Here is a 96,973-nt window from a genome sequence, read left to right as displayed (position 1 = left end):
GTAAGGCTAACACTGCATAATTTCAGCCCAAAAGCGTTTGGCTTCCAAGTTTTCACAACTGATAAAAAAATCCGACCCACATCTGCGGAATGTGGGCTATAACTAGCTGGAATTACAAGAAACAACAGCCACTCGGATGATAGTTTTTACATTTGGATCGCATTTTAATAGTCCGCAAGATTAATATTGCCGATGACTTTTGAAGTGGGAAATTAGGAGGGACGGCGGATTTAGTTTACAGCCTTTAGCTTTTAGCTTAAATCAGTAACTTTTACTGTCAACAGGAGAACGGCGTTCCCATGCAGTTTGACCATCAACACAGCTCTCGACAGCCTGTACCGGCCGATCCGCTGCGGCACAGCAGGAGGCACATACTAGCATCCGTCCTATTGCTACTGGACAGCGATCGCACTTTTGCCGACTGGTCTCTCCCCCAACTGCCCCACGTATCAGGGTTTACCTACAAAGGAAATCGCTTTTTGGTAGCAACTCACAAAGAGGCTGAGCAGATAGTTTGGGGGTGGCTCGAGGATAATTTATGGGCAGTAACCAATACTGATGAAGATATGGACTTGCTGCTCCAGCACTTGCAAATTTCCCCATCTCTAGTTGAAGCATTTAATGGACAAGCTGCTATCAATTACCTTCGGACAGTTCATCCTAGAAAATTTTGCAAGCTTCTGTCTCCTGCCATAGCCAATCCCACCCAGTTCGTGCAAGCTCTGTTTGAGAACCGCTGCAGACCGGGACTGGTTAAACGCGCCATTTGTGAGTCAGCCCAGTTCTCGCCTTTGGCTTGGACAGAAGTAGAACGGGCTGGATATCTCATTTACTGCATTGTTAACCAACCAGAGGTACTTCCTGGCTCGCTCAAACTAACAATCAACTATCCTTATCCCTACAAGTCAATGAAAGAGCGAGCTTAGAAGTATTTAGCGTCACCTGCCAGCATTTATACCCGACCACATTGCCGTTGTCTTTTACAGCAACGGCATGGTCACTGTTGCCAATTGCCTTTCCGAGTGGGAAAAAATAAAAAAATTGCTAATGCGCCTTCTGAGATATCACTTTTATATGAGAGTATAACTATAGTTTTTCTACAAAACGGTCTGGGGATAGTGACGGTTCATGCCTAAAGCGCAGACATTCCCACACTTCAACAAGAGTGCAAATATGCTTACAGTTTTAACCGCCGCCTCCTTTTGCACGCAAGATTGGAACTATGGTGGCACGTTACCGGAGGGCAAGTCATGACAAAGATAATCTCGCTGTTCAACCAAGCCGGTGGTGTGGGGAAAACCACGATCGCGCTCAATCTCGGCTACCACCTCTCTAAGCGAGGCCACAAGGTTCTTCTCATCGATATCGATCCTCAAGGTTCTCTGACGCTCTTCATGGGGGTTGACTCTCAGAATTTGGATAAAACTGTGTTTGATGCCATTGTCAATGAGGAGCCTATGCCCATCCACACGGGCATTCACGGTATGGATTTGGCTCCCACCAACATCAACCTCAGCGCCGCGGAAATTCAACTGGTTAACATGGATTTTCGGGAAGTTCGCCTCAAGGATGCGATCGCCCCCATTCAAGACAACTACGACTTCATTCTCATAGATTGTCCTCCCAGTTTAGGGCTGCTCAGCTACATCAGTTTAGTAGCTGCCACTCACGTCTTAGTCCCCGTTGAGACTCACTACAAAGCCTTTGAGGGCACCAACCTCCTGTTGCAAACAGTAGCCAGAATCAGAAAGAAAGGAAACCGCTCTTTGCAGATAGCTGGTTTTGTTCCCTCCCGCTATGCTGCTGCCAACTCTCAGGACAAGCGGACTCTCAAGGCTATGAGCGAGCAGTTTACGACCTTCGGCCCCGTTTACACTCCCATCCCGCGCATAACTGCTTTCGCGGATGCTTCGGAGAAACAAGTCCCGCTTGCTGTTTACGAACCTAAAAATCCCGTTGTCAAAATATTAGACCAGCTAGCAGCCAAGATGGAGAAACTCAATGTCAAGTAAGAATGACCAGCCCTATAAAGGTAAGGCAAATTTGAGCGTTTTGTTTGGAGATGATGAAGTAGCAGAACCAACGGCAGAAAAACTGCTCTCGATTGAGTCTATAAAGCTTCCATCCTCTCAACCTCGCCGATACTTCGACTCCCAAGCAATGCAGGCTTTGGTTGAGTCAGTAAAAACTGATGGAATTCTCCAACCTTTATTAGTTCGTCCTTTGGGAAGTGAAAAATACGAGCTAGTAGCTGGCGAAAGGCGGTATAGAGCTGCTAGAGAAGTGGGATTGACAGAAGTTCCTGTTATCGTTCGGGACTTGACCCAACAGCAAGCTCTGCGCGTCGCATTAGTTGAGAACCTCCAGCGGGAAGACCTCAACCCAGTCGAAGAAACGGAGGGTATCTTGCATCTGCTCTCCCATCACCTTGAATACGATCTAGAAGAGGTGGTGCGGCTGCTCTACCGGATGCAAAATGACGTACAGAGGATGAATGATAACGTTATCATTCATCATGAAATGCAAATAGTCGTCAAGGTTTTTAGCGAATTGGGGCGGATGTCATGGGAGTCTTTCGTCAGCAACAGACTGGGACTGCTGAAGCTGCCGTCCGACATCCAAGAAGCCCTGCGCCGGGGTCAGATCGAATACACCAAGGCGCTAGCGATCGCCAAAGTTAAAGACGAGCAGGCAAGAAAGTCGCTTCTAGAAGCGGCGATCGCTGAAGGTCTATCTTTAACTCAGATTAAAGAACGCATCGCGGATTTAAAGGCAGGTACTTCGGGAGAAGAACCGGAAGAAAATCTGAAAACCCAAATAAAGGGAGCTTTAACAAAAGCGAACAAGTCCAAAGCTTGGAGCGATCCAAAGAAGCAGAAGCGCCTCCAAAAAATCCTAACAGAGCTAGAATCCGTTTTAGCAGATTAGAAAAAGCAAGGGCGATCGCGCATCCACCTAATCACTACAACCGTAGTCTAAACAAGAATTTTAGCCATTGAAGGTGATGGTTGTACCCATTCAAAGGCCGAAGTGAAAAGACACTTATGATGAGTTCAATATCCGGCTTCTAGCTTCTGCCTTCATACTTCGGTCTTCGGATGTCTTCTGCCTTTGTTTTGTAAGACTAAGAAGCATTCTTGGTGCAAGTCATTGTACAACCGGACTCCTAAAAACCAATTCAGGACTGGACGCAATTGTCACAATTAGTAAGGTGCTCTACTCTCCCTAAATCCTGAATAATCGCCCTATAAATTCGCCTGACGCACCCTACAACTTGACTTTAATATGCCAGTTGCGTCCAGGACTGCGATTGATATTTGGGTTTGTTTCTGGCTTAACGCGCGATCGCGCTGCATACTGGGCTTGATATTATTTCTGCGCTGGCGGTTGGGAGGCAAAGTTTAAGTTTTTGTGAAGGATGCTCTGTTAATCGAGAGGACCTTCTTTTTTGGCGATCGGTCTGATACAGGCGATCGCGCGCGGGACGGAACAACTATTCCTGTAAAAAGAAAAGTCGCGCTAACAACCATTCTAACCAACACTGGCAGTGAATGAGAAATTAGCTTGGCGGCAGCGAATCAGAAATCAGCTTTTAGGTAGAACTCACTCAAGCTTGGCAGTTGATAGGTTGGAGACCTAGAGATGAAACAGAAAAACGCCAACTCAAACTAAGTTTTGCTTATGTTGACAGTTATGCCACCAACTAACACTCTTTCAAACCGCAGCCGACTTTCACCGTCGGCAAAGTATCAAACCCGGTCAGATTCTTTTTTGGCAGATTTTCAAAAGTTGCTAAATGCTTTTGCTCGCGCCTGGAATAAGTATCAGCCAAACGATTCACTCTCGAACGACAGAAAACAAGACTTAGATTGGCTTGAATCGACGCTCCAAGAGTACAAGATTTCCATCCAAACTTCAACTAGCAGCAAAGAGTTTTGGAAAGGCTGTAAGGATGGAAAAGAAAGCAGGAGAACAATTTCTGACTTCGACTCGCCAAGCGTCGCACAAACCTTACTCAACGCGATGCCTTCGGCTGGCTTCGCCTACGCGAATCCGAAAGCAACTCAAATATACGAGCTGGGATTTCAAGTTGGATGGCGGTACGTTCGCCTCAAAGACTACTTGCTGCGAATCAGAAAGCAGCGAAAGTTGGAAGAATCCAAGCAGGCTCAAGATTATCGACAGTTTTTAAGTTTTATCCGCCAAAAGGCTGACTCAGAAGATATGGACTCGTTCGTAAGCTTTGGATGGAGGCGGGAGAAAAAGCCAGGACAATGAGAGATAAACCCAGTAAAATCTTGGCGGTTGACGATACAACTGACAACTTATTTATCATGCAGGCTATCCTCTCTGAAGAAGGCTATTGCGTCAGCACGAGTTCCAGCGGACTTGATGCTTTAGCTTTAGTAGAGGAGTCACCACCAGATTTACTTTTGTTGGATGTAATGATGCCAGAAGTAGACGGTTACGAAGTGACTTACAGAATTCGTTCAAATCCTCAACTTCCCTTTATCCCCATCTTGTTAATTGCGGCTGACAACTCAACAACCATAGCTGATGGACTTGACTTGGGGGCTGATGATTTCGTTTGCAAGCCCATCCAGGTAAATGAGTTGCTGGCCCGCGTCCGCAGCCTCCTCCGGCTCAAACACAGTATAGATGCGATGCAGGAAGTGACAAAGGCGCGAGAGGATTTTGTGTCTCGTCTCACCCACGACCTGCGGATTCCCCTTGTTGCCGCTGATAGAATGCTGGCCCTACTCCAACGAGGGAAATTCGGCGAACTGCCCTTTCAAGCGGTAGAGGCGATCGCCACCATCGGCAGCAGCAACCAAAATTTGCTTTCGTTGGTCAATACTTTACTGGAGGTTCACCGATTTGAATCGGGTTGCAAGACTCTCGCGATCGCCCCCTTCGACCTCAAAAAACTGGTCAAAGAAGTCGTCAAGGAACTGGAAGCTGTGGCTATTGACAAAGGACTTGTCCTAACCTGTGAGGAGTCCGACTCGCAACTACTGCGGATTGAGGGCGATCGCCTCGAACTCCGCCGAGTCATCACCAACTTAGTCGGAAATGCCATAAAATTTACCGATTTCGGTTGTGTGAAAATCGTTGTCCGTCCAGATGCCAAGTCGGTAAGCATTAGCGTAGAAGACACCGGCCCCGGCATCAGAGCCTCAGAACAAGCCTCGCTGTTTGAACGATTTCGCACCGGAAATCATGCCAGAGCAGGCTGTGGCTTGGGGCTGCACTTGTCAAGCCGGATTGTAGAAGCCCACTCTGGCAGTATTGACGTAACATCAACGGTGGGTCAAGGCAGCACATTTACTGTACGGCTCCCCATCTCGCTCTAAAAGTCTTGTTTGGATACAAAAGAGCACATAGGTTCTACCTTGGACACACTCGTGTCGCTGAAGTACAATTTTCCTTTTTTTAAACAAACCATGAATAAAATTAGCGTTGCCTTAATTGAAGACCATCACCTGACAAGGGCTGGAATCAAAGCAGCTTTAGAAGACTGCGAAGAACTTGAATTTATCGGAGAAGCAGCTAATGGCCTGCAAGGGATAACTTTACTGGAGAAAACTCTGCCTGATGTAGCGATCGTCGATATCGGACTGCCGGGGTTGGTAGACGGAATTGAACTGACCAAAAGGTTCAAAGAATACATACAAACTCCAAAAACCCCCAGCGTGGATAACCAACCGAAAGTGTTGATTTTGACTATGCAGGATAACGAAGAATCGGTGCTGGCAGCTTTTGCAGCGGGAGCCGACTCTTACTGCATGAAAGATGTCAGTTTTGAAAAGTTGGTGGAAGCCGTTGTTGAGACAAATGCTGGCGAAAACTGGATCGATTCTTCAATTGCCAGAATCGTTTTGGCTCGCATGAATAATCCTTTCAAGGAATCTGTCACCAAAACCGCCATCTCCACCGTGTCAATCAATGGAGTCGATCCAGAGTACAGTCAGTTGTTAATGGCGAACCCTTTAACAGAACGAGAAAAAGAGGTTATAGAGTTGATTGTTGAAGGGTGCAGCAATGAGGAAATTTGCAAGCAACTATACATTTCTCTCGGTACTGTGAAAACTCATGTGCGTAATATCCTCAATAAGCTGTCTTGCGACGATCGCACTCAAGCTGCTGTTAGAGCCCTTCGCGCTGGTTTGGTTGACTAAATCCGCTTCAAGAGCAACCGCTTGGTGGATAATACAACAGAGACGTTCCAGCAATCTAAGCTATCTAGGCGAGGGTCGCGATTAGAGGAGATGCAGTGCCAGTTAATGCCGACAAACCACACTTGTGGAAACCCGATATTGCCCTGTCGGTAGACTTCTATAACAATTGGTTCATGCTGTTCGCTCCAAAAGCCTACCGCGACACTCGCATTGTTACAACTCAACAAGTTAAATCCGCCCTAGCAGAGACAGCCAATCTGAGCAACATCACGTCCGCCCTGCTGCGACAGCATCCAGAGGTTTTGCCCATTTTACGCATGGCGGCAGCGCCGCCAATTGCGCGAGATCGCCTGATCGGTTTAGCAGGAGTGTCGCCCAACCTGGTCAAAAATATGGAAGAGAAACAGCGAATTCCGCCCCGCGCAGACATTGCAACTCTGGATGCTGAACTCACAAAAATCAGTCAAATTATTGCACGCCTGCTTGACAAAGATATTTTTCCTTGGCTAGAAAGCGGACAGCAGCCAACTGATAGTGAAGTTCAAAAAGCAGCAACAATTGTAGCCGATCGCCTTTGCGGTGCTGTTTCTGACCCGATCGTTCGCAACGCTCAAGAACGAAGGCAGCTTGCTATGATCAGGCAATGGCTGGAACAGCGTGGTTATTCCTACGTTAGAGGAGGAGCCGGATTAAGTTTTGAGACCATGCAACCGGGGACTTTCTCGTTTCGGCTCAATATCCCGGTACTTTTACAGTCCGGTACCAAACAAATTAATATCCCTATTGACGTTGCGCTTGTGCCAATTAATTCTAGCCCTGGTGAATTCCCGTTACTGATTGAAGCGAAATCTGCCGGTGACTATACCAATCCCAATAAGCGACGCAAGGAAGAAGCTATTAAAATGACTCAATTGAGAAGTAACTACGGCAATAACGTGCGTTTTATTTTGTTTCTTTGCGGTTACTTTGACAGTGGCTATTTGGGTTACGAAGCAGCCGAAGGAATTGACTGGGTTTGGGAACATCGGATTGATGATTTAGCGCTATTTGAAATATGAATGTAACTGCGACAATTGAATTGACACGAATGTTGCGGCAATCGCAACTGGATGAAGCTAGAACTCAAGCTCAGCGAAATAAGCTAGGTCAGTTTGCTACGCCTCCAACACTGGCAGCAGATATTCTCAAATATGCTTCAATGTTGTTGCCCTCAGACATTAAGATTCGTTTTCTCGACCCGGCTTTTGGTACAGGTTCTTTTTACTCGGCATTATTGCAGCAATTTGGGCGATCGCAAATTGTTAAAGCAGTCGGCTATGAAATTGACCCGCATTACGGGAACGAAGCGATTAAGCTTTGGAGTGACACTTCGCTACATCTGAATATCGCTGATTTTACCCAAGCGACACCCCCTGACTCTGACGAGGCAAAAGCTAACTTAGTCATTTGCAATCCCCCCTATGTGCGACACCATCATTTGAATCGACTTGAAAAGCTGCGGCTGCAACAGCTAGCACAGGAAACAGCGGGAGTTAAACTCAGTCAGTTGGCTAGTCTTTACTGCCATTTTTTGTGCATTGCGGATGCAAGTATGGCTGTTGGCGGCTTAGCGGGGTGGCTGATTCCCAGTGGATTTATGGATGTGAATTACGGACAGCAAATTAAAGATTACTTGCTAAATCGCGTTACTCTACTGCGAATTCACTGTTTCGATGCTGCTGACGTTCAGTTTGAAGATGCACTATGTACGTCAGCAGTGGTTTGGTTTAAGAAAGCTTTGCCACCTGCTAATCATGCTGTTGAGTTTACCTATGGAGGGAGTTTGACAGCATCTAAAATGTCGCTGATCGTGTCAGTGGAGTCGCTACGCAGTGCAGCTAAATGGACTAAGTTTGGACTAATGTCTGGTAGTGTGAATTCTCAAGAACAGCCGTTGAAACTTAAGGACTTATTCACTATTAAACGGGGGCTGGCGACGGGAGCGAACAATTTTTTTGTGTTGACACCAGAGCAAGTTTCTGCTTATCAATTGCCATTTGAATTTCTCAAGCCAGTTTTGCCTAGTCCCCGGCTGTTATTAGTAGATGAAATTGAGGGCGATCGCTTGGGAAATCCGATTCTCGATCGTCGGTTATTCTTACTATCGTGCGATTTGCCCCCTTTGGAGGTGAAAGCTAAGTATCCGTCGCTTTGGGAATATTTGCAGATGGGAGTAAAACAGGGAATTTGCGATCGCTACCTGTGTAACCATCGTACTCCCTGGTATTCTCAGGAAAAGCGTCCTCCTTCCCCGTTCCTCTGTACCTATATGGGTCGTCAGGATACTGGTAGGGGCAGACCTTTTCGATTTATCCTGAATCACTCAATGGCGACGGCTACCAATGTATATTTGATGTTGTATCCTAAACCTGCTCTTGCTAAAGCACTTTCAGGTAAGCCAGAATTGCTTAAAGAAGTGCGGCAGGCGCTTGATCGCATTTCTGATGAGGCGCTGATGGGTGAGGGGCGCGTGTATGGGGGTGGATTGCATAAGCTGGAGCCGAGGGAATTGGGTAATGCTATGGTTGTTGACATACTCACTGTCCTAAAAGTGCGGTGATTCTTGACAGTTCATCGGGCTGCCCTCCGCCCAATTCTCTGATCAGATACTTTTTCTTTGATTGGCAGCAACGACATATTAAGCTTTTATAACTAATGTCTAGACGTGATAATTTACATTTATCCGTGCGCCACACTCTCGAAAAAGACGGGTGGATGATTACGGATGACCCGTTAATCTTAGTGTTAGAACAAACGCTCTTGAAAGCTGATTTAGGAGCAGAAAAGTTTTTTGCAGCCGAAAAAGAAGGACGTAAAATAGCTGTGGAAATCAAAAACTTTGACTCTCCTTCAGTAATTAATGAACTGGAAAAAACTATGGGACAGCTTCAGCTTTACCAATGGGCTTTGGAGGAGCAAGAACCTAAACGGCAGTTGTTCCTAGCCATCAGTCAACCAATCTATATTCGACACTTCCAAAAACCAATTTTTCAGCTAGCCGTTCAGCGGAATAGAATTAACTTATTAGTTTACGAACCAGAACGGGAGGCTATTGTTCAATGGATCGCTCACTAAGCTATGCAGATATCCTGAAGCAAACGCTGCAAGAGGCAACGCAAGCTCAACCTCGCTTACAAGCGATTAAGCTTTATCCTGTCTGCGATACGGATTCAGGTCATTTCCTGATTATCGCTACAGGCTGGGATAAGCAACGCTGGATCGACACCATTCTGTTTCACGCACGCTTGGTCGATCGCCATGTCATCATTGAAGAAGATAATTTCGAGGAAGGGTTAACCTCTGCACTTATTGCCGCAGGTATCCAAGCAGAGCATATTGTGACTAGCCTTGATTATCAAAGTGGTGCTAGCCCAGCGGTTTTTCAGGCGGTGTGAAGTATTTCTGTCTTACCAGCCGCAGAAGGAATTATTCAGAGGCGATCGCTATCTGATGTTTCATGTCGGGTGGTGTGGAGAAAGACGAGTGTTTGGATGTGTTATTAACATTGAAATGAGGATAATTGAGTTATCAAATTGAATATGCTGACGCTGCTATTGAGCATCTAAAATTTTTAACAACTCGGCAGCAACGAACTGTATTAGATACTGTAGACGAACAACTAAAATATGAATCCCTAGTTGAGACAAGAAATCGCAAACCGATGGAACCTAACAGTTTAGCAACCTGGGAATTGCGGCTCGGAAATTTACGGGTGTACTACGATGTAGAAGAAAACACAGTTTCTGTAGTCTATATTCAAGCAGTTGGAGTCAAGAACCGCAACCGAGTTCGGATCGGTCAGGAGGAAATTGAACTATGAAATCAGTAGAACTCGCACAAGCAACTGAATCGTTGGGTAAATATATTCAAGTTTTGGGGAAAGAGCCATTGCTTGTTACCATCAAGGGAACTCCTGTAGCTGTCCTAACACCAATCGCCGACTTAGAAAATTTACCCTTAGCAACAAATCCAGATTTGCTAATATTAATCAAAAAATCTTTGCAGCGACAACCGTCAGATTGTGCAGCATCATTAGCCGATTATGTCCGTAGTTTGGGAAGAGAACCGATGATCGCAGCATTTGAAAGTAAACCTGTTGCTGTTTTGGTAGCTATAGCTGATATTGAAAGGGTTTCTTTAAGTAGCAATCCTCAGTTTTTAAACATTATCGATCGCTCCAAACAACAGCAAAAAGCAGGTAAAGTTGTGAGTAGTGAGGAGGTGCGAAAGAAATTAGGGTTAGGGTGAAGAGAAGGGTGCGATCGCTCTAATTTTAGCAGTCAAGAGTCGGCTATCGCGTTTATACTCAAGTTAGATCTGTGCTAAAGGTTGCCCCCAATGGATGAAAACCGTACCCAAGCCTACATCAATCTCATTCAATCCCTGCTGAGTTGCCCTGGCGGTGAGGAACCGCAAATATTAAAGGCTAACTTGGAATTGCTGGATCTGGGATTTCTTCAAGTTTGTGAGGGAGTAGCGACACAGTTAGCAAAGGCAGGAAACGAGAATGGCGCTGATTTTTTGCGAAATATTGCCAGTCAGATAGGGGAATTATTGGGGATGAATAAAGAGGCAGATCGCGATAGTTCAGAAGATGAAAATTATCAAAATTATCAAAATTTTATCCTAGAATTATTGCAGACAGAACAAGATAGCGAGGGCGATGTAGCGGTAATTTACCCGATGTTAGCGAAACGCCAACATCTCCTAAATGAGCGCTTTGCCGAGATTTTAAAGCAACTGATTGAAAATTTAATTGCCAATGAACCTCCAGAAGTAATTGAGTCAATTCTCACCAACCTCGAAAATTTAAGTATTGATATTAAAAACTTTCCTTCCGAAAAAAGAGCGGATAATATTGAAATTGCTCTTATAGGTTTTAAACTAATTTTAAATAAGCGTGAACTTGGAAGCAAAAAATACGCGGAGACGCAAAATAATCTGGGAAATGCCTACCGTGAAAGAATCAAGGGAGAGAAGGCTGATAATATAGAGGATGCGATCGCCTTTTACCAAAATGCACTAAAAGTTCGTACCCGCGAAGCTTTTCCTAAAGATTGGGCAATGACGAAAAGTAATCTAGCAACTGCCTACAATCAAAGAATCAGGGGAGAGAGGGCTGATAATCTAGAAGATGCGATCAAATCTTACACTGCCGCGCTCCAAGTCCTCACCCGTGAAGGTTTTCCCGAATATTGGGCAACGACGCAACAGAATCTGGCAGTTGCCTATCGTAACAGAATCAGGGGAGACAGGGCTGATAACCTAGAGAAGGCGATTACATCTTACACCGCCGCACTTCAAGTCCTCACCCGTGAAGCTTTTCGCGAAAAATGGGCAGGGGTGCAACAGAATCTGGCTGCTGCCTACTGTGACAAAATTAGGGGAAAGAGGGCTGATAATCTAGAGAAGGCGATCGAATTTCTCACGGCTGCACTCGAAGTCTTTACCCGTGAAGCTTGTCCCGAATATTGGGCAACAGCGCAACATAATCTAGCTGCTGCCTACGATAGAAGAATTTGTGGGGAGAAAGCTGATAATCTAGAAAAAGCGATCGAATGTTACACCGCCGCACTCCAAGTCCGTACCCGTGAAGGTTTTCCCCAAGATTTGGCAATGACACAGCATAATCTAGCTGCTGTCTACTGTGACAGAATCAAGGAAGATAAGGCTGATAATCTAGAGAAGGCGATCGAACTTTACATTGCCGCACTTCAAGTCCGCACCCCGGAAGATTTTCCCCAAGATTGGGCAATGACACAACAGAATCTGGCAAATGCCTACTATGCCAGAATTAAGGGAGAGAGGGCTGATAATCTAGAAAATGCGATAAAATATCATCGCAATTCATTAGAAGTTCGTACCCGCGAAGCTTTCCCCCAAGCCCATGCTGAAACTTTATTTAATTTGGGGCGTGTCTATCGAGAAGTTCCCAACTTACAGTTAGCTTATGATACCTTTGCTGATGCGGTTAGTACTATCGAGTTCCTCCGAGGCGAAATTCATTCTGGCGATGAAACTAAGCAAAAATTAGCCGAAGAATACAACCGAATCTATCTAAATATGGTGGAAGTTTGCATAGAAATGCAAAACTACACCGCCGCGATCGAATATGCCGAACGCAGCAAAGCCCGCAACCTTGTCGAACTTCTAGCTAACAAAGATATCTACCCCAAACGCGAGTTTTACCCTTACTCAGAACTTTACCAAACTCATTGTCACCAACTAGAACAAGTGCGGCGACAAATTCCAGCCATACAGCGAGAACTAGAAATACTCATTCGAGAATCTGAGGAAAAAAATCGTGACCAAATAGAACAACGGCGACAAGAATTAAATCTATTGCAACAACAACGCGATGAACTGTTAGCAGAAATTAACCAAATAGACTCTAGATTTACATTCACTCAAAAAGTTCAATCTATTCCCTTTAGCGATATCCAATCCCTCACCGATGAAAACACCGCTATTATTGAATGGTACATCACGTATAATCAGATTATCACGTTCATTATCACTTGTTATCACCCCCATCCCATAGTTATTTCATCCTCTTCTGAAAATACGACGGCTTTGGTAAGTTGGATTCAAGATTATTGGTATTCCTACCAGAATGAGGCAAACAACCACACCACATGGATGATTAATAATTTAGCTTCTCGCCTCCAAAATCTTGCTCAGATTCTGCATATTGATGACATTCTTTCCCGTATCGATCAATACTTTTCTGAAAGCGGTGCTAAATGTAACCGCCTCATCCTAATACCCCATCGCTACTTACATTTATTTCCCCTTCATGCTTTACCCCTAGCTGACGGTAAATTGCTATTTGAACGCTTCCCTAAAGGTCTAGGTTATGCCCCCAGTTGCCAATTACTGAAACAAGCAAAAGACCAAGAGCAAAATCGACCTAATTTTACCCGCTTATTTGCTATTCAAAATCCTACCAGACAACCTGCTAGACCTTTACTTGGTTCTCAACTGGAAATCGATAAAATTCGCCAACACTTTGATTTAGAGCACAGCATTATTCTCAAAGAAGCAGAAGCAACAGAAGCAAATCTCTATCAACGTATGGAACAAATGCGTTCCTCTCACTGCATTCACTTCTCTTGTCACGGCAAATTTTATCCAAAATCGCCGCTAAAATCAGCTTTACTTCTTGCCGCTCCACAAGGTAAATTAGGGGAAGAAGCTAACCTAACATTAGGTGAAGTCTTTGAAAAACTTTACTTGAACCAATGTCGTCTCGTCACCTTTTCTGCTTGCGAAAGTGGGATGACAGATCCCACTAGCATCAGCGATGAATATATTGGTTTGCCTAGTGGCTTTTTGTATGCAGGTAGTTTGAGTGTTGTCAGCACGCTTTGGAGTGTCGATCCGATCGCCACAACTTTATTAATGATCAAATTTTACCACAACCTCAAACGACTACCGCAAATCAAAACAGGGGATGTAGCTATTGCCCTCAACAAAGCTCAAAAATGGTTAAGGACATTAACCTATAAAAAGTGGGCGAGAATCCAAAGTTATCCACAATTTCAACACTTAGTTGAGGAAGCATTTGAAAACTCACCCAAACGCGATCGCAAAAAATTTAAGGACTCTTTATCTGAAAGTCTAAGCCTCAATCGTCAACCATTACCCTTTGCTAATCCATATTATTGGTCAGCTTTTGTCGCAATCGGAATTTAAGGTTGTGTATTAAATGATTGACAGAATTTATCCATCCCTTCTTCTGCAATGGTAAGAGCAAATGGAGTAGCAATTAGTCCTGCCACTCCTGGAGGACAACTCAAACTCCCAGCTAAAAACTCTGTTAAAACAGGTATTAGTGTAGACACATACTTGTCTCTCAAGTTTTCATACTTGGGTTGACAAATAAATTTATGGCATTCTTTAAGTTTCTGGACAAACCAACGCAAATCAGCATTGGTTTCTACCCCCTCAATACCATTTAGCTTCGCTATTGATTCACCCGCATCTGCTAAATCGCCATCCCACTCTTCAATTACATCAAGAGCAGCTAGTGCTTCTTGATTATCTGCTACTTGTTCCCGATATAAAGCAATTTGTTCTGGTGTAACAATTTTTTCAGAAAACATAATTATCCTAACGTATATCCCTAAACTTACGCTGCTCTGGTGGTTCAACCCATACAGTGCAAAAACCTGAAGTAGCTGGACGCCCCCCTACTTCCAGAGTTACCCCCAGACGCTGAACATCCTTTTTACATTCTAGATTAGTCAGGCTATCCGAATTCCACTTCATTAGCCTGCGGGCAAACTTCCCCTCAGCGCTACTTGCCCAGTGCAAAGCCTCCGCCTGTTCTTGAGTCAAGCGACTCGGCTCCCCCGGTGCAAATCCCCCCTGCGATCGCACGAACCCCATCCACCCCATCACAGCACCGGCACCTAACGCCACCAACAGGATACCCGCAGCCGGTATCAAAGCAAGAGCCGATGTCCTCCACCGAGTCAATTCTGTCTGACGCACCAGAGAATTGACAGCCTCAGCAATTTGCCCCTCTTGCCTCTCAACCGCCACTCGCTCGTAACTCGCCAAAGTCTTGTTAATCCGCCCCACCCACCGATCGAACGCTAACTCAAAATCCTCCGGTTTCGGACTCTCTTGAATCAACACTTCCAAGCGGCCAGTCGCCAATAAAATCAGAAAAATCGGGTCAGTTGGCTCAATTTTCCCCTTAAAAGCCAACTCCAAAACCTTGCGCCGATACTCTTCAGATTGCCCCTCTAAAGCAATATCCAGGAAAGATTTAGTATCAACAGCACCATAACTCACGGCAACATCCCCGTAGTTTCAAACGCCTCATAAGCCGACAACATAAACGACTTAATCCGCTGTCGGCCCAACACACCCAGTTCCTGACTATTCCTTGCCAAATCAAAAGTTATCCCCTGAGCATCTATCGCATTTCTTTCCCGCGAATAAAACTTAGGAAAATCAATCACCTTCACCTCATACTTTTTAATCGCATTCTGCACCTCCTCCATCTCTTCCACAGAACTCCAATCATCCTCCAATCCCAAATTGCGGACGAGGACGTGAGCAATCTTATTATCAAAATGTTTAACTGACTTCAAAAAGAGTTGCACGCTATCGTAGCCCCCCGTGCAAATAAACCACTTGCAAAAACTAATACGAGATTGCTTCCCCAACTCAATTAAATTGTTCCTTCCCATCCACTTAGTCACCAAAGGATAAACCTGAGCCGGTAAATTGACAATTACGCTCTTCTCAAACGCCAATTCAAAAATCCGATCCGCTTCGTAAAACTTCTTCTCGTCCTCGCTAAACAGAGCTTCACGGCATACGCTTTCATAGATTCGAGATACATCAGGATTAGAGCGATCCGTGTCTACCGCAAAAAACGGGAAATTCTTATCCAAGAAATACTGAATTAAAACCCTAGCAAATAAACTCTTGCCAACTCCGCCTTTCTCTCCATCAATCAGATGAATTTTAGTGGCCGACTTCTCAACCTTCTCTAAGTCGCACTCTTTGAAATCATTCGAGTTTTCTGTCGCTGTACCCATACCTGCATCTCCTCCTTCATCAACCTGTTGAACCAGAGAATCTGTTAGCTGAACTTGATACTTAGAGTTCCTACTTCTACTTGCCATATCTAATCCCTATTTCACGTTTACTTTCTAACAAATCAACACTTGAAGCCTAATCACGCAAATCCTGAATCATCAAAATCCTCTAATTCAAACAAGTCATCCGCAGTCAATTTGCTAGGGTCATGGTGAGAACACCTCAAACTAGCACCGTTCAGCCTAGACCTGTCTGACTCCTCAATATCAGCAGGTAATTCTCGCGAAGATGGTATTGAAGAAATAGGCATTCCCCCTATATGAATAGGAGGATATTCAAGCCCGCCTCGCTCGCGCAAATAGAGAGCTTGCTTTTCCAGAACATAGACGGCATTTTTAAATAACCGCCCTAAAATAACAGGATCGATATCCCCTTTTTCCAGATACGCTAACGGCAGCCAGTAAGGGCGCAGAGCTTGGAGAATCATTTCTCTCGAAGGCAACATTAAATTGCCTTTAATATACGACATCAAAACTCCATCAGGAGTAGATTTAAAAGGTTGATAGCGCCACAAAAAATCAACCCTTTCTTTTTCCTTAGCCATGAGCCACTATCTCCTTAAAAGCGGAATATTTTGACCCACAAACAGCATCTTCCCTTACCTGAGAATTGAACTGCTTTTTCAAACTTCCCTTGAAATACGAAAACATCCCATAGACATCATTGAGCCGATTTTCAAACCCTTTCTTTGCCAAAATAGGTGGCATAGCAACTTCGGCATTCCAAATAATCGGGAAGCGATCGTAATGTTCGTTTAACTCTTTACGGAGATAATCAGCCGTCCCACCACAGAACACCAACTCATCGCAATCTGGTGGCAAATTCTCATCCAACCAACTGGTGAGACTCCGCACATATTCAGGCCGCGCCTCTTTGATTGCTGCTATCATCTGCTGTACTTCTTCCGCCCGCCCTTGCTTAGTCGTGCTGCGAGCTAACCGCATCAAAGGAGCTGCCTTGAACTCAGCCCCCGCTGCTACAATTGCTGGAGTCAATCGCTCAGCAGTCTGCCCTGAAGTCCTAGCTACCACCCTCTCCACCATGCGGATGAAGCCCAAATCGCTTGTTTTTCCCGGCCTAACATCCCCCCGTTGCACCACCAGCAGACTGGCATTACGGTAGCCAATCATGGCGATCGCGCACACCCGCTCTTTCAAAACAGAGCCGACTTTCTTGTTGTGCATCAGGTAAATACCACCCCCCTCTGGCTTGCAGTTAAACCCCAACAATTCCACGCTCATCTGACCTGTAGGAGTTTGATAATCTGCTAAAGCTTCCCGCAGCACCCGCTCGAACCTCCCCCGATCTTCATATTCCCCCGGTGGCAACAACACGGCGATCGCCGCCGTAAATTTCGCAGGCAAATTCAGCTTTTCCTTAATCGCCCACATCCCAGCCAGAGTTTTGTGCAGCGCCCTCTCGTATTTGAGCTCCGAAAGGCCGGCATTGGCGTGAAACCTCTCTTTTGCCAAATACCCCACTGCCCTGTAATCGTTTCTAAAGGCAACCCAAGCCGTATTCTCAGGCTCGGCTGACCCCAATTGGTCTCTGCCGTAAGCCAAAATAGATTCCTGCGGTACAGATACGACCTCCGGTTCCATGCAGAGCAGTCGAATTTGATTCTTTGGCCCCGCGTAGAGAATTTTGGTAGCTGACCCCCCGTAATCGTAGGCCGCGATCGCTTGAGGCCCTATGGTTTCGATAGTAGTTTCGCTCATATCGCAGGTCTTCCTAATTGAAGTTTCAAGAGTGGTAAAAAAACAGCCCTGTACGTTTCGTGCAGAAATAACCGCTTACGCTAAGCCAAGCGTGCCACCTCAAAAAAAGGCTGTAAAACAACAGCTATTGAGGGATTAAAACGCACTTACTACTTATTAACCCTCCTAAAACCTCCCCTCCCTCAGCCAGTTGTCTGAATCCCCACACCAGCAAAAATCGGACTCACGGCTTAGGCTTTGACGAAGCTTTTGGTAGCAAGCTGTGTCAGAGGTGCGTGCAAACTGCTTTCTCTAACGGGGTAGCACCCCTATGAGGAGAGCGCTGCTGCCAGCCTGTCGCTGTTCAATGGAAAATTTTCCATTAGACAGACATCTTGAAAAAAGATGTAGAGATAAGGGCGATCGGGTATGCAAGCAAAAGTGGAAGAGCACGCATCATTGATTTTCGGAGAGGTCTATTGGAAATTCCCACGCCTGTTAAGTTCAGCCAAATCTGGATCTCGGCCGCAGTGACAATGGAAAATTTTCCATTAGAAATTCCTACGCCTGCTGAATTCAGCCAAACCTGAGTCTGAACCAAGGGTGGCAATGGAAAATTTTCCATTGGAAAGGCTGACATCGAGTTTCCATGCGTTAAAGCCACTCCTGGCAACAAGCGATCGGCAGGTGGCTGAGGCGCGATCGCCCGGAAGCGCACTCTACCCGATCGCAGCCGAAGGATAAAGTTCGTTACCCAACACCAAATAGCGAGCAAACTAGCCATGTCGAGATCCAAACGAATCAAAAGAATAGCCATATACCTAACGCCAGAAGAACTTCAACTTGCTGAGACAATGGCTAAAAATCTCCAGGTGAGCATCAGCAGTCTGTTCCGATACCACACTTTTAAACAACAACATCAACCAGCTTTGTGCCAAAAATTAGCCGAACTTAACCTCCGCCTCAAACCGATTGCCCTTGCTACAGAACAAGCATTATGGATGGGGGAAAGAATTACACAGCCCGCCAACTTTGAGGATATGATTGAGCAAACTTTGGCACTGCTCAAGCAAGTACAGCAACAGCAAATGAACGTCCCAGTTCTAATGAATTTAAGCGATATTGAGGAAAATTTAGAAGCTCCTAGCGAAAATTTTTAATAAAACCATCCACAAATCATCACTTTTTTACTCCACAAGTTTTAAGTTTAGTAAATAATGATTGGCAAGCAGAAAATCGGTAAAACTTTTACCCCATTGCTTAATTACCTCTTCTCCAAAGAAGGAGCTTCACTGATTGGAGGAAATATGGTAGGAGAAAATGTCCAGGAATTAGCTGCTGAGTTTCTGTTCTCCAAACAACTCAACCCTAGAGTTCAAAAACCAGTTTATCATGCGACCTTAAGCGTGCCTTCTGGCGAGTATATCCCTGATGCCAAATGGCGGGCGATCGCTCTAGATTACCTAGAAGGAATGGGGCTGGATAAAAACCTATTTGCTATCATCCGCCATACCGACCGCGACCACGACCACATTCACATTGCAGCCAGCCGTATCAAATTGGATGAACGAGGAACTTGCGTATCAGATAGCTGGAACTATCTACGCAGCGAAAAATTGATTCAAGAATTGGAAGAAAAGTACGACTTGACACCAGCTTCCCGCAGTTTTGATAAAGAACGCCGTTCTCCCACGACTGGCGAACACCGACGGTTAGCAAGAACGGGGGAAATCAGCACGCGGGAACAACTGCAAACAGCACTAGATAGAGCAACCACTGACAGTCCCGCGCTCGCTCTTTTGATTGACCGACTCGTTGAACAAGGCATTAGTGTAAAAATAGAACCCACCCCCGCAGGCGAATTAGGGATTAGCTACAAATTAGGCAATATTGCTTTTAGCGGCACTCATTTAGGCAAAGCTTACACCTTCAAGGGGCTGCAAAAATACAGAGGAGTCACTTACTCTGCTAATACTGACATAAATGTGGAAGCCATTCCCCCATTGCAAGAGCGAGAATTGAACGAAATTTTGGAAACAGAAAACTCTAAACCAAATAGCGACGCGAACACTGATAGTGATGCTGATGACTGCGGCGAAATGAGGAACAGCAGCATCGAGAGCAATTCTTCACCAATATACTGGCAAAGCTACTCTAACATTGACAGGTCAGAGCGAGAAGGAAGCAGCACAGGGACTTCCTCAGAAACCGACAAAGATTCTCTAATCTCTGAGTCAGAAGATGTAGGCAAACCTGACTCGCCCAACGATCGCGAAACATCGGGGTTCGACTCACTTAACTGGGAGTCTGTACGAAGCAATTTAATAGAAGCTTGTCTGCCAGCCGAATTAATCGACCTGCTACACGACAGGGGATGGATAGACGCAGACAGCCTGAACCGCCCTGTATTCCAACTCCGCACTCTTACAGGAGAGTACAGAGGAACCTGCACCTTAGACGCCAATGGAAAATTTTCCATTGACAGTCATGGGGAAGGCTCACATCAAGCAGGCGACAACAGTGAAAAGGGAGTTTTCTGGATAGCGGTTCAAAACAATATTGAAAGAGCCATTATTGCCAGCAACCCGGTAGAACTCCTGTCTGTAATTGCCTTAGATCCAGATTTCAATAATACGCCGACTTTATACTTAAGTATTGATGCGGTTTCTTCGCTGCCAACCGACTTTCTTGAGGAAGTAGAAACTATAGTAGTTGGCTTCAAAGGAGATCGAGACGGCGATCGACAGTCAAAAGAAATTATTGAAACATTCCCTCAATCAAAGCGAATCAATCCAGGCTTTGCCGGCTGGAACGCAATCTTAGCATCTCAAGAGCAAGAAAACGAAAATGGTTTTAACGATCGTCATGAAGCAATCGATCGCAATTTTGGCGTAATTTTGGATTAATCAAAGCTCACTATTAGTATTTTACGCAGCTTTCATCGGGTCAGGAAACGATGACTGAAGTTGGGCGATAAACAAATTGCTTATTTTCACGACGCCCTTTTCGACTTTTTTGAGCAGTAAAGCCGTCGCTGCAACCCACCTAAAAACCAAACAATATGCTATTTGGAAAAGCGCTTTTTCCAAACCTGCTTGCCTAAGCCGTGACTCAGCCTCCATTATCAGTAGTGTGAAGGAGTGGAAGCGCCACCTTAAAATTATGAATCTACGTCACATACTTCTCTCGAATGTGCGCTAAATCTTCGTGCAACCAGCGATAATGGAACTCTGCTTTGTTAGAAGTAAGGGAAGGACTAAAAGCAGTTTATCTTCCAATTTGATTCAGCAATTTGCCATTGGTGAAGTGGCTGCTAGCGCAGCATTATGAATGGCTTGCTAACAAAACTTTGAATCTGAGAAGTTCCCAACTATCATCATGAAACTGCATTCACCCATTTGCGATCGGCCAGGGTTAAGCCGAAGCAATTACAAAATGCTAGAAAGGCTGGGCCTTACAACTGTACGAGACTTACTGCTCTACTTTCCCCGTGATTACATTAAGTATCGACGAGTAAAAATTAATCAGTTGAACGTAGGCGATTCAGTCACGGTTGTAGGTAAAATTCAACATCAGGAAGTAGTCAGTCCGCCTAAAAATTCTAGGCTAACAATTCAGACTATTATTGTCAAGGACAGAACTGGTAAGATTGCCTGCAAGCGTTTCTTCAGCCACCCGTACTACCAATCAAAAAAGTGGAGGAACGAGCAAGGCGCCACCTATGTTGCTGGAAGCATTGTTGCTATATCTGGAATAGTCAAAGCCGATAGCTATTGCGGAATGACATTAACTTCCCCTGAAATCCGATTAATCGGTCTAGACGAAGCCAAGGATACGAAAAATTCAATTATCCCAATTTATCCTTTGACAAAGGGAGTTAGCAACGAAATTGTCCAAGATGCAGTAACCTCAGCTTTGGAATCTGCCAAGCTGCTAAATGACCCCCTGCCGCAGGAGTTCAGACGACAACATAGTTTGATGGAATTACAGAAGGCGATCGCAAACATCCACCAGCCCCCAGACGAAACAAAACTGGAAGCTGCCCGCCGTCGCCTGGTATTTGATGAGTTTTTCTATCTTCAGCTATCGTTTCTCGTGCGTCGCCACCGACTTTTGGCGCGATCGGCTCTTACAAAAATAACTCCTGCTGGCCCTCTAATCCAACAGTTTTACTCTCAACTTCCCTTCTCGCTTACCTCAGCTCAACGTAGGGTCATTAACGACATTCTCAACGACATGACTTCCAAAACGCCGATGAACCGACTGGTACAGGGGGATGTCGGTTCTGGTAAAACAGTTGTTGCTGTCGTTGCTATCCTCGCTGCCATCCAGTCTGGCTACCAAGCGGCACTTATGGCACCTACAGAAGTGCTAGCCCAACAGCATCACAGGAAGATTGCGACGTGGTTTGAACGCCTTGGCGTTTCTGTTCAATTGCTGACGGGTTCTACCAAAACCGCCAAGCGCAGAGAAATCCACGCCCAATTAGAGACAGGTGAACTTTCACTATTGGTAGGAACTCACGCGCTTCTGCAAGAGAAGGTCAACTTCAACAAACTCGGTCTGGTAGTCATCGACGAACAGCACAGATTCGGGGTGCAACAGCGGCAGGATTTACTGAACAAGGGAAACAGACCTCATGTACTGACGATGACCGCGACTCCTATTCCGCGTACTTTAGCACTGACCTTGCACGGGGATTTGGATGTCAGTCAGATTGACGAGTTACCGCCCGGTCGTCAGAAGATTCACACGAAAGTGCTTAATAAAAGCGCTTCAGCATACGATTTAATCCGCCTTGAGGTACTTCGAGGTCGTCAAGCGTACATCATCCTTCCCCTGATCGAAGAATCGGAAAAGCTAGATTTAAGAGCAGCGGTAGCAGAATACGATCGACTGTCAAGTGAAATCTTTCGCGAATTTAGAGTTGGTTTGCTGCACGGTCGGATGACATCAGTAGAAAAAAATGAAGCCCTCAACTCATTCAGCGACAACAAAACCCAAATACTGGTTTCCACGACTGTTGTGGAAGTGGGCGTAGATGTTCCAAACGCTACAGTCATTTTAATCGACCATGCCGATCGCTTTGGCTTAGCTCAACTGCACCAGTTAAGAGGTCGCGTCGGTCGCGGGTCTTACCGTTCCTACTGTCTGCTGCTCAATACCAGTAAAACAGCAGAAGCTAAGGCACGTCTTGAGGTGTTGGAAACATCCACCGACGGGTTCTTTATCTCAGAGATGGATTTGCGGTTGCGCGGACCGGGAGTTGTGATGGGCTACCGTCAGTCGGGTATTTCGGAATTTGCTTTGGCGAATATACTGGATGATGAGGATTTGCTGAATTTAGCTCGTTACATGGCAGTAGCAATTGTTAAGAGTGACCCGAATTTAGAAGGGCATCCATTGATGGTTGCAGAACTCAAAAGACGAGGGCTGGAGAGTTGGAATAGCACTCTTAATTAATTGTTCAGACCAGTTTTCAAATGATAGGAGGCTTTGGTCGGTCAGCAGGGGTAATAAATCCAATTCAGTTAACGATCGCTAATCGGGAACATACCAAATAGAACGACCGAGAATTTGAGAGGTTTCCAATGATTATTTCTCCTCTGCTACTTCTAGATGATATGCTTCCCCGTTAGGCGAGCGTCATTCGTGAAATTGAGCAAACTGTCTCTCATTAATAACTCTTTTCAAATAGTCAAAGTTGGGAACAGTTATGAAAGAACTCATCTGTTGAATAATGGCTTGACCGTAACCATTAAAGTACTCCTGTTTTTCTACTAACCCGCTAACAGACTCTGGAAGCGGGTCTAAGAATCTTTTGATACTATTTTTTTGGTCTAACAGGTGATAAAAATAACCAAGTACCGTGGCAACGCAGGCTGCATGAAAAGCTCTGTCTAATGGTCTAGGAATTAGCTTTACCGCAGACATGACTAGAGCTTCTGGCTCATCTAATTTTTCTGTATTTTTGTAGAGTCCATAAACTGCCTCACCTAAAAGTAAATTTATGTGCATGAACTCGTGCAAAATTGATTCTACATACGTTTCAACAGCCCAATGTTGACCAGGAGCAATCCAGATAACTCCGAGAACGTAAGATGAAGTTCCCGAACCACCGCCGTTATTTTCTTTGAGTGGGGACTTTACAAAAACAATGTCACTAATCAAGATACGAACCATTTCAAACAATCTTGAGTCTAGTTGTTGAATTAATAGCAATGATTGTTCAAACTTGTCTTTTATGAGAGCTTCTTCTTCTGGTGTAAACTCCTCGATCAATCCGAATCCACCATTCATAAATGCTTCTTGAGTTCGAGCAATTCTCCTTGTACCAAAAGAAATAGATGGCATATCTGCCAGTGTAAGATTACTTCTTTGAAGCTGGGATAACTGAATAGTGAAAAGTTCTTTCAAGTTACTATGGCATGGCTTAAGTCCAGAATTTGCATGGACAAATTTAAAAACATTAGTGGCTGTATGAGGTAAATTGATAAAAAACATGGGGTTCTCCTTGTTTTTAGATATTAGGGGAAAATTTGAACGATATTTCAGTTAACAAGGAAGTAAGAAACTTCACTCCCTTGTCAACCTATCTATTCAAGAAACTAGAATACAAAACCAGATTCTTGCTTTGCCATGTAGTTAGCAATTGATTCTTTTACAGCTTGAGAATCACGCTTAACTTCTGTTGCCATGCTCTCAAGTAAGTCGTCAATTTCTAACTCTTTTTTGACAGTATTTGCTTCGTGTTGAGACATAAGTCACCTCTCTAAATTAATGTGTTGGTTTTGCTGTTTTTGTTGGGTTAATTTGACCCACTACTCAACAATAACAATGGCTTAAACGCTTGTCGGTAATCAAATGCTGGTAAGCGCGCTCGCGCTTATTTTCTGGGTAGGGTGGACATTGCCCACCCTATCAGTCACAAACACCTAAGTGTTTTTAGTCGTCATCAGCACTATCTTCTAACGTTTATTTTCCGCGAGTTCCAGTGCCACCACCAGTGCTACCGTGTCCGCCACCGCTTTGCCCGCCAGAACCATTCTGACCACCGCCATGACCACCGCCACCAGTACCATGACCACCGCCTGTACCATGACCACCCTTATTATCTGGGATTATGCTTGTGTTGTAGCTCATAATTACCTAGCCTTGTTTTGTTGTTTTGTGTTTTTGGGGTGATTTGTTGCATCACTCTTTGAGGCTAACAATCTAGTTGTAAGTCAGCCATCTCAGAAGGGATCAGCTATAATCACGGGTAAACGGGTAAAATTTGATCCTTTCTGCTCTTGACAAACAAAAAATTTAAGTGTATGCACTCCAAATACCTAAAGGCTTCTGAAGATGGGTTTCAGCAAATCCAGCAAGCCTTACAAGAAGCACAAGATAGTACAGGCTGGCCAAAAGATAGTGATGAATGGCTAAAATATGCAGCTAAACTCAATGATTCCTCATGGACAGAAGATGATGAAATCCCCAAAGGTTTTTCTATACAAACATGGAAACGGTTTATAAATGGAGAGCCAATAGGTACACCCCTTAATATTAATGCCAAAGCATTCAAGATTTTTTGTAAGGTCTTAGGTTTAAATTGGGAAGAAATTATTGAACATAATCCTACTGAACAAATAAAAATTTTAGAACCCAGATATCTGCTTGGATATCGATGTCAAACTGTCTGGGGTCGAAATGATATGATTGAGGATATATTGCAACGTTTAAATAATCCAAAAGAATTACCTATCTTATGTCTATGGGGTGGTTCAGGATATGGAAAAACGGAATTAGCCTACCAAATTTCTCAAGAGGCTATTCATAGAAAAATGTTTGAAAATATTTTATGGGTTACAGCTAGAGATAGTCAAATTGTTAATGAAAAAATTGTGTATGTAAACTCTCAAAATTATACTTTACATATGTTTTTACAGGAGATAACAGAACAGCTTGATTGCTCATTTCAAAAAATTAAACAAAATATCAAAAACCAAAAATTTTTAATTGTTATAGATAATGCTGAAACTTCCGATTTAGAAGAAATTATGGCTTATCTTATTGACTTATTAAGATTTAGTCGAGTTCTTATCACTAGTAGACTGGAAACTAAACCTCAGTATGTTAGAATAATAAAAACTCCAGGATTAGACAGAAAGTGGGCTGATAAACTATTACTTGAAGAAGCTAAATGTAATGAAATATCAGTTATCCTACAAGCTACTGAAGAACAACTTAGTCAAATTTATGAACTATCTTGTGGCGCACCTTTAGCATTACATTTTGTTGCTGGACGCGCTTATCATGATCGAGATATTGAACCAGTTTTATCCGAACTACAACAAGCTGGAAAACGAGTTGAAGTATTTTATCAATATTCCTTAGAAACGGCATGGTTAAGAATTAATGAAACTGCACAAAATATATTGCGATATATTGGATATATTGCTGATGCTGGCATCACTTTAAATGATTTAGCTGCTAGTCTTAAGGTGTCATATTCACAAGTAAATCAAGAAGTTTCTCAATTAAGAAGATGGTATTTAATCGAAGATAAAAAAGATAATAAAAATATTTCAAGAATTGACTTACACCCTTGGGTGAGAACCAGTGTTCGTCAGAAAATAGTTGACAATTGGAAACCCTCAACCGAATATTTAAAACAAATAGCTAATTTAAAGAAAGAACAATTTACATGGAATCCCAGTATAGACAAACCTGGCATTTAAATTCATATGAAGAGAGAAGAAATTTTATACGACTTCTTTCTCTTTTACAAAAAGCAAATTTACATGAAGAAGTTTTAGATCTTTGGAAAAGAGCCAATAAAGGCTTGTGGGAATTATGCTACTGGAATGATTATTTTGAATGTACAATGATTGCTTTAGACTCTACAAACAGTTTACATGATTTTTCGTCCCAAAGTTTAATTTTGAGAGAAATTGGATGGAGTTATATGGAATGGCAAGATTATGATAATGCTGAAAGATATATGAATCAAAGCTTGCAAATAGCTAAATCAATTCAGGATGATTATAATCAGTGTAATTCAATGCGCTATTTAGGAATACTTTTATATAGGAAAAAAGATAGAGAAATATCTTTGGACTTTTATCTACAAGCATTACGAATTATTCATAATAATCGAGAAAATATTTCTCCTATACCAAAAATAGAATGGGCTTATCAAGAAGCATCAATACATAATCTGCTAGGGAGCGTTTATCTTAAGTTACACAATTTTTCCGAAAGTTATCACCAATTAAATATAGCTATATCTCAATTTGAAAAACTAGGGAAATCTTATCGTTATTATCAAATACCACCTCTATTAAATTTAGGCAAGTGGTATTTGATAAACAAAGAGTACCAAAAAGCTAAAGAATTTTATGAAAAATCGTATCAAATAAGTAAAGAAATAAGTAGAACAGATACAATTGCTGCTTCTCTTTTTCGATTAGCTGAGGTATATAATGAAGAGAAAGAATATCAAAATGCTTTAAACCTTTTAGATAAAGCATTAGAAATTAGTGGAAAAGAGATTATTTATGTCAGAGAGAAAATCTTTATTTTAATAAAAAAAATAAAGACAAATTTGGAGCAATAAAAACAACTGTTATTTTCATTATTAAAAATTATTTGTTAAGGAAATTAAACTGACAATAGATGAACCTGTTTCTTCTTCGGAAGTTCTTTGCCTAGCAGAAAATAGAATATCTTTTCGAGATGATGTACAAAGATTAATATTTTCAATATTAGATTTTAAAATACCGTTAATCATTAGTTGTTGATAAACAATAGGAGTTAAATCTAAAAAATATTTTTCATTTCTTTTAACTAAAAACTTCATCCACCCTAAATTTTCTAGAAAATCAAATATATCTTCTGTAACTTCATAACAACAAACATGAATAAAGGGACCGATACCTATGATAATATTAGACATTTGGGAATTAAAATTGTTTTGAAACTCCCTTAAGCAATTGGTTATAATTCCTTGTGATAGACCTTTATAGCCTGCATGAATAGCACCCACTACTTTATTTTTAGGATCGAACAGAAGTAAAGGAATACAATCAGCAGAATAAATCGCTAAAATATGATCTGTTACATTACTTATTAAACCATCAACTCCTAATCTAATTGACCCCCCATCACCTATCTGACAAATGTGAACATTTTTACCATGTACTTGTTCAGCAAAAATTATTCTATTCAAAATATGATTTTCTTGTTCTGGTGTTTGTAATCCTTTAGCAATTCTTGAAAGGGCCTTATAGCCTATAAAAGGATTAATAGATTGCCAGGTTCTAGTGGAAATAATATTGAATATTCTGTATGAATCAAATTTGGTAAAAGAAATTTTATCTGGCATTGTGGGTATTTTATTGATGAGATAAGCAATATATTTTTATATTTTATCTTAAAAATCTTAAATATGAACCTTTAGATACACCGCAACACCTAAACCAATATTAAGACCGATCACGGTGAAACATAGTCCAACAAAGGCTAGAACCAATGCTGAGAACTGGATTCAACGGAAGAAAGCCGCTGAGGGCTTCAGGGGGGTGACAAGATCAGGGCAATCGCATCTAAATTAGTCTTGACAAAATGCTTTAAATGTGTATTTACGTAAAGTTGGGATCAGCCATTTAACTTGGCGATCAACTTAAAAATTGTTTTCTAAGTAAGATTGGCGAAATCTCATTTTAGCCATATAAGTAGCTTCCTTAACTGTCCATTGCTTATGCGAAAGCAAATCAGCAACATTTCCCAACTGAACTAAACCTCTATAGTCACCCGTAATTTGACAAATAACTCTAGCAATAACTCTACAACAAGCATCAGGGTATTTGACAACTTGCAACTCAGAAAACCGAATCACTACCCAATTTCTCTCTAAAAAAAACCGATTGCGCTGACTATCTTTATTCCTATCCACACAATGATGAGGCTTTCCCGTTCGCCCATCATAAGGTTCATCAATCTCAATATCTATCGCTAAACCTGTCGGTTTATGAATCAGAATAAAGTCAGCAGTGTAACGAAAAGATGTACCGGGTATAGGAAACTCACCACCCATGCAGAAGTCATAAAACCCAGAGAAATAACGACATAAGTAAACAAAAAACTGTTTTTCACTTACCCCTTGCTGTACTCCTCCCTTACTCTGACTTGCTGGCGGTTGAACAATTTTTTTCAACAAACTTTTAAGCAGCTTAGATTGCTCCTGCAACATAAAATTATATTGCTCAGTTTCCTTGCCATTTGGCTGCAAGTAACACAATTGATAACTTTCGTATTCGGCTAACTGTTGTTGATACTCAGCTAGTCGTTGCTCATAGCGATCGCGCACTTGAAAATCAATAAACCGCAGATAGGAAAAAGTCGCCACTGCACTCACTGAGGAACAGGTCAGCGATGACCAGAAAGCCATAACACTCATGCCAAACAGCCAGTTAACCAACATTACTACCGCAACACTGGCTATCCAAAGTTGAATTATCAGGGAATAACGAGAATTATTGGAAACTGGCGATCGCGGCGTCAAAGGCGGTTTTCTTGTAGAGGAAGCACTTTCTTCCAAAATAGGTATCGGGTTATCCGCGCAAAACTGACGAATTGAATCGGGGATAAGAATAACTGGGTAAAAGCCTCTTATTTGGCTCATGGTTATGCTTTCTGTAGGCGATGTATAAGCTCAGACTATGTGTAGTTTCAGCCTTTAACCTACTAAATATGCGCGTCGTATCTCATCATGCCAAGGAATTATACACACCTATACCTAATTGGCGATGTCATCGACTTATACATGGGCTAACGCCCAGATATTGGGGTGGAAATAATAATTTGGTACGCTACTACTCATGCCTACAAATCTGCCCAATAATACACAAAAAGTTGCCACAGACCGTCTCAAATCGACGCGGGACAAACTGACAAGAAAAATCAAATTGGCATTGAAGGCTGCAACGTCCGAAGAAACTCTGGAAGTGTGGATGTTGATGAAACGGCAGGAACTCAAAAGAACGACTCCTGGGTTATCGGAACAGCAGATGGAAAGCGTCGTGCGATCGCTAATCCTAGAACTCGGCTATGACATCATCGCTACCTCAACTGCCTCACCTGCTGCTGCATCGCCAGAACCAGAAGTTCAGACAGATGAAAGCGAAGTGGATGACGCGGATGAGGATAACGATGCTGATTTCACTAACGACGATCTTGAAGGCGACGAAGATAACTTTTCAGAAGAATTATCAGATGTATCTGAAGAAAAACTTCCTTCTCGCAAGCAGCGGGTTCCTGCTTTGAAAAAAGTTGAAAGCTTAAGGGCTTCTACGCGAAATGGAAAGCACTATTAAGCATTGTTGAATTTGAAATCGTAGACGAGGTTTTACACAACCGTGTCCCTACAACAATGTGAAGCTGACGACACAAGAAATACACTCATTTCCTACACTAATACTTCTTTGCTGGGAAGAGTGGATTTCAAATCGGACTCCCTAGAACTTATCCCAGAGACGGAAATTTTGGAAGTAGGCGATGAAAGCATTGACTCTCATAGTTTGGAACACGAACTCACGCCAGAAACGCTAGCCATACTCGCTAGCATTGAAACTTTTGATGAGTATTTTCATTGTTGCGGAAGGTGGTAACTAATGTATTTAGCCAAAGATTCGTTAGCCAGATATTCGATACAAGCAGTCGAACTCTGGAATCAATTGGAAACTGCTGAAACTCCCGAAGAAGAGGAAACTATCCTCAAACAACTCTGGGAAATTCAGACAGACCAGGAAATTGCTGTTGACACTCAAGCCGAACTAGCAGACCAACTAGATGCTGAAATTTGTGCCGTCAAAGCACGTTTAAAACACTTAGTAGAACTGCATAATGAGGCAATTGAACGACTGGAACGGTGGCGCAACAGTCTAGATAAAACCCTGCTACAATTTCACTCAATGGGAGTAATTCCTACAGAGATTGTGGGGCGATCGCGTCACATCCGACTCAAGGAAAATCCGCCGAGTTGCGAAGTGTTAATAAATCCTTGTGATTTGCCAACAGAGTACCGCACAGAAAAGCTAGTTGTTACACCCAACAAACGCAAAATCCTAGCTGACTGGAAACAAGGCATTCCCGTTGATGGTACTCGAATTGAGCGTAAACTCAGAGTTGAATATGGAATAGTACCATCAAATCTTACCTCTGCAACTGAGGTAATTTCTAATCGGGCTGCTGCAAACTCTCAGGAAACTCATTCAACTACAACGCAGAATACTGGGCGTAAAGAAAAGGCGATCGCTAAAAGCGTTGATCGTTCTAACAAGAAGATGAAAGCACGAGCCGGGTAGGGGTAAATTTTCAGACAAGCAAGCGTGGGAGGTTTAACTAACAGCAGATAGTTGTTATATCGCTATCTGCTAAACCATTTTTTTGAAGTAATTTAGGACATCTTAATCCATGAATAAACAAAACAACCATTCCTTTGACATTTCAACATTTGACACAATTACCTACCGAATTTATCGAGGGAAACTTGCCATCTTAATTGAGGATGGAGACGCTCGCATCGATATATCGTTTCCCATAAAAGATGGGCGATTGTTCGTCCTCCTTGGTTCTATAAGAGCCGCTGTAGCTGAAGCAATGACCGATTACTTAGAAGTAGAAGCCTACGCTGATGAGCCGCTACTATTATTAAGTGGATCTTTGAATAAAAATAAGTTTAATTAATATTAATAAGGGGGCTAACGCCCATAAGTAGTATGATAAACTATTAAATAGCATAGCAAAAATGAAATGGTTGACACCAGAAGAGGCAGTCGCGGTCGCTAATTTATCGGTAACGAGCGAAGAGTTAATTGAGTATACAATTAAAGCCGAAAATGAAGAAACAATAGAGGAAAAATTCCAAAAGATTGGACTGCTATTTGACCGCGATCGCTGGCAAGCCAAAAAACATTATCTAGGTCTCCTCTCGCCAGCTAAAGTTAAAAAACCAGTCGCTACTAAATCATCAACCTCTGCAAGCGATTCAGAATCAATAGATGATGATAATTGGGCAGAGGAAGATGAAGAAAATACTGTCTCTGAAACTGAAGAATTCCACAATTTACAATCCGAACATCAAGAAGAACCTTATATCTTAGAGAAATGTACTGTCGAAGTGCACCTGACATTTAAACCAGATGACGGCCATCCAGACGGACGAATTGTAATTATTTCCGCAAGTAGTCACAGGGACTTTCCTGTTAGCCAAACGATAAGGGAGTCATCCTTGGGAGAATTACCGCCTCCTCTAAAAGAACTGCTGAAGGAACTTGTAGCAGATTTTCCCAATCGCCAAGTGCGGCGACAGATTGCTAATGCTCGCAACCAAAAGAAAAGAAGCGCTAACCCAAATAAACCTGGAAGCGAAGCAAGTAGCACCACTACGTCTACAACTTCTACAGAGTCTAAAACTACTGGGACGCAACTGACCTTATTTGGGATTTGAACGACATACCTACTTTTGGGAAAAAAAAATGACTTCAAAAAAGAAAGTGCTAATTTCCTTCGAGGGACAACAGCATCCTGTTGATGAGGAAATAGCAAATGATGATAACGAACTCCGCAAATTGCTCACAACTTATTACCCAGATTGCGCCAACGCCGACATCATTAGAAAACCTGGACAATTGATTACAGTAGCCAAACGCAACGGCTCTAAAGGAGTAAAATAACCATGAAAATGACTCCTTTAGAATTCCTCATTAATGCACCAGAAGAAGTCAATCCAGCACTATCTATGTGCCGGAAACTACAACGGTTAGAGCTTTCTGGCGAACTCGATAGCGCGACTATGAAAGAAATGGTAAAAGCTATTGAGTTAGCTATTTCAAAAGGGACAGACGATGTGAGAGCAGTTGAGCAAACTAAGGAACGATTGTTAAATAGTCGCTCTGTAGCTGGTGCAGTTCCAATGGGGTTTTAATATGGCTGCAATTTGGAATGCTAAATCCGCTCTGCAAATATTACAGCAGTGCCAACCAATCACCGACTTTAAATCAGCAACCGACTATTTGTGGACTAAGCTGAACACTTATCAGCTACTCAGTCTTTATCAAGAATTGTTTCCTTTAGAATGGGAAAAAAGCCAATCCGAAATCTACTCTGAAGATGAAAGTCACAGTCCGAAGGAGTTGGAGTTTATTTCGCTAGTTAGCGAACATCTGTTTCCCATTGACGACATAATTATAGAGGGTGCTTATGAAGAGCGCCTCTATCAAATTCCTGTCTCGCCCAAAGGAGTAGATTGGCAAGACCATGAAGAAGGAATTGACGCATTGCGAAGCGGATGGCAGATATTACTGCCGCTTTCGCAGTCAGGTAGATGGTGGTTGGAATCCGTAGCAGGTGAGGAAGGGGAATCGTGGTACGAATGCACGTTTGGATACAGCTTGAAAGACATTGCAAATCCCGAAAAAACTAACTTCAAACTTCTTAAAAGATTAGCCCGTCGTGTTGCACCTCCTATCAGCGATTTGCCGACAGCATTAGCACTCCTTGACTTGGAAACAGGAAATATTTGGCTAGACCAAAGTGTTTGCTGTGAAAGTTACTGGAATCGCAATTTTGAATCAAGACCCTGGACAATTGAAGACATTAAATTCCTAGCTAGTGAATGGAAAAAAGCCAGTCAGCTATTAGATAAAGCCTGCGAATTGATTGACTGGATTGAATCTGACCCTAACACCAATTTTTCGCACATCTTAGCATTATGGAATCTGACATTGCATCTGAAGTAATTCGAGAGGTACTAGAGGTTGCCCCTCGAAAGTTGTCCGCTATTCAAGCCGAACTTCTCTTTATTGAGGGCGGGACTTACATTTTTCACTATCAATCTGCGGACAGTTCTAAGTACAAATGTCTGTCTCCAGCAACTCTGCGAGCAGCTTTTGCAAATACACCCATTGATTCGGGTTGGATAAACCCTGAATCGGGGATAGTACGTTGGGGAACTGGCAGCGCCGGGGAATGGACAATTAAATTTGTACCACCTCAGAAACACGAAATAAATCTGTTGGAATCAAAGCACTTGATTCCTTTACCAGCAATGGTGTTTTTGGGGTTGAAATCTGATTACTGGATTTGGGCAATTAAAGGCTCGAAATTTGACCCAGAAGCAGAAGCTTTTCACGTTCCGCTACCCAATGTTTATTTGCATTCCTATCAATCTTGCGGACGCATCTGCTGGGGAGATAATAAACCGCCTGTTGCTTCGCCCAATAATATTACAAAAGCTTGGGAATTGTTTATCTCTAGTCCTTTCAACGGACATTTGAGCGATGGCAAATCTAGGGCACAACCCAGTGATATACGCGGACAACTCGAAAAAGCGGTTAAACGTTCATCTTACCCTGTTAAAGATTTAATTGCTACCAAGCAAACAATTGCCAAATTAGTTGCAGCAATAACTGATGATTGAACCACCAAACTTAAATCCATACCAGCTAGAATTGGTCGATTATAAGATTGTCAAACTCGGAGAAAATCCGCCGCTTCACTCTAGCAGTATGTTCGAGTACCTGATTGGCAGCAATGGAATTTTTGCTAGAGCGGTTAGACTGGGTTTAGAAGTGATAATTCCGGTGGAACTTTTTACTGCGTCACTCAGAGGATTAGAACCGATTGAGCCTTTAGTCCGATTAACGCCCGGACGAATCCCTCAGCAGATACTCATCCAAATGTGGAAGGAAAGTTGTATCGCCGCGCTTGCAGAACCACCGTTAGAAATTATTTTCCACATTCATTATGAGCAAGGACAATGGCAACTTGTAGTTCCAGAGCAAACGCAAAGTTCTGCTAGATGCAAAGCGATTGAATACGGTTTAGATTCCTCCTACATTAACGCCACTGTAGAGGTACATTCGCATAATCGAATGGCAGCTTTCTTCTCTGGTGCTGATGATGCGGATGAAGGGGGTTTCCGCATTTTCGCAGTTTTAGGGAAAGTGACTGAATCGAGTGCTGAAATTATTTGCCGCGTGGGAGTTTATCGGCAATTCTGGCACGTTCCTGCTGACTGGATATTTGAATTGCCTAGTTTCATTGTAGATGTCACAGTTGGCGGAGAAAAAAACTATTTGATTGATAAATTTTACTCCACTTCTGTTGCGCCATCTTTGTTAGATGACCCTATCGAATTACCAACAACAATTGGAGATTTACCCCATGTTTAATTATGATTATTTGTCAGCTTCGCCTTTGATTGTCAGACAAGCCAATTCGATTGATTTTTGGCTAATTGGGGCGGGAGGAACTGGTTCTTGGCTATCGTACCATATTGCACGGTTGGCACGGAGTTTGGGTAAGTCGGGGAAGAAGGTGCAATTTGCGATCGCAGATCCCGATCTAGTTGAAGAGGCCAACATCAGCAGGCAAGCTTTCTGCGATAAGGAAATCGGACTGCCCAAGGCGCTGGTTCTAGCGTTGAGATACTCTATCGCTTGGGGAGTTGACACGACGGCTTTCGTGCAGGAATTTGACCCCAAGCTAATCCGCTACGCCTACGACAAACTGACCATCCTGGTGGGGTGCGTGGACACGGCAGCCGGCAGAGCGGCAATTAATCAGGCTCTGGAGTTAAACCAATTTTACAGCCGTTCTGAAATTCCCCGCGTGTGGTATCTGGATTGCGGAAATCATGCAGCAGCCGGACAAATTTTGCTGGGCAGTTCTTTGGAAACTGACCCGGAGTTCTATAATTTTGGGGGGCTGGGATGTGCTAGGCTGCCATCTCCGGTGCTCCTGGCTCCTGACCTTTTGAAACCGAAACCTGAAGAGTTGACAAATAATCTATCTTGTGCTGAGATGGCAGTGCTGAATGTGCAGAGTGAGAGCGTGAATGTTCGAGTGGCGGCTGAGGCGGCGGATTATTTGTACCGGATGGCTGCGGGCAATCTCAAGCGGTTTGCGACCTATTTTGATTTGGAGAGTGGGACGGCGCGATCGCTCTACATTACCCAGCAATCGGTGTGTGCGGCGTTGAAATCTAACGCTTGAGTCTAACATCCGTCACTCGCCCAACCAATGTCCCGATAGAAAATCTTCCATCAAGACTCATTTAAGTCATGGTTTAATCCTTCCCCTCTCCTAGCCTCTGGCTGGCAGCGATCACTTCCCTCAGCATCGTCTCCCGGGTTATCGGTTCCTCAACTTCATCTCTAAAAAGGGCCTGTGCTGCACGTTCTTTTCTCGTCAGGCGTTCATATTCGTCGCTCTCAATAGTTTTGTCGCATAGCAGAATCAGATACTCTACATCCCGCGTCTGCCCCCTCCTATGAATTCGATCCAAACTCTGCAAATAGTGAGCTGCCTGGTTAGACATAGACTCATAAATAGCCAAACGCCCTCTGTGTAGTGTTAGCCCTGCCCCTGCCGCAGCAGGGTTGGCGACAAATAACATCGTTTCGTTATCTTCTTGGAACTTACGCACTGCCTCCCTGCGCTTTGCAACATCACTAATTGTCCCGTCGTACCGCACTGGATTGAAGTGACTGTACCTTTTAACAATGGCGTTAAGGGATGCGGTGTAGAAAGACCATAAGACAACCTTTTCGCACTTCTGGTTAATCGCCTCCTCAAGTATGCCGTCAAGCGCTATAAGCTTGGCAGGTATCTCTGTGTACCCCTCGACAACAGATATGGGATTTGAACATATCTGTATGAGCGCGCTACGACGAGCCAAAAAAGAAGTCAGTTGTCGCTGGAATGTCTCATCATCAGTAGAACGCAGGTCAATAATTAGGTTTCTTAAAGCGGCTGCGTACACCCTTTCCTGTTCAGGTTGTAAGGGGACAAAAACACGATGAAAACTTTTAACAGGGAGGTCTGGAAGCACATCAGTTTTAAGGTGACGAATGAAAAGACCTCGATGTTCGATAGCTTGTTGAACAACCAAAAGAGCTTGTACACGGTCATCTGGGATGTTTACCCCATCAAATGTCAAGCCAAAGTCCACGATGTTGAACTGTTGGATGAGGTCTTGGGGTGCATTGGGGGCAGGGGTGCCACAAAGTACGAACGCACGACCGCACCATTCACGGAGTCGGCGTAGGGCTTGAGTCCTCTTAGCCTCCAGATTCTTGATGTAGAAGGACTCGTCTACAACCAAAACAGCACGATCCTGGTAGGAACGGAGTAAAGCCCGTAACTCATCCTCCATAGAGGCTGCTGTCTCGAAGTTTGTAACAAGTACGTCAGCCCCTGATCCTATAGCAATGCGCTTTTGTTTCCGGGAGCCACTCACAACCTCAACTTTGTAGAGGTCTCCCTTGAACCGCTTAAAGTCACGCGGCCATTCAGCCACCATGCTCTTTGGTGCCACAATGAGCGCGAAGTCCACCTGATCTCTAGCTACGAGTACGTCGAAGGCAAAAATCAGGGTAACAGTCTTGCCAGCCCCCTGCTCGTCGAACACACACAACCCGTAACCTTCTGGCTGGGTCATGGCAGCGACGTTCACCAACTGATGGTCATCGAGGACATCCAGCCCATCAACTTCGGTGAGGTAGGTTTTGGCTACAGACTGCCCCCCAGTAAGGATTGTGTTAACCTCCTTATAAAGTTGTTGATGCCTTTGTCTCACCCGTAACCTGTTTTCCGCAAATAGCTTTGCCTCTGCACTCCACCGAAGGTCAGCAGCCACTTCAGCGTCTAGAAGTGCGCTAACGTCCTCAGCCGCTATCCATAGCCCGTCAGCCGAGCGGTGTACCTTGACTCCAGGGAGAGCATTCCTAAGTAAACCGCTTAACGTATGGTAGTCTGTAACCTGACGTGGGGTAATGACTAGGCGCTCCAACAGGTCTGATATCCGCACATCCGCTGTAATGGTTTCTATCGTTCGTCCTCTCATCACTCAATGCCTCTCTCCCGTAGAATTTCTGTGACCATCGGTTCCACCAACTTCAAGGCTTTTAATAAACCCTCAAGGTTTTCCGGTTTGATCTGATCACGAAATGCTCTAGGGGGTAATTCTTCAAGCCATTTGACAAAGGACTCAATTCTTGAATCAGCACCCACTGCCCGCCTTTGAGCACCCTGAAGATTGGCAGTAGTGATTGCATCTTGAATATAATCCTGAGCAAGATCTAGATCCCTTTCATTTCGCGCTCGCGCCAACAATTCACGAGATTCTGGGTTATTGAGCGTCTGCTTTAGAGCGCGAACCTGTAGCACGTTCGTAAATTTGTCATCTAATAACAAGTCGAAGACAGTGTGCTTTAATCCATCGTCTTGGTTAAGCGTAAACGCAATCCCACCATGCTTTGTCTCCCCGCTAGTTAGTTCATTAAAATACTGGAAGTACCTATCGGCTCGGTGCTTAACTTCATAAGGGTCCCGCTTTTTCTGGTTAATGTGATACTCTTCAAAGTCAATGACCCAATCTACCATTTTCAAATATCTGCTGACTGTGGCAGTGTCAGGGCCAAGAGCAAACTTCATGGATAACTCACGCTTCATTTCAGCCTGCCGTTGGCGACCAGGCACTCTCGGCTCTAGTGTTAGCATCTCCTGCCATTCTTCATACACTTTTCTCGCCTTGATGGAATCAGGCCAGTCCAGCTTGCAGTCTGATTCAAAGTTGAGCGAAACGACTACTGCGTTCCGGTCATCCTCTGTGGCGTGTTCAGTGAGCTGCCAAACTTGGATAGACTCTGCCCGTCGCTTCTGTTCCAAGTTAAACTCGTTACTGCTCCGAATGTAGTAGCAGGCTGCAACCCTACGGTTTCCGTCCAACAAAGTGCCGTTTATATCTAAAATCGGCGGCTTGCGAACCCCATTGATAGCTATACTCCTTGCAAGTTCGACAATTTCAAATTGATCGCTCTTTTCATCATCGGCAATACCAGGAAGTTCCATCTTACTCAGCATGATGTCCAGGAGTTCTTCTGGGTTTGGGTCACGACTGTTCTTCTCACGGAACTGTCCTAAGTGGATATCAAGTCGATCGTTCTTGTTCCACAGAGCAATGTCAGTAATCTTTACAAAGCCTGAACACATCGGCACTGACCTGCCTTGGAAAAAAGGTGTCGGGAGAACTGCTGCAGGTTGGATACCGTTGGAGGCAACAAGTTCGAGTCTCTTAGTTTGGGTGGTTGGCTCAGTAGTATCTAGCATTACTTGTTCGCGGATCTGAATAATCTGTTCAACGATTTGATTAATGTCACCTGACAAGGACTTGCTGGCAGCTTCGTCTCCCCTCTGGCTGGCACTACGCTTTAAGACAGTGATAACTTTCGTTAAAAGCTGAAATGCCTCGTTTGGTGGGAGAGGATTGTCCTTACCCTGTTGCAAAATCTCTTCTACTTCTTCGGCTACGTCTGCCGAGATGCGGCTGGCTTCTTCAATGACCGCCTCTATCAACTGTCGGACATCTTGGCTAATGTCTGTTTTTAGTACCATTTTTTGTCATCTCCCTTGTAGGGCTAAACCAACTCTTGCTCGTATTCGCTCTGTTCTTCATAATCACGCTTCAAATGGGCAACATCGCGCACCTGGGCAGCTAATCCCTCCTCACGAACGATTCTTTCTAATCGGTCAAATCCTCTTTTTTTTGACTGTCGGACTACATCTAAGGTCAGCCCAAGTGCTTCAGCAATCTCAGCGTTCGATATATCCATGCAGTCTGCTGCGAGTGCATCAAGTATGCAGGTCATCACATTCTGGACATTGTGTTGACCCAACCTTGGTAGCAGAGAGCGGACTATGGCAATAACTTGCGATCGCTTTTCCTCCCAGTCCAACTCTTGAGTAGAACTGTCAAGAGCGTCTTCATGTTCGGTTGACGAGTCTGGGATTTGTTCTAACTCATCAGAAGTAAGGGTTTTACGGTTTTTCTGCTGTGTGCGGTAATAGTCGCAAGCTTTGTGGTCAGAAGTCTTCCACAGGTAGGCAACCAGGTTTGAAACCTTTTTGCGATCGCGGATTGCTACATAAAGGATGTCAACAGCTTCGGCCACAATGTCACCCACCTCGTCATTTGATAGCGAGTTCCACTTCAAGGCAATTCGCCTAGTAAGACCGTCGAGGACGCCGCTACGGTGCAGAGCCTCAAGCATTCTTCTGGGGTCACCCACAGCAGCAACTTCGTTGGCCAGCCGCAGGAATTGCTCCTGCTGCTCTTTTGTAATATGTTCCGACTGTCCATTTGAATTTGGCTCCCGGCTGTCTTGCATCGTGGACTTCCTACTTATTAGTCATGGTTGTGACACATGAACGTGGTGAACGCAGTCAGAGAGAGATGCTTCCCTCTATTTAGATGTCTGAGCCGTGACACCCCTGCTTCCAGTACCGCACTAGCAACAGACCAACCTGCTAAAACCGAATAAAAAACGCGCCTGGTTGAGTCGTTATTGCTTTACAGACAAAAGTAGGATTTACCCTTTACAAAATAATTTAATATTGAAGGTTTAGCTAAAATGCTTATTAGCCTAAAAGGACGGCTACCGCCGCCCGTCAAATAAACTAAATCCTATCGATATATGTAGGGTCAGCCTGAATTCGCTCGTCGAAGTCCATATTCTCCCATTCTTCAATAACCCTCCCCGGTCTGTCCATCAAATCCGCAGGAGCACTGCTGGGACGCACGAATGGGTATTTATCCTCATCTTCAGGAGCGATCGCCAATTCCACCAGCTCAGTATCTTCATCTTCAAACAGAGCCGGATTAACACTTGTATCAACCTTTAGTTCCATTTCAATCACCTCAAAAACACTTCCAACGGTCAACACTTGACCAAGTTTCAACCTGTTAAGGCTTAGATAGACTTTTCTTACCTGCCTTACCAACTGTTTCAACAATTCTTATTATAACACCTCGATTCTAGGGAGAAATCAACTCATGGTCGCCACAGTTGTTACCGAACAAGGACTCAAGATTCCCGTTTTTGATGCTGCTTACACTGATGCCAAAGGTCGAAATGTAGGAAAATTTTTCAACAACCCAGAAATCCTACGCCACTCGATTTTGCAAGCAATGTTTCAACCAGACGAACTGAAGACATTAATGATTGTCAAACTTGACAAATCCAATCCAGATCCTAGCCAATTACGCGCCAGCATCCACGACCCCGAAGATGGCATCAAGCGACGCATGATATTTCAATCTGGCAACAGTTATTACTTTGGTGACGAAACCCTAGCCAAAAAGATAGGAGACTTATTCGCAACCGAAAAAGACACCGCCTGTCGCTACGGTTCTCTACTGGTCAGCACTTGTATGTCCGGCGTATCAGAATGCGACAACCTGCGAGTAAAAATTGTTGATTTCACCGACCCGCAATATGCTAAATATCGAACCGGAGACTGTCACGGTGCAATCAGTTACGACTTACTCAAAAGCATCGGCGGCGAGAAAAATCGAGCCAGCCAATTTCGTTTCGCTTGGCTTCGCAGTTGGAATACAGAAAATACAGAATCAACACCTCAAGTCAGCTTTCTGGCTAAAGGAACGCTCCGCCCCGATGACAATTTACTCGACTCATTAGCCGATTCCGAAGGTAACAAACCCCAACTCATTTTAGACCGCTCTAGCATTAAAGGCATCAATAAAAAACAACTCAAAGAACTCATTCCTTGTGGCGATTACGAATTACCCAAAGCCATCCTTGGAAACCGCAAAAACAGTCAAATCGGCATCACCCAAACAAGCTGGCAGTCCACCGGGGTTTGGTTCGACGAAGCAGCCCAAAGACAAGACCTAGTGCCAGCAGCTAAAGCCGAAGCCCAAAGGCTGGCAGCATTGCAGCGCGACCCGATGAAATTGCGCCAAGCCATGATTGAAGATTACGACAGGCGCGAAGCATTTTTGGCTCGTTTGAACGAAAGAAAACTCAAGGAACAGCAGGACAAACTATCAACTACAATTGACGACGAAATAAACGGTGACAGCGAGGAAAGTACCGAAGATAAAAAGCGGGAAAGACAGGACATTCAGATGCTAAAAGCCGATAAATTCGGACTGATGATAGGCAGTCCCGAATTCACCAATATGGCAGAAAGGTGGCTGGCATCCAAATGGCGAAATCTGGCAACCAGGGGAGCTTTATCAATGACTTCTGCAATGGCACTACCCTGCGAAGATTTACCCCAAGGCACGGTTTGCGCTAACCATTTAGAAGAAGGAGAATGCGTTCAAGGTCGATTCCCAATTCTTAACAAAGATGGTCTGAGGATATATCAAAATGTACACGCAAAAAACCTGGAAAATATTCCAGAGGAAACCCGCGCTGTCATGGCGAAAATCAAAGGGGTAATTTGGTTCAATCCCAAAGACTTAGAAAAGTTCCATCAAGGAGACTTTGACGGTGACGAACCATTTGGCATTGAATCTGGAAAACTTCCTCACATTGCCCAACAAATCTTACCAGCACAAGACGGGTTATTTGACTTCGGGGAAGTGGTACAAGCTGAGAAAGTTCCCTATACGAAAGTTCGGTATCGAGAAGACGATTCTGAAGTCAGACAAGGTAAAGTTAAAGCAGGCGATCGCAAGTTTACCACCCTAGAACAAATCGGAGTTGCCAGTTCTCAAAATGAAGTCGGAATCGTCGCTTTAGCCATTGGTAAAGTAGCAGCAGCACTCCCCAACCCCGGCGAAGATGAAAAGCTATTTCTCAAGCAGCAAAAGCGATTTATCGCTGCTCTCAGCATCATGGAACAGTACGAAGTTGACTACCAGAAAAACTCGCTGCGGGGTAAAGATGCCAAAGAAGTGAAAGAGAAAACAGGTTTAAACCCCGACACTTTACTCGAAAAAGTAGACGAATGGTGCGAGAAACATAAAAGCTGCACTTACTTTTTCCAGTACAAAGGAGACGACCGACTGTACAAACAATTTCCCATGCCCGCCGACTTTCCCAATGCTGTTTACGTCCTAGCCAAAGAAGCCGTTAACCCTTATTGGGAACAGACGCGACTCATCCACCGCAACCGAGATGAATTTCAGCACATTCTTCCCCCTATTCCGGCTCATTTAATCGTGTCAAAAGACAATCGCCAGCAACTGAATGCAGCAGGCCTTGAGTATGAAAAAGAAGGGAAGGAATTGCACGTTTCCTATGAGTACAAAAATGCCTTAGTAGAGAGAGGAATCGAGTACCGACACAGCAAAGAAAATGACCTGCCTTGGGAAGAAAACGAATTGCAATGGGCGAAAGACCTGGTGCAGCGCTTTCAAGAGGACAAAAGTATTATCTACGATCGCACTGGCAGCGACATCAAAGCTCGAAAAGAGGAAATGGGCAAACTTTATGACAGCTATCGAGCCGAAATTGACGAAATTTGGGATACTCCAGACAGAAAAACTAGAGCGGCTCATGCCTTATTCCAAGCTACCCACACTTCCGATAATCTGAGCAAACACCGGACAATTTGCCAGAAGGTGGCAGAGGATTTGGAAATTACCTTTTCCCTCCAAGAAGACTACGAATTGCTGCACGAAGCCTTACCGCGAGATGTCTACGTGCTGCAAGTTCCTTTCCAGAAAGTGAAAACAAAAGATGGCAGAACTATTGACCTACCAAACCAATGGAAAGACGCACTGGATAGCAAAGGCATTGAATATGAAGCCACTGCTCATCCCGAATTACCGTTAGTTGAATTCGCCTTCAAAAACTTACCTCAGAACATGGTGGCGAAACTGGATGCTAAATACGGAGACAATTCTAACGATCGCATCGACACCGACTCTTTGAAGGTAACAAACTACTCCGGTAATGAAACCAGACTCCTCATCGTACCTCCCGTCGATTGTCGGTGGATCGAGTCTCAAGATAAAGCAGGTAGAGGCGCACTTGTCTACAAACTGTTCATGGATGAAATCTCCGATGCTTTGTCAAATTATCGGGTAAATCAAATAGAAGTAGTCAATGTCAAACATCCCGATAACGACTACTCAGAGGAAGATTTCTCCAAGTCAAAATGGAAAGATCGGAAAGTCACTGTGCAAGTGGGAACGATCGATTTACCTCCCACTCACGAGAAGTATTACCGATTTCAAGGCACTCCCATTATCCAGCTTGACGGGGAAAATTTGGGTACATTTTCCCCCGAAAGTCCTAAGTTGCCCCCTGGAACTACTTTTGAGGCAATGCTTTCCCCCGACAAAGGCGGCAGGTCGGTTATGCTGAAAGTCGATCGCGAATCGATTCGGTTGCCTGAAATTCAATTGCCATTGATCGATTCACCTGAAGTATCTCAGAGTTCTGAGTTGGCGAAAACTGGGCGTAGCGCGATTCGCTCAGCGATCCACCCAAACGGAATCGCTCAAAACAGTAGCACGTACCAACCGCCAAAATTCCAACAAGAATCTGCTTCAAAACCAGAAACGGCAGTTAATAACGGAAAGCGCGACACCACCAACGCTAAAGCTGACAACTGGCGGCTTTCTCTGCAAGACACGCTTTTTAGCGTCGTGTCGGAAACATACAAGCAACGGCGATCGCACCTTCCTTCCGATAGTACCCAACACTTCAAGTTTGGCGACAACCAATGGACGGCTTACGTGCAGCCTAACGGGGATTGCTTTGTCAGAAACGAGTCCAAGCGCACCGTGTTTAAAGCCAACGTTAACACCGGGGAGGTTCAAATTCCCCTGACAGAGCAAGCTGCGGCTCGTTTCCAAGAGATGATTGTAGAACGGGAAAAAGCTTTGTCCCAGTCCCGAACTACTTTCACGCCTGCGACTGAATCGAAACCGAGGGAGTTGGAAATGGTTTAGTTGAGTGGGGGTGGTTGGGTTTTAAGGGGCGATCGGGGAGGAGCCAATGGAAAATTTTCCATTGGCTTCTGTCACTCATTTGTCACACTATCGCCTACATTCAGTTTAGACATTCGCCACCAATACGTCATAGTTTATGCTGATTTGTTTAGTAATTTTTACTTCAATTACTGACATTCTTTGGCTAGCGGGATGCCTAATTCTGTGACGATGGATAAGGCGCGATCGCAATCTAGCGCTAAATCGTACTCACCCAATTCTTGAGAAAGTTTTGTTTGTTTTTCTAGAACGATAGCTAAATGATACTGATTGAAATCAATTGCTTTTTTATAGTTTTGCAAGGTGCAGTAACAATTAATTATTTTAATGATGACTTGCTCTTCATTGGGGGAATCGCGAATTGTCTGTAATACAGTCAAGGTTTGCTGATAAAAGTTGATGGCTTCAGCATATTCTCCAAGCTGATTGGAAGCATTTCCTAAGTTACATAGGATTTTCGACTCTTCTACCAGATCGCCGATTTCCCGCACAATTGTTAAATGCTGCTTGTCAAAGTTAATGGACTGGCGATAATCTCCTAGTGCATCGCAAGCAGCTCCCAAATTTCCCAGTGCGATTCTCTCACCGTTGCGATCCCCGATTTCTTTTGCAATGGTTAAATGCTGCTGATGAAAATTAATGGCTTGGACATAATCTTCTAGTGCATCGTAAGCAGCTCCCAGATTTCCCAGTGGAATTTCCTCACCTTTGCGATCGCCGATTTCTCTTGCAATGGTTAAATGCTGTTGGTGAAAGTTGATGGCTTGGAGATAATCTCCTAGTCTATGGTAAGTGAGTCCCAGATTTCCCAGTACACTTCCCTCACCTTTGCGATCGCCGATTTCCCGTGCAATAGTTAAACTCTGTTGGTGAAAATTAATGGCTTGGGGATAATCTCCTAACGCATCGTAACCAGCCCCTAGATTTCCCAGTGCGGTTCCCTCTCCCTTGCGATCGCCAATTTCCCGTGCAATAGTTAAACTCTGCTGGTAAAAGTTGATGGCTTGGGGATAATCTTCTAGTAAAAGATAAGCATTTCCCAGACCTCCCAGCGCGGTTCCCTCACCTTTGCGATCGCCGATTTCTCGTGCAATAACTAAACTTTGCTGAAGACAGTTGATAGCTTGGGGATAATTTTTTATTGAACGGTAACTACCTCCCAGACTTGCCAGTACACTTCCCTCATCTTTGCGATTGCCGATTTCCCGTGCAACAATTAAACTCTGCTGGAGATAGTTGATAGCTTGGGGATAATCTCCTAACAAAAGGTAAGCTGTTCCCAGATTTCCCAGTGCGATTCCCTCACCGTTGCGATCCCCGATTTCTCTTGCAATGGTTAAATGCTGCTGGTGAAAGTTAATGGCTTGGGAATAATCTCTTAGTGCATCGCAAACAAGTCCCAGACCTCCCAAAGCACTTCCCTCACCGTGGCGATCGCCGATTTCTCGAAAAATAGTTAAACTCTGCTGGTGAAAGTTGATGGCTTGAGGATAATCTTCTAACACATTGCAAGCAAGTCCCAGACCTGTCAATGCGCTTCCCTCGCCGTCGCGATGACCGATTTCCCGTGCAATGGTTAAACTCTGCTGGTAAAAATTGATGGCTTGGGAATAGTCTCCTAGCGAACGGTAAGCAAGTCCTATGTCTCCCAATGCACTTCCCTCTCCCTTGCAATCGCCAATTTCCCGTGCAATAGTCAAATGTTGCTGATGAAAGTTAATGGCTTGGGGATAATTTCCTAGCAAACAATAGGCAGCTCCCAGATTTCCCAGTGCGGTTCCTTCTCCCTTGCGATCGCCAATTTCCTGTGCAATAGTTAAACGTTGCTGATGAAAGTTAATGGCTTGGGGATAATTTCCTAGCAAATAGTAAGCATTTCCCAGATTTTCTCGAATAACCCCATCTAGATCGAAGCTTAAATTGCCCAAAAGCTTATTGTACAGATCAATCAGTTCCTTATTGTAGCCCCAGATAGATAATTGGTTGTGCAATTCGTCATTTGTAGGCGTATCGAGGCGAATAGATATAATTTTTTTCCCTCTCTCCCAATCTTCCACCTTACAAAGATGGTAAAACGCTTCCAAGTACCCCTTCACCTTCTCCAAATTAGTGGCATCTAGCTTGGGTTTGTACTTCTTGAGCCAGTTGACTACTGCTATATACTGATCGAGCTGATTACCTGGAAAATCAGCCAACAGATTACTGGGATTGATGCCCAGTTGGGTAAGAAGTAATTCACCTAAAGGTGTCGGATTAGTTGTCATGGTGACTGTATCTTAGTTTTTCATTTTTCTGGAAATAGCTTTAATCGGTGAGCAATTGCAACAGTGCGAATCAAATTATGTTGCCCTACTAAGCGCTCGTCTTCATCGTCAATTCCTCCATCTTCAACTAAATACCGTTCCCGCAGAGTTTGTATTGCATCCTTTTGCTGATCTTCACTGTAACCCCGATATTCTAAATGACTCAGCCACCAACTGTGTTGTACTTCGCAGCGATATACTGAAGCTGTGCAAAGCAAAAAATAAGCATTATAAACATCATTCTTTAACCGTTCAAATGTCTTCTCAATCCGTTCGTTGACTTTCCGTTTCAAGACGGTCGTGTATGATGCTAACTGCCACCTATCCTCATCTCCTTTAACTATTCCTTGGTTACGAGCTTCGTCAATAGCCTCTTTCACCTCTTCAATATAACGACTGTTATCTTTCCAGTAAGCGCTGACTTTCCCGCCATAAGACTCTTTAATTTCTCCAGCAATTGTCCGCAAAGCTAAAGGATGCCCGTCATAAACTTCACCAATAACTCGCAGGGGACTATGTGGTAATTCTAAATCGCCATCAAGTTCAGCTTTTTGAAATAACGCCATTTGTTCTGGGACTTCTAACCCTTTCAAAAGTTGGTAATACCAGAGATTTTGGTAGCGATCGCATTCCGCTGTCTCAAACTTTGTTGGCAAATCTTGAGATGTAAGAATGAAACGACTTTGACAAGATGGTTCTGCCAAGAAACTGACAAAAAACTTACCCCACCACTCATCAGCAAAATCACCCCAGCCATCCTCTTCATTTCCTGTCAATAAATACTCAAGAGAATCCATCAGGATTAAATAGCGATTTTCGCACAAGCGTTTGACTAACCGCCGTAACAGTTGCTCAGGCTTTCGCTCTTCCTTTGGAACATTTTCGCCCCACTTCTCCAGCCATTGCAGCGCAACACTGGCAAAATCTGAAGCTTTATTATCATCTTCAAAATTGTCCCTGTGTTCCCTCCAACCTCCCCGCAATTCCTCTACTGTTCGTTCAGCTAAAGCAGTTTTACCGATACCTGTAATCCCAACCAATAGCAAGACACGACAGGAAGAATTTAGGTGAGCGCTCAACTGTTGAATCAGAGTTTCTCTCCCAACCCACTCATCGTTATAGACGCTAAAGTCCATATATAATGCAGTTTGCTGGGTTGGGGTGTTATCAACAATGTCTTCCCAGTTTTCTATCCCAACAGCTTTACAGATAGCTTCAAAGTTTTCCTGACGAATCGCCTCCTTTCGCCAAAATCGTTGCAGAGTTGAACGCGAAACACTTCCTTTGGGAGTAACTTCAAGTAGTTTGTTAGCACTATCAATCCAAATAGCCGAGTCTTTATTCCATCCTTTCCTTTTCCTGGCTTCGTCAATCCTTTCTAGTCCTGATTTGGATGCTGGAAGAGAATTTGCCATGCTTATCACGACTTTACTGTTTACTAGCTTCAATTTTGACTCAGTTTTTTCAGTACTGCCACAAGTGAGTCGAAAGTCAGGCTGTGCAACCTGCTCAGCTAAGTCATTCTAAAAGTGTGGAAAGCAAAGTTGGCCAACAAGCTTCTCCTTAAACCAAACCACAAACAGGAGAAAGACCATGCAAGCTCAAATCGATCCGATTATCCGCACAGGTGAACCGACGATCGCGATACCAACCGACATCCAACCAACTATACCGCCGCAGTATTGGGGTACTGAAACAGGACTCATTTTAGCGATCGCTATCTTAATCCGCTCTGTTGCCTCACTGGTTCAGGTACTAACCCCACTGATGTTACAGCTACGACAAAGGTCAGGTTCTTCTAAGAAGTAATACCCGCCAGCAATAAGCGCGAGTTGCATCCTCCACACAGAGGGTGCAACTTTTTGTAAGAAGAAACAACACCACAATTGTTACTGAAGGCAATAAAAAGCTTTATATTTTAACCCTTCTATTTCCTCTTATTCCCTCTTATTTCCTAATATCTCCTACTTGTCCCTAATATTTCCTAATATTTCCTCCAATTTTCACAAATTTTAATTAAGTTCAATTAATCTTCGCGGCTTTTTAATTGATTTTTTGTACTCCGACACCTCTTAAATCCTCCTAGTTAGTGCGCTAGTCGCATAGCAAGCCATGTCAAATAGACGTAAGAGGGGGGTAAAAACGAGTAAATCGCCCAAACCCCGCCCACTTGTCAGAATTTGTGCAAAGGGCAACGACATATATTCGCTTCAGCAGAAGTAGCTGACGAATACCTCTCCTCTGGCTACCGCCAGTAAGCAAGGCGATCGCTTACCCTTAAAATCGACCAAATGCCACAAAAACACTACGCGCCGACTGAAATATCGCATACAACCCATACTACGGCCCCTGAACCGAATGCGATCGCCCTGCCTGACAATTGGGTGCAACCGGATTTTAACTTTGGGGATGCAGTGACAGACAATGAAGAATCTTATATCGTCATAGGTTTGGCAATGGACACACACTTGGACATTTGGAAATACTTGTGTCGCACCCCGAACAATACAGAGCGATTCTTCTGGGAATATCAACTCAGACTTGCTTAAACTTCCAGCACTAAATATTAAGACTGTGTTGAGCGACGGCGATCGCAAACCAGAAACCGTCCTCAACAACAAAGTACGATTGGCTGTAAACCATGCTCAACAATGATGCAATTTACAGGCTTAAAACATCACAGTCAAAAGCTACAAGCAATCCAGACAGCAGTATCCACCCTCGAATCAGCCATATGGATGATAAAAATTGCTCTGGTAACTTCTCACTAATGCGACTTGTGACCGAACAAAACATAAACCGAAAGAAACAGGCTCATCTCCAACAGAATTGCTGAAAATTGAATCAATGAAAGCAATGGATCAATCACCGCGCAAACCTTGCCATCAAGGTTCAGGAAATTGTAGCGAACATCGGTTGCTCAGCATTAAATTAACTTAATGCCAACAACTGCTCTGACCTAATCCCTTGCTGTTCAACTTAGCCGTAATAAACCATTAGTTAGCCCTAGAGAATTGATGTGCTTACAACTGCAATTCTTCCCAAAAACCAACTTTCCAAACCGACTGGAAAGACTGAAGTCGTCCGAGTTCGTCTAACCACCTTTGAAAAGGCAGATTTAGTGAAACGTGCCGCAGAAGCAGGTGAAAAAAGCCTGTCTGACTACTTGCGTAAACGCGCTTTTAGCCTTGGCCGCACAGTCCCCGCTATCAATGAAGGAACTTGTGCCCAACTGCGAAAAATGAGCACGCACATTTGCCAAATGACCAGGGGTGTAGAGACAGCAGTAAAAGCAGGACAGTTACCCAAACAAAGCCTAGAAGTTCTGCAAGAATTCTGCAGAATGCTAGGCGAGTATCACCAAGAACTAAGAGGCAAAGTCAGAAAAGAACTTTTGAGCGAAACCCGCGAACCAATACCCCCGCTTGTGGATTACCAATAAAGCGATCGCGCAACTAGCCAATAGTCCTGTTTGACAATCTAAAGCACTGCTGAAAGTTCAATATCGAACCTAACGATCGCACCTAATTTCCTCGTAGGAGGTGAGAAAAGATGGCTGCAAAACTCTCAACTAAGCCCAACTCCAAAAGACAATTTTCTGCCCCAAAGCGTACTTGGTCTGTCCTAACAGCCACAGATCCCAAACACGTCAAAAAACTGGAACACATTCAGGAAACCCTTGATGCTGCCATAGAAACAATCCAAGAAGAAGGTGGCATTGAGGACTGGGAAGATTTCAAAAACTTCGTTGAATCCTTCAACAAACGACCCGACAGAATCAATGAATCTGGCAATCACAAAGCTAGTGTCAGCATGGATTTAGTTACTGAAGGAAAAGGAGGTGAGGTGTCTGGCTTTGTTTTCTATTTAACTAAAGACCCCAGCCAGAGAACCAGCGGTGTCTATTTAGTTAAAAATTTGAAACAAGCTGACGTTGAAACCAAAGACAATAACAATTACTATACTCCATCCCAAATTATGGACTTAATCGGGCTGGATGCCAGTGATGAATTAGAGGAGGACAGCATTTCCGAAGAATTTGATGAAGAACTAGATGATGAATTGGAGGATGATTTAAGCGATCTAGAAGAAGATGCAGACATTCCCAGCCAAAATACGCAAACTCGCAAATCATCGCAGTCTAAACGGCAGCTAGGAAAGTCAGTAGCTTCTAAAAATGCTACCAGCAGAACGCAAAAAAAGGAGGAAGAAGATAATATTGAAGAACTACTTTCTGATGATGAGGATGCTCCTATCCCCAATGGTGTATTGGGCAAGATAGCTAAAAATCGCAGCGTTCTAAATCAGAATGATAACGGACAAATCAAGCAAAAAGTGGCTGAACAGCCCGAAGCAAAATATCCCTTACTCGACACCCTTGAAACTGTTTTAAAAGAAACCGAACGCCAAGGTGCAAGTGTCGCTTCTATGGGAAGCGAAATTAACGGATTAACCGTAAGTGGCTTAACCGTTCAAACTGCCTCTTTAATGGGTCTACTTGGAGCAAAGAGTATTGGGGAGCTAATTGATTACATCGAACAAGCGAGGGAAAAGGAACAGGCAGAAAAACTCGAAAAAATTCTCGAAAAAATTGACTCATTAAACGATCGCGCCGACCGAGTTGCGACTCGTGCTAAACAAGCTGATGTCATTGCAGGTATCGAAGCAATAGATACACGCACTGAAAAACTTGCTGAACGGGCTAAGCAGGTATTAGAACCACCTGCTGCAACTGAACCAGAGGAACTGGAAACGAGCCAGCCTCAGAGAAGCGATCGCGACATTGAAGCCAAGCTCACCGAGAAAGTTAAAATCAACAATCCCGAAACCAAGGCAGCTCAAATTGGCGAAAGAATTGGCGATCTAGAGAGCAAGCTCAACCCAAACTCCCAAAAATCTAGACCTCTACAGCTCGATAAAGATACCAGCATCAGCGAACAGTTAGACCAAATTCAAGACTATTTAGGCAACCTCTCAAAAAGGTTGGATCGCCTTGAAAGCATCGTGGACAAACTGGAACATAAAATGACCGTTCAAATGCCGGTTGAATCAGAATTTAATCCTAATTCACAAGTGCCAGAAACCCGTCAAAAAGTTCAGCCCGCAGTTACTGCACCTAACAGTATCGACAAGGAGGAAGGCGAACCAGAGGATCTTCTTAGCAAAATGGTAACTCAAACAAAAGTACAGCAGCAGCGAGAAGCTGTAGCAGACTGCTTGGTCAATTATGCTTTCGCTACGGGGCAGTCTCCCCAGTCGGGTATTGCTTTTGATGGTGGCGGCAGATTGAATGTAACTGCTGAAAACAACGAAGTTAAAGTTGTCGTAAAAGGCAGCGATCATACCGAAATCTTTTCGGGAACCAAGAATGGCGAACGCTGGAAATTTGAGCCGGATCGGGACAAGCTAACTCCAGAAGAAAGAGAAGCCATTTTCAAATTGCCTCAGTCGGAAGAAGAATACAACAAGCTAGCAACTGCCCAGGCTTTAGTTGAAAAGTTTCAGGACACCTTCCCCAAACGCTTTAGCGGGGAAAAAGATCCAGTGTTTCCTTGGAAAGAATCGCGTCGCGAAGACGGCACGACCGGGGCAGTCAAATACGAATTTGAAATACTGGATCTGCCGGACGGGTCAAAACAACTGATCGGAACTGACCCCCGCCAAGGTGACGCACAAGTGTTCGATGCCGTTCTGGTCAAAGGAAAGCCACCCGACGTTCGACAGTGCCACATTGCTGTTGAAGAAATGGAGGCTGTAGTCGGCTCCCCAGAGCCACAAAAAACTCAATCTAGAGATTCTCACGCATCTAAAGACTACAACTATACCTCGCCAGAACGCAAAGAACAATCGCAAGAAGACAGCAACGAATTGCAAGCTTAAACCACTTTGAGGACAAATCCCATGCAAAACGATTACTTACACAACAACTACCACTCTCATGGCGATCGCGCCAGCGTTACTAACCAAGGCATTACCCACAAACGCAGCAGCCATTTTAGCAAATTCATGCGTAAATTCAAACTCAATAACGCCGATTTAGCCTTCATTGCAATTTGCCTAATTGCAGCCATTTATCTAACTGTTGTCCAGCCCTTATTTGTCAGCGTATTTAGCTGTGCATCTCTGGTGTTCTTCGGACTATGGCAAATTACCCGCAGCGTTCCCATCCTCGAAAAACTGCTGGGCAGCAAAATTCGCTTCTGGCATTTAGCTGTCGCTGTCATCACAGTAACAATGTTCCTGAATAACTTTCAAACCCCAGCACAAGCCATTTTTCTAAGCGGTCTCCAAGCATTTATGACCAATTTAGCAACCGAAGCTGGAGCAGCAGGAGGAGGAACAGCCATTGACGAATCAACGATCGTTTTAATTTTCAATGCCATTCGAGGCATATTTCTCTTGCTAGTAGCCGCCGCAGCTTTATTCGCTTACAACCAAGCGCAGCAAGGCAACGATTGGCGGCCAATTGTCACCCAAATTGCCCTCGCCTTCGGCATTGTAATTGCCATAGACGTAGTAACGTTCTTATTCGTCGGCGACGGCAGCGGTACTACAGCCCGCTTGGTTCCCAACCTTCCTCCGCTGGGAGTAATTACAACTTTGACCTTTTAGAACTAAAAAAAAGGGCGTTGCTGAATCAAGGTATGAATTCTACTTAGACAGAAACGCTCTCCTCGCAGAGATTAAGAGCTTGAAATATCGAGTGTGGGAAATTTCATACTTCAATTCAGCAACGCCAAAAAAAGGAGTCACCAATGGCTTTACGAGATCCGGAAAAAGACTTTATCAGAGTCAATAAAATCCTGGGCAAACAAGCAAGTATCGGGTTCATCCCTGCCAATCAAATTCTACCTTGGTGCTTCTTAACCGCCATTGCATATACCTTAACAATGGGTCTATTTAGCCTGGGATTGGGTTGGTTCTTCACTGTCTCGCTTTGGCTGATTGTAAGCTGGTGGCTCCTCACAGGAAGTCAACCCCACCTCTTTACTGACAAATTCCGCAAGCCCCCCGGAGATGAGTGGTGCAGCGGCGACAGCTTCTATATTTCTCCCATCTCTTCCCTGCGCCCTCCTAGCATCCAAGGCAAACCTTACGATTCACAAATCCGCATCAAATTGAAACCCAAAATTGTACCCAATCAATATGGTGGAAGGAGCAAATTTATGCCTTTCCAAAATGAAATTAACCTCTGTTGTTTGGTGGAAATTGAAAAAGATGGCAGACAAGTATCTGGAATGCTTCTCAATAACGGAACCAGCTACCAACTGGTATTTGGATTCCGCCTCCGAGGACTTCACAACCTACTATTCAGGAGCGAAGTATCAGCATTTGCAGCTTCTCTTGAAGAAGGAATGAAAGACATCCCACCCAGTGAAAAAATCACTTTCTGCACCGGTTGTTACAGTAGCGATGCTGCTCGACAAAAAGAATTAGAACAACTAGCTGACACCGCTGAACTCCAACCCGTATCTGTACTGCTCAGAAATGAACAGCGTCGCCTCCAACAACAAACTAATCAAGGTACTAGACAAGTATGGGAGCAAATTGCTTTCTGTACTTGGACAGCCGATAACGAAGGCGAAACCATCTCCAGAGATTTCATTGGCAAAGCCATTGATGGAGTCAAAAAATTGTGCGATTCCATTGTGGAAACCATTGCAGGCAACACTAGAATTTACAGAGAGCAATTTTACACCAAGCTGCTTCTCAACTCTTTTGAACAAGGATTCCTCCGCTGGGAAATTCTCCTGAATACCAAAATGGGACTAGAAATTAGTCCTATGAATTCCTCAGAACTTTGGGAGTGGCTGTGGCTACGATTTAACAGCAGTAAACCACCGCAAATCCCACAAATTGTTAAACTTGAAGAAACCCATTCTGGCTATCAACTCAGCGAAATTAAGACAACTGACAAACACATTTGTACAGTTTTAATTGAAGGAACGAATGGCATATCCTCCTGCCCCGAACACCGCAAGACCAACAATCGCGTCTATCTCACCGGAAAGGGAAAAGAATGCGCTGTCCTGACAATGTATGACGCGCCCGCAGGCTGGATTAATACCCGCCAGCAATTGAAATGGATTTGGGAGGTGATGTCCTCAAGCTACGTCCGCGATACAGAAGCTTGGGTAGAAATTAGCGCCGGAAATTCCCTGGTAATTAATGATAACTTAGCCCGACAAGCGAAAGGAGCAAAAGCCGCTAGCAGCAGAGCGATAACTAAAGGGCAAGGGCGCGATATTGGCGCTGAAATTAAACAGGAGGAATCTTTCGATGCCCAGCGAAGGCTTTACCAAGGAGCCGTACCTCTAAATGCAGCCGTTGCCTTTTTAGTGTACCGAAACACAGTGGAAGAATTGAGCCAAGCCTGCAACGTACTCTCTAATAGTTTTGGAACCGCGAAAGTCATTCGCGAACGGAACGTTGCCTGGGATATTTGGCTGCAATGCCTACCGATTACTTGGAAATGGTTGCTGCATAGCGGTTCATTTTTGAGCGAACGCCGCCTCACCCTCGACACTGAAACTGCCGCTGGAATTCTGCCGCTAACAGTTCCCCGCGACTTGGATAAAAAAGGAGTTGAATTTATAACTCATCGAGGCGGAAAGCCAATTTTTATTGACTTGTTCTACAGCCAAATTAGCCGCGCTTTAATTACTGGCGAATCAGGTTCAGGCAAAAGCGTTTTGGGGTGGCGTTTTGCCATTGAAGCTCTGGCGAATAACATCCCTGTTGTCGGGATGGACATCAGCAGCGGGGGTAACAGTACCTTCAAAACCGCGATCGAACTTTTGGGCGATCGAGGCGCATATTACGACATCAGCCAAGGGTCTAGCAATTTAGTAGAACCGCCAGACCTCCGCAAGTTCGACAAAGCTGAAAGAGAGCGGCGGATGGAATCTTGGAAAGAATTTATCCGCAAAGCTCTGGTGGCGATCGCAATGGGCAAAATTCACAATCCCCACTTAGCCCAGCGGGTAGATTCAATTATCCTGCGAATGCTCGATATGTACCTTAGAGATCCAGAAATCATCGCTCGGTACAACAAAGCATTTGAAAGAGGGTGGCAATCTCCCGAATGGCAGCAAATGCCAACTCTCCAAGATTTGTTGAGGTTTTGCAGCAAAGAAAGACTCAATCTTAAGTCCTTTGAGGAGTTAGACAGACTAGCCATCAATCAAATCCTCAGCCAAGGAAATGCTTTGCTAACATCCCGCTTAGGAAAAGCCATCGGTCAGCCCAGCACATTTTCCCCAGAACCGGCTGTTAAATTCTTCGCCCTATCGGGACTCTCTAACGAACAAGATGCCTATTTAATGGCAATTAACGCCCATGCTGCTTGCATCCGCAACGCTCTTTCTCACCCCAAAAGCTTATTTATTGGAGACGAATTGAGCGTCCTACTCAAAAAAGATGGTTTTGCATCAGTTGTCGGCGAACTCTGCGCCACTGGCAGAAAAGATGGCATAGCTGTCTTGCTATTGAGCCAAGATTTTGATGCTATCTGCGAATGTTCCGCAGGAGCACAAATTCTACAAAATATGGTCTACCGAATTACCGGCAGAATCACCAATTCTGGAGTAGCAGCCGCTCACAAATATTTGGGGTACGACCCGCAAATTATCAGTTCCAATGCCACAGAATCTTTTCTACCCAGAGCTGCTGACCTTTACTCCTGCTGGCTAATTGAGAAAGGAGGAAGATTTTGGCGATCGCGATTCTACCCCGGAGAGATGATGTTGGCATCAATTGCTAACAACCAAAATGAAAAAGAAGCCCGCGATCGCATCATGGCTCAATACCCTCCTACCCTCAAAGGGCAGCTTCAAGGGCTAAAGCATTTCACCCAAGAATACATTGCAGCGGTGAAAGAAGGAAAAGGCTTCGACCACATTGGTCAAAATTTAGAAATTGCCACCCTAGCTGCCAATCCTCAGCCAAAAGTAGCATCCGACGTTCGCAGCAACAATTCTCAAGTTTTTGCCAAAATACCAAAATAACTGCCATGAAATATCAACTTCAATTAATGCAGCAACCTGCTACAAAACTAGCAGCAGTTTCCCTGTTAGCCAGTTGGGAATTAATCGTTCAAGTCAGGCCAAGTTTAGCTCAAACAACTCCTCCTTTCGTACCCGGTACACAAGAAGCGACTGTAAAAACTCCAGCCCCAAGCGTTTTCGTACCCGGTACACAAGAAGCGACTGTAAAAACTCCAGCCCCAAGCGTTTTCGTACCCGGTACACAAGAAGCGACTGTGAAATCTCCAGCCCAAAACATTTTCCTGCCAAGTACACAAGAAGCGGCTGTGAAAGCTCCAGCCCCAACTGCGGGAAGTTTCTTAGCTCCCATTCAAGATGTTTTCAAACAAGTCAACGATTTTATCGGCGACATCCAAGGTTTCGTGCAAAACGAGCTATTTGGCTCCTTAAACGAACTCCTTTCCTCCTCTATCGGAGCTATCCAAATTCCAGATCTGAGCCAAGTCAGCAGCCAAATTATTAAAGCTCCAACATCCCAGACAGAAGGAACAAAACTGTCAGATTTACTCGAAACTAAATCGAGCAAATTAGACGGCAAAGGTTCATATAACATCATGTCTGACTTAGACGCTCAAGCTCAGCGCAGCGCCGCTATCGGCATAGCTGATGGAGCAACCCTCAGCAAAGAAGCTCAAAACAACAGCTTCCAAGTATTAGAAGCCACTCGCCAAGATACCGAACAAAACGTCCAATTGGGCGAAGAATCCCAGAGCCTCGACGTTACTCAACAAATTCTCCAAAACCTATCGCAACAGACCGCATTGAGCGCACAAGTTCAAATGCGAAATTTACAGGAAGCTCAGCAAGCTCGCACAGATCGAGCCATTAATAACGTGCTGCTATCGCAAGCTGCCAAGGAAATATCCGCGCTCAATACGGGAGAGCGTCGAGGCAGCACTGCGTCTGGAAACCAAGCCAGCTATCAGGCGGGAATGCTAATGCTCCCCGGCGGTGGCTATTTGGGAAAACCGAATGACAGCAGCACAACCCCGATTTCAACTAACAGGTTTGTCGCTCCCAATTAATGCTCTGAGCAGTTAAATTGAATCCGCAATTCTTGGCATAGTTTTTGTACCGAATAACCGCCTTATCAAATACAAAATTGAAGTTTTTCCGAGGAAAAATGAAAGAGTTTCTAGCACAAATTACACCACCAATAAGTGGCGCAGAAGGGTCAGCCTTAGACATCGTTAGCGAGTCAATTAACCTGGCTAAGACTACCTCAGAATCTTGGGACAAAGTTTGGATTAGCACGATTGACCCAATCGCTTCTGGGCTGTGGGTCGGCTTAGTATCCCTCGGCATCACCCTAGCAGCCGTCAGCATCCTGTTCTTAACTCTAAGCAGCGGGAAAGACATTATCGAAAAGCAGTCATGGTCAGAACTGGCAGCACTGTTCGTCTGGCCGCTCGTCATCATGCTGTTCCTCGGCGCTAACGGCAAATTGCTAGCCAATACCGTCATTTTTACTAGAAGTTTTGCCTACAGACAAGTCCAGAGTGTCCTAGAAGCGCAACTAGGAGAAATGACATTTAGGGACGCGATCGCCAACGTCACTATCAGTAACATCGGCCGCCAACAACTAGAAAATCTCTACGGTGAATGCCGAAATAAAGTCGGACAAGAACTGCTAACCTGCTGGAATTCCAAGCAAGAAGCTGCTCAGAAAATCGTTAGCGAAGCTGAAAGGCAAGCCGCCGGCTCAGCCCCTCTGCAAGCGCTGCGGGCTTTTGGTGAAACCCTCTGGAATAATAGCTTGCTCGGTGCTGCTCAAGATGCCACGACTTTTATAACTGACCCCGGTTCAGTGTTTCGAGAAAAAGCAATACCAATCATCCGATTCATTCTTTATAGCATCCAGTGGGCGTTTGTCAACATCCTTGAAGCAGCCCTTTTACTAACAGCATTCTTTTCGCCGATCGCGATGGGGCTGTCGCTACTTCCCTTGCAGGGCAGGCCCATTTGGGCTTGGGCAACTGGATTTCTGAGCTTATTTGGCGTCCAACTTGGATACAACATCGTTGTCGGGCTAGCAGCCACCGTGCTAGTCAATTCTGGAGCCGAATTAGCCAGCGATGTCGCCTTCCTCTTTTTCATCAGCATTTTCGCACCCGGCTTAGCCCTATTAATCGCCGGCGGCGGCGGAATTGCCCTATACAACGGCATTGCTAGCAATGCTAAACAACTCGTCGATGTTTTGAGCAACGTCATAGGAGCAGCCGCTAATTTGGCGATGAACAAAGGATTTAAGTAATGTCACTAATTACCAAAAGATTTTATGAAGCTACAAAGATTTTCACAAACTGCATTGTTGCCAGAAGCTAAAAATCTACTGGCATTGTGCTTCCTCATCCTAACTGGAGTAAATATCCTCGCCCTAATTTTGCACCTCTTCGTCGCGTACCGAATCAACTCGGTAGCTGCTATGAAGACAACGCAAGTCCAGCTAATCAACGGTCAAACTTACTACGTAGCAGAACGAGATCGGTTTTTTCGGTATCCCTCAGTCATCCAAAATTTTGTCAAAAATTGGGCCGAGTTAACCTTCAACTGGGACAATAAAATACCAGGAACTAACGATACAGATTCAGGGATTAAAGTCAATTCCAAACGAGTTCCTACCAGCACTTATTTTGCTTCGTTACTCCTAGAACCCAATTTTGGCAAAGCTTCTCTCCCTGACATCGCTGAACTCGTCCCCAATAAAGTTTTTACGGGTCAATTGCGAGCAACTGTCATCATTTCTTTTTTATCCGAACCCAGAGAAGTCCGTCCCGGCGAATGGGAGATTGACATGATTGCCACTCGGTTGCTTGTCGATCGCACGTCAGGAATCGATCAAAGAATTCCTTTCAATCGCACTTTCCGAATCAAAGCAGTAGAAATCCAAACCCCGCCGCTAGGTAGCCAAGCCTCAGCTTTTGAACAAAAAGTTTATGAGCTTCGCTCGGCCGGCTTAGAAATCAACAAAATTACCGAATTCAAACCCAAATAATAGGATAACAATCGAAATAATAGGAGATAAAAACATGAGTGAAAAAGAACTTCAAAATGGACACGAATTTGATGGCGAACCCGATGAAATTGAAGAAGTTTCCTACAATACGCCACCTAACAGCACAACTAGCCATCCTTTTAATGGCAACAATTCCTCTAATGAAGCCAATAACTTTTCCCACAGTTTTAATGGCAACAATTCCTCTAATGAAGCCAATAACTTTTCCCACAGTTCTAACAGTTTTCAGGCAGCTAACGCTCCTGATGGCGCTGGCAGCAATGGTAAAAAGACGTTCGGCTTGCGCTCAGTTGAGCCGTTGAGCCGTGAGGAGGAAAGAGAATTAGCTGGACATGACGGAGAAACCGATGAATTATTGACCTCTGAACACAGAATTAAACAGGACAACGAAGGAGCAGAAACTCATCCTGTTTCTGAGAAGCCCGAAGTTCGGACGTTTTCAGTATTAATGGGTACTGGCGCAGTTCTCGGCATCTTGGGATTCTTTTGGTTTGTGTTCTTTGCTCCTAAACCCGTCCGCCAACAGGCAAAAACGACAAACTCTAAACCTGCTCAAGTTTCTGAAGACGAGTCAGGAGAACTAAAAAGCCGACTGGCATTTCAAGATCAGCAGCGGGCGCTAGAAGTTCAGCCACCTGAACCTAAAAATCGATCGACCCCTGCTCCCAAACCGATGCCTGCACCAAAACCTGCACCAGCCGCTAGAAGGTCTCAACCCCCGATGCCGGTTCAAAACTTTAATCCGCCACCAAGGACGGTACAGACCATTCCTCCTCCACAGCCGCCATTACCGCGCCCTGCACAGCAGCCTGCACCGCCCCCGCCTCGCCCTTATCTTACGCCATTACCGCGCCCTGTCCCACCGCCCGCGCCGTTGGCACTTCGACCTGTGCCACCACCAGAAAAAGTAGACCCTTACGAGCGCTGGGCCCAATTAGCTTCTCTGGGGCAAAGCAGAGGTCAAGAAATTAAAGAGCTAAATGGTCAAGGTATTGCTGCCAGTTCCGCAATTTTCCCGATCGCACCGGGGATAACAGCGACAAGTTACCCTGCCGTGCGGTCAGTAATGCCAGTAACGACACCGCCCCCTAGCACAGTAGCAATTGCGCCAACAGCAGCACAGGCAACGCTTCCCAGCACAGTAGCAATTGCACCAACAGCAGCACAGGCAACAATTCCCAGCACAGTAGCAATTGCACCAGTCCCATTGCCCCAACAGCAATTAGTGCCGCCGATTTCTCAAAACCCGCAGCCAGTGCTAGTCAGTTCGCCAAAAAGCCCACAATCGGCTGCACCAATGCAAGAGATACCCGCGATCGCAATTGGAGTTACTGACTCTGCTGCAAACGCCAATAGAATGACCCCTGGAGAAGCTGGAATCCTCAACCGCACAACTGCGGGCGAAAACACTGAAGGCAGCACAGCAATGAGAGAGATAGCCATCGGGTCATCTGCTCAAGCCAAGGTAATCGTGCCGATGATTTGGGACGAAGCAGGCCAAAGCCCAACAGCCGGAAGGTTTGCCGTCCAATTGACCGAGGACGTGATAGCAACTGACGGGGCGATCGCCTTACCATCTGGCACCGTCTTAATCACTCAAGTAGAAAATGTCACGCGCGGAAATCGACTGGTTTCTCAAAGCGTGGTGGCGCTTGTTTACCCCGATTCTGCTGGCCGCATCCAACAAGTACCCATTCCTCCCGGATACTTAATCGTTCGCGGAATCGATAACCAACCTCTCATTGCCGACAGTTTATTTGACAGAGGTTCTGAAATAGCCAAGGCTGATATTTTAGTGGGAATTCTCGGCAGCTTGGGGCGGGTAGGAGAAATAATTAATCGACCCGCCCAAGAAACTTTCAGCCAGCAGAGCGGCTTTTTTGGAAGTACGGCTGTTAAAACCACAACCTCACCTGAACCTAACATTTTAGCAGCCGCTTTAGAGGGATTCTTTACACCTACTGCCCAACGGCTGCGAGAAAGATCGGATCGCAACGCCCAAGAACTTTTGAAGCGAGGCAACGTGGCGATCGTACCAGAAGGAACTCAAGTTTCCGTATTTGTCAATGCCTTTGTCACAGTGCAAAGATAACGGAGGTAAAATAACCATGAACAAACTCACTCGAAAAATTAGTTTGGCTTTAATTTCTCCTGCCTTAATAATTGCCACTGTATTCACTACAGTTAATATTGGGCAAGCTCAAACATCAGCGCTAAAAATTGTCGGAAGAGATGCAGCAATCAATACAACTACCAACCTTCAAGTATGGTCTGGCCGTTCCAGCGTTATTGACTTTAGCCAGACTGGTGAAGTCATTATTTACATCCGGTTAGCAGACCCTTCCAGGGCTGTCTTTAACACTGATGCTGAATTAAAAACTAACCAAGCTAGAACCATATTTGTCCAACCAATTCAACCCTTACAATTCCCTGGCGCTACAACAGCAAACATTACTAACCTGTTCGTTAAAAGTCGCTCTCCAGAAGGAATTGAACGCCTTTATACCTTTAATATCGTTCACCTGAATGGGCAACCTACTAATAATGGCATTGCCATCTCTACGATAGTGCCTGGCCAAGAGCCCAGCGTAACTTTAGCAGACAATCGAACGGCGGCGCTCAGCGACATCGAACGGGGATTAGACATTGCCATCCTTCGAGGTTACACGCCTCCCAATGACCCCGTTGTCTTCAAAGTTCGAGAGTTCATCGCTCTAGCTCGAAATGGCACAGCTATTGCTAAAGCTGCTGAGAAAAGTAATCTATCAATGTCTGTTGTTATTTCACTAGGACAGCTAGGAATTAGTCGTGAATTATTGTTTGGAACACCACAAACACCTTCTCCTTCTCTTCCCTCCAACTCGAATTTTTTAAACTCAAATCCACGTAAACCTTAGTAATGTACGCACGATCAATGCACCCTCTTTAGCATTGTCCATTGGCATTCGTCTTTCAACATCGAAACTGTGCTGTATAACTTCTGGTTTATTAAAGATTTCGTAAGCTAGAGGTATATCTGCATATCGATCGATTGTATTGCAAATCTTCAATCAGATTATCAACCCACCCCTGATAAGAGATGTATGGCACCTTAAAAACAGGTCTTAACTCTTCCCAATCCTCCACTTGAAAAAGATATGGCGCTAACTGTTCTAAGTAGGAACGACCGAACTGAAATTCCATGTCGAGATTCCGAATCTTTGACAGTAATTTCTCTGAAATGGAAATCTTTTCAAAGATATCTAATTCTGAAATACCCTTAACTGCCATGCTGTCTATTAACAAGACATAAAGCCTTTTGCGGGATGTTATCTCCGGTAATAAATCAGCTTTAATACGCTGTAAAAATAAGTCGCGCTTCTGAATTTGTTCGGCAGTTAGCGTGGCATTGAAATATTGAATAAATGGATCTTTTTCTGTTGTTAAGACGCTTGACGGTACTTCTGCTGTTGTGCTTTTTTTTTACGAGCGATCGCCTCGTAAGGATCTTCATCTCCTTCCGCATATTGCATCAACTCTGTCATAGACCAACCGATCGCATAGGCAAACTGCATTAACTTTTGCAGCCTTGGATCGGCTTTTCCCTCGCACCAGTTAGCCAGCGTGTTGAATGCAATTCCAGTTAGTCTCCCTAACTCCCTAGAGCTACCAACGCGCTCATCTCCCACCAACGCCGTTATTAACAGACCAAGACGTTTGTGGATTCGATTATCTGCTACTACATTTTCTTCTACTTTTGCTGACATTCCAGTTTCCAACTAGCCAAGGAGTAACGGCAGGGGTGGTTAGACGACCTACATTATACCAGGATAACTTATCTAACGGCCGTCGTAAATCCCTGGTTTGAGGTAAGTACACATTTAAGGTATTTCGTCAAGCAGAAATTAGATGCGATTGCCCTGGGTGTAGAAGTAACTGAGGGTGAGGCCTCAACCTAACTTTAACAAATCTTTACTTGATCAAATTTATGATCGGTTATAGGATAGTTTATGGTCAACTTTATGACCATCATTCCAATACAAGCCAATAATTGGCTTTTCTGAGAGTATACCCTTTCTGATAAAAATATTGCCTCACTCTAAACTCTAGCCGAGTCGCAAGTGAGGCTGTTGGATGACTCAAAGCGAACAGTTAGTCAGAAAAACAACCTTAGAATCCCCATTCTGAAAGTTTTTCTTTAACCAGAACGCTTCTTACAAATCAAATAACCGGGGTCTTTTGACAGTTATGACCACCGATCCTAGTCATAGTCATAGCCGGAGCTTTTAACCCTTCTCAGAGCCGGAGTTTTTAACCCTTCTCAGAGCCGGAGCTTTTAACCCTTTTTGGAGTTGAAGCTTTTAACCCTTTTCAGAGCCGGAATTTTTAGCCCCTTTGGGAGCCAAAAATTTTAGTGTTAGTCCTTCAATAATACCAAATCAGAAGCTCTGAATCAACAGATATGTTCTGGTAACTCTAACATCTAAACCCTTTTTGCTTGAAACTCCGGCTCCCGCAAACCCTTTAGTGTAGGAGCTTTCCATGCCTAACAACTCATCCGCTAGCGATCTAAATATTCGTCTTTTTCAAGGCTTATCCCGGATTCCTTCTGACTGGCAACTCTGCCTGCTGGACGGCAAAAAAGTCCCACAGGGTTTATGCTGGCAGCAAAAGCCACTGACTCCCGTCCAAATGAAAGAAGCCGTAACCAACGGCTGGACGGTAGACAAAGCCGATGGCACTCAATACCGCTGCTACCCCAAAGGATATGGGCTGATCACTGGAACTGCGATCGCTGCCAACGGGAGCACCTACTATTTAATGGCAGTAGACCAAGACGGAGCTAGTGCTAGAGCGAAAATCCTTGAACTGTCCGATGGCGAAGAATTACCCCACACCGTCGCATTTACCTCCAATCGGCCCGGCCGCTGCCAATACCTATTCCTAGTCCCAGAACAATACGCCGGAGCTATCCGCACCAAAAAATTCCCCACAGGCGAAATTGGAGACGACGGCAAAGGCGAACAACTCGAACTGCGCTGGGCGGGGTTGCAATCTTGCCTGCCTCCCAGCGTCCACCCCACTACTGGCGAGTACGTCTGGCGTTTAGGCTGCGCTCCCGATGAAACGAGCGTGGCATTAGCCCCGCAGTGGATCGTTGAACAAATGCTGGCCGAACCGCTGGGGGAATCAGAAAATTCTGAACTCCTCCCTCTAGAAAAAGCTCTAGAAGAAGCTGAAGCCAATTCTACCGCTCCCCGCCGGCGACACCTACACCGCACTCACCGCCCAGAACCGGAGTGGACTGATATCGATTGGGCGCTATCCTACCTAGCTGCTCTGTCTCCGGGCCGCGCCGATAACTACGACGAATGGTGCGTGGTGGGAATGGTTCTCAACTCCATCGATGATTCTCTCCTCTATGAATGGGACAAGTGGAGCCGCCAATCCCCCAAATACAAGCTGGGAGAATGCGACAAAAAATGGAGGAGTTTCAAAAGCCGCGGGGTGGGCATCGGCACGCTAGCGCACTGGGCGAAACAGGATGGGTGGACTTCACCATTTAAGGGACACAGTGCAGCCGAAAGTCAAAAAAATGGACAGCAGAAAGCAACTCAAAACTCCCAGGACATTAGCAATGCTAGCGAACTAAATTCTACTAACCAAAACTCTGAAAAGAGCGATCGCACGGGCGGCAGCGAACCTAATTCTGGTTCACCTTCTAACGGCTCCGGTGTCAACAGATCCAACAGCGATCACTACTTGTACGATCGCGTCACTGCCATTATTAACAGTGAAATCAACCCGCCCCAACAGACAGCCGCTTTTATTGAACTATCCGCCCGTGAAAGGTTTCCTTTGAAAGGAGTCAAAGATTTAGCCACCGAAATAGAAACTCATATTAGCTACGGAGCAACTCACGCACAAGAAGTTCAAAAACTCAAAAAAATCCTCAATTACCGCCAACAGCAACTAGACATCGCTCAAATTCTGCCCGCTCCTCTAGCCCAAGCAATTTTGACTAAAGCCACTTCTGACCGCATCGACCCCATTTACATTTACCAATACCTCCTCTCCGCTTGTGGTAGCCAAATGGGGGGGCATATTGGAATGATTGGCAAAGAAGCAGCAACAATAGCCGACAGTTGGGTAGAGTATCCTATCTTCTGGACAATGGTAGTTGCTTTAGCTTCGGCTGGCAAAAGCCAGACAATGCGAGCCGTTTTTGGCACTATCAAACAGCGTTACAAGCGAGCCAAATCCGCATACGATCGGCTCAAAGAAAACTTAAAAAAGCTAGAAGAAGCGTGGCCACAAAAATCTACTCAAGAGAAAGAAAAACTCAAAAATAGCCCGTCAAATCCCGCAGTCTTTAAAGCTTCAATGCCTCCCCCCGTGCCCAAGCAATTTATTGAAGCAGGAAGTCCCGAAGGTGTTCTGCGGCGGATGAGCGAACTCTCTACCAGGACTGGTAGCGCTTGGGTTTTCGACGAATTGGTGCGGTTGTTGAAGCTCGATCAGTATAAAGACAAGGGGGGAGATACTCGGCAAATCCTGCTACAAATGTGGAACTCGCCTGCAGATATTGAATTTGAACGGGCTGACGATAAAGATGCCTTTGAACTTAAAGATTTGTGCTTGAATTTGACAGGGGCTACTCAATTATCCAAAGTCCAACAATTGTTTAGCGACCCCGACGACGGCGACGGGCTAATCAGCCGCTTTTTAATAGCGGTGCCGTCAACTCCTGATAACTTTGCAGTTTGGTCAGACTCGCAAGTTGCAATCTCCGGGGAATTGCAAGAATTGTACGACCACCTGCGATCGCTCCACGGCGATCTCCGAGAGCTAGCGGGGTTGTCTGCCACGAGTGAAGGTGGAGAATTGCCCCCCGTTCTGCTGTCGTTTACGACCGAGGCTCATCTGCGGTGGAAGCGGTGGTGGGAAGAAGTCAGGCGCAACCAACAAGCAGTGGAATTTGAAGACCCAGCATTTTATGCCTATTTGGGCAAAATGCTGTCTCAAACCTTGAGGTTAGCCCTCCTGCTGCACTGCATGGAATTGAAGTACGAAGAAAAGCCAGACCCGCTGCGCGTCGGCCTCGATACCTTAGAGCGGGCGATCGCGGCGGCTAAGTTCAGCATCGGGCAATTCCGCATCTTGCAAACGAATAACCACGCCTCCGATTCGGCCGGAGCCCATCTCTCCTTAATTTACACCTATGCCCTGCGGAAGGGGGAGGAGGTTTCAGCCGCTCAAGTCCAGAACAGCGTCTTCAAGCGGTGCAAGCGCAAACCCACATTAGCTGAAATTCGCTCCAACTTCGCCGTTCTCACAGAAAACGGGTATGCACTTCTCTCTGGCAAGGGAAATGACCTCCGCATTCGAGCGCTTCCATTATCTAAAACCCGCGTCGGAATTCCGACAGATTCCGGCAAAAGTTCCGGCATTCCAGAAATGGCTGAAGCGCTTGCCAGGGTTAACGTTGAACCCCCTTTAACCCGCAATTCCGGCAATTCCGACACTCCAGCGCGGCGCTCCGGCAATTTACAAGATGAATGGGTGAGTCCGGCATCATCCATGTGCGCCTCGGTATCGGAAGCTGCTACTGCGATGCCGACAGCGAGCGAATTGGAAATAACAGAGGAGTCGCCACCTGCTACCGCAGCGCCGACGGTGAGCGAATCAGAAATAGAAGAGGAATCGCCACCTGCTACCGCAGCGCCGACGGTGAGCGAATCAGAAATAGAAGAGGAATCGCCACCTGCTCAAATGTGTCGGAATTGTCGGAATTCTGACATCGATGAGGTTTCAGAGGTTGAGCCAGAGCCAATTGTAGGCGATGAAAACTTGTCGGAAAATGGTCGGAACGAAGTCGGAATTTCCGACGAGTTAGGCGGTGAAGATGACGATGCCAACAGCGAATGGGAGGGTGAGTTAGATCCAAGTGACGATGCCAACAGCGAATGGAAGGGTGAGTTAGATCCAGGTGACGATGCCAACAGCGAATGGGAGGGTGAGTTAGATCTAGATGACGATTCAGACTTGGATAGCGACCCGCTCTTCGGCGATCGCGTGCCAAAACCGACTGCGCCACTCGACCGCATTGGCAGTACGGAACTAGCACCTCCAGGCGCGTCTAGCGTCCGGGGCAATAGTGACTTGGAGGCTGCCATAGTGAGCGATCGCCCCGCTCTTCTGCCCAATCCCGCTATTCTACCCACCGAGCCGCAGACTTCCAAAACACCTGCTGACCAACCTTGCCCCACTGTTGAACTGACCGAACGCCCAACCCTGGGCGAAAGTGAGGCGAGTTCCCCGTAACAACTAAGTAGCCGAAAAACGGAATAATGACGCCTACAGGCAATTTGCGGATCGTGTTTGACAACGTGACTGTCCAAGTTGAACTCCATTTCTGTGGGATGGAAGACCGCGCGATCGCGCGCCGAGGTCAGCTTGTCGATGATGGAAAATTTTCCATTGCCTTTCTCACGGACGCACCACTCCGTAAAATCGGTAATGTCCGATTAATTTTTGATTAACCTCCGCGCCTACCGTCGCGGAGTGGCTAAAAAAGTCAGCTACTGAAACCACTCTCCGCAGAGAGTGCTAATTGTGACGACTGAATGCTCATCCGCCAATGTCCCCTTCGCATTGGCGCCCGTCACGCGCGAGGCGATCGCAAAGAAAGAAAACACAACTTTTCGCTTTCCTGAAACCGCTTAGATCCTCGTACAGCAGGCCGGGACCGTTGAATTAATTATTAAATTAGGCGCATTTCTCCTCAGTTAATCATCCAAAAGGATGAAGTTAATTCTCCGGTTCTTCAGCCCGTGTAGCCATGCTGCACCATGTTGTTAACTGTTGCAATCTAAAAAAGGTTAGCAATGCTTACCGCAAAAATTTGATTGGGAGTTTTTTGTTCAAATGACTATCGAAACTATCAACGATGTACTATTTCCGCCTTTCCTTTTTACCACCCTCTTTTGCTTAGCCTCAGTATTCCTGCACGAGCCTGAAGCAGCCCAATCGGAAGAACTCACAAACAATCGAACCGAAGTAAATATGGCAACATTCGCAGCGCAATCCGACGGTGCCTGCAGCGAGGTAAATGGAACAACAATTGAAATTGAGAACCCAGCCAGCACCCATCGCTTTCGCCATCGGTGTACAGGCAAACAAACATCGAACAAATCTGCAAAACCTATTGATTTTGCCACACATTCAGGCGCAAGCACGACCTCAATTCCTGCCGTTAATACTTCGCTGATTTCACTTAGACAAGCTCGCAAAATTGCCAGCGCCATCAAAGCTGCTGCACCGGAAATGGGGTTCAAGCAAAAAGTCAATGGTTCTGATTCCTCTGTTGAATGGTTGCAGGCTCAAATCAAAAATAGGCTGGAAATTTGTCCAGAAATTGTGATGCCTCTCATCCTCAAGCTTGCTCCCAAAGCGCTTATTGCCGACACTCGGACCTTCGTTACTTCTGACAGAGGTAAAGGTGCGCGTTCGGCGTCAAGACGGTGAACGAAAAGTTTCGATTGCCAACCTAACCAGCGCGCTTGTTTACCCTCCGAAACTTATAACAATGCTTTTGCTCGCCTCCTGCAATGGCATTTTTTTTTGCATGAGTGAGGGAAGCTCTTTTCCCAAACATTCATAACTTTTTATTAAGGAGGAACAAAAATATCAAAAAAAATTGCAAGTTGAATCAAAAAATAGTATAATCAAATTATCTTAGCGCCAGTTTTATTTGATCGTGCTGTTATGGCAGCCCTTGAACCTGTTACCTTCCGAGACCTCATAGACGCGATCGCCACCTTGCCAATTATCAATTTGCCTGAGAATTTAAGTCAGTTGAGTAGCAATAAAAGCCAATCTAACTGCAATAAAGGGCGCGGGCGGAGGCATCCTCGGCGCAGCGCCCCGCAAGTGGCCCATCAAGCGATAAAAGCTTTTCGGCAGACTTGACGAAAGACTGCTTTCGTCCAATAATAAGGGAGCTTTCATTTTGGAGGGCTGCGCCGTGAAGGTTCAAGGCAACGGGCGTGCTAAGATTTTGACGCCCGCCGAAATATCTAGGCTGTTCGACCGGGGTTTTGTTACAGCAAGGGATAGGCTTTTGTTTGCTGTGACCTTTTATTGTGCCTGTCGTATTTCAGAGGCGTTAGCTTTAACAACTCAGGACATTGTTGGCGGTGTGGTGACGCTGCGGAAAGCGACAACTAAGGGCAAGTCAGCAACGCGAACGCTGCCGCTACATCCCATGTTGGCTAAGTTTTTATTGGCTTACAATCCAGATGCGGGTTTTTTGTTTCCGGGGCGAGAGGGTACGAAGCCTTTGACACGCTCTCAGGCAGACTTGATTTTTAAAGAAGCTTGCAAACGGGTAAGAATTAAGGGAGCTTCCACACATTCGATGCGGCGGACAGCACTCACGAATTTGAGCAATGCTGGGGTGCCACTGCGGGTAATTATGGAGATATCAGGTCACAAAAATTTGTCGAGCCTCCAGCGCTATTTAGAAGTGCAGCCGGAACAGCTGGTCAAGGCGCTCGGGATTCTGAAGTGAGCGATCGCGACTTTGGTTCGCCAGATTGTTTCAACAGTTGAAGGGCTCTCCCGTAAGTCTTCTTTGAATTCAGGCGATATTTGGACGCAAGGCTCGCGATGGCTACCCATTTCTTCCCGGATGTATTTTAGCTAAAACAAAGGCAACTGCTATCCGCGACAATCCTGACTGGTTTGAGCCGCCTGCTCAAGAGTGAGGTGTGAATAAGCTTTCCTGACTCTTGAGTTGTAATTGACGTAATCCCCATAACTCCATAAAAACTATCTTACGGAACCAGTCAAAGGGCAGATAGATATATACTTACTGCTGCAAATGCTAGGAAATGCCCAAATCATTAAAAATGACTCCACCAATCAACAAGCCGAAGGTACTTATCAGTGCGACACCAGCAGTAAATACACCGGAATCCTGATTGTCATTACACCCACAAACCGCCAATATTTACCCCTTAAAAGTTAGATATTTGGGGTAATTTTGATTGGTAGCGACTACTAGATCACTAAAAAAAAGCTCAAATAATTAAGCTATTTTCGGGCGAAAAGCCCTTGTCAAAATCTAGGGATATTCATTCATTGATAGTCAGAAGATTGAACTGACAAATTTGTCAGTTCAAGACAGGTTTGGCCTTGTCAAAGAGCGGCAGCCCAGTAGGAGCGTGGTGAAGAAGGCTCTCAAACACCAGAAATTTGGTTGACGACGTTAGCGCAGCTCTCGAAGAGGATCGCTCGATCTGATTTTTTTCAACCGCTCACGACAATAAATCTTGTTTCTGATCGATCGCGAGCACCTAGGATGACGTAAATACGTCGTTAGCACAGCCGGAGAAGAGGCTCGCACTCAGCCAGCGGGCTGGTCAAAGAGCGGCTATCGCCGCTATTGGGAGTGACCTGCTCAATTAAGTTTCATCCATTCTTAACAATAGCGAACGCATTCACCTAGGAAAGCCTTCATCACGGGCGATCGCCCTCAAAAAAGCCAGTTAGCTGTTAAGAATTATGATTGACTTCTATTTCAGTTAACTGGCTCCCTTTCAATTAACCACACAAAATTCAAAGAGGGAGGCTATCTCGCCATGAACGGACACAACTTGAATTTACTGCCAGTACCACTACCGCCCATGCTGCTAGAAATGGTGGGTATCGTTGGTGATTCCCGATACTTCGCCATGTTTTATATGGGCAGCAAAGCTACTTGGACTGATGGTAGAGGGTTAGGGACTTTCAGTTACTATGCCGTGTACGAGCCACTTACTGAACATCCCGCTCTCGCCCTCGAGCTGGAACCATACCACCTCGGTTCCGATGATGAATTTCCCACCCATGCAATTGTGTGCGATCGCTTGGAAGAAAAGATGTATGTCGGAGATTACCCAGAAGTAGAGAAATTTCTCAATATCCAGCACCCGCCGCTGCCCACTCTGTCACCAGAAGAGGTTGAACAGCAACGGCAAAGGATTGAGGAAGAACTGGCAAACTTTGACATTTCCACGTTCCAGAAGTTGGGGATGTTTGAGTTGTTGGCAGGGCACAATCAACAACAAAAGCAGGAGCTAGTGGAATTGGGGCATTGGCTTGACCAACAAGTAACTGAAGATTTGCTCCGGCGATATCTCGAAGCTGCTAATAAAGGTAATTGGACAGCGATTTCTGTACTGCAAAGATTTTTGCAACGCATCCCTAAAATTTTTTGACAACAGAATCATTACCATTAAGCGAACGCAATCTTTCCTTGTAACTATGAGAGAGATTGGTATTAGTGCCAATTCCTAGCAACACTAATTAATGGCCAAAAACTCTGCCTATTTCCGTAACAAAAATAAAACACAGAATCAAGTAGTAGCCATTGGAGAAAGAGCGCTTGTACAATGCGTTAAAAGCTGGTGTCCTCCCAGTTTTGAATCAAGATTTCCAGGGGGAATCATCCCTTTCTGGATTCCTATACTTCCTGAGCGACCGCACTCTGATGCAGAAATTCTCAAGTTTGAACCGCTCCACTATCACTTTGACTTTCGCTTTTGGCATGACCGACTTATCAACTTATTCTTCACAGATGGGGAAACGGCTGAAGATTGGCAAGCACGAGTTCAATTAGCTTGTGAAGTTATCGAAATAAAACAAGTGGTGCGCTTGTGCTACCGCAATATACCAATCCTTTCAGCAGACTACAACTTCTTGCCACGCTTGGAGGAAGCTTACTCGAATTGCTCCTTGCTGCCTGGTAATATTTGCCCCCACAAAGGTTATAAACTTTTGCCAAATACCAAGCACCCTAATTTAGGAACCTGCCCGGGTCACGGCTTAGCATTTAACTTCAAAACAGGGCAATTAGGCCGGAGAAAGGAATTTACACAGCTTGATTTCAGTTGATTGATTTAGGGGAAGATCGCGCTGCAATTTCTTTATCAAGAAATTTGCCTGAAAACCTGTCAAAAAAAGTCAGGTGCAATCGATTCACAGCTATGAACTTATGTCAATCTTAAAAGGAAGTCGAGATTTGATTTCGGCGCTGTTGCTAAGAGATTTGAAGGGGATGCCACCTTCAATCGAATTGCCTGCTAATTTTGCCAAAATTCACACGCCGCGCTTTGAGTGCGGCGAGATGGTGCGCTGGACGGGTGTTGGCGAAGAAGCTGATTGGGGGATAGTTATTGGTAAATTTTACAACTGCGAACCGCGCCGGTACTGTTGGATGTGGTGCTACATAATTTGGCTGGCTGCTAATTCCAAGAGCGCAGCTTGGTGTCAGTTTGATACGGCGCGGGAGGAAGATTTGGAGGGGTTTGAGGATGAAAAAGCCGCAGACTTTGACAGATAGAGAGCGCAATTTAATTGCAGCTTACAGCCAATGCCAATTGGGAATGACGCCGAAGCAGTTTTATGGCAAGTGGGCGGTGAGTTACGAGGAAATCGCTTTTATTTGTTCCCGTTCTAATTCTACAGTGCGGGGTTGGTTTAAAAAGGGAAAAAATCGAAGATTTCCTACTCCTGTCGATTTGCGTCATCTGGCAGTAATGGACTTTCTGCTGGAACATTTTGAGGAAATTCCAGAGGCACTGGCAACCTTGCTATGTCGGCTTTCTGAAGATAATAGCGTGCATTAGTAGTGGCGCGTCTGCTTGAAATTAGTGCATTGAACAATTGCCCGTGTTTTCTCAAATTGATAAACTTCAAAGCGTTTCACGGAGGCCGAGCACCCGTTATGGAGCAAAGAAACTCTTTCTCCCCCTCTCCCGTTCTCCCGTTCTCCCCTGCGAGTTTCTGAGGAGATTTCTAATGCCTCATTTCCAAATAGACGCGCCACTATTGTTTTTGATTTTATATACATCAAGCCTTTTCAGGATCAAAAAATAATGTGAGCTGGTTTCAGCACAAATATAGTCAATTGTCAATATCACCGTGACCTGTCTTCGACAATATTGTTTCAATTAAGGTAATGGCAGGTAATCAAACACAAACACAATTTGTTACTGTTATCAGGAGGTTAAAATGACCTATTTTGAGAAGTTGCACCCGTGGTGCTTAATTCGCTTACTTCCTAATTGCCAGCGTATTGTTGTGGCGCGATTTCGCAAGAGAAACGATGCAGATGAGCATCTGCGGGTTTTGCAACGGTTGGTTAAACATCGCACATTTGTGATTATTTTTGATAGTCAAGAACAGCCAGCTTTGCCTCAAGATTGATGGGCAAAACTTATTTTGAAGTCGAATTAGTCAAAGTACCTGCATTAGATTAATAACTCCGCTTCTCCACAATTTCTCCTAGTTATCAATCCAACTGATAACTGGGAGAGTTTTTGATGGGTGCATAAGTCCTAACTATGGAAAATTTGAGTAGCAGTCAAATCAACAGAACAAATTATACAAGACTTACGCCTTAAGTGTTTAAATACACTATTGGTAGCGGTAAGGTGCTTAGTGCTCACCCTACATATAGAGGTTATGCGTAAGTCCTGTTAGAGTTATTATTATCGTCTCCATCAATTATAGGACTTACGCATTGTAACGGTGTAACAAGGCTTTGCGATTACTTCGCGACCCTCGTAATGACAGAAATACGTTGTTCTTGCGTAAGTCCTGAATTAATTATTGTGTAAATTTCAGCTACCGCTGATTAGTGTTTGAAAGATAGTAGAAGAAACCAACCCTATGATTCAAACACTGGTAAAACCGAATTTTCAATTAACTTCTCAACAAAACAACGCCCTCCAACTCCTCGAACAATTTGTAGCAAGTTCTAAACGGGTATTCGGGCTATTTGGATATGCAGGTACGGGAAAATCAACCCTTGTCAACCTGGTAGCAGAACAATTAGTCAGCGCCGGAAAGAGAGTCGCTTTCACCGCTCCCACCAATAAAGCTGTAGGCGTATTGCGACGGATGGCTGCTGAAAAAGGACTGAGAGGAGTAGACTTTATGACCATCCACCAGCTATTGGGGTTAGCTCCAGTCAAACAGGGGCAAAATAAAATCCTCAAACAAGTTTCTCCTTCTTTCCTTCACCTGTACGACACCATTTTTCTCGATGAGTGCAGTATGGTTACAGCAGAACTGTGGAATATTATTCAAGAAAGAATTGCTAGCGCTTTACTCATCGGCAGCAATCGGCAGCTTATTGTTATGGGCGACCCCGCACAATTGCCTCCTGTTAATAAGGGCGAAATAGAAGAGAAAAAATCTCAATCCTTCAGCGTGCCTGAAAAAGCCGTTTTAACAGAGGTCGTCAGGCAAGGTGCGGGCAGCCCCCTGCTAGAATTCGTAACAGCTTGCCGCACGGCTGTCAAGAGCAAAGAGGCGTTCAAACCGTTCTCCAAATTCAGCCTTGATAAAAAAAACGGAGCCTTCTTAGTCAGAGAAAAAACGCTGCTGAAATACGCCTTAAAAAAGTTCTCTTCTACTTTCCCTCAAGACCCTGATTGCTTTCGCATCCTCTGCTACACTAACGAGCGCGTCGCCTACTGGAATAGCAAAATCAGAGCCAAAATCTACGGAAAAAATGCTCCCAGATTTATTATTGGAGAGAGGTTGATTGCTAAAGCTCCCGTTATTGCTCCCGACGGCAAAACCGTCATCCTGCCCACATCAGCAGAAGTGGAAATTGCCGAATTTCAAGAGGATAGGTACTCTGGCTATAAAGCCTGGAATCTCCAGGTTAAAACCGATGCAGGCGACCGACGCCAAATCTACATCCTCCACGAAAGTGACGCTTGCCGATTTCAACAGGACAATGCTAGGTTGCTGCAAAATGCTAAAAGCAATCCGAGCTTATGGAAGGCATGGTACGACCATTGTGAAATCTTTGCAGATATGAGAAATTGTTGGGCAATTACTGTACACAATTCTCAAGGCTCTACTTTCACGGAGGTGGGAATTGATAGCAGTGATATCGGCAGGAAAGTCGCTACTAAATTGCTGTATCTTGCTCAGGTTTGTCCGAGTCAAAAAGCTCAAATTTTCAAAGAATACCGCGACAGTATTCGAGCGCACAATCAACTTATGTACGTGAGTTGTAGCCGTGCGAAGCACCGGGTTTTTGTTACTAAGTGAACCCATTTTATATAGGGTGCGTCAGATTGAACGGTAAGGGGTTGAAATTTCTGGTTGATTATCTGACTCACCCTACTTTTTTTACTATGGCGGGAGACATTTGCAATATTTAGAGATTGCATTTGAATTCAGATTTTATCTAAAAATAGTCTCAATCTGAACTGCTAGCTGTACGGCTTTTGGCCACCCAACGTTCAAGTAAGATTCTAGTATTTGAATAAAGTCCGATTGCAGCTCATTTCCCTCTAATAAAATCTTTTTGTGGTCGGCTAAAATTCTACTAAGTATTTCAATAGTACGATCTGCTGCCAACCGTTCGTTGACAAGTCCTGCCGATGCGCTAGCTAATGTTGCTTTTCTGATCCAACAAAGGCTACGCTGAAGATCCAGGTCTATAAAATGCTCCAATCCCTCGATTAATTCAAACACGATACCTGGGTGAGGTATGGCAAGCAAGGCTTCAAGAATAGGCTCTACAGTCTGCCACCATGCGCTTATTTTTGCTTCTTTATCATCTGTTTGAGCGCTAGTCCATTGTTTAGCGTGTCCTTCGGCTGAAAAGTCAAATTCAGTTGCCACATCATAAAAAAAGTCAGAAACCTTTTTAACCCAGGGCGCTGGCTCGTTTGATCCATCAGAAGGTGCTCTATTTGTTACCTCTGCATAGTAGACTCGAAGTGCTTGGTTAGCTGCCTCTAACAGTTGCAAAAGGAAATCCTGAACTCGTTGGTGTTCTCCGACTGGAATAGGAGGTTCTTTTGGCGATCGCGGCAGAAGTTCGTGAACTGCATTCCGTTCAGCACCCTTTAATTCGTCAGCGTTGTCTGTAATAGAGTCAAGAGCATTTCTGAGAGCTTCACCTGCCCATGTTTCTCCTTCAAAAAACCACAAAGCAGTTAACAATGCACCGCAATGACTCCGAAGCTCCGCTGAATTACACAAGCGAGCAGCCGTTAGAAGTTTGTTAAAAAATTGTTCAGCACGAGCAGCATCACTGTTGCGGAGCCACCCATACCAAGATGGATGTAGAGTCTTACGGAGTACACCAATAGTTCCTGCACGGTTGGGAAGCTCGTTTAACCAACGATCCAAGGTTTCCCAGACGAATTCTGGCCACTTGTTGAGAAATTGCCAAATTTGTTCGCCCAGACAGGAACGTACTTGCGGATCTGGGTCATCCGCGAGACGGCGGAGTAAGTCTTTCCATTCAATCGGAAGCGAGTCTGTTTTAATCGCAAGGCATAAAAATCCCTCTACGGCAAATATAGGTGGTTTTTGCCAGACAGATGGATCGCGATCAAAGTCTTCTAAACTCTGTGGAGATGGAGAGACTGAAGGGGTCTCTATAATTATTTTTAATTGTTCAAAAAGATCTGATTCTGCTTGGTTGTTTAAGGGAGTTGACTCGGAAGCACGTTGATATAAATTTTTAGCCTCTTCTAGTTCTTGCAAAAATACATTATGATTACCAAATAAGTCAACTGGTAGCTGCTCGTTAGGGGTATATTCTGGATAACCGAATGAGTCAACTGGTAGCTGCTCAACAGGAGTATATTTAAGCTGATAGGTAGGTCTAGTATATAAATTTTCATTCCCCAGATATTTGCTTAAAAATTCTTGGGTTTCTGAACTCCGCTTTTCTTCGGGGATGCTACTCAAAATACGAGCTATTTTTGCTAATAAATAGTTATTGGCGTTTTCTGTTTGGCAATCAAGCGCTCTCTTTAATAGCAGCGATTCAATTTGGGAAAATTTTTCATCAGTTAATTCGGAAGAAAAAGCTTCGAGACAATTTTGGGCTAATTCTTGAGTTTCTAAACTCAGAAGTATTTCTGGGTTTAGTAATAGCGTCCAAATCCGCTGGGCGTAAAAGTCAGGAGCAGAAATAGCAGCAATTAACAACCTCCTCCAAACTGCTGCTAGAGCATTTTCAGCAATAACAACATCCAAAATAGGCTGCCATTTTTCATCGGGTTGGTCGGTTTTTGGTAACTCTGTCAGATATTTTGACCAACAACGTAACATTTTTACTTCATCATCTACCAACAAGCTGTTTTCTGCATCCCAAATATGGCTCCCATCGGTTTGCAAGCGTCCCTCATGACCCTTCAGAGTAATTGTCTCAATTAGCAGGTTATTTTCTTTCGGTTGCATTTTCTTGTATCTCAACTTGCTCATTATATTGTTAGCTATCTTCATCCATTAAAATTTGCTCTTCTAACCTTTTACGAGCTTTTGCTACAAGAGGGTGTTTAGCAAGCTGAAGATCCTCCTTTTCTTTTCGATTGTAAAAATGTTTGATAATTCGGATGAGCGCACGGGTTGCCTCTGTTGGGTGGTTTGACAAAAATTGAGGGAATTTTTCAGTAAGGATATGACGGGCTAAGTCATAGTCTTGTTGGCGAGTGCTTGTTAATGAAAAAATCTGACTAGGAGTCATAGCAGTTGAAGACTGGCTAGTTTCATTATAACCAAAAACAGCATCATATACCTCGCGTGCTAAAACCGGATCTGCTTTCCAAATATCTTCGATGTGGCTCACTATCTCATAAATTTGAATATAGCCCGCCCGTTGAAGCTCATCATAACTAATAATTTTACGAATTATATTAGATGAGGCAGAAATATCGGAAGAGATAGTTCGACATATGCACTCTATAGGAACTCTAAAAAAAGAGCTGGGTGGAACACCTTGACTCCAATAAAATTGTAAGAGAGCACTAGCTGCTTGATTGAGCAGTAGTTTAGCCGGTTCGGACAGAGTTTCTAAAGCATTAGATGCAGAAAAAAAAATTGGTTGATTAACGTTGATTAATTGGGAATTACCTGTTTGGATAAGATCGCGAGCCAACTCAATCCACCAGTCACCTGATGTTGATTTAAAGAGTCTAGGTAAAGAGGAATATTGGGCAGCAGTAATAACGCCCTGTATTATCTGCTTCCAGTGCTTGTTATCCGGATCATTCCGAATAGTACCATCTAGTAAGGGTTGCAAATCATCACGGCTGATAGCCTCTTCAGCTATTACTAAATATCCAGGTAGTTTTTGAAGAACTGAAACTGAATTGCGTTCCAAATCGAGTAGCGTCTCCCAAAAATAATCTCTTCCTTGGTTCCAAGTATAACGATGAAATAGCACGAGGCTTGGTCGCAGAAATAAGCCCCAAGTATCAGATCGAGTGAGTTCATTAGCTAAATTTTCGTGTCGCGATCGCACAAAAAGTCGTTCGGCCAGATAATCGAAAAGAAGGTGATGATTAAATTCAATACGTTTTAATTCAGGTAAACGACCAGGTAGTGAATGAGGGTGACGAATAAACTCTGTACTAAAAAGATCTCCATTTAGGTCCGTTGTCCATTTTTGCTTTGGAACAACTTGTAGAGTTTGTTGACTTACCATTTGCTCAATGAGAAGTTCTAAAGCTTCCGTTATTTCCTCGCGACGATCGTGTGATTCAACTCGTTGAATCCAATAACGCTCGAATAGTTCTGCTTGAGTAGAAATCCCAGAAAGTTGAACTGCTGATTCACCTTCTGCAATCAGTTTACATAAAAGATCGAGGCTAAACAAATTGCGGATAACTTCGCGAAGCTGAGGAATTTGATCTAAAACGGTTTGAATCTCTGGAAAATAACTGATTACTTCGCTTAACTCATTGTCATCTAAATCGGCAATAAAAAAATGATTTACTTTATTTAAATCTTTATGGCGGAACTCTAAGGATAGAGTTTCTTGCAGAGCAGGGAATTTTTCTCGTAGAGTACCGGAATGTTGCAGGTCAAAGTAACGAATAGAGGCAATTACTTTTATACCCCTGTGAAGAGCTAGTGAAAATAATTTTTGGTATGCGTTCATAGCACGAGTGTCACGCAAACCATCAAGCCCATCTACGATTAGAGTAGCTCCTGCGCCTGACGCTGCCTCAGCGAACAATCCCATCCAAGAATGTTGTAACTTTAGAGGAGTTTGTATTTCTGGTGCAGAATGATATGGCAAAGAGTCTGCCGCCCAATACCAAACTCGTTCGCCAGAATCTCGGAGTTGATTGGCTAGAGTTAGCAAACAGCCTGTCTTACCTGTTCCCGCTCCTCCTACAACTAAAAATGATTGTGTCTTTGCTGCTTCAAGCATTACCTCAACTACTGGTCGAGTAATTGGAAGTTGTTTTCCACCAATAATCAGTTTTGCTCTCCCCTGGCTTTCTTGATATTCTAATTCTGTAGCCGAATATTCCTGTAAGCGCTCGAAATCAAGACGATAATCGTGACTGTCTTGTAGAGTGACTCCTTCACCTTGTAACCTTTGTCGCAGTGCTAATCTGTCTTGTGAACCTCGTTCAGCCTGCAAATCATCAGCTAATGTCTTAAGGGACTGTATCACTTGAAGTATTTGAGCGGAGTTAGTTAATAAACCATACTGAAGTGCATCCACAACTCCAAAATAATCTGATTCGTTCTCTCCCAGACGAAGTTGCTTGATATAAGTATGTCGTAAGAGGACTTCTTTGCTATTAACTAAGTTTTGAAGCTCAGGATTGTTTTTTTTAGCATCCTCTGAATGTAAAGTTTGTAGTAAATTATCTAAGTCCTTAATATTTTCTTCATCCGTGTTATAAGCTGCATCGATTAAGGGACTTCCAGTGGGCAGTTGGCGATATCTTTTTAGAAATTTGCTTAATTTCTCTAGATTGCCATTAGTGTTTTCATAAAAGAGAACAAAACGTCGTTCTACTCCTGTAACCGGTGTTTTTTCCAATTCTTTATAGAATTGAATTAAAACAGATGCCCATTCACTGTTAGTCTTCGTAGACAAGCTCATGCTGGTTTTACATTGTCCATAAATTTTACCGTTACCAGTAAGTTCAACACGGAGATCGTCGATACTATCTTTTGTTTCACAGTAAATTCGCTCTGCTATTGAGGTAGCAGGAAGGTCAAATTCTTGTCCAATAACTGGAGTTTGAAGAAGGATACGAGCACAGTACCAGGCACTAACTCGGGCTTGGAAGCGTGCTCCGAGAGACATTGCTGACCCACCAGCAGTTGATTTTTTACTGGTCATTGGCTATTTCCTCCTTTTGCGGGGTTTTTCTTCGAGAACATTGCTTAAAAAATAGATATCTAAGGCATTGCCTAATAAATCAGTGGGGGGTTGATAGTTGGGGTCATTTGCCAATAATTCTGGATTAGGCGATCGCCGGCTCGATGTTACAGGTGGCGAAGCGAATATGCCCAGCATTTGGTATTTACCAAATAATTGATAAGTCTAACACAAAACAGGGTAAAATAGATTCACCGCTTAAAGTTACGGGGTTATCTAAACATTCTACTTCTGAGTTAGGATGAGAAATATAGGCTTGGCGATTTTTCCTATCAATCAACCATTAGTGTATTGTAAATCAATAAATCGTCGCTGAAAAGCCGCATCAAATACTTCCCCTCTCGCTCCTAATTTTTCATGAATTGTATGGACTTTATTGACAACGTGCGCTAAAATTTTCAACTTAGCATCATTTCACTGGGAAAGTGAAAAAAATCACATTCCGCGCCTGTCCGTGCCACTCTCAACTTCGTTTTTTTGGTCAAGGTGGGCGGGATTCCAAGGAATATCGTACTCAAATCTTATATCTAAAGTCTAGTGACAAGCTGAGTCGTGCAAGCTATTCTCTAGGCAGCTAACGCTGCCCCCGCTTAGCAGCTATTTTAACGCACAAAGATGCAGACCAAAACCCCCACCGATACAGCTAAAAGACGAAATAAAGAAAACGGTTCATCCAAAATAAAACCCAAGGCAAGTGTTACCTTAGAACGAACCAAACCTTTGGTCAAAGATGAGCAAAAAGTTGAAGAAAAATCCGAACACCAGTCCCCCGATAGCGATTCTCCCCAGCTTTTATCACCAGAAATTAAGCTAGTTTGCACCCAAGACAATTTAGCCAACCATCTCGAACTTGTTAGCAAAGCTGTCCCAGCAAAACCCACCCATCCAGTATTAGGAAATGTCCTCTTAGTCGCTTGCAAAAAAACACAGCGAGTCCAACTTACCGTCTTTGACATGAGATTGGCCATTCAAACATCCTTTGATGCCAACGTTCAATCTCCCGGCGACATGACCATTCCAGTCGGACTTCTCAGTGAGATTGTCGGGAAATTCTCGCCCGGAGATATCACTTTAGTCAGTCGCGAAGCCTTGAATCGCGAAGGTGAAGATAGCGAAGATAGCGGGAATAACATCACCTTGCCAGAGGCTGTTAGCAACAGTCCAGTTGCTACCCTAATTGCTGCTTGCGGTCGCTATCAAGTTCGAGGGATTTCGAGTGAAGAATTCCCTGCTATTCCTGAAGTAAAAACAGCGCAAACAATTTGCATCCCCGCTGAAACGTTGAAAGAAGGGCTGAAAGGGTCACTGTTTGCCACCGCTACCGATGAAGGCAAGCACATCCTGACAGGTGTTTACTTCAAAATCTGCCAAGATACCCTCGAATTTGCTGCCACAGACGGCCACCGTTTGGTTGTCCTCAATACTTCAATTCAAGGTTTTTCTAAGAAGAAACAAGCGGAAATTGCACAGCCTCTAGAGCTTACAGTCCCAGCTAAATCGCTCGCCGAACTGGAGCGAATTTTATCGAGCAGGACATCCGCTGACCCAGTAGAGCTTTCTTACAGCACTGAGAGCGCTCTGGTAGAATTCCGGTGGGGAGCGCAGCGCTTAGTAACGCGCTGTTTAGAAGGCACATACCCAGCTTATCCCGATTTATTGCAGCAGGATTTCCAACATCAGATAACGCTGGAAAAAGCACCTTTCATCAAAGCTATAGAGAGAATTGCTGTGCTGGCAGACAAGAAAGAAAAAACGCTCAGCATCCGCATTAATAGCGAAGCACAGCAAGTGTCACTGTCGCTTTTCAGAGAATTTGGAAACGGTTTGGAACAGATGGCAGCGCACGTTAACTCAGACAGCAATTTGTCAATTTCATTCAACATAAAATACCTGTTGGAAGGTGCAAAAGCGATCGCTAGTTCCCAACTCCAAATGCACCTCACTCAGCGCGACGGCCCCGCCATTTTAGTTCCTGCTGGCAACCGCTCCAAGCCCAACATCCTAATGGATGCCAAATACTTGTTAATGCCGATTTTCAAAGACTGATGTCTTTTGCAAAAAAGGCTCGCTTGGCAGAAGTAAAAATATTGAGTTTTTTACTTCTCTCTTCTTCTGAGTGCAAACTCCGCAAATATGACTCTAATTCTCAGCAAACAATTACACCTAACCATTCAATCATGTACGCAGCATTACCTCAAAAATACCGCCCTCGTAGCTTGTCTGAACTGGCCGGACAGGAGTACATCCAAAGGACACTTTCCAATGCGGTCAAAACTAATAAAATTGCTCCGGCTTACTTGTTCGCCGGCGAACGGGGAACGGGCAAAACTTCAACGGCCCGCATTTTAGCTAAATCTCTCAACTGCACCAGTGCAGACAAACCCACAGTAAAGCCGTGCGGCAAGTGCCAATCCTGCCGCTCGATTGAAAAAGGCAGCAGCTTAGACGTTGCTGAAATTGACGCGGCTTCCCACAACGGCGTGGATGACGCTCGCGCCCTGATCGAGCGATCGCACTTCGCACCAGTTATCAGCCGCTACCGAGTGTTTATTTTAGATGAAGTTCACTGCCTAAGTTCCCAAGCTTTTAACGCTCTTCTAAAATGTTTGGAAGAACCTCCGCATCATGTAGTGTTCATCTTGTGTACGACAGAGCAACACAAAGTGCTGCCAACAATTAACAGCCGCTGCCAAACGTTCCTGTTTCGATCGCTGCCAATCCCAGCCATTGTCAAACAGCTAACAATGGTAGCTGAGAAAGAGTCCATTGCAATTGCCGAAGCAGCTAAAATTGCGATCGCCCGCGCCGCGAATGGCGGGATGAGGGACGCCTTGCAGTTGCTCGACCAGTTGAGCTTATTAGGAGAGGAAATTACCAGTTCTCACGTATTGGAATTGTCGGGGCGGATACCGGATTCGGATTTAGTTGCAATTTTGAAATCGACCCGCACCGGCAACGCGCTGAAGCTGCTGCAACTGTCCCGCGAACTCATTGACAGCGGGAAAAGCCCTAAAATGCTGCTGGCGTCGCTGCTAGCCTGCTACCGGGACTTGTTGCTTGCAACGAGCGTGCCGGACTGTTCGCTGATGCTAGTTAGCGGCATTTCGCACTCGGCCCTGATGGAAATTGCCTCTGCTTGGGACTGCAATGCGATCGCTGCTGGCCTCGAACAGTTGCAGGCTTCGGAATGGCAGCTCAGCAAGAGCGCTCACCCAACGCTGTGGCTGGAACTCTGCTTGCTGGGATTGGCAAAGGTGCCACAATTAAAACCCCACGTCGCTCTTGGCGCTATTGCTAACCCCAGGCAGCCCGAGCGCACCCAGAAGCTGCCCACCTCCTCCAAGTTGCGATCGCCCCGTTCCAAAGAGCGAGCCATTTGGGAAAAAGTGCTCTCAGCAACTTCTGAGAAGAACCGCGCTTTACTCTGTGCTGCTTCCCTGGTAGCACTGACGGAAAAGAAAGCGGTGCTGGCTGTGCCCGCCCAATATCTGGACAAGTTCAACCGGAACGCGGCTAAGGTGCAGAAGATATTTCTGGCTGCAACGGGCGTCCGCTATCAAGTGTTGTTCGAGGAGAAGAACCCATGATTAGCTTGCTGATAGGGGATGACCTCCACGCGATTCACAAAAAGCTTTCTGCCTTTAAAAAGAACCTCGACCCTGCTTGGATTGGCTTCAATTATCACCGCTTTGATGCTTCGGCATTGAATGAGGCGGTTGACTGCGCCTTAACTCCCGCCTTGGGAACGGAAAAAGCAAAGTTAGTGGTGGTAGAAGGGTGTAATTTCAAACAGTTTAGTGAAGAGGCGCTGGAGGTTCTCCAGTTGCTCCCGCAGGTGCCGGAAAAGACGCACCTGGTTTTTGTAGCGCCTTCCATTGACAAACGCCTGAAGGTGGCCAAATTCCTGCTTTCTCAAGCTAAGCTGTTTGAGTTCGACCTTATTCCCCCCTGGCGAACGGATCTCATTGCCCGATCGATCCGAACTCAAGCTTTGGCAATAGGGCTGTCGCTGAACTCAAATGCTATTGATTACTTGGCGGTTGCGATCGGCAACAATCCGGCTCGCGCTGAATCAGAACTGCACAAGTTGGCGACTTACAGCAGTGGCGCTTCCCTCACTTTAAACTCTGTGCGATCGCTGGTTCCTTCAACCACTCAAAATAGCCTCCAGCTTGCCGAAGCGCTGAGGGAAAATAACTCTAAGAGAGCAGTTTGTTTGCTACTTGAACTTTTGGCAATAGGAACTTTCCCGCTGGCGATTTGTGCGACGCTGATTGCTCAATTTAGAACTTGGTTGTGGGTGAAAGCGGCGATAGTTGGAGGAGTTAAACAAGACGCTGAAATTGCCCGGATTTGTCAAATTGCTAACCCTAAGCGAGTGTACTTTCTGAAAAAAGAAGTAGCTGCTGCTTCTCTAACATCCCTTTCGTCTGCGGTGTCTCTGCTGCTTGACTTAGAGGGTTCGCTGAAGCTTGGGCGTAAAGGGGATTCCATGTTGCCTGCAATTCTGGCGATCGCCCAACTGTTTCCTTCTAAGAAAGCAAGGAAACGCGAAGTAGAAGCGAAGTAGAAGTGATGTAGGGGCGATGTAGAAGTGATGTAGGGGCGATATAGGGGCGAGCGCGAGTGTTCATTTCCCTCGTTTAACTAATGCAACAAGTTAAACGGGGATTTTTTTACCAAAACACCTTATAAAACTTATTAATTAAACTAAAGTCACTCCAATGTTAATGCTTGCTAATCAAAAAATAAAACCCTCACAGAGATGCCCGAAATGTGGAAAATACGTAAGGAATGGGCTAAAGTCTCCCACATACATTATGTTTGTAGTAATTGTTAATTTGAAATACAACGTGATAAAAGCTCTGTTATAATTAATTTTAATTATTTCTCCATTTTTAATCAGAAACGCTCTCATAATAATCAATAATTATTTAAAAAAATTCTAAGCATAATAGTCTTTTCTTATACCATAATGTAGCGCATTGCTAGTTTAAGAAATATGCTATTCTAAGAATGTAAAAGCAGCGAACCTTTTGACAGTGAAGGCGACCTGCCGATACAGCCCGCGCCGCCCCGACAGAAAATAACCCCAGCTTTCTGTTAGGAAACCTTATTGGTTTTAGCAGGCAAAGGTACAAAGCCCCAATCCCCAAATAAACAACCAGGGCTATCCAAATGAATAAAAATGAAACTGTGTCGCTCTCAGTCAGCGACGCGATTCAGCATATTGGTCTTGACCAACTCAAGCCTCACCCTCGCAATGAGGAAATTTACGGGTGCACCGAAAGTATTGCTGACCTGGTAGAGTTGATCCAACTCAAAGGCTACGTCCAACCGCTGACCGTCAAAACAGATGGCACGATCGTTAGCGGCCATCGGCGGTGGAGGGCGCTAGCAGCGCTGGGCTGGAAGTTTGTCCCAGTTATTGTCTGCCACTTCCAGACTGAAGATGACGAGCTCTTCGTCTTGGTGGCAGAAAACCGCCACCGCCACCAAAGTCCAGTACAGAGAATTCGGGAAGGAATTGTTGTGGAGCCTATAGCTAGAGAGCTGAGGAACAGACATGCTGCCAAGAAAGCTTGCCACCAAGCTGCTGACTCAGTAGAGCCGCCGTCGGACAACCAGCAACCGCTGATGGAAAATTTTCCATTGAACCCGATCGACTTAGGTCTGACTCCAAGGGAAATGGAACTGACGGAAAATATTGTGGCGGCTATAGTCGGCTTGGGGTGCGGCAGGAACTACAGGAAAGGGCGCATTGCCGTCAAAGCTGCCGACGAGCTCAAGAGAGAGCGCCCCGAATTGGCTGCAAAGTGGTTGGACATTATTAATGACCACAGCATAGATGTAGGGTATCAACTTGCGAAGATGCAGGAGGACAAGCGAGTAATGGCGTTGGCTGCGATCTCGTCGGGAGCAGCGAAAACCCCGAAACAAGCTAAAGCTCTGATTAAGGCTGCTTTGAGAAAATCCTCCGCCTCAAAAGAAACCGAGGGCCGCAGTAGTAGCGAGCCGGTTCAAGAAGGCGATTGCGGTGAAGAATGTAAAACTTGCACTCCTTGCGAACCAATTACGGGTGAGGGAGTCAAAACGCGCTTTGGTCCAGACAGCGCGGGGGCATGGGTTATTGTCAAAATCCCTTTTATTCCTAAAGAAAAAATAGCGGAAAGGAAGTGGAATGGATTTTGGGGCCGGATTGTGGAGGTTGGAGCGACTTTGAAAGTCGATATGGGCCAAGAGGTGGTGTCGCTCCTTCACTCAGATGTGGTGGCAATATGGAACCCAACGCCGAGTTTTTGCTCAATAGCTGAGCGAATTCTCAGGCTGCAAAGCTTCGGCACGGTGTACGAGTTTGGGAAAATCGTCTTGAACAGGATGCAGAGAAAAGTGGTTTGGGATGCAGCAGCGCTAGCTTATCTGGATGCTGTGGAACAGGTGGAATTGGCGCGGCGGGCGATCGAGCAGGCTTTGTAGTAAGGTTCCTTTTTACTGAAACTAACCGATGATCTGTTTGCCAATGAGTTTGAATGTGCGATCGCACAGCATTGAGTGCTGCTGCGTCGCAGTTTAACTCGTCGCTACCATAGCCGAGCAGTGCAACCTCTAACTGTTTGGCTCGTTTTTTCGCTTCCGGGTCTGACGCGGGTGAAACGCCTCTGAAACCTTGATAGGTCAATTGTTGAGGCTCCTTAACCTCGACAAGCATGATGACTACTTGAGAGGGTTATTAACAATGTTCCTGGGCAGCAATGGCGTAGTCGCAGGCATTGAGACATCACCCTTAAACTGAAGTTCCGTGTACTCGAAACCCTCTCAAGTGGCGATCACCCGTGAGTATTTTTCTTGAGGTCGCTCAACTCTTATTTATAAATATTTGATAACCAAAATGTTCATTATCAATAAATAGCATCCAGGCGACTAGCGTCGCGCCCTCTGGGTAGGCTGTAACTGTCTTACCCACCTATGCAATTAATCACCCTCACTGATTTAAGTTTTCTAGCCAATCCGACACAACTAACAGTTCCCATTGAATTGAAACAAGAGGGATTTCAACTAATAATGAAACAAACTTTATTGAAACTCCCCACTGAACCTCTGCTACTTGCGAATCCCAAAGTGGATAAGTGGATTATGGAAGTTAGTTTGCTATTTCCAGAGGTATTTGAATGGGAACCTCCTACATTCTTAGTCGATACTCAGTTTAGCGCTAAGCTTAATAAAGATGTATGCGTACAAATCAACGCCAATGCAGCTTTTCTTGAACGTCAATCCGTCCATTTAATTGAATGGGCAATCCGCCATCCTGCATTAAATTGGTCTGACCGAGTAAAATTGTGGACAGCAGCCGAATCTCTCTCGCTGCCGCCAGAAAATATCAAGCTGACCGTGTTAGCACTGCATCCCGCCCATCCGGGGACGAGGCGCGAACTCAGTTGGGACAGCCGGCAACACGTACAGACAAGAGATTGGCTTGCGTCCGCGCTGGCAGGACAGGCGAGATCGCCTGTTGTGGCTCGAAGAACATCACTGCCTGCGATCGCGCCCCTCACTCATTTCGACATTGAGGGAATTCCAGAGGTAGAGATTTAGGGGTACAGCCGAGATACGATACTGTTGGCTCCATATTTCTTAACATTCTTGGCGATCGCCAAGAGGCATCTGTTGGGTCATAAATAAGTTAAGGAGATCTAATCTTCTGCCTGTGACGACTCTGTAGAAGATGTCAGAAAAGCGAGCAATATTTTTACATCTAGATAAGTAGCTTTGCTTTTCTGGTTATGCCCTCGTAGTTTATTGAGTAGCTCGTCAGCCGAAGGAAATGGTTTGGGTAGTGAGTTTAAGTTGTTAACAGGTTTATCGGAGCGGGGATTAATCTTGTTAACAGGTTTCTCAAAAAGCCAAATAGGAGGAGAAAGTGGCTCACCACCTTCAGCTATATATTCTTGATAGCGTTCCACCACAGGATTAATTTGTTCAGCAAGGGGAACTGGGATACGTGCCAGCTTGGTGTCGTAGGGAGCTTTCTTACCTCTCCCGCCTTTGGGTTTGGGCATCAGAGTCGAAAAAGTCGTAAACAAGTTTATCATAAACTTGTTTACAGCTTATAAACCTGTAAACAGCTTTGTTCAGCAGCCCTGATGCCGATTTATACTTGTTAACTGGTTTGACATACCTGTAAACAGCTTTAATTAATCAGGGGCTAATTGGGCGAACGATGATTTACGTGTTTGAGCCAAAGGCTCTCCTCGCAGCCAGGCCGTCAAACGTACTACATTGATCGCAGCGGCGGTGATGATATGCTGCAATGTGGTCTTTTTAAGACCAATGTACCGACAACGGCGTAGTTCAAATGCCCGCACTGCCTGGGAGATAGTACCCTCAATTCCGGCCCGGTGGACATAAATCGCTTTGAACTCATCAGACGGATGATAGGCGCGGGCTTGCTGTAGAACCTGCCAATCTGATTGTGTCCTCCGTGTTAGCGAACGACCAGTTTTTAAGGAACGGGTGCATTGGTCTCGGACAGGACATACCAGACAATCTTTTTGGGCAAAAGCGATATAAATTGTAGAATTTCCATTGGTGTCATGGCTGGGCTTCCAACGTTGGCTGGTTTTTCCGATTGGACAGTACACCACTTTCTTGTCCCAATCAATATTAAAGTTGTTAGTATCGAAGCCTTGTTCAGCAAGAGCCTGCCAATGATGATTATTAGGCACTGGTCCAAACAGTTCAACCTCATACTTCTGCTGGGCACTAACCATCAGAGATACGCTGGTATAACCCGCATTAACCAGATGTTGTTGAGGTAAGAGTTCTTTGTTTTGTAGAGCTTGGTGGATGATGGGTGTGGCGAGTTGGTCTCCTACAGGAGCATCAGTTGTTTCCACATGGGTGATCAACCGAGGTGAATTTTCATCACAGCTCTCACTCAGATGAACCTTATATCCCGTCCAGTGCGTAGTTCTCTTAGTCCCGTAACGGGCTTCCATGTCATAAGGTGAGCGAATCTGCTGCACACAAGGAGGACGATCTTCTTGTGAACGTAGACGGACTGTGGACTCCGGTGCATAAAACTGTTGTAGCCATAGTTGGCGCAAGGTCTGTACCTCGGATAACTGCCTCAATCGGGGCGGTGCCTTGCTACTATATATAGCTTCCATTAACTTGAAGCCATCAGCCCCCACTAGAGATGCGAATTCTTCCCGTTCCATCGGCTTTCTCGGCAGATGAGATTCCTCAACGCGCTTAGAGTAACGCTCGTACCATGAAGGGGAGGCTAAATTGGTTAACCAGGTTGGGGCAACTTTAGCTACAGCATTAAGAGCGTAGCGTAGGGTTTCAGTGATACATTCTAAACGCCCCAAATCTCGGATAGCGGCTACTATATTTGTCGAATCAGTGCGTTGACGACCACGAGGTTTTAATAAGCTCAGTTCCTGACATTTACACAGTAATTTATTTAGTATAATCTCTTGAGCACTACCATCAATTAGACGCTGGCGGAACTCGCACAACACGCTCGAAGTCAAAGCCTGGGTCAGTTAATTCTAGAGATAGTGCATATTTCCAATCAATTCGACTCCGCACCGCTTCTGCGGCTTGACGGTCAGATAGACCTGCGACAAATTGCATGATAGTTACCAGAGCTAGTCGCCACGGAGATAAGCCAGGTTGACCTCTGTCGGGAAAGAGTTCAGCAAAATCCCCATCGGTGAAGATAGTACCCAAGGCGTCGCGCATGAGCATGAAGGTGTTGCCTTTAGGGAAGGCTGCTTGGGCAACGCGAATGGTGAGTTCTGGAATTGGTGTAATGAGAGTGGGTTTAGGTAACATAGCCCGAGCCTGTTTATAGAGCGCATAACTTAATTTATGACCAAACAGATACCTCTTGCGATCGCCAAGAATGTTAAGAAATATTTCGCCAACGGTATCGTATCTCGGCTATACCCCTCATGCACGGTTTCGGAAGAGAGGGGTGGAGTGGTAACACTCCCCTCGACTCTACCTCTCGGCTATACCCGGGGTTGTCGGTTCCTGGATCTTCCTCTAGATGAATAATAATACTGATGCCAGAATTCCAAGCTATTTTAACCGTTTATCTTGCACCTGAACACACTTGTTTGCTCAGATCATCCATCCGGTCTTATCTTTTCACGCTTATTCAGCAAATTCTATTTAGATACTGCTTAAAAGCAGATAGAAAAAGTAAAATCTCTTCTGTGCTTTGCTTTTGTTTCCCAACAGATCAATTAGATATAACGATCACTAGAATTCTTAAAACCATTGTAGAAACATGAGTCTCCAGTTTTCGTATTTACACAAAAATTAAACTCTTTCTATTTATTCTATTTTTTGGGTGAGATATTGAAAATCATTTGTGTTGCTGATTCATCATCATATGATCTTTTATCAAAATAACCATATTTGGCGACAATGTAGAAGCCATATGTAGCTATTATATCTTCAATTTGATCGGGATAATAGTATTTCATTCTTAACTTGTCAGACACCATTCGTTTAATCCTTTCATCTTCATATTCATAATAAAATAAATCACTATAAATTATTTGTGATTTTGTATTAATCTTTCTATTTATACTTTTCCTTTCTATCTTTTTTGTTCCATCATCATTATAAATAATAAAGTCCGTTCTTTCTTTCTTAGTAACCCATGTTTGAGTTAGAAACTCTGAAGGTTTAAAGCAACTAAAAACAAAAGATCCCCCCAAAGTAAGGTGTTTCCTTACTGATTGAAAACAACCTGAAATTTCTTTAATGTTGCACAAACCCTGAAAAGTCGAATAGGGTAAAATTATTAATTCAAATTTTTTATCTATTGAGAAGCTGCTCATTTGGGATTTTATAATAAAAAGCCTATCCTTAAAAACTTTTTCCAAGCTACTTATTTTCTCTTCAAGTACATCAAGCATTGGTAAAGAATCATCTAAACCATAAATTGTCTTTCCAGTTTTTAATATAGGAATAGTAATTCTTCCTGTTCCACACCCAAGTTCAAGAATCAAACCAGTCGTTTCTCTTGCTAATTCTACATAAAAAGGAATATCATCTTGCACTTTAGATCTATTATCAAAATCATAAAGACTAGCTCCTTCTATGTATCTATTATATCTCTCATAAGAACTGTTATTTTGCATTGTAAAATTTAACTCCAAACAATGTTTATAAGTTTGTCTTAAACAAAAACTACTCTTTTAATCTTAACATCTTTTAATTTTGCTGTTAGATTTTTATCATTATTAATTTTCCATACCTTCACTTTCAGAAATCCCCAAAGATGATAACGCTCGTTCCTTCCACTATTCCTGTGATGTTGCATGAAAAATATTACCTAAAAATTGTCAAACTCAACAACCTAGATTTAGACAATCTGATAAAAATTAATCACTAGTAAACTCTACCTAACAAGCAAAGCTTTTAATCTTATCTACTCTACTGCTTGCGAAGCACCCAATACTGGGTATTAGCAAAAATACGCCAATCTCTTAAATGGAAAAGCTTTAATTGCCATTTGAAGAATCTCTTAAAGGGACTTTCTAAATAACAAGAATTAGCTCCAACAAAACCTTTATCTAATACAATAGCTCCTGGTACTTGGGTAAATATTGCTTGCATATCACGCTGAGAATATTCCATAAAGTGAATATCCCATTCAGGGTTAAGTTGTTGTAAATCTGAGCTTAACTTTGGAACCATTGCAAATTTAAGCGTTCCCCATTGATAAGTTTTCCCACTAATAAGCGTTAAAGCATTTGCAATATTAGCCGGATTTGGAACACTAAAAAGGAGCACTCCCCCTGATCTTAGCTTTTTCCATCCTTCCAAAAGAAAACCTAATGGATGATTTAGTAAATGCTCAAAAGTTTCCATACACACTAAGCAATCTATACTTTCGTCTTGAACAAAATCTAAAAAATTTGGCTTGTTAAAATCTACATAATTTGAAATTGATCCACCCTCCACATTTGCTAGGTAAGAGTTTTTCTGTGTTACAAAATAATCTACGCCAATTAATTCTTTGAAGCCAAATGTTGAGCAAATAAAAAGAAATTTCCCATTCCCACAACCCAGATCAAGAATTCTTAACTTTTGACCTTGATGAAACCTCATCAATTTTCTGAATAGATTCATTAATCGAGGTCTAGCCCTATACAAAGATATCAATTCCCGATAATGTTTATCTTCTTTAGTCTCCACCAAATCTACTAATTTAAGAATTTGATCATACGCCTGCTCTGCTCTTATTTCGTCTTGGCTATGTTTCATTCTCATTCCTTTAAAACTTAACCTTTTAAGGATTTTGCTGGACTAGGGTAAAAGGAGACAAAGCGAAGAAGGAGCAGAAAGGGCATTGGTAATTGCCTCAAAAGCTGAGATTCCTTGCAGTCTGACAGTATTGACAATTTTAACTGCAAACAAAATTTATAAGTCTGTCTTGGACAAAAATCACTTTTTTAACCTTAACATCTTTTAATTTTGCTGCTAGATTTTTATCATTATTTATTTTTTCCATAACTTCACTTTCAGAAATCCCCAAATCAGCCAGAAAGCTCCCTTTCTTTTTCCCATTTATCTGAAATATTAATTCAAATGTATTTTTCTCAATTAAGGCATCATCATATTGCGGCCAATTTGATAAGTGTATCGAATTTAACTGACCAAATTCCGTCCACAACTCCTCCGTTAAGAATGGTGCAAAAGGGGCTAATATTTGCAAGAATTCAAGATATTGTTTTTTGGAAATACCATTTCTTTCAGCAATTGTAACAAATTTCATAAGTCTAGGTATTGCTGTGTTAAACTTAAAAACCTCAATATCCTCAGAAACTTCCTTTATTGTTTGATGCAGAATTTTTTTAACTTCAATATTTTCAGAAGTCGAAATCTGTGATTGTAGTCGCCAAACTTTTTGCAAAAATCTTTTTGTGCCAAGTGGTCCATTTTTATTCCATTTAACTGGTTTTTCAAATGGTCCAATAAACATCTCATACAGCCTAAAAGCATCAGCCCCAAATTCATCAATTACATCGTCAGGCTTAATAGCAGTATTTTTCCTCTTTGAAAATTTACTCCCATCAGTATCAAGAATATAACCAAGAAATTCAAGTCTTGGGAATGGTTCAGAATTAGCAACCAGATTTGCGTCATAAAGCACTTTATGCCAAAATCTAGCATAAATCAAATGAGCCGTAGCATGATCAGCACCTGAATATACATTAATCGGACACCATTCTCTTTCCTTATCCTTATTGAAGGGCGAATTTAGATTTTTATTATCCAAAAATCTTAGGTAATACCAAGATGATCCTGCCCATTGTGGCATAGTATTGGTCTCACGCTTAGCGTAAAACACTGTTTTGTTATCAATATTTAAATAGTTTGACACCTCTCCTGTCTCTACATTTATAGCCGTATTTACCCATTCAGGGATTCTGGATAATGGACCTTCACCTGTTCCTTTTTGTTCGTAAGATTCAACTTCTGGTAGTTGGACTGAATCTAAATATTGAGGCATTACTGGCAGGGCAAACCATTCCTTGTCGTCTTTATCAATATACGATACTTTAGATTTTGGAAGCCATTCCTTCATTGGACTTTTTAAAGCCATATTATATGCTTCAATATCGCTTATCCAAACTATTGGAAAAGGTTCTCCCCAAAATCTTTGTCTGGAAAATACCCAATCTCTTATTTTAAATTTTTTTACTTTTTCGGAATTTACTTTTTCAGAAATTTTTAAAGCGCCTTCCTCAATTGATAATCCTGAAAATCCGTTAGAATTAATTAAACGGTCTTTTTCATCAATAACCTTAATAGACGGAATATGAAATTTACAAGCGAATTCATAGTCTCTTTCATCATGAGCAGGCACACCCATAATTGCCCCTGTACCGTAAGAAGAAGAGACATAATCTGATACCCAAATATCTACTCTTTCACTGTTTATCGGATTTATGCAATATAGACCTTCAATTTTGACTCCTGTTTTCTCTGTGGATTTTTTTTTGTCTAGATCAGTTTTAAGCTTTGAAAGTTCAACGTATTCTTTTACCTCAGAAAGATTTTTGATTTTATCTTTCATTTGATTTAGGATTTCATGTTCAGGAGAAACCCCTATATATGAAACACCAAATAAAGTATCTATTCGTGTCGTGAAAACCTTTAACGAATGTGATTGATTTTCTATCTCAAATTCAACTTCGTGTCCTATACTTCTACCAATCCAATTCTTTTGAGCATTTTTAATGTATTCTGGCCATTGTTTTAGCTGTTCTAGATCGTCAACTAATCTATCAGCATACTCTGTTATGCCTAAGACCCATTGTCTCATGGGTTTTTGGATTACGGGAAAGTCACCTCGCTCACTTTTCCCATCTACAATATCCTCGTTTGCTAAAACTGTTCCAAGACCTTCACACCAATTAACCGTAACTTCTTTGTTGTAAGCAAGTCCCACCTTGAAAAACTCCAAAAAAAGCCTTTGGGTTTGCTTATAAAATTCTGGATCGGCTGTTGAAATTTCTCTTGACCAATCATAATCAGGACCAATTAATTTTAATTGTTCTTTAAATCGATTAATATTCCTTTCTACAACTATTGTTGGATGTACTTTTTCTTTAATTGCAGTTTCTTCTGCTGGTAGTCCAAAAGCATCCCACCCCATTGGGTGAAGTACATTAAAACCCTGCATCCTTTTAAAGCGACTGTACACATCTGTCCCTACATATCCTCTTGGATGTCCAACATGCATTGAGCTTCCTGAAGGATATGGAAACATATCAAGGACATAACATTTTGGTTTTAAAGAATCCTCATTTAATGAGTATGTTTTATTTTTTTCCCAGTATGTCTTCCACTTCTCTTCTATTTCCTTGTGATTATACATTTTCATAAAATTAACTAATTTAATAAGGGTTTCAAAAAATATTACTACGATGTCGCTTTAATTATGTGCACTACTTAAGTATACCTAATTATTTGTTTTCTAGCAACTCATATTTACTCAATCAAATTCGTTCAACTTTAAAAGCCCAATCCTTTTCTTAAGTATTTCTGTTGTACAACAAATTTGGTTTGCAATATTTTGTGAACCAATATATAATATCTCTAAAAGTTCTTTATTTGTCTTACTTTCTTTTCTAAAAATGCTTAAATGTTCAATCAAACAGTTTTCTATAACTTCTTTATCGTAAGAAAGTTTAACTTCATTGTCAAAAGACTTTAAAATATACCCAATTTGTTTCCAAAATTTTTCAGACTTAGATTCCTTAAGGTAATTTCTTAGATTTTGTTCAGAATCAGATATAAAAAGTCCATTACCTTGTGTCATAAATTCTCCGAATGAATCTAAAATATATGGAAACTTTGAGGGCATAAATTCTGTCTTATTAACACTGAAATGAGTATCATCATTGATATTGCTTAAAACATGCCTTATGTGATCTATATAACCTTCCACATCATGTCCACCCATAAATATATCTATGTTTAGACCAATAGTATAACTAACGGGTCCATACAAACTATAACTTTTTTCTAGTAAAGTTGGTCTGGGTTGTAAGCCAAGAAATACACGGTCACTTTCTTTTAAATGACCAAAGAAAGTTTTTGGATATTTACTATCCAAAAAATCTGAATCAACAAAACCAAGAATCAATGCAAAAATTTCTGATAATTCTTTTAAGAAAAATGTAGATAAGCCAAATGTAACTTTGTTGGTATCTACTCCAGCTTTAATAAATTCATTTAAAACAAAAAGACTCCTTTGTAAAACTTTGTCTTTTTCTAGTGGATAGTTAATAATATCCATCCAGTCATCTAAGATTACACAACAATTATATTCATCTTGGAGTTCAACAAGGTCAATCATACTTCCAAAATATTGACCAAGATGTCTTCCTCCTGTAACTGGATTATGACCTAAAAGAAGTCTTTTCTTCATTTTTCGCCTCAATTTTTTTTATTTACTACGACTATATTTTCATCAAGTCTGCCAGATTCCCTGAGAAATTCTTCAGAAATTTCAATCGGTCTTTCAAGGAAAGGACTGACTT

Annotated in this window: 84 protein-coding genes and 1 pseudogene; 58 read left to right on the top strand and 27 right to left on the bottom strand. The window is 44.0% G+C overall.

Translation table 11 applies throughout. The features are described 5' to 3' along the window. Positions 1–299 precede the first annotated feature (299 nt). From JGK14_RS01365 to JGK14_RS01305, 13 genes are all read left to right on the top strand, one after another. Positions 300–926 carry a hypothetical protein gene (locus JGK14_RS01365; RefSeq protein WP_325314688.1) on the top strand — a complete coding sequence of 209 codons (627 nt, stop codon included), beginning with the start codon at positions 300–302 and terminating at the stop codon, positions 924–926. A 324-nt stretch (positions 927–1,250) separates the two neighbouring features. Continuing rightward, positions 1,251–2,012 carry a ParA family protein gene (locus tag JGK14_RS01360; RefSeq protein WP_325314687.1) on the top strand — a complete coding sequence of 254 codons (762 nt, stop codon included), beginning with the start codon at positions 1,251–1,253 and terminating at the stop codon, positions 2,010–2,012. After that, the gene (locus tag JGK14_RS01355) at positions 2,002–2,928 is read left to right on the top strand and encodes a ParB/RepB/Spo0J family partition protein (protein ID WP_325314686.1); all 927 of its coding nucleotides are present in this window, start codon (positions 2,002–2,004) and stop codon (positions 2,926–2,928) included. The genes JGK14_RS01360 and JGK14_RS01355 overlap by 11 nt, the downstream gene beginning before the upstream one ends. 765 nt (positions 2,929–3,693) lie before the next feature. Further along, complete coding sequence (locus JGK14_RS01350; protein WP_325314685.1) at positions 3,694–4,278, top strand: hypothetical protein; 585 nt, start codon at positions 3,694–3,696, stop codon at positions 4,276–4,278. Then, the gene (locus JGK14_RS01345) at positions 4,275–5,354 is read left to right on the top strand and encodes a hybrid sensor histidine kinase/response regulator (RefSeq protein WP_325314684.1); all 1,080 of its coding nucleotides are present in this window, start codon (positions 4,275–4,277) and stop codon (positions 5,352–5,354) included. The genes JGK14_RS01350 and JGK14_RS01345 overlap by 4 nt, the downstream gene beginning before the upstream one ends. A 90-nt stretch (positions 5,355–5,444) precedes the next feature. Further along, complete coding sequence (locus tag JGK14_RS01340) at positions 5,445–6,179, top strand: response regulator transcription factor (protein WP_325314683.1); 735 nt, start codon at positions 5,445–5,447, stop codon at positions 6,177–6,179. Positions 6,180–6,274: 95 nt separating this feature from the next. Beyond that, positions 6,275–7,237, top strand: coding sequence for a XamI family restriction endonuclease (locus tag JGK14_RS01335; protein ID WP_325314682.1), 963 nt, complete (start codon positions 6,275–6,277; stop codon positions 7,235–7,237). Beyond that, complete coding sequence (locus tag JGK14_RS01330) at positions 7,234–8,778, top strand: Eco57I restriction-modification methylase domain-containing protein (protein ID WP_325314681.1); 1,545 nt, start codon at positions 7,234–7,236, stop codon at positions 8,776–8,778. Before JGK14_RS01335 ends, JGK14_RS01330 begins: the two co-directional genes overlap by 4 nt. A gap of 95 nt (positions 8,779–8,873) precedes the next feature. After that, positions 8,874–9,293 carry a XisH family protein gene (locus JGK14_RS01325; RefSeq protein ID WP_325314680.1) on the top strand — a complete coding sequence of 140 codons (420 nt, stop codon included), beginning with the start codon at positions 8,874–8,876 and terminating at the stop codon, positions 9,291–9,293. Continuing rightward, positions 9,278–9,613: an element excision factor XisI family protein gene (locus tag JGK14_RS01320; protein WP_325314679.1), complete on the top strand. Its 336-nt coding sequence runs from the start codon at positions 9,278–9,280 to the stop codon at positions 9,611–9,613. The genes JGK14_RS01325 and JGK14_RS01320 overlap by 16 nt, the downstream gene beginning before the upstream one ends. 125 nt (positions 9,614–9,738) lie before the next feature. After that, on the top strand, positions 9,739–10,038 hold the full coding sequence (locus tag JGK14_RS01315; RefSeq protein ID WP_325314678.1) for a type II toxin-antitoxin system RelE family toxin: 300 nt from the start codon (positions 9,739–9,741) through the stop codon (positions 10,036–10,038). Beyond that, positions 10,035–10,466 carry a type II toxin-antitoxin system Phd/YefM family antitoxin gene (locus JGK14_RS01310; protein WP_325314677.1) on the top strand — a complete coding sequence of 144 codons (432 nt, stop codon included), beginning with the start codon at positions 10,035–10,037 and terminating at the stop codon, positions 10,464–10,466. The genes JGK14_RS01315 and JGK14_RS01310 overlap by 4 nt, the downstream gene beginning before the upstream one ends. 90 nt (positions 10,467–10,556) lie before the next feature. Next, positions 10,557–13,913, top strand: a complete 3,357-nt coding sequence (locus JGK14_RS01305) for a CHAT domain-containing protein (RefSeq protein ID WP_325314676.1) — start codon at positions 10,557–10,559, stop codon at positions 13,911–13,913. Here JGK14_RS01305 and JGK14_RS01300 read toward each other — a convergent pair. From JGK14_RS01300 to JGK14_RS01275, 6 genes are all read right to left on the bottom strand, one after another. After that, positions 13,910–14,323, bottom strand: coding sequence for a hypothetical protein (locus JGK14_RS01300; RefSeq protein ID WP_325314675.1), 414 nt, complete (start codon positions 14,321–14,323; stop codon positions 13,910–13,912). The genes JGK14_RS01305 and JGK14_RS01300 overlap by 4 nt on opposite strands. Before the next feature lie 7 nt (positions 14,324–14,330). Further along, the gene (locus JGK14_RS01295) at positions 14,331–15,020 is read right to left on the bottom strand and encodes a DUF6753 family protein (RefSeq protein WP_325314674.1); all 690 of its coding nucleotides are present in this window, start codon (positions 15,018–15,020) and stop codon (positions 14,331–14,333) included. Continuing rightward, positions 15,017–15,862: a mobilization protein gene (locus JGK14_RS01290; protein ID WP_325314673.1), complete on the bottom strand. Its 846-nt coding sequence runs from the start codon at positions 15,860–15,862 to the stop codon at positions 15,017–15,019. The genes JGK14_RS01295 and JGK14_RS01290 overlap by 4 nt, the downstream gene beginning before the upstream one ends. Positions 15,863–15,915: 53 nt before the next feature. Beyond that, complete coding sequence (locus tag JGK14_RS01285; protein WP_325314672.1) at positions 15,916–16,380, bottom strand: hypothetical protein; 465 nt, start codon at positions 16,378–16,380, stop codon at positions 15,916–15,918. After that, positions 16,373–17,554 (bottom strand): ParM/StbA family protein, encoded by a 1,182-nt coding sequence (locus JGK14_RS01280; RefSeq protein WP_325314671.1) that lies wholly within the window; start codon positions 17,552–17,554, stop codon positions 16,373–16,375. Before JGK14_RS01280 ends, JGK14_RS01285 begins: the two co-directional genes overlap by 8 nt. 361 nt (positions 17,555–17,915) lie before the next feature. After that, positions 17,916–18,350 carry a hypothetical protein gene (locus JGK14_RS01275; protein WP_325314670.1) on the bottom strand — a complete coding sequence of 145 codons (435 nt, stop codon included), beginning with the start codon at positions 18,348–18,350 and terminating at the stop codon, positions 17,916–17,918. Positions 18,351–18,387: 37 nt separating this feature from the next. Here JGK14_RS01275 and JGK14_RS01270 point away from each other — a divergent pair, with 37 nt between their 5' ends. The 3 genes from JGK14_RS01270 to recG all read left to right on the top strand — a co-directional run bounded on the left by JGK14_RS01270 (position 18,388) and on the right by recG (position 22,996). After that, positions 18,388–18,693, top strand: a complete 306-nt coding sequence (locus JGK14_RS01270) for a hypothetical protein (protein WP_325314669.1) — start codon at positions 18,388–18,390, stop codon at positions 18,691–18,693. 57 nt (positions 18,694–18,750) lie between these two features. Next, the gene (locus JGK14_RS01265; RefSeq protein ID WP_325314668.1) at positions 18,751–20,439 is read left to right on the top strand and encodes a relaxase/mobilization nuclease domain-containing protein; all 1,689 of its coding nucleotides are present in this window, start codon (positions 18,751–18,753) and stop codon (positions 20,437–20,439) included. A gap of 472 nt (positions 20,440–20,911) precedes the next feature. After that, positions 20,912–22,996 (top strand): ATP-dependent DNA helicase RecG, encoded by a 2,085-nt coding sequence (recG, locus tag JGK14_RS01260; protein WP_325314667.1) that lies wholly within the window; start codon positions 20,912–20,914, stop codon positions 22,994–22,996. Between the two features lie 183 nt (positions 22,997–23,179). Here recG and JGK14_RS01255 read toward each other — a convergent pair whose 3' ends face one another. From JGK14_RS01255 to JGK14_RS01245, 3 genes are all read right to left on the bottom strand, one after another. Beyond that, positions 23,180–24,037: an aKG-HExxH-type peptide beta-hydroxylase gene (locus JGK14_RS01255; protein ID WP_325314666.1), complete on the bottom strand. Its 858-nt coding sequence runs from the start codon at positions 24,035–24,037 to the stop codon at positions 23,180–23,182. 104 nt (positions 24,038–24,141) lie between these two features. Then, a complete protein-coding gene (locus JGK14_RS01250; protein WP_325314665.1) occupies positions 24,142–24,294 on the bottom strand; it encodes a hypothetical protein in 153 nt (50 codons plus the stop codon). A 214-nt stretch (positions 24,295–24,508) separates the two neighbouring features. Then, positions 24,509–24,676, bottom strand: coding sequence for a hypothetical protein (locus tag JGK14_RS01245; RefSeq protein WP_325314664.1), 168 nt, complete (start codon positions 24,674–24,676; stop codon positions 24,509–24,511). Positions 24,677–24,849: 173 nt separating this feature from the next. On the opposite strand from JGK14_RS01245, the gene JGK14_RS01240 reads away from it, so the two are divergent. Next, positions 24,850–26,256, top strand: a complete 1,407-nt coding sequence (locus tag JGK14_RS01240; protein ID WP_325314663.1) for an NB-ARC domain-containing protein — start codon at positions 24,850–24,852, stop codon at positions 26,254–26,256. Beyond that, complete coding sequence (locus JGK14_RS01235; protein ID WP_325314662.1) at positions 26,223–27,134, top strand: tetratricopeptide repeat protein; 912 nt, start codon at positions 26,223–26,225, stop codon at positions 27,132–27,134. The genes JGK14_RS01240 and JGK14_RS01235 overlap by 34 nt, the downstream gene beginning before the upstream one ends. Positions 27,135–27,155: 21 nt before the next feature. On the opposite strand, the gene pgeF is transcribed toward JGK14_RS01235, so the two are convergent. Together pgeF and JGK14_RS01225 are read right to left on the bottom strand one after the other, a co-directional pair. Then, the gene (pgeF, locus tag JGK14_RS01230) at positions 27,156–27,902 is read right to left on the bottom strand and encodes a peptidoglycan editing factor PgeF (protein ID WP_325314661.1); all 747 of its coding nucleotides are present in this window, start codon (positions 27,900–27,902) and stop codon (positions 27,156–27,158) included. A 297-nt stretch (positions 27,903–28,199) separates the two neighbouring features. Beyond that, positions 28,200–29,000, bottom strand: coding sequence for a hypothetical protein (locus JGK14_RS01225; protein ID WP_325314660.1), 801 nt, complete (start codon positions 28,998–29,000; stop codon positions 28,200–28,202). A gap of 397 nt (positions 29,001–29,397) precedes the next feature. On the opposite strand from JGK14_RS01225, the gene JGK14_RS01220 reads away from it, so the two are divergent. From JGK14_RS01220 to JGK14_RS01170, 11 genes are all read left to right on the top strand, one after another. Then, positions 29,398–29,892, top strand: a complete 495-nt coding sequence (locus tag JGK14_RS01220; protein WP_325314659.1) for a hypothetical protein — start codon at positions 29,398–29,400, stop codon at positions 29,890–29,892. Positions 29,893–29,934: 42 nt separating this feature from the next. Beyond that, complete coding sequence (locus JGK14_RS01215) at positions 29,935–30,186, top strand: hypothetical protein (RefSeq protein ID WP_325314658.1); 252 nt, start codon at positions 29,935–29,937, stop codon at positions 30,184–30,186. A 3-nt stretch (positions 30,187–30,189) separates the two neighbouring features. Further along, entirely contained in the window at positions 30,190–30,882 is a 693-nt protein-coding gene (locus tag JGK14_RS01210) for a siphovirus Gp157 family protein (protein ID WP_325314657.1), read from the top strand. 109 nt (positions 30,883–30,991) lie between these two features. Further along, positions 30,992–31,264 (top strand): hypothetical protein, encoded by a 273-nt coding sequence (locus JGK14_RS01205; RefSeq protein WP_325314656.1) that lies wholly within the window; start codon positions 30,992–30,994, stop codon positions 31,262–31,264. Positions 31,265–31,325: 61 nt separating this feature from the next. After that, positions 31,326–32,027, top strand: a complete 702-nt coding sequence (locus JGK14_RS01200) for a hypothetical protein (RefSeq protein ID WP_325314655.1) — start codon at positions 31,326–31,328, stop codon at positions 32,025–32,027. Between the two features lie 28 nt (positions 32,028–32,055). Continuing rightward, positions 32,056–32,253 carry a hypothetical protein gene (locus JGK14_RS01195; RefSeq protein ID WP_325314654.1) on the top strand — a complete coding sequence of 66 codons (198 nt, stop codon included), beginning with the start codon at positions 32,056–32,058 and terminating at the stop codon, positions 32,251–32,253. Between the two features lie 2 nt (positions 32,254–32,255). Beyond that, complete coding sequence (locus JGK14_RS01190; RefSeq protein ID WP_015211754.1) at positions 32,256–32,504, top strand: hypothetical protein; 249 nt, start codon at positions 32,256–32,258, stop codon at positions 32,502–32,504. Between the two features lies 1 nt (position 32,505). Beyond that, a complete protein-coding gene (locus tag JGK14_RS01185; protein WP_325314653.1) occupies positions 32,506–33,318 on the top strand; it encodes a hypothetical protein in 813 nt (270 codons plus the stop codon). Next, a complete protein-coding gene (locus JGK14_RS01180; RefSeq protein WP_325314652.1) occupies positions 33,291–33,998 on the top strand; it encodes a hypothetical protein in 708 nt (235 codons plus the stop codon). Before JGK14_RS01185 ends, JGK14_RS01180 begins: the two co-directional genes overlap by 28 nt. Next, positions 33,991–34,752: a hypothetical protein gene (locus JGK14_RS01175; RefSeq protein ID WP_325314651.1), complete on the top strand. Its 762-nt coding sequence runs from the start codon at positions 33,991–33,993 to the stop codon at positions 34,750–34,752. Before JGK14_RS01180 ends, JGK14_RS01175 begins: the two co-directional genes overlap by 8 nt. Beyond that, on the top strand, positions 34,745–35,575 hold the full coding sequence (locus JGK14_RS01170; protein WP_325314650.1) for a ThiF family adenylyltransferase: 831 nt from the start codon (positions 34,745–34,747) through the stop codon (positions 35,573–35,575). Before JGK14_RS01175 ends, JGK14_RS01170 begins: the two co-directional genes overlap by 8 nt. 73 nt (positions 35,576–35,648) lie before the next feature. Here the strand turns inward: JGK14_RS01170 and JGK14_RS01165 are convergent, their stop codons facing one another. From JGK14_RS01165 to JGK14_RS01150, 4 genes are all read right to left on the bottom strand, one after another. Further along, entirely contained in the window at positions 35,649–37,427 is a 1,779-nt protein-coding gene (locus tag JGK14_RS01165; protein ID WP_325314649.1) for a DEAD/DEAH box helicase, read from the bottom strand. Further along, positions 37,427–38,977 carry a hypothetical protein gene (locus JGK14_RS01160; protein WP_325314648.1) on the bottom strand — a complete coding sequence of 517 codons (1,551 nt, stop codon included), beginning with the start codon at positions 38,975–38,977 and terminating at the stop codon, positions 37,427–37,429. The genes JGK14_RS01165 and JGK14_RS01160 overlap by 1 nt, the downstream gene beginning before the upstream one ends. 23 nt (positions 38,978–39,000) lie before the next feature. Further along, complete coding sequence (locus tag JGK14_RS01155; protein WP_325314647.1) at positions 39,001–39,750, bottom strand: sigma-70 family RNA polymerase sigma factor; 750 nt, start codon at positions 39,748–39,750, stop codon at positions 39,001–39,003. Between the two features lie 289 nt (positions 39,751–40,039). Then, a complete protein-coding gene (locus JGK14_RS01150; RefSeq protein WP_325314646.1) occupies positions 40,040–40,270 on the bottom strand; it encodes a hypothetical protein in 231 nt (76 codons plus the stop codon). 145 nt (positions 40,271–40,415) lie between these two features. Here JGK14_RS01150 and JGK14_RS01145 point away from each other — a divergent pair, with 145 nt between their 5' ends. After that, the gene (locus JGK14_RS01145) at positions 40,416–44,294 is read left to right on the top strand and encodes a hypothetical protein (protein ID WP_325314645.1); all 3,879 of its coding nucleotides are present in this window, start codon (positions 40,416–40,418) and stop codon (positions 44,292–44,294) included. 167 nt (positions 44,295–44,461) lie between these two features. Here the strand turns inward: JGK14_RS01145 and JGK14_RS01140 are convergent, their stop codons facing one another. After that, positions 44,462–46,597: a tetratricopeptide repeat protein gene (locus JGK14_RS01140; protein WP_325314644.1), complete on the bottom strand. Its 2,136-nt coding sequence runs from the start codon at positions 46,595–46,597 to the stop codon at positions 44,462–44,464. A gap of 20 nt (positions 46,598–46,617) precedes the next feature. Further along, positions 46,618–48,051 (bottom strand): ATP-binding protein, encoded by a 1,434-nt coding sequence (locus JGK14_RS01135; protein ID WP_325314643.1) that lies wholly within the window; start codon positions 48,049–48,051, stop codon positions 46,618–46,620. 178 nt (positions 48,052–48,229) lie between these two features. On the opposite strand from JGK14_RS01135, the gene JGK14_RS01130 reads away from it, so the two are divergent. The 11 genes from JGK14_RS01130 (at position 48,230) to JGK14_RS01080 (ending at position 62,595) form a co-directional block, all read left to right on the top strand. Then, positions 48,230–48,445, top strand: a complete 216-nt coding sequence (locus tag JGK14_RS01130; protein ID WP_325314642.1) for a hypothetical protein — start codon at positions 48,230–48,232, stop codon at positions 48,443–48,445. Positions 48,446–48,927: 482 nt separating this feature from the next. After that, a complete protein-coding gene (locus JGK14_RS01125) occupies positions 48,928–49,185 on the top strand; it encodes a hypothetical protein (protein ID WP_325314641.1) in 258 nt (85 codons plus the stop codon). Between the two features lie 470 nt (positions 49,186–49,655). Then, positions 49,656–50,078, top strand: coding sequence for a plasmid mobilization protein (locus JGK14_RS01120; RefSeq protein WP_325314640.1), 423 nt, complete (start codon positions 49,656–49,658; stop codon positions 50,076–50,078). Between the two features lie 110 nt (positions 50,079–50,188). Next, the gene (locus tag JGK14_RS01115; protein WP_325314639.1) at positions 50,189–52,516 is read left to right on the top strand and encodes a hypothetical protein; all 2,328 of its coding nucleotides are present in this window, start codon (positions 50,189–50,191) and stop codon (positions 52,514–52,516) included. Between the two features lie 21 nt (positions 52,517–52,537). Beyond that, positions 52,538–53,248 carry a hypothetical protein gene (locus JGK14_RS01110; RefSeq protein ID WP_325314638.1) on the top strand — a complete coding sequence of 237 codons (711 nt, stop codon included), beginning with the start codon at positions 52,538–52,540 and terminating at the stop codon, positions 53,246–53,248. Positions 53,249–53,391: 143 nt separating this feature from the next. Continuing rightward, entirely contained in the window at positions 53,392–56,643 is a 3,252-nt protein-coding gene (locus JGK14_RS01105; RefSeq protein WP_325314637.1) for a hypothetical protein, read from the top strand. Positions 56,644–56,648: 5 nt separating this feature from the next. Next, positions 56,649–57,707, top strand: coding sequence for a hypothetical protein (locus tag JGK14_RS01100; RefSeq protein WP_325314636.1), 1,059 nt, complete (start codon positions 56,649–56,651; stop codon positions 57,705–57,707). A gap of 98 nt (positions 57,708–57,805) precedes the next feature. Beyond that, positions 57,806–58,936 (top strand): hypothetical protein, encoded by a 1,131-nt coding sequence (locus tag JGK14_RS01095; RefSeq protein WP_325314635.1) that lies wholly within the window; start codon positions 57,806–57,808, stop codon positions 58,934–58,936. Positions 58,937–58,960: 24 nt separating this feature from the next. Next, positions 58,961–59,677 carry a hypothetical protein gene (locus JGK14_RS01090; RefSeq protein ID WP_325314634.1) on the top strand — a complete coding sequence of 239 codons (717 nt, stop codon included), beginning with the start codon at positions 58,961–58,963 and terminating at the stop codon, positions 59,675–59,677. A gap of 34 nt (positions 59,678–59,711) precedes the next feature. After that, complete coding sequence (locus JGK14_RS01085; RefSeq protein WP_325314633.1) at positions 59,712–61,790, top strand: hypothetical protein; 2,079 nt, start codon at positions 59,712–59,714, stop codon at positions 61,788–61,790. A gap of 16 nt (positions 61,791–61,806) precedes the next feature. Then, positions 61,807–62,595: a hypothetical protein gene (locus tag JGK14_RS01080; protein ID WP_325314632.1), complete on the top strand. Its 789-nt coding sequence runs from the start codon at positions 61,807–61,809 to the stop codon at positions 62,593–62,595. A 525-nt stretch (positions 62,596–63,120) separates the two neighbouring features. Here JGK14_RS01080 and JGK14_RS01075 read toward each other — a convergent pair. Then, positions 63,121–63,444 (bottom strand): helix-turn-helix domain-containing protein, encoded by a 324-nt coding sequence (locus JGK14_RS01075; RefSeq protein WP_325314631.1) that lies wholly within the window; start codon positions 63,442–63,444, stop codon positions 63,121–63,123. A 775-nt stretch (positions 63,445–64,219) separates the two neighbouring features. Between JGK14_RS01075 and JGK14_RS01070 the strand changes: the two genes are divergently transcribed. The 12 genes from JGK14_RS01070 to JGK14_RS01015 all read left to right on the top strand — a co-directional run bounded on the left by JGK14_RS01070 (position 64,220) and on the right by JGK14_RS01015 (position 75,793). Then, positions 64,220–68,002, top strand: coding sequence for a DUF3987 domain-containing protein (locus JGK14_RS01070; protein ID WP_325314630.1), 3,783 nt, complete (start codon positions 64,220–64,222; stop codon positions 68,000–68,002). Positions 68,003–68,028: 26 nt separating this feature from the next. Then, a complete protein-coding gene (locus JGK14_RS01065; protein WP_325314629.1) occupies positions 68,029–68,220 on the top strand; it encodes a hypothetical protein in 192 nt (63 codons plus the stop codon). A gap of 385 nt (positions 68,221–68,605) precedes the next feature. Then, positions 68,606–69,205, top strand: coding sequence for a hypothetical protein (locus tag JGK14_RS01060; RefSeq protein WP_325314628.1), 600 nt, complete (start codon positions 68,606–68,608; stop codon positions 69,203–69,205). A 240-nt stretch (positions 69,206–69,445) separates the two neighbouring features. Continuing rightward, entirely contained in the window at positions 69,446–69,649 is a 204-nt protein-coding gene (locus tag JGK14_RS01055; RefSeq protein WP_325314627.1) for a hypothetical protein, read from the top strand. A 55-nt stretch (positions 69,650–69,704) separates the two neighbouring features. After that, on the top strand, positions 69,705–70,250 hold the full coding sequence (locus JGK14_RS01050) for a tyrosine-type recombinase/integrase (protein ID WP_015211723.1): 546 nt from the start codon (positions 69,705–69,707) through the stop codon (positions 70,248–70,250). A gap of 312 nt (positions 70,251–70,562) precedes the next feature. Further along, the gene (locus JGK14_RS01045; RefSeq protein ID WP_325314626.1) at positions 70,563–70,709 is read left to right on the top strand and encodes a hypothetical protein; all 147 of its coding nucleotides are present in this window, start codon (positions 70,563–70,565) and stop codon (positions 70,707–70,709) included. Between the two features lie 613 nt (positions 70,710–71,322). Continuing rightward, the gene (locus JGK14_RS01040) at positions 71,323–71,940 is read left to right on the top strand and encodes a hypothetical protein (protein ID WP_325314625.1); all 618 of its coding nucleotides are present in this window, start codon (positions 71,323–71,325) and stop codon (positions 71,938–71,940) included. Between the two features lie 91 nt (positions 71,941–72,031). Then, positions 72,032–72,616, top strand: a complete 585-nt coding sequence (locus JGK14_RS01035) for a hypothetical protein (RefSeq protein WP_325314624.1) — start codon at positions 72,032–72,034, stop codon at positions 72,614–72,616. 100 nt (positions 72,617–72,716) lie between these two features. Next, positions 72,717–73,064, top strand: a complete 348-nt coding sequence (locus JGK14_RS01030) for a hypothetical protein (RefSeq protein ID WP_325314623.1) — start codon at positions 72,717–72,719, stop codon at positions 73,062–73,064. Next, the gene (locus JGK14_RS01025) at positions 73,036–73,350 is read left to right on the top strand and encodes a hypothetical protein (RefSeq protein ID WP_015211720.1); all 315 of its coding nucleotides are present in this window, start codon (positions 73,036–73,038) and stop codon (positions 73,348–73,350) included. The genes JGK14_RS01030 and JGK14_RS01025 overlap by 29 nt, the downstream gene beginning before the upstream one ends. Before the next feature lie 385 nt (positions 73,351–73,735). Next, positions 73,736–73,930, top strand: a complete 195-nt coding sequence (locus tag JGK14_RS01020) for a hypothetical protein (protein ID WP_325314622.1) — start codon at positions 73,736–73,738, stop codon at positions 73,928–73,930. A gap of 465 nt (positions 73,931–74,395) precedes the next feature. Further along, complete coding sequence (locus JGK14_RS01015; protein ID WP_325314621.1) at positions 74,396–75,793, top strand: ATP-dependent DNA helicase; 1,398 nt, start codon at positions 74,396–74,398, stop codon at positions 75,791–75,793. 135 nt (positions 75,794–75,928) lie between these two features. Here JGK14_RS01015 and JGK14_RS01010 read toward each other — a convergent pair whose 3' ends face one another. The 3 genes from JGK14_RS01010 to JGK14_RS01000 are packed head-to-tail and all read right to left on the bottom strand — an operon-like array spanning position 75,929 to position 81,032. Beyond that, entirely contained in the window at positions 75,929–77,947 is a 2,019-nt protein-coding gene (locus JGK14_RS01010) for a hypothetical protein (protein ID WP_325314620.1), read from the bottom strand. 31 nt (positions 77,948–77,978) lie between these two features. Beyond that, positions 77,979–80,855, bottom strand: a complete 2,877-nt coding sequence (locus tag JGK14_RS01005) for a hypothetical protein (RefSeq protein WP_325314619.1) — start codon at positions 80,853–80,855, stop codon at positions 77,979–77,981. 3 nt (positions 80,856–80,858) lie between these two features. Further along, on the bottom strand, positions 80,859–81,032 hold the full coding sequence (locus tag JGK14_RS01000) for a hypothetical protein (protein ID WP_325314618.1): 174 nt from the start codon (positions 81,030–81,032) through the stop codon (positions 80,859–80,861). Between the two features lie 477 nt (positions 81,033–81,509). On the opposite strand from JGK14_RS01000, the gene dnaN reads away from it, so the two are divergent. From dnaN to JGK14_RS00970, 5 genes are all read left to right on the top strand, one after another. Next, positions 81,510–82,940 carry a DNA polymerase III subunit beta gene (gene dnaN, locus JGK14_RS00990; protein WP_325314617.1) on the top strand — a complete coding sequence of 477 codons (1,431 nt, stop codon included), beginning with the start codon at positions 81,510–81,512 and terminating at the stop codon, positions 82,938–82,940. Continuing rightward, the gene (gene dnaX / locus JGK14_RS00985) at positions 82,940–84,481 is read left to right on the top strand and encodes a DNA polymerase III subunit gamma/tau (protein ID WP_325314616.1); all 1,542 of its coding nucleotides are present in this window, start codon (positions 82,940–82,942) and stop codon (positions 84,479–84,481) included. Before dnaN ends, dnaX begins: the two co-directional genes overlap by 1 nt. After that, positions 84,478–85,464, top strand: a complete 987-nt coding sequence (holA, locus tag JGK14_RS00980) for a DNA polymerase III subunit delta (protein ID WP_325314615.1) — start codon at positions 84,478–84,480, stop codon at positions 85,462–85,464. The genes dnaX and holA overlap by 4 nt, the downstream gene beginning before the upstream one ends. 608 nt (positions 85,465–86,072) lie before the next feature. After that, positions 86,073–87,371 carry a ParB/RepB/Spo0J family partition protein gene (locus tag JGK14_RS00975; protein ID WP_325314614.1) on the top strand — a complete coding sequence of 433 codons (1,299 nt, stop codon included), beginning with the start codon at positions 86,073–86,075 and terminating at the stop codon, positions 87,369–87,371. Between the two features lie 489 nt (positions 87,372–87,860). Further along, positions 87,861–88,487, top strand: a complete 627-nt coding sequence (locus JGK14_RS00970) for a hypothetical protein (RefSeq protein ID WP_325314613.1) — start codon at positions 87,861–87,863, stop codon at positions 88,485–88,487. Positions 88,488–88,585: 98 nt separating this feature from the next. Here JGK14_RS00970 and JGK14_RS00965 read toward each other — a convergent pair whose 3' ends face one another. The 6 genes and pseudogenes from JGK14_RS00965 to JGK14_RS00940 all read right to left on the bottom strand — a co-directional run bounded on the left by JGK14_RS00965 (position 88,586) and on the right by JGK14_RS00940 (position 96,861). Then, positions 88,586–88,984 carry a hypothetical protein gene (locus tag JGK14_RS00965; RefSeq protein WP_325314612.1) on the bottom strand — a complete coding sequence of 133 codons (399 nt, stop codon included), beginning with the start codon at positions 88,982–88,984 and terminating at the stop codon, positions 88,586–88,588. 102 nt (positions 88,985–89,086) lie between these two features. Then, positions 89,087–90,734, bottom strand: a pseudogene (locus JGK14_RS00960) (IS1182 family transposase). Between the two features lie 512 nt (positions 90,735–91,246). Continuing rightward, positions 91,247–92,056 carry a class I SAM-dependent methyltransferase gene (locus JGK14_RS00955; RefSeq protein WP_325314611.1) on the bottom strand — a complete coding sequence of 270 codons (810 nt, stop codon included), beginning with the start codon at positions 92,054–92,056 and terminating at the stop codon, positions 91,247–91,249. 295 nt (positions 92,057–92,351) lie between these two features. Further along, positions 92,352–93,185 carry a class I SAM-dependent methyltransferase gene (locus JGK14_RS00950; protein ID WP_325314610.1) on the bottom strand — a complete coding sequence of 278 codons (834 nt, stop codon included), beginning with the start codon at positions 93,183–93,185 and terminating at the stop codon, positions 92,352–92,354. A gap of 139 nt (positions 93,186–93,324) precedes the next feature. Further along, entirely contained in the window at positions 93,325–95,811 is a 2,487-nt protein-coding gene (leuS, locus tag JGK14_RS00945) for a leucine--tRNA ligase (RefSeq protein ID WP_325314609.1), read from the bottom strand. 111 nt (positions 95,812–95,922) lie between these two features. Further along, entirely contained in the window at positions 95,923–96,861 is a 939-nt protein-coding gene (locus JGK14_RS00940; RefSeq protein WP_325314608.1) for a hypothetical protein, read from the bottom strand. Positions 96,862–96,973: the final 112 nt, after the last annotated feature.

Source organism: Microcoleus sp. PH2017_28_MFU_U_A, assembly GCF_020738035.1.
Classification (GTDB): domain Bacteria; phylum Cyanobacteriota; class Cyanobacteriia; order Cyanobacteriales; family Microcoleaceae; genus Microcoleus.
Note: the sequence above shows the minus strand (reverse complement) of the source record. Positions and strands in the feature narration are given on the sequence as shown.

Coding starts and splice junctions, on each gene's coding strand:
- JGK14_RS01085 (WP_325314633.1), top strand. CDS start 59,712: ATGAGTGAAAAAGAACTTCAAAATGGACACGAATTTGATGGCGAACCC.
- JGK14_RS01125 (WP_325314641.1), top strand. CDS start 48,928: ATGCCACAAAAACACTACGCGCCGACTGAAATATCGCATACAACCCAT.
- JGK14_RS01325 (WP_325314680.1), top strand. CDS start 8,874: ATGTCTAGACGTGATAATTTACATTTATCCGTGCGCCACACTCTCGAA.
- JGK14_RS01170 (WP_325314650.1), top strand. CDS start 34,745: ATGTTTAATTATGATTATTTGTCAGCTTCGCCTTTGATTGTCAGACAA.
- JGK14_RS01130 (WP_325314642.1), top strand. CDS start 48,230: ATGCAAGCTCAAATCGATCCGATTATCCGCACAGGTGAACCGACGATC.
- JGK14_RS01285 (WP_325314672.1), bottom strand. CDS start 16,380: ATGGCTAAGGAAAAAGAAAGGGTTGATTTTTTGTGGCGCTATCAACCT.
- JGK14_RS00940 (WP_325314608.1), bottom strand. CDS start 96,861: ATGAAGAAAAGACTTCTTTTAGGTCATAATCCAGTTACAGGAGGAAGA.
- JGK14_RS00950 (WP_325314610.1), bottom strand. CDS start 93,185: ATGAAACATAGCCAAGACGAAATAAGAGCAGAGCAGGCGTATGATCAA.
- JGK14_RS01280 (WP_325314671.1), bottom strand. CDS start 17,554: ATGAGCGAAACTACTATCGAAACCATAGGGCCTCAAGCGATCGCGGCC.
- JGK14_RS01220 (WP_325314659.1), top strand. CDS start 29,398: ATGCCTACAAATCTGCCCAATAATACACAAAAAGTTGCCACAGACCGT.
- JGK14_RS01015 (WP_325314621.1), top strand. CDS start 74,396: ATGATTCAAACACTGGTAAAACCGAATTTTCAATTAACTTCTCAACAA.
- JGK14_RS01310 (WP_325314677.1), top strand. CDS start 10,035: ATGAAATCAGTAGAACTCGCACAAGCAACTGAATCGTTGGGTAAATAT.
- JGK14_RS01360 (WP_325314687.1), top strand. CDS start 1,251: ATGACAAAGATAATCTCGCTGTTCAACCAAGCCGGTGGTGTGGGGAAA.
- JGK14_RS01265 (WP_325314668.1), top strand. CDS start 18,751: ATGATTGGCAAGCAGAAAATCGGTAAAACTTTTACCCCATTGCTTAAT.
- JGK14_RS01105 (WP_325314637.1), top strand. CDS start 53,392: ATGGCTTTACGAGATCCGGAAAAAGACTTTATCAGAGTCAATAAAATC.
- JGK14_RS01025 (WP_015211720.1), top strand. CDS start 73,036: ATGAAAAAGCCGCAGACTTTGACAGATAGAGAGCGCAATTTAATTGCA.
- JGK14_RS01350 (WP_325314685.1), top strand. CDS start 3,694: ATGCCACCAACTAACACTCTTTCAAACCGCAGCCGACTTTCACCGTCG.
- JGK14_RS00955 (WP_325314611.1), bottom strand. CDS start 92,056: ATGCAAAATAACAGTTCTTATGAGAGATATAATAGATACATAGAAGGA.
- JGK14_RS01060 (WP_325314628.1), top strand. CDS start 68,606: ATGACTATCGAAACTATCAACGATGTACTATTTCCGCCTTTCCTTTTT.
- JGK14_RS01090 (WP_325314634.1), top strand. CDS start 58,961: ATGAAGCTACAAAGATTTTCACAAACTGCATTGTTGCCAGAAGCTAAA.
- JGK14_RS01020 (WP_325314622.1), top strand. CDS start 73,736: ATGACCTATTTTGAGAAGTTGCACCCGTGGTGCTTAATTCGCTTACTT.
- JGK14_RS01275 (WP_325314670.1), bottom strand. CDS start 18,350: ATGGCTATTCTTTTGATTCGTTTGGATCTCGACATGGCTAGTTTGCTC.
- JGK14_RS01070 (WP_325314630.1), top strand. CDS start 64,220: ATGCCTAACAACTCATCCGCTAGCGATCTAAATATTCGTCTTTTTCAA.
- JGK14_RS01340 (WP_325314683.1), top strand. CDS start 5,445: ATGAATAAAATTAGCGTTGCCTTAATTGAAGACCATCACCTGACAAGG.
- leuS (WP_325314609.1), bottom strand. CDS start 95,811: ATGAAAATGTATAATCACAAGGAAATAGAAGAGAAGTGGAAGACATAC.
- JGK14_RS01255 (WP_325314666.1), bottom strand. CDS start 24,037: ATGTTTTTTATCAATTTACCTCATACAGCCACTAATGTTTTTAAATTT.
- JGK14_RS01045 (WP_325314626.1), top strand. CDS start 70,563: ATGCTAGGAAATGCCCAAATCATTAAAAATGACTCCACCAATCAACAA.
- JGK14_RS01200 (WP_325314655.1), top strand. CDS start 31,326: ATGAAATGGTTGACACCAGAAGAGGCAGTCGCGGTCGCTAATTTATCG.
- JGK14_RS01270 (WP_325314669.1), top strand. CDS start 18,388: ATGGCTAAAAATCTCCAGGTGAGCATCAGCAGTCTGTTCCGATACCAC.
- JGK14_RS01290 (WP_325314673.1), bottom strand. CDS start 15,862: ATGGCAAGTAGAAGTAGGAACTCTAAGTATCAAGTTCAGCTAACAGAT.
- JGK14_RS01195 (WP_325314654.1), top strand. CDS start 32,056: ATGACTTCAAAAAAGAAAGTGCTAATTTCCTTCGAGGGACAACAGCAT.
- JGK14_RS01305 (WP_325314676.1), top strand. CDS start 10,557: ATGGATGAAAACCGTACCCAAGCCTACATCAATCTCATTCAATCCCTG.
- JGK14_RS01140 (WP_325314644.1), bottom strand. CDS start 46,597: ATGACAACTAATCCGACACCTTTAGGTGAATTACTTCTTACCCAACTG.
- JGK14_RS01150 (WP_325314646.1), bottom strand. CDS start 40,270: ATGGAACTAAAGGTTGATACAAGTGTTAATCCGGCTCTGTTTGAAGAT.
- JGK14_RS01175 (WP_325314651.1), top strand. CDS start 33,991: ATGATTGAACCACCAAACTTAAATCCATACCAGCTAGAATTGGTCGAT.
- JGK14_RS01210 (WP_325314657.1), top strand. CDS start 30,190: ATGTATTTAGCCAAAGATTCGTTAGCCAGATATTCGATACAAGCAGTC.
- JGK14_RS01100 (WP_325314636.1), top strand. CDS start 56,649: ATGAAATATCAACTTCAATTAATGCAGCAACCTGCTACAAAACTAGCA.
- JGK14_RS01080 (WP_325314632.1), top strand. CDS start 61,807: ATGAACAAACTCACTCGAAAAATTAGTTTGGCTTTAATTTCTCCTGCC.
- JGK14_RS01135 (WP_325314643.1), bottom strand. CDS start 48,051: ATGGCAAATTCTCTTCCAGCATCCAAATCAGGACTAGAAAGGATTGAC.
- JGK14_RS01225 (WP_325314660.1), bottom strand. CDS start 29,000: ATGTTGGTTAACTGGCTGTTTGGCATGAGTGTTATGGCTTTCTGGTCA.
- JGK14_RS01235 (WP_325314662.1), top strand. CDS start 26,223: ATGGAATCCCAGTATAGACAAACCTGGCATTTAAATTCATATGAAGAG.
- JGK14_RS01055 (WP_325314627.1), top strand. CDS start 69,446: ATGGCAGCCCTTGAACCTGTTACCTTCCGAGACCTCATAGACGCGATC.
- JGK14_RS01355 (WP_325314686.1), top strand. CDS start 2,002: ATGTCAAGTAAGAATGACCAGCCCTATAAAGGTAAGGCAAATTTGAGC.
- JGK14_RS01180 (WP_325314652.1), top strand. CDS start 33,291: ATGGAATCTGACATTGCATCTGAAGTAATTCGAGAGGTACTAGAGGTT.
- JGK14_RS00965 (WP_325314612.1), bottom strand. CDS start 88,984: ATGATAAACTTGTTTACGACTTTTTCGACTCTGATGCCCAAACCCAAA.
- JGK14_RS01300 (WP_325314675.1), bottom strand. CDS start 14,323: ATGTTTTCTGAAAAAATTGTTACACCAGAACAAATTGCTTTATATCGG.
- JGK14_RS01110 (WP_325314638.1), top strand. CDS start 52,538: ATGCAAAACGATTACTTACACAACAACTACCACTCTCATGGCGATCGC.
- JGK14_RS01075 (WP_325314631.1), bottom strand. CDS start 63,444: ATGTCAGCAAAAGTAGAAGAAAATGTAGTAGCAGATAATCGAATCCAC.
- JGK14_RS01065 (WP_325314629.1), top strand. CDS start 68,029: ATGACGCCTACAGGCAATTTGCGGATCGTGTTTGACAACGTGACTGTC.
- JGK14_RS01035 (WP_325314624.1), top strand. CDS start 72,032: ATGGCCAAAAACTCTGCCTATTTCCGTAACAAAAATAAAACACAGAAT.
- pgeF (WP_325314661.1), bottom strand. CDS start 27,902: ATGCCAGATAAAATTTCTTTTACCAAATTTGATTCATACAGAATATTC.
- JGK14_RS01095 (WP_325314635.1), top strand. CDS start 57,806: ATGAAAGAGTTTCTAGCACAAATTACACCACCAATAAGTGGCGCAGAA.
- JGK14_RS01155 (WP_325314647.1), bottom strand. CDS start 39,750: ATGCAAGACAGCCGGGAGCCAAATTCAAATGGACAGTCGGAACATATT.
- JGK14_RS01030 (WP_325314623.1), top strand. CDS start 72,717: ATGTCAATCTTAAAAGGAAGTCGAGATTTGATTTCGGCGCTGTTGCTA.
- JGK14_RS01205 (WP_325314656.1), top strand. CDS start 30,992: ATGAATAAACAAAACAACCATTCCTTTGACATTTCAACATTTGACACA.
- JGK14_RS01000 (WP_325314618.1), bottom strand. CDS start 81,032: ATGCTGGGCATATTCGCTTCGCCACCTGTAACATCGAGCCGGCGATCG.
- JGK14_RS01365 (WP_325314688.1), top strand. CDS start 300: ATGCAGTTTGACCATCAACACAGCTCTCGACAGCCTGTACCGGCCGAT.
- JGK14_RS01345 (WP_325314684.1), top strand. CDS start 4,275: ATGAGAGATAAACCCAGTAAAATCTTGGCGGTTGACGATACAACTGAC.
- dnaN (WP_325314617.1), top strand. CDS start 81,510: ATGCAGACCAAAACCCCCACCGATACAGCTAAAAGACGAAATAAAGAA.
- JGK14_RS00970 (WP_325314613.1), top strand. CDS start 87,861: ATGCAATTAATCACCCTCACTGATTTAAGTTTTCTAGCCAATCCGACA.
- recG (WP_325314667.1), top strand. CDS start 20,912: ATGAAACTGCATTCACCCATTTGCGATCGGCCAGGGTTAAGCCGAAGC.
- holA (WP_325314615.1), top strand. CDS start 84,478: ATGATTAGCTTGCTGATAGGGGATGACCTCCACGCGATTCACAAAAAG.
- JGK14_RS01165 (WP_325314649.1), bottom strand. CDS start 37,427: ATGAGAGGACGAACGATAGAAACCATTACAGCGGATGTGCGGATATCA.
- JGK14_RS01320 (WP_325314679.1), top strand. CDS start 9,278: ATGGATCGCTCACTAAGCTATGCAGATATCCTGAAGCAAACGCTGCAA.
- JGK14_RS01160 (WP_325314648.1), bottom strand. CDS start 38,977: ATGGTACTAAAAACAGACATTAGCCAAGATGTCCGACAGTTGATAGAG.
- JGK14_RS01145 (WP_325314645.1), top strand. CDS start 40,416: ATGGTCGCCACAGTTGTTACCGAACAAGGACTCAAGATTCCCGTTTTT.
- JGK14_RS00975 (WP_325314614.1), top strand. CDS start 86,073: ATGAATAAAAATGAAACTGTGTCGCTCTCAGTCAGCGACGCGATTCAG.
- dnaX (WP_325314616.1), top strand. CDS start 82,940: ATGTCTTTTGCAAAAAAGGCTCGCTTGGCAGAAGTAAAAATATTGAGT.
- JGK14_RS01245 (WP_325314664.1), bottom strand. CDS start 24,676: ATGAGCTACAACACAAGCATAATCCCAGATAATAAGGGTGGTCATGGT.
- JGK14_RS01185 (WP_325314653.1), top strand. CDS start 32,506: ATGGCTGCAATTTGGAATGCTAAATCCGCTCTGCAAATATTACAGCAG.
- JGK14_RS01005 (WP_325314619.1), bottom strand. CDS start 80,855: ATGACCAGTAAAAAATCAACTGCTGGTGGGTCAGCAATGTCTCTCGGA.
- JGK14_RS01040 (WP_325314625.1), top strand. CDS start 71,323: ATGAACGGACACAACTTGAATTTACTGCCAGTACCACTACCGCCCATG.
- JGK14_RS01330 (WP_325314681.1), top strand. CDS start 7,234: ATGAATGTAACTGCGACAATTGAATTGACACGAATGTTGCGGCAATCG.
- JGK14_RS01010 (WP_325314620.1), bottom strand. CDS start 77,947: ATGCAACCGAAAGAAAATAACCTGCTAATTGAGACAATTACTCTGAAG.
- JGK14_RS01250 (WP_325314665.1), bottom strand. CDS start 24,294: ATGTCTCAACACGAAGCAAATACTGTCAAAAAAGAGTTAGAAATTGAC.
- JGK14_RS01115 (WP_325314639.1), top strand. CDS start 50,189: ATGGCTGCAAAACTCTCAACTAAGCCCAACTCCAAAAGACAATTTTCT.
- JGK14_RS01190 (WP_015211754.1), top strand. CDS start 32,256: ATGAAAATGACTCCTTTAGAATTCCTCATTAATGCACCAGAAGAAGTC.
- JGK14_RS01240 (WP_325314663.1), top strand. CDS start 24,850: ATGCACTCCAAATACCTAAAGGCTTCTGAAGATGGGTTTCAGCAAATC.